General features: G+C 72.1%; 98 protein-coding genes, 2 tRNA genes and 1 pseudogene (2 of these 101 cut by a window edge). 38 read left to right on the top strand and 63 right to left on the bottom strand.

Going from position 1 to position 113,477, the window contains the following annotated elements; all coding sequences use genetic code 11:
* Positions 1–240 carry the start of an ABC transporter permease gene (locus tag ACIPPS_RS29765; RefSeq protein ID WP_401438312.1) on the bottom strand. The gene continues 2,334 nt to the left of window position 1, outside the view, so the window shows 240 of its 2,574 coding nt (coding positions 1–240); it begins with the start codon at positions 238–240; its stop codon lies beyond the left edge, outside the window.
* A pseudogene (locus ACIPPS_RS29760) lies at positions 237–1,018 on the bottom strand (ABC transporter ATP-binding protein). The gene ACIPPS_RS29765 and the pseudogene ACIPPS_RS29760 overlap by 4 nt, the downstream one beginning before the upstream one ends.
* A gap of 448 nt (positions 1,019–1,466) precedes the next feature.
* On the opposite strand from ACIPPS_RS29760, the gene ACIPPS_RS29755 reads away from it, so the two are divergent.
* Positions 1,467–3,029, top strand: a complete 1,563-nt coding sequence (locus ACIPPS_RS29755) for an MFS transporter (RefSeq protein WP_401438310.1) — start codon at positions 1,467–1,469, stop codon at positions 3,027–3,029.
* A gap of 10 nt (positions 3,030–3,039) precedes the next feature.
* On the opposite strand, the gene ACIPPS_RS29750 is transcribed toward ACIPPS_RS29755, so the two are convergent.
* The 3 genes from ACIPPS_RS29750 to ACIPPS_RS29740 form a co-directional block, all read right to left on the bottom strand.
* Positions 3,040–3,975, bottom strand: a complete 936-nt coding sequence (locus ACIPPS_RS29750; protein ID WP_401438308.1) for a cellulose-binding protein — start codon at positions 3,973–3,975, stop codon at positions 3,040–3,042.
* A gap of 116 nt (positions 3,976–4,091) precedes the next feature.
* On the bottom strand, positions 4,092–6,794 hold the full coding sequence (locus tag ACIPPS_RS29745) for an SUKH-4 family immunity protein (RefSeq protein WP_401438305.1): 2,703 nt from the start codon (positions 6,792–6,794) through the stop codon (positions 4,092–4,094).
* Positions 6,795–6,801: 7 nt separating this feature from the next.
* Positions 6,802–7,800, bottom strand: coding sequence for an SMI1/KNR4 family protein (locus tag ACIPPS_RS29740; protein ID WP_401438303.1), 999 nt, complete (start codon positions 7,798–7,800; stop codon positions 6,802–6,804).
* A gap of 253 nt (positions 7,801–8,053) precedes the next feature.
* On the opposite strand from ACIPPS_RS29740, the gene ACIPPS_RS29735 reads away from it, so the two are divergent.
* Together ACIPPS_RS29735 and ACIPPS_RS29730 are read left to right on the top strand one after the other, a co-directional pair.
* On the top strand, positions 8,054–8,563 hold the full coding sequence (locus ACIPPS_RS29735) for a YwqJ-related putative deaminase (protein WP_401438300.1): 510 nt from the start codon (positions 8,054–8,056) through the stop codon (positions 8,561–8,563).
* A 10-nt stretch (positions 8,564–8,573) separates the two neighbouring features.
* Positions 8,574–9,065 (top strand): SUKH-3 domain-containing protein, encoded by a 492-nt coding sequence (locus ACIPPS_RS29730; protein WP_401438298.1) that lies wholly within the window; start codon positions 8,574–8,576, stop codon positions 9,063–9,065.
* Positions 9,066–9,229: 164 nt separating this feature from the next.
* On the opposite strand, the gene ACIPPS_RS29725 is transcribed toward ACIPPS_RS29730, so the two are convergent.
* Positions 9,230–10,609 carry a sensor histidine kinase gene (locus ACIPPS_RS29725; protein ID WP_401438296.1) on the bottom strand — a complete coding sequence of 460 codons (1,380 nt, stop codon included), beginning with the start codon at positions 10,607–10,609 and terminating at the stop codon, positions 9,230–9,232.
* A 161-nt stretch (positions 10,610–10,770) separates the two neighbouring features.
* Here ACIPPS_RS29725 and ACIPPS_RS29720 point away from each other — a divergent pair.
* The 7 genes from ACIPPS_RS29720 (at position 10,771) to ACIPPS_RS29690 (ending at position 16,425) form a co-directional block, all read left to right on the top strand.
* Positions 10,771–10,842, top strand: a tRNA-Gln gene (locus ACIPPS_RS29720).
* A 108-nt stretch (positions 10,843–10,950) separates the two neighbouring features.
* The gene (gene glmU, locus ACIPPS_RS29715) at positions 10,951–12,396 is read left to right on the top strand and encodes a bifunctional UDP-N-acetylglucosamine diphosphorylase/glucosamine-1-phosphate N-acetyltransferase GlmU (RefSeq protein ID WP_401438294.1); all 1,446 of its coding nucleotides are present in this window, start codon (positions 10,951–10,953) and stop codon (positions 12,394–12,396) included.
* Positions 12,397–12,517: 121 nt separating this feature from the next.
* Positions 12,518–13,492: a ribose-phosphate diphosphokinase gene (locus ACIPPS_RS29710; RefSeq protein ID WP_401438291.1), complete on the top strand. Its 975-nt coding sequence runs from the start codon at positions 12,518–12,520 to the stop codon at positions 13,490–13,492.
* A gap of 248 nt (positions 13,493–13,740) precedes the next feature.
* Positions 13,741–14,340 carry a 50S ribosomal protein L25/general stress protein Ctc gene (locus ACIPPS_RS29705; protein WP_401438289.1) on the top strand — a complete coding sequence of 200 codons (600 nt, stop codon included), beginning with the start codon at positions 13,741–13,743 and terminating at the stop codon, positions 14,338–14,340.
* Between the two features lie 168 nt (positions 14,341–14,508).
* Complete coding sequence (gene pth / locus ACIPPS_RS29700) at positions 14,509–15,105, top strand: aminoacyl-tRNA hydrolase (protein ID WP_401438287.1); 597 nt, start codon at positions 14,509–14,511, stop codon at positions 15,103–15,105.
* Between the two features lie 39 nt (positions 15,106–15,144).
* Positions 15,145–15,588: a hypothetical protein gene (locus tag ACIPPS_RS29695; RefSeq protein ID WP_401438285.1), complete on the top strand. Its 444-nt coding sequence runs from the start codon at positions 15,145–15,147 to the stop codon at positions 15,586–15,588.
* 99 nt (positions 15,589–15,687) lie between these two features.
* Positions 15,688–16,425, top strand: a complete 738-nt coding sequence (locus ACIPPS_RS29690) for an LPXTG cell wall anchor domain-containing protein (RefSeq protein WP_401438282.1) — start codon at positions 15,688–15,690, stop codon at positions 16,423–16,425.
* 73 nt (positions 16,426–16,498) lie between these two features.
* On the opposite strand, the gene ppc is transcribed toward ACIPPS_RS29690, so the two are convergent.
* The gene (ppc, locus tag ACIPPS_RS29685) at positions 16,499–19,228 is read right to left on the bottom strand and encodes a phosphoenolpyruvate carboxylase (RefSeq protein WP_401438280.1); all 2,730 of its coding nucleotides are present in this window, start codon (positions 19,226–19,228) and stop codon (positions 16,499–16,501) included.
* A gap of 224 nt (positions 19,229–19,452) precedes the next feature.
* Here ppc and ACIPPS_RS29680 point away from each other — a divergent pair, with 224 nt between their 5' ends.
* From ACIPPS_RS29680 to ACIPPS_RS29665, 4 genes are all read left to right on the top strand, one after another.
* Complete coding sequence (locus ACIPPS_RS29680; RefSeq protein WP_401438278.1) at positions 19,453–20,430, top strand: acyl-CoA desaturase; 978 nt, start codon at positions 19,453–19,455, stop codon at positions 20,428–20,430.
* Positions 20,427–21,113: a TetR/AcrR family transcriptional regulator gene (locus tag ACIPPS_RS29675; protein ID WP_401438275.1), complete on the top strand. Its 687-nt coding sequence runs from the start codon at positions 20,427–20,429 to the stop codon at positions 21,111–21,113. The genes ACIPPS_RS29680 and ACIPPS_RS29675 overlap by 4 nt, the downstream gene beginning before the upstream one ends.
* 176 nt (positions 21,114–21,289) lie before the next feature.
* Entirely contained in the window at positions 21,290–23,023 is a 1,734-nt protein-coding gene (locus ACIPPS_RS29670; protein WP_401438272.1) for an FG-GAP repeat domain-containing protein, read from the top strand.
* Positions 23,024–23,311: 288 nt separating this feature from the next.
* On the top strand, positions 23,312–25,039 hold the full coding sequence (locus ACIPPS_RS29665; protein ID WP_401438269.1) for an FG-GAP repeat domain-containing protein: 1,728 nt from the start codon (positions 23,312–23,314) through the stop codon (positions 25,037–25,039).
* A gap of 118 nt (positions 25,040–25,157) precedes the next feature.
* Here the strand turns inward: ACIPPS_RS29665 and ACIPPS_RS29660 are convergent, their stop codons facing one another.
* On the bottom strand, positions 25,158–26,000 hold the full coding sequence (locus ACIPPS_RS29660) for a trans-aconitate 2-methyltransferase (protein ID WP_401438267.1): 843 nt from the start codon (positions 25,998–26,000) through the stop codon (positions 25,158–25,160).
* Between the two features lie 131 nt (positions 26,001–26,131).
* Here ACIPPS_RS29660 and ACIPPS_RS29655 point away from each other — a divergent pair, with 131 nt between their 5' ends.
* A complete protein-coding gene (locus ACIPPS_RS29655; protein WP_361961254.1) occupies positions 26,132–26,629 on the top strand; it encodes a MarR family transcriptional regulator in 498 nt (165 codons plus the stop codon).
* Here the strand turns inward: ACIPPS_RS29655 and ACIPPS_RS29650 are convergent.
* The 16 genes from ACIPPS_RS29650 to rsmI form a co-directional block, all read right to left on the bottom strand.
* Positions 26,588–27,361, bottom strand: coding sequence for a LuxR C-terminal-related transcriptional regulator (locus ACIPPS_RS29650; protein ID WP_401438265.1), 774 nt, complete (start codon positions 27,359–27,361; stop codon positions 26,588–26,590). The two genes, ACIPPS_RS29655 and ACIPPS_RS29650, sit on opposite strands and share 42 nt — an antisense overlap.
* Before the next feature lie 327 nt (positions 27,362–27,688).
* On the bottom strand, positions 27,689–28,957 hold the full coding sequence (locus tag ACIPPS_RS29645; protein ID WP_401438263.1) for a galactokinase: 1,269 nt from the start codon (positions 28,955–28,957) through the stop codon (positions 27,689–27,691).
* Entirely contained in the window at positions 28,954–29,919 is a 966-nt protein-coding gene (gene galE / locus ACIPPS_RS29640; RefSeq protein WP_401438261.1) for a UDP-glucose 4-epimerase GalE, read from the bottom strand. Before galE ends, ACIPPS_RS29645 begins: the two co-directional genes overlap by 4 nt.
* Complete coding sequence (gene galT / locus ACIPPS_RS29635) at positions 29,916–30,959, bottom strand: galactose-1-phosphate uridylyltransferase (RefSeq protein ID WP_401438259.1); 1,044 nt, start codon at positions 30,957–30,959, stop codon at positions 29,916–29,918. Before galT ends, galE begins: the two co-directional genes overlap by 4 nt.
* Positions 30,960–31,113: 154 nt before the next feature.
* Positions 31,114–31,803, bottom strand: coding sequence for a LuxR C-terminal-related transcriptional regulator (locus tag ACIPPS_RS29630; RefSeq protein WP_401438257.1), 690 nt, complete (start codon positions 31,801–31,803; stop codon positions 31,114–31,116).
* Positions 31,804–31,981: 178 nt separating this feature from the next.
* Positions 31,982–33,799: a PQQ-binding-like beta-propeller repeat protein gene (locus ACIPPS_RS29625; RefSeq protein ID WP_401438254.1), complete on the bottom strand. Its 1,818-nt coding sequence runs from the start codon at positions 33,797–33,799 to the stop codon at positions 31,982–31,984.
* 135 nt (positions 33,800–33,934) lie between these two features.
* On the bottom strand, positions 33,935–35,770 hold the full coding sequence (locus ACIPPS_RS29620; protein WP_401438251.1) for a PQQ-binding-like beta-propeller repeat protein: 1,836 nt from the start codon (positions 35,768–35,770) through the stop codon (positions 33,935–33,937).
* A gap of 145 nt (positions 35,771–35,915) precedes the next feature.
* Complete coding sequence (locus tag ACIPPS_RS29615; protein ID WP_401438248.1) at positions 35,916–37,727, bottom strand: ABC-F family ATP-binding cassette domain-containing protein; 1,812 nt, start codon at positions 37,725–37,727, stop codon at positions 35,916–35,918.
* A gap of 105 nt (positions 37,728–37,832) precedes the next feature.
* Positions 37,833–39,623, bottom strand: coding sequence for a protein kinase (locus ACIPPS_RS29610; RefSeq protein WP_401438246.1), 1,791 nt, complete (start codon positions 39,621–39,623; stop codon positions 37,833–37,835).
* Positions 39,624–39,747: 124 nt separating this feature from the next.
* Positions 39,748–41,061 carry an acyltransferase gene (locus ACIPPS_RS29605; protein WP_401438243.1) on the bottom strand — a complete coding sequence of 438 codons (1,314 nt, stop codon included), beginning with the start codon at positions 41,059–41,061 and terminating at the stop codon, positions 39,748–39,750.
* 76 nt (positions 41,062–41,137) lie between these two features.
* Positions 41,138–42,070 carry a 4-(cytidine 5'-diphospho)-2-C-methyl-D-erythritol kinase gene (locus ACIPPS_RS29600; protein WP_401438599.1) on the bottom strand — a complete coding sequence of 311 codons (933 nt, stop codon included), beginning with the start codon at positions 42,068–42,070 and terminating at the stop codon, positions 41,138–41,140.
* A gap of 152 nt (positions 42,071–42,222) precedes the next feature.
* On the bottom strand, positions 42,223–43,095 hold the full coding sequence (gene rsmA / locus ACIPPS_RS29595) for a 16S rRNA (adenine(1518)-N(6)/adenine(1519)-N(6))-dimethyltransferase RsmA (protein ID WP_401438240.1): 873 nt from the start codon (positions 43,093–43,095) through the stop codon (positions 42,223–42,225).
* A gap of 16 nt (positions 43,096–43,111) precedes the next feature.
* Positions 43,112–44,377: a ubiquitin-like domain-containing protein gene (locus tag ACIPPS_RS29590; protein WP_401438237.1), complete on the bottom strand. Its 1,266-nt coding sequence runs from the start codon at positions 44,375–44,377 to the stop codon at positions 43,112–43,114.
* Positions 44,378–44,449: 72 nt separating this feature from the next.
* Complete coding sequence (locus tag ACIPPS_RS29585) at positions 44,450–45,319, bottom strand: TatD family hydrolase (protein WP_401438234.1); 870 nt, start codon at positions 45,317–45,319, stop codon at positions 44,450–44,452.
* 88 nt (positions 45,320–45,407) lie between these two features.
* A complete protein-coding gene (locus ACIPPS_RS29580; RefSeq protein ID WP_401438232.1) occupies positions 45,408–45,896 on the bottom strand; it encodes a hypothetical protein in 489 nt (162 codons plus the stop codon).
* Positions 45,897–46,066: 170 nt separating this feature from the next.
* Positions 46,067–46,957, bottom strand: coding sequence for a 16S rRNA (cytidine(1402)-2'-O)-methyltransferase (gene rsmI, locus ACIPPS_RS29575; RefSeq protein WP_401438229.1), 891 nt, complete (start codon positions 46,955–46,957; stop codon positions 46,067–46,069).
* A 52-nt stretch (positions 46,958–47,009) separates the two neighbouring features.
* Here rsmI and ACIPPS_RS29570 point away from each other — a divergent pair, with 52 nt between their 5' ends.
* From ACIPPS_RS29570 to ACIPPS_RS29555, 4 genes are all read left to right on the top strand, one after another.
* Positions 47,010–48,752 carry a dolichyl-phosphate-mannose--protein mannosyltransferase gene (locus ACIPPS_RS29570; protein WP_401438226.1) on the top strand — a complete coding sequence of 581 codons (1,743 nt, stop codon included), beginning with the start codon at positions 47,010–47,012 and terminating at the stop codon, positions 48,750–48,752.
* Positions 48,753–48,848: 96 nt separating this feature from the next.
* Positions 48,849–50,480 carry a penicillin-binding transpeptidase domain-containing protein gene (locus ACIPPS_RS29565; protein ID WP_401438223.1) on the top strand — a complete coding sequence of 544 codons (1,632 nt, stop codon included), beginning with the start codon at positions 48,849–48,851 and terminating at the stop codon, positions 50,478–50,480.
* A 174-nt stretch (positions 50,481–50,654) separates the two neighbouring features.
* Positions 50,655–51,143 carry a YbaK/EbsC family protein gene (locus tag ACIPPS_RS29560; protein WP_401438221.1) on the top strand — a complete coding sequence of 163 codons (489 nt, stop codon included), beginning with the start codon at positions 50,655–50,657 and terminating at the stop codon, positions 51,141–51,143.
* Positions 51,140–51,991, top strand: a complete 852-nt coding sequence (locus tag ACIPPS_RS29555; RefSeq protein WP_401438218.1) for an EamA family transporter — start codon at positions 51,140–51,142, stop codon at positions 51,989–51,991. Before ACIPPS_RS29560 ends, ACIPPS_RS29555 begins: the two co-directional genes overlap by 4 nt.
* Before the next feature lie 8 nt (positions 51,992–51,999).
* Here ACIPPS_RS29555 and ACIPPS_RS29550 read toward each other — a convergent pair whose 3' ends face one another.
* The 3 genes from ACIPPS_RS29550 to ACIPPS_RS29540 all read right to left on the bottom strand — a co-directional run bounded on the left by ACIPPS_RS29550 (position 52,000) and on the right by ACIPPS_RS29540 (position 53,941).
* On the bottom strand, positions 52,000–52,575 hold the full coding sequence (locus tag ACIPPS_RS29550; protein WP_401438215.1) for a GNAT family N-acetyltransferase: 576 nt from the start codon (positions 52,573–52,575) through the stop codon (positions 52,000–52,002).
* Positions 52,576–52,636: 61 nt separating this feature from the next.
* The gene (locus ACIPPS_RS29545; RefSeq protein WP_401438213.1) at positions 52,637–53,410 is read right to left on the bottom strand and encodes an SDR family NAD(P)-dependent oxidoreductase; all 774 of its coding nucleotides are present in this window, start codon (positions 53,408–53,410) and stop codon (positions 52,637–52,639) included.
* 111 nt (positions 53,411–53,521) lie between these two features.
* A complete protein-coding gene (locus tag ACIPPS_RS29540; RefSeq protein WP_401438211.1) occupies positions 53,522–53,941 on the bottom strand; it encodes an ATP-binding protein in 420 nt (139 codons plus the stop codon).
* A 136-nt stretch (positions 53,942–54,077) separates the two neighbouring features.
* Here ACIPPS_RS29540 and ACIPPS_RS29535 point away from each other — a divergent pair, with 136 nt between their 5' ends.
* Together ACIPPS_RS29535 and ACIPPS_RS29530 are read left to right on the top strand one after the other, a co-directional pair.
* Entirely contained in the window at positions 54,078–54,866 is a 789-nt protein-coding gene (locus ACIPPS_RS29535; RefSeq protein ID WP_401438208.1) for a GntR family transcriptional regulator, read from the top strand.
* Positions 54,863–55,537 (top strand): YdcF family protein, encoded by a 675-nt coding sequence (locus ACIPPS_RS29530; protein WP_401438205.1) that lies wholly within the window; start codon positions 54,863–54,865, stop codon positions 55,535–55,537. Before ACIPPS_RS29535 ends, ACIPPS_RS29530 begins: the two co-directional genes overlap by 4 nt.
* Positions 55,538–55,581: 44 nt before the next feature.
* Here ACIPPS_RS29530 and ACIPPS_RS29525 read toward each other — a convergent pair whose 3' ends face one another.
* On the bottom strand, positions 55,582–56,097 hold the full coding sequence (locus ACIPPS_RS29525; RefSeq protein ID WP_401438202.1) for a DinB family protein: 516 nt from the start codon (positions 56,095–56,097) through the stop codon (positions 55,582–55,584).
* A gap of 212 nt (positions 56,098–56,309) precedes the next feature.
* Here ACIPPS_RS29525 and ACIPPS_RS29520 point away from each other — a divergent pair, with 212 nt between their 5' ends.
* Positions 56,310–57,830, top strand: coding sequence for an MFS transporter (locus tag ACIPPS_RS29520; protein ID WP_401438200.1), 1,521 nt, complete (start codon positions 56,310–56,312; stop codon positions 57,828–57,830).
* Positions 57,831–57,923: 93 nt separating this feature from the next.
* Here ACIPPS_RS29520 and ACIPPS_RS29515 read toward each other — a convergent pair whose 3' ends face one another.
* The 4 genes from ACIPPS_RS29515 to ACIPPS_RS29500 form a co-directional block, all read right to left on the bottom strand.
* The gene (locus ACIPPS_RS29515) at positions 57,924–59,114 is read right to left on the bottom strand and encodes a serine hydrolase domain-containing protein (protein WP_401438197.1); all 1,191 of its coding nucleotides are present in this window, start codon (positions 59,112–59,114) and stop codon (positions 57,924–57,926) included.
* A gap of 168 nt (positions 59,115–59,282) precedes the next feature.
* Positions 59,283–60,041: an energy-coupling factor ABC transporter ATP-binding protein gene (locus ACIPPS_RS29510; RefSeq protein WP_401438195.1), complete on the bottom strand. Its 759-nt coding sequence runs from the start codon at positions 60,039–60,041 to the stop codon at positions 59,283–59,285.
* A complete protein-coding gene (gene cbiQ / locus ACIPPS_RS29505; protein ID WP_401438192.1) occupies positions 60,026–60,790 on the bottom strand; it encodes a cobalt ECF transporter T component CbiQ in 765 nt (254 codons plus the stop codon). The genes ACIPPS_RS29510 and cbiQ overlap by 16 nt, the downstream gene beginning before the upstream one ends.
* A gap of 1 nt (position 60,791) precedes the next feature.
* Positions 60,792–61,832, bottom strand: a complete 1,041-nt coding sequence (locus ACIPPS_RS29500) for an energy-coupling factor ABC transporter permease (RefSeq protein ID WP_401438189.1) — start codon at positions 61,830–61,832, stop codon at positions 60,792–60,794.
* Between the two features lie 133 nt (positions 61,833–61,965).
* Between ACIPPS_RS29500 and ACIPPS_RS29495 the strand changes: the two genes are divergently transcribed.
* Positions 61,966–62,325 (top strand): SsgA family sporulation/cell division regulator, encoded by a 360-nt coding sequence (locus tag ACIPPS_RS29495; protein ID WP_401438187.1) that lies wholly within the window; start codon positions 61,966–61,968, stop codon positions 62,323–62,325.
* A 63-nt stretch (positions 62,326–62,388) separates the two neighbouring features.
* The gene (locus tag ACIPPS_RS29490) at positions 62,389–63,354 is read left to right on the top strand and encodes an endonuclease/exonuclease/phosphatase family protein (protein ID WP_401438184.1); all 966 of its coding nucleotides are present in this window, start codon (positions 62,389–62,391) and stop codon (positions 63,352–63,354) included.
* A 287-nt stretch (positions 63,355–63,641) separates the two neighbouring features.
* On the opposite strand, the gene ACIPPS_RS29485 is transcribed toward ACIPPS_RS29490, so the two are convergent.
* Positions 63,642–65,834, bottom strand: coding sequence for an MMPL family transporter (locus ACIPPS_RS29485; protein ID WP_401438182.1), 2,193 nt, complete (start codon positions 65,832–65,834; stop codon positions 63,642–63,644).
* A 127-nt stretch (positions 65,835–65,961) separates the two neighbouring features.
* Complete coding sequence (locus ACIPPS_RS29480) at positions 65,962–66,534, bottom strand: TetR/AcrR family transcriptional regulator (protein WP_401438178.1); 573 nt, start codon at positions 66,532–66,534, stop codon at positions 65,962–65,964.
* A 217-nt stretch (positions 66,535–66,751) separates the two neighbouring features.
* On the opposite strand from ACIPPS_RS29480, the gene ACIPPS_RS29475 reads away from it, so the two are divergent.
* On the top strand, positions 66,752–70,060 hold the full coding sequence (locus ACIPPS_RS29475; RefSeq protein WP_401438176.1) for a S41 family peptidase: 3,309 nt from the start codon (positions 66,752–66,754) through the stop codon (positions 70,058–70,060).
* Here the strand turns inward: ACIPPS_RS29475 and ACIPPS_RS29470 are convergent.
* From ACIPPS_RS29470 to ACIPPS_RS29450, 5 genes are all read right to left on the bottom strand, one after another.
* Positions 70,006–70,545 carry a GNAT family N-acetyltransferase gene (locus tag ACIPPS_RS29470; protein WP_401438173.1) on the bottom strand — a complete coding sequence of 180 codons (540 nt, stop codon included), beginning with the start codon at positions 70,543–70,545 and terminating at the stop codon, positions 70,006–70,008. The two genes, ACIPPS_RS29475 and ACIPPS_RS29470, sit on opposite strands and share 55 nt — an antisense overlap.
* A 207-nt stretch (positions 70,546–70,752) precedes the next feature.
* A complete protein-coding gene (locus tag ACIPPS_RS29465; RefSeq protein WP_401438171.1) occupies positions 70,753–70,962 on the bottom strand; it encodes a hypothetical protein in 210 nt (69 codons plus the stop codon).
* A gap of 96 nt (positions 70,963–71,058) precedes the next feature.
* A complete protein-coding gene (locus ACIPPS_RS29460) occupies positions 71,059–71,940 on the bottom strand; it encodes an SDR family oxidoreductase (protein WP_401438168.1) in 882 nt (293 codons plus the stop codon).
* Entirely contained in the window at positions 71,937–72,935 is a 999-nt protein-coding gene (locus ACIPPS_RS29455; RefSeq protein ID WP_401438166.1) for an alpha/beta fold hydrolase, read from the bottom strand. Before ACIPPS_RS29455 ends, ACIPPS_RS29460 begins: the two co-directional genes overlap by 4 nt.
* Complete coding sequence (locus ACIPPS_RS29450; RefSeq protein WP_401438163.1) at positions 72,932–74,521, bottom strand: flavin-containing monooxygenase; 1,590 nt, start codon at positions 74,519–74,521, stop codon at positions 72,932–72,934. Before ACIPPS_RS29450 ends, ACIPPS_RS29455 begins: the two co-directional genes overlap by 4 nt.
* 554 nt (positions 74,522–75,075) lie before the next feature.
* Here ACIPPS_RS29450 and ACIPPS_RS29445 point away from each other — a divergent pair.
* Positions 75,076–75,693: a MerR family transcriptional regulator gene (locus tag ACIPPS_RS29445; RefSeq protein WP_401438596.1), complete on the top strand. Its 618-nt coding sequence runs from the start codon at positions 75,076–75,078 to the stop codon at positions 75,691–75,693.
* 10 nt (positions 75,694–75,703) lie between these two features.
* Here the strand turns inward: ACIPPS_RS29445 and ACIPPS_RS29440 are convergent, their stop codons facing one another.
* The gene (locus tag ACIPPS_RS29440) at positions 75,704–76,501 is read right to left on the bottom strand and encodes an exodeoxyribonuclease III (protein WP_401438161.1); all 798 of its coding nucleotides are present in this window, start codon (positions 76,499–76,501) and stop codon (positions 75,704–75,706) included.
* Positions 76,502–76,550: 49 nt separating this feature from the next.
* Between ACIPPS_RS29440 and ACIPPS_RS29435 the strand changes: the two genes are divergently transcribed.
* Entirely contained in the window at positions 76,551–77,027 is a 477-nt protein-coding gene (locus ACIPPS_RS29435) for a GNAT family N-acetyltransferase (RefSeq protein WP_401438159.1), read from the top strand.
* 225 nt (positions 77,028–77,252) lie between these two features.
* Complete coding sequence (locus tag ACIPPS_RS29430) at positions 77,253–77,591, top strand: hypothetical protein (RefSeq protein ID WP_401438156.1); 339 nt, start codon at positions 77,253–77,255, stop codon at positions 77,589–77,591.
* Positions 77,592–77,684: 93 nt separating this feature from the next.
* On the opposite strand, the gene ACIPPS_RS29425 is transcribed toward ACIPPS_RS29430, so the two are convergent.
* From ACIPPS_RS29425 to galU, 9 genes are all read right to left on the bottom strand, one after another.
* A complete protein-coding gene (locus ACIPPS_RS29425; RefSeq protein WP_401438153.1) occupies positions 77,685–78,080 on the bottom strand; it encodes a hypothetical protein in 396 nt (131 codons plus the stop codon).
* A 10-nt stretch (positions 78,081–78,090) separates the two neighbouring features.
* Complete coding sequence (locus ACIPPS_RS29420) at positions 78,091–78,828, bottom strand: hypothetical protein (protein WP_401438150.1); 738 nt, start codon at positions 78,826–78,828, stop codon at positions 78,091–78,093.
* A gap of 323 nt (positions 78,829–79,151) precedes the next feature.
* Positions 79,152–79,225: transfer RNA gene (locus ACIPPS_RS29415), tRNA-Ala, on the bottom strand.
* A 96-nt stretch (positions 79,226–79,321) separates the two neighbouring features.
* The gene (gene glpR, locus ACIPPS_RS29410; protein ID WP_401438147.1) at positions 79,322–80,425 is read right to left on the bottom strand and encodes a gephyrin-like molybdotransferase receptor GlpR; all 1,104 of its coding nucleotides are present in this window, start codon (positions 80,423–80,425) and stop codon (positions 79,322–79,324) included.
* Between the two features lie 142 nt (positions 80,426–80,567).
* Positions 80,568–81,191, bottom strand: a complete 624-nt coding sequence (locus ACIPPS_RS29405; protein ID WP_401438144.1) for a GNAT family N-acetyltransferase — start codon at positions 81,189–81,191, stop codon at positions 80,568–80,570.
* A complete protein-coding gene (locus tag ACIPPS_RS29400; protein WP_401438593.1) occupies positions 81,188–81,655 on the bottom strand; it encodes a molybdenum cofactor biosynthesis protein B in 468 nt (155 codons plus the stop codon). The genes ACIPPS_RS29405 and ACIPPS_RS29400 overlap by 4 nt, the downstream gene beginning before the upstream one ends.
* A gap of 215 nt (positions 81,656–81,870) precedes the next feature.
* Positions 81,871–82,356, bottom strand: coding sequence for a cyclic pyranopterin monophosphate synthase MoaC (gene moaC, locus ACIPPS_RS29395; protein WP_401438141.1), 486 nt, complete (start codon positions 82,354–82,356; stop codon positions 81,871–81,873).
* Positions 82,357–82,413: 57 nt separating this feature from the next.
* Positions 82,414–83,730 carry a gephyrin-like molybdotransferase Glp gene (gene glp, locus ACIPPS_RS29390; protein WP_401438590.1) on the bottom strand — a complete coding sequence of 439 codons (1,317 nt, stop codon included), beginning with the start codon at positions 83,728–83,730 and terminating at the stop codon, positions 82,414–82,416.
* 94 nt (positions 83,731–83,824) lie between these two features.
* On the bottom strand, positions 83,825–84,727 hold the full coding sequence (gene galU / locus ACIPPS_RS29385; RefSeq protein ID WP_401438139.1) for a UTP--glucose-1-phosphate uridylyltransferase GalU: 903 nt from the start codon (positions 84,725–84,727) through the stop codon (positions 83,825–83,827).
* A 104-nt stretch (positions 84,728–84,831) separates the two neighbouring features.
* Between galU and ACIPPS_RS29380 the strand changes: the two genes are divergently transcribed.
* Positions 84,832–85,470 carry a 5-formyltetrahydrofolate cyclo-ligase gene (locus ACIPPS_RS29380; RefSeq protein WP_401438587.1) on the top strand — a complete coding sequence of 213 codons (639 nt, stop codon included), beginning with the start codon at positions 84,832–84,834 and terminating at the stop codon, positions 85,468–85,470.
* A gap of 15 nt (positions 85,471–85,485) precedes the next feature.
* Here the strand turns inward: ACIPPS_RS29380 and ACIPPS_RS29375 are convergent, their stop codons facing one another.
* Positions 85,486–88,218 carry a penicillin acylase family protein gene (locus tag ACIPPS_RS29375; RefSeq protein WP_401438136.1) on the bottom strand — a complete coding sequence of 911 codons (2,733 nt, stop codon included), beginning with the start codon at positions 88,216–88,218 and terminating at the stop codon, positions 85,486–85,488.
* A 225-nt stretch (positions 88,219–88,443) separates the two neighbouring features.
* Here ACIPPS_RS29375 and ACIPPS_RS29370 point away from each other — a divergent pair, with 225 nt between their 5' ends.
* The 6 genes from ACIPPS_RS29370 to mscL all read left to right on the top strand — a co-directional run bounded on the left by ACIPPS_RS29370 (position 88,444) and on the right by mscL (position 94,519).
* Positions 88,444–90,006: a potassium/proton antiporter gene (locus tag ACIPPS_RS29370; protein ID WP_401438584.1), complete on the top strand. Its 1,563-nt coding sequence runs from the start codon at positions 88,444–88,446 to the stop codon at positions 90,004–90,006.
* A gap of 359 nt (positions 90,007–90,365) precedes the next feature.
* Positions 90,366–91,571 carry an MFS transporter gene (locus ACIPPS_RS29365; protein WP_401438581.1) on the top strand — a complete coding sequence of 402 codons (1,206 nt, stop codon included), beginning with the start codon at positions 90,366–90,368 and terminating at the stop codon, positions 91,569–91,571.
* A gap of 68 nt (positions 91,572–91,639) precedes the next feature.
* Positions 91,640–91,978 carry an FmdB family zinc ribbon protein gene (locus ACIPPS_RS29360; RefSeq protein ID WP_401438133.1) on the top strand — a complete coding sequence of 113 codons (339 nt, stop codon included), beginning with the start codon at positions 91,640–91,642 and terminating at the stop codon, positions 91,976–91,978.
* A gap of 147 nt (positions 91,979–92,125) precedes the next feature.
* Positions 92,126–93,004 (top strand): S-methyl-5'-thioadenosine phosphorylase, encoded by an 879-nt coding sequence (locus tag ACIPPS_RS29355; protein WP_401438131.1) that lies wholly within the window; start codon positions 92,126–92,128, stop codon positions 93,002–93,004.
* A 390-nt stretch (positions 93,005–93,394) separates the two neighbouring features.
* On the top strand, positions 93,395–93,772 hold the full coding sequence (locus ACIPPS_RS29350) for a hypothetical protein (protein ID WP_401438129.1): 378 nt from the start codon (positions 93,395–93,397) through the stop codon (positions 93,770–93,772).
* Positions 93,773–93,883: 111 nt separating this feature from the next.
* The gene (mscL, locus tag ACIPPS_RS29345; RefSeq protein ID WP_401438127.1) at positions 93,884–94,519 is read left to right on the top strand and encodes a large conductance mechanosensitive channel protein MscL; all 636 of its coding nucleotides are present in this window, start codon (positions 93,884–93,886) and stop codon (positions 94,517–94,519) included.
* A 19-nt stretch (positions 94,520–94,538) separates the two neighbouring features.
* Here the strand turns inward: mscL and ACIPPS_RS29340 are convergent, their stop codons facing one another.
* The 9 genes from ACIPPS_RS29340 to ACIPPS_RS29300 all read right to left on the bottom strand — a co-directional run bounded on the left by ACIPPS_RS29340 (position 94,539) and on the right by ACIPPS_RS29300 (position 104,893).
* Positions 94,539–94,760, bottom strand: a complete 222-nt coding sequence (locus ACIPPS_RS29340) for a hypothetical protein (protein WP_401438125.1) — start codon at positions 94,758–94,760, stop codon at positions 94,539–94,541.
* A 43-nt stretch (positions 94,761–94,803) separates the two neighbouring features.
* Positions 94,804–95,286 (bottom strand): hypothetical protein, encoded by a 483-nt coding sequence (locus tag ACIPPS_RS29335; protein ID WP_401438122.1) that lies wholly within the window; start codon positions 95,284–95,286, stop codon positions 94,804–94,806.
* Entirely contained in the window at positions 95,283–95,939 is a 657-nt protein-coding gene (locus tag ACIPPS_RS29330; protein WP_401438120.1) for a Rieske (2Fe-2S) protein, read from the bottom strand. The genes ACIPPS_RS29335 and ACIPPS_RS29330 overlap by 4 nt, the downstream gene beginning before the upstream one ends.
* Positions 95,936–96,535: a 4Fe-4S dicluster domain-containing protein gene (locus ACIPPS_RS29325; RefSeq protein WP_384515446.1), complete on the bottom strand. Its 600-nt coding sequence runs from the start codon at positions 96,533–96,535 to the stop codon at positions 95,936–95,938. Before ACIPPS_RS29325 ends, ACIPPS_RS29330 begins: the two co-directional genes overlap by 4 nt.
* Before the next feature lie 8 nt (positions 96,536–96,543).
* Positions 96,544–98,862, bottom strand: coding sequence for a molybdopterin oxidoreductase family protein (locus tag ACIPPS_RS29320; protein ID WP_401438117.1), 2,319 nt, complete (start codon positions 98,860–98,862; stop codon positions 96,544–96,546).
* Positions 98,859–99,971, bottom strand: coding sequence for an MFS transporter (locus tag ACIPPS_RS29315; protein WP_401438114.1), 1,113 nt, complete (start codon positions 99,969–99,971; stop codon positions 98,859–98,861). The genes ACIPPS_RS29320 and ACIPPS_RS29315 overlap by 4 nt, the downstream gene beginning before the upstream one ends.
* 67 nt (positions 99,972–100,038) lie before the next feature.
* The gene (pflA, locus tag ACIPPS_RS29310; protein ID WP_401438111.1) at positions 100,039–100,926 is read right to left on the bottom strand and encodes a pyruvate formate-lyase-activating protein; all 888 of its coding nucleotides are present in this window, start codon (positions 100,924–100,926) and stop codon (positions 100,039–100,041) included.
* 94 nt (positions 100,927–101,020) lie between these two features.
* A complete protein-coding gene (pflB, locus tag ACIPPS_RS29305) occupies positions 101,021–103,300 on the bottom strand; it encodes a formate C-acetyltransferase (protein ID WP_401438108.1) in 2,280 nt (759 codons plus the stop codon).
* Between the two features lie 168 nt (positions 103,301–103,468).
* The gene (locus ACIPPS_RS29300) at positions 103,469–104,893 is read right to left on the bottom strand and encodes a NarK family nitrate/nitrite MFS transporter (protein WP_401438106.1); all 1,425 of its coding nucleotides are present in this window, start codon (positions 104,891–104,893) and stop codon (positions 103,469–103,471) included.
* A 402-nt stretch (positions 104,894–105,295) separates the two neighbouring features.
* On the opposite strand from ACIPPS_RS29300, the gene ACIPPS_RS29295 reads away from it, so the two are divergent.
* The 3 genes from ACIPPS_RS29295 (at position 105,296) to ACIPPS_RS29285 (ending at position 108,490) form a co-directional block, all read left to right on the top strand.
* Positions 105,296–106,474 (top strand): low temperature requirement protein A, encoded by a 1,179-nt coding sequence (locus ACIPPS_RS29295; protein ID WP_401438103.1) that lies wholly within the window; start codon positions 105,296–105,298, stop codon positions 106,472–106,474.
* Between the two features lie 26 nt (positions 106,475–106,500).
* Positions 106,501–107,574: a P1 family peptidase gene (locus tag ACIPPS_RS29290; RefSeq protein ID WP_401438100.1), complete on the top strand. Its 1,074-nt coding sequence runs from the start codon at positions 106,501–106,503 to the stop codon at positions 107,572–107,574.
* A gap of 67 nt (positions 107,575–107,641) precedes the next feature.
* Positions 107,642–108,490 (top strand): DUF6227 family protein, encoded by an 849-nt coding sequence (locus tag ACIPPS_RS29285; protein WP_401438097.1) that lies wholly within the window; start codon positions 107,642–107,644, stop codon positions 108,488–108,490.
* 77 nt (positions 108,491–108,567) lie between these two features.
* Here ACIPPS_RS29285 and ACIPPS_RS29280 read toward each other — a convergent pair whose 3' ends face one another.
* The 4 genes from ACIPPS_RS29280 to ACIPPS_RS29265 all read right to left on the bottom strand — a co-directional run.
* Entirely contained in the window at positions 108,568–109,650 is a 1,083-nt protein-coding gene (locus tag ACIPPS_RS29280) for a glycosyltransferase (RefSeq protein WP_401438094.1), read from the bottom strand.
* Between the two features lie 284 nt (positions 109,651–109,934).
* Positions 109,935–112,115 carry a fructose-specific PTS transporter subunit EIIC gene (locus ACIPPS_RS29275; protein WP_401438092.1) on the bottom strand — a complete coding sequence of 727 codons (2,181 nt, stop codon included), beginning with the start codon at positions 112,113–112,115 and terminating at the stop codon, positions 109,935–109,937.
* The gene (pfkB, locus tag ACIPPS_RS29270; protein WP_401438089.1) at positions 112,112–113,065 is read right to left on the bottom strand and encodes a 1-phosphofructokinase; all 954 of its coding nucleotides are present in this window, start codon (positions 113,063–113,065) and stop codon (positions 112,112–112,114) included. The genes ACIPPS_RS29275 and pfkB overlap by 4 nt, the downstream gene beginning before the upstream one ends.
* A protein-coding gene (locus ACIPPS_RS29265) for a DeoR/GlpR family DNA-binding transcription regulator (RefSeq protein WP_401438578.1) crosses the window boundary here: on the bottom strand, positions 113,062–113,477 show its 3' portion. Its footprint extends 346 nt past the window's final position; only the last 416 of its 762 coding nucleotides appear in the window; its start codon lies off the right edge, out of view — the gene reads right to left on this strand; the stop codon is at positions 113,062–113,064. Before ACIPPS_RS29265 ends, pfkB begins: the two co-directional genes overlap by 4 nt.

The raw sequence follows: 113,477 nt of genomic DNA, 5'->3' as shown, positions 1-113,477 counted from the left end.
CGGCAGGGTCTCGGGGCGGCCGGACGGCGGTGCCTCGTCGTCGGTCGCCGCGCCCTTCGGGCTGACGGTGACGTCGGCGGCGGTCGAGGAGAAGAGCTTGTCGAAGGTGGTGTTCATGGTGTCCGTGAAGACGAGCGTGCCGCACACGAACGCCACGGAGAGCAGGACGGCGACGGCGGAGAGCGCCATGCGGCCCTTGTGCGCGAAGAAGTTGCGCAGGGAGGTCTTGAGGACGCTCATGACGTGCGCCCCCGGGCGTCGAAGTCCTTCATCCGGTCGAGGACGGCGTCGGCGGTGGGCCGGTACATCTCGTCCACGATCCGGCCGTCCGCGAGGTAGAGGACGCGGTCGGCGTACGAGGCGGCGACGGGGTCGTGGGTGACCATCACGATGGTCTGGCCGAGTTCGTCCACCGACTGCCGCAGGAAGCCGAGGACTTCGGCGCCCGCGCGGGAGTGCCGGTCGGCTCGTCCCCGAAGATGATCTCGGGGCGGGCGGCCAGCGCACGGGCCACGGCGACGCGCTGCTGCTGGCCGCCGGAGAGCTGGGTGGGCCGGTGCCGGAGCCGGTCGGCGAGGCCGACGGTGGTGACGACCCGGTCGAGCCAGGCCTGATCGGGCTTGCGGCCGGCGATGTCCATGGGCAGCGTGATGTTCTCGAGCGCGTCGAGCGTCGGCAGCAGGTTGAACGCCTGGAAGATGAAGCCGATCCGGTCGCGGCGCAGTCGGGTGAGCCGCTTGTCCTTCAGGCCGGTGATCTCGGTCTCGTCCAGGAAGATCTGGCCGCCGGTGACGGTGTCGAGGCCGGCGAGGCAGTGCATCAGGGTCGACTTGCCGGAGCCCGAGGGGCCCATGATGGCGGTGAACTGGCCACGGGCGATGTCCACGTCCACGTGGTCGAGGGCGACGACCCGCGTCTCGCCGGCGCCGTACGCCTTGACGACCTGCCGCGCCCGCGCGGCGACGGCCGTACTCCCTGCGGTGTCCCCGTAGCGGGGGGTGGTCACAGCCGAAGTCACGGTATGTCTCCTCTGTCTGGGCGAATGCCGGGAGTTGTACGGGACGGAAAGGGAGGGGAAGGGCGGGGGGAAGGAAGCGGGATGCGCGCAGGACGTGCGCCGCAGGTCCGCCGCACGTCCTCCGCACGCCCGACCACCGCACCACGCCCGACCACCGCACCACGCCCGACCGACGCCCCACGCCCGTCCGACCCACCTCAGAGTCTTGACGGAACGGGACACGCGCTCACTGGTGCGGGGCCCCCTCTTCGCCCTGTGGTTTTCCCCAGGAACCGTGCGGGCCCTCGCCGGAACCGCGTAAGACCAAGGTAAGGACGACCGGGGCCGTCCTCCTCCTCCGCCGGGACGACCAACCCCTGCCCTCTATGGGGGAGGGCCCCCTAGGGGTTCTCACCCCGAGGTTCGAGTGGGAGGCTGGGCCGACGCATTTAGGTGTACGACCCATCGGATGGAGGGCGGGGTGTCCCGCACGACCGCGCGGCAGGCCGCGGCACCGACCACGACCCCGCGCGGACGCGGCCCGGTCGTCGCGGCGCTGATGCTGGGAATGGCCCTCGCCGCACTCGACGGCACGGTCGTCTCGACCGCCGTACCGCAGATCGTCGGCGACCTCGGCGGCCTGTCGGTCTTCTCCTGGCTCTTCTCCGGCTACCTGCTCGCCGTCACGGTCACCCTGCCCGTGTACGGGAAGCTCTGCGACACCTTCGGCCGCAAGCCGGTCCTGATCGCCGGAACGATCCTCTTCCTCATCGGCTCCCTGCTCTGCGCCTTCGCCTGGAACATGGGCTCGCTGATCGCCTTCCGGATCGTCCAGGGCCTGGGCGGCGGCGCGCTCCAGGGCACGATCCAGACGATCGCGGCGGACCTCTACCCGCTGAAGGAGCGTCCGAAGATCCAGGCGAAGCTCTCCTCGGTCTGGGCCACCGCCTCGGTGGCGGGCCCGGCGGCCGGCGGCCTCCTCGCCGGGTACGCGGACTGGCGCTGGATCTTCCTGATCAACCTGCCGGTGGGCCTGCTCGCCCTCTGGCTGATCGCCCGCCACCTGGTCGAACCGGAGGGCCGGCGGCAGACCGCCGGATCCTCACGGAAGGTGTCCGTCGACTGGGCGGGCGCGGTCGCCATCTTCGCGACCGGAACGCTCCTGCTGACCGCTCTCGTCCAGGGCGGCGTCGCCTGGCCCTGGCTCTCCGCCCCCTCACTCGGCCTCTTCGCGGGCGCACTGGCCCTCGCCGGAGCCACCGTTCTCATCGAGCGCCGCGCCGCCGAACCGATCATCCCCGGCTGGATCTGGCGCCGCCGCACGATCTCCGCCGTCAACCTGGCCCTCGGCGCACTCGGCCTGCTGATGGTCGCCCCGACGGTCTTCCTGCCCACCTACGCCCAGGCCGTCCTCGGCCTCGGCCCGATAGCCGCCGGCTTCGTCCTCTCCGCGATGACCCTCAGCTGGCCCATCTCGGCGGCCTTCTCCAACCGGCTCTACAACCGCATCGGCTTCCGCCACACCGCGGTCATCGGCATCACCCTCGCCCTGCTCGTCCTCCTCGCCTTCCCCTTCCTCCCCTTCCCCGGCGAACCCTGGCAACCGGCCCTGCTGATGCTCCTGCTCGGCGGCGCGCTCGGCCTCTTCCAGCTCCCGCTGATCGTCGGCGTCCAGTCGACCGTCCCGTACGAGGAACGCGGCACGACGACCGCGTCCGTCCTCTTCTGCCGCCAGGTCGGCCAGAGCGTCGGCGCCGCCCTCTTCGGCGCCGTCGCCAACGGTGTCCTCGCCTCCCGCCTGGGCGCCGACACCGACCTGGACAGCCTCGCCTACGCCCTGGACCACGCCGACGACACCCTCCGCCACGCGGTCGACGCGGCCGTCGACCACGTCTACCTGGGCGCGGCCGCCGCGGCAGCCCTCGCCCTCCTGGCCCTCCTGACCCTCGCCCCACGCCGCTTCCCGGTCCTGAAGGAGCACAAGGAACAGCAGGAGCAGTCGGAGGAGCGGGACGACATCCGGCCGGTCTGACCCCCAACCCCTACGACTCGGCCTCCGCCTCCGCTTCAGCTTCCGCCTCCGGCTCCTCCCGTGCCTTCGGGGGTTCCGGGCTCTGTTCCGTCGGGCCGCGGCCCGTCAGGGTGGCGAGGGAGGCGCGGATGTGTTCCATGTGCGCGTGGATCTCGTCGCGGGCCTCCTCGTGCTCGCGCAGCACGCGGTCCGTCGCGCGTTCGGTCCGTTCGCGGTGCGCCCGGGCCTCGGCGAGGAGTTCCGCCGCGCGGGCCTCCGCGTCCTCCTGGTCGTGGCGGGCGCGTTCCTCCGTTCTCGCCAGGGCGCGTTCGGTCTCCGCGAGACGGGCCTGCGCGGCGCCGGCGAGTTCGTCGTGGTGGGCGTTCCGCTCGGCGGCCCGGGACGCCTCCGCGTGCTCCGCCTTCTCCCGTACGACCGCCTGCTCCGCGCGCTGGGACTCCAGCAGCGCCGACGCCCTGCGCGCCATGTCCTCGAACGCCTGCCGCGCCTGCGCCCGGCGCTCCGCCGCGTCCTCGCGAGCCGCCGCACGCAGCGCCTCGGACTCCGCGCCCGCCGCCTCGAGAGCGGCGAGGGCCGTCTCCTCCGCCTCCGCACGGACCGCCTCCGCGTACGCCCGGGCCGCCTCGCCCGCCGCACGCGCCGCCTCCTCGGCCTCCTCAGCGGCGGACTGCGCCTCCGCCTCCGCGGCCCGTACGAGCCGCTCGTCCTCGGCCTCCGCCAGCGCGAGGATCTGCCGCGCCCCCTCGCTCAGCGACTCGTACCGCTGCGGCGCCAGCGCGTCGGCCTGCGCCCGCAGCCGCACCCACTCCGCCTCCGCCTCCTCCGCGAGCACCGCCAGCAGGGCCGCCCGCTCCCGCGCCGCGTCGCGTTCCCCGGAGAGCGCGGCCAGGTGACGGTCGACCTGCTCGGGGCGGTAACCCCGCCCCCGTCCGACGGCGAAACTCATCCCTGACGCCCCTTCCGTGATGGCCGTACTGCCTCAAATGCCAAGGATGCGTCATCAGGCACGACAAAAGGCGCCCGGCGTGTCGTTCACGCCAGGCGCCCTTCGTCACACACGACCTACAGCAGGCCGTCCCACATCTGCTCCAGGAGCACCGACCACCAGTTCTCCGGCGACGCCAGCGCCGCCGGGTCCAGCATCGCCAACTGCGCCTGGAAGTCGACCGTCCAGCGGCCCGCCTGCTCCGGGTTGAGCCCGAAGCGCAGCCGCCACATCCGCCCGAGCAGCGCCATGGACCGGGCGAACTCCGGCAGCCCGCTGTTCACGAACTGCGGCGGCACCGGCGCACCCCCCGGACCGGCCTCGACCGGTACGGCGACGATGTGCGCGGTCCCGTACTGGACGCAGAGCGCCCGTCCGAAGTCCGAACCGACCACCAGGTACGAGCCCGCGTCCGACGCCGGCTGGACCTGCCGCTGCGCCGCGAGCTCCGCGAGCGTCGGCACCACCGGCTGGGCCGGCTGCGCCCAGAAGAACGGCCCGAAGTCGGCCGGCAGCCCCGCCCAGACGAGCGTCAGCGCGACGATCTCCGGCACGCCCTGCCGCGACACGGCCCGCTGGTCGAACCGGCAGATACCGGGGCCGAAGGCGCCCGCCATCTCCTGCGCGATCCCCTCCGGCGGGATCGGTGTCGCCGGCTGCACCTGCGGCAGCGGGGCCCGTACCGGCGCCGGCCGGGCCGGGCCGTCCGCGACCTGGTGCAACTCACCCTGATGGGTGAGAAGTTGACGCATACCCTGCTGGCGGCCCGCGTGATCCCTGCCGTACGGCGCGATGTTGGTGATCCGCGCCTGCGGCCAGGTCTCCCGGATCATCCGGGCACAGTAACCGCCCGGCAGCTCACAGGACTCCAACTCCGTGTGCAGCTCCAGGACTTGCTGCGGCGGCACGTTCATGGCGCGCAGCTCGTGCAGGATCTGCCACTCGGGGTGCGGGGTGCCGGGAGCGGACCTCCGGATGATCTGCGCCTCGGAACCGTCGGGCGCGCGGTAGCGCAGCACGGCCTGGTAGCCGGGGCCGACGGTCGGCTGACCGCCAGGCTGCTGCGGATAGCCGTACGCGGGCGGCGCGCCCTGCATGTTCGGCGGCGGTCCGGGCGGTCCCGGAGGAGCCGGCGGCCCGCCCGGGCCCGGCTGCGCAAACATCGTCGCCGCGTGGTGCACCCCACCGGGCGGGGTCCCGGGAGCACCGGGAGCACCCGGGGCACCAGGGGCGCCGGGCGGTCCGGGCGGGGGGATCGCGCCGGGGCCGGGCTGCGCCAGCATCGTCGCCGCGTGCGCGACCCCGCCACCGGCGCCGTCGGACCCACCCGGCACGCCCGGGGCGCGGGGCGGTCCGGGCATGCCCGGCGGCGCGGGCGGAGGCGGCGGCGTGGCGGGCCCGCCCTGGTTCGGGTGCGCGAGCATGGTCGCGGCGTGGTGCACGGCCTGCGGAGGCGTGGAGGAGCCGGGAGGCGTGGGCGGCCCGGGAGGCGTCGGCTGCCCCGGAGGCCCGGGCGGCTGGGGCCCGTCAGGACCCAGCCGCGACACCAACTGCGTCCGTACGTATCCACCCGCGGGCACACCGGGAACCCCCGGCGCCTGCGGCGGCGGAGGAGGATCGCCCCCACCGCCCCGCGTCCCGCGCGGCGGCACCTCCGCCTTGCTGGTGGCCGCGTCCGCGATGTCCCCGGCACCGGAGGGACCCGGCACCGGCGGCGGCATGGGCGCCGGAGCGGGCGTGTCCCCGGGCGCGCGCGGCGGAACGGGGACGCCGGACCCGAGCGACCCGCCCGGGCCGGCGGCCGGCGCCGGACCGGCACCCTCCGGCGGCGGGGCGTGCCGGTCGAGCGCCTGGGCGATCGCCGTCGGTGGGAGTGCGCTGCCGCCCGCCATCAGGGCGGTCGGGGCGTCGGCGCCCACCACCGGTGGCGGCGTGTCGTCGTCGTCCGTACCCGAGAGCGGCGGCGCGAAGACCGTCGCAGGCAGCGGTACGGAGCCGTCCGCACCGCCCGAACTCGCGTTGGCGTCCGCCCACGGACTGCTCGGCGCCGACACAGTCGGCGCCGGAACGCTCGGAGTGGGCGTGCTCGGGGCGGGAGTGCTCGGGGCGGGCGTGCTCGGGGCGGGCGTGCTCGGGGCGGGCGTGCTCGGGGCGGGCGTGCTCGGGGCGGGCGTGCTCGGGGCGGGCGTGCTCGGGGCGGGCGTCTCGGCCGGCACCCCGTCGTTGGCCGTCGGCTCGTAGGCGACCGACCGACCGTCGGACGCACCCACCGCCGGGGCCGGGGTCGCCCGCTCCGGCTCCCGTTCCGGGGTCGGCTCGGGAGACGGCGAACCGTCGCCCGTCGCCTCCGGCGTCGACGAACTCCCGCCCGCCTGCGACGCGTTCGGCCCCTTCGGCGGCAGACCCAGCTTGTCCGCCGCGTCCTGCAGCCACTCCGGCGGGGTCAGCAGGAACGACGTCGCGTTCAGGTCGACCCGCTCCGGCGGCGCGGGCGGCGCGGACGCGTCCGCCCCGTCCTCGACGGCGCCGTACTCCTCCTCGTACCGCCGGATCACCTCGCCCACCGGCAGCCCCGGCCACAGCGTCGCCTCGCCGCTGTCCCGGGCGATGACCAGCCGCTGGCGGCCGCCGTCCGAGATCGGGCCGCCCTCGCGGTCCTCCGCCCAGACGACGAAGCCAAGACCGAACTCGCGTACCCGCACCTCACGGTGCTGGTACGCCGGCACGTCACCGTTGATCCATTCCTCGGCGCGCTCCTGCGCCTGCGCGAACGTCACCACAGCCAGCTCACTCCCCCACCGGGACCACGGGCACGGCGCGCGCGAAGCCGCCGTCCACCATCAGGTTCGCCACCGTCTCCAGCTCCGGCGGATTACCCGCCAGCCGCTGCAGGAACGCGTCGAAGTCCTCGCCGCACGGCAGCAGCAGGCGCTCCACGCGCTCGCCCACGCTCCACGCGGCGGCGGCCTCACCGGCGTCGCGCGCGTCGTCGTACGCGCAGAACCACACCGTCCCGACCCGGTCGCCCTTCACCTTCACCGCCAGGATCCCGCCCTGGACGAAACCGACGCCCAGATAGTCCTTGGTCAGGTGGTCCCGCAGACACTTGTTGACGTAGACGAGGTCGTTGACCCCCGCCTCGTCGCGGACCGTGAAGAACGGCTGGTCGACCAGCAGCCCCAGCTCCGCGTCGAGCGCCGCGCCCACCGGCGCGCAACCACCGGCCGCCTTCAGGAAGGAGCGGTACGCGCCCGGCAGGCGGTACCCCAGGTCCTCCTCCACACCGAGCAGTTGCTGCTCGGACACCGACACAAGACCCTTCGGGAGCCCGACATGGGCCGGCCGGGTCTCCTGCAACGGACGCGTACCGCGCTTGCCGTGGTCCACGGCCGCGGTCGCGACCCCGCCGTGGTGCCGCAGCAGCGCCTTCACCTCGACCGGGACCAGCTCCATGCGGCGGCTGCCCGCCACGTGGTGCCAGGTCCAGCCGTGCGGGGTCGCCACCGCCGGAATCGTGTCCCACAGCTCATGGCCGGTCGCGGCGAGCGCCGCGTTCGCCGACACGTAGTCCGTCAGCCGCAGCTCGTCGACGCCGAAGCCCTCGGGCGGATCGGCGATCTCCGCCGCCGCCCTGGCGTACGGCGAGAAGTCCGGAAAGCCGTGTTCGTCCACCCGCACCCCGCGAGGGTGCCGGGAGGCGCGGACCGGGTCCGGGAAGTGCACGACCTGCCCGGCGTAAGCCGCGTTCGGTGGCGCGGCGTGATGCCCGAGCCGACCTGTCGTCATGGCGGTTGCCCCCTGCGCTGGCTACTGGCTGATTCCGCACAGCCTATGCGGTGCCACAACCCCCTGACCCGGCCCGATCCTCCCGCCCACCCCGCGACCACAGCCGGTGACCAAGTGTCACGAGCGGATGACGCACCGGCGATAGTTACGACACACCGGGGCCCGGTTCGAGTACCCCGCTTCCACATGAGGCGTCCCATTTGGCACTCTGTTCCAGCAACTCGGGGGATTGCAGGAGGGGAAGAAACGCACCATGTACGCAGCACCGACGCCCACGCAGGGTGACCCACGCCTCAACTGGAGCAGCACCGAGCCCACCCGCGCCCCGTTACTGCGCTTCCGCCGCGACGGCATCCTCCCCACCGTCGGCGCCGCACTCTCCGTGCGCGGCGAGACCCTCACCTGCACCGCGGGCCGCGGCGACCGCTCGCCCGTCCTGCACCCGCTCGTCCAGGACTTCCTGGACACCCTGACCAGCGGGCAGCGCGAACGCTTCACCGGCCGCTGCCCCGAGGCGATCCTGCTCTCCCGCCACCTCACCGCCACCGAGACCGGCCGCTCCAAGCGCGCCCAGCGCAAACCCCTCACCGCCGGCGAGGCGCGCCGCTCGCTCAAGCACGCCAAACTCACCGCACGCCGCATCCGCGAGGACGGCGACCCGCTGCACGGCAGCTACGCCGCCCCCTGCCGCTCCTGTACGGCGATGCTCGCCCACTTCGGCGTACGCACCGTCGACCCCACCTCGACTGTCGAGAACGGCTGACCGCACCTCCATGCCCGACCACCTGAGCACCACCCGTTTCCCGGTCAACGTCGACGCCGCCCTCCGCGAGGCCGGCTGGCAGCCCGGCCGCTGGGACATCAAAGTCGCCGAAGAATGGGCCGACACCCTGCGCGCCCACGTCTCCCCGGGCGGCCACCGGCACAGCGTCTTCCCGGCGGCCGTCGAGGCATGGGCGGAATTCGGCGGCCTGCACGTCACGGCACCCGGCGCCGGCCGCCAGATCGCCCCGGCCGCCCTCCGCTTCGACCCCCTGGCCGGCCTCCACCTGGCCCGCACCCTCTCCGACCTCGGCCGCGCCCTCGACACGGAGATCGCCCCCCTCGGCGAGGAGGGCGACCACCAGGCGGTCCTCGCGATCGACCAGGAGGGCCGGGTGTACAGCCTCGACCACACCGGCGACTGGTTCCTGGGCCGGGACATCGACGCGGCGCTGTCGACCCTGGTCACGGGGGCGCAGCCGACGCGGTTGGTGACGGGCTAGCGCGGCGGACATCGGATCCACGATCCAGGACATCGGATCCAATATCCCGTATCCGATATCCCGTATCCGATATCCCGTATCCGATATCCCGTATCCGATATCCCGTATCCGATATCCCGTATCCGATATCCGCCGCCCGGCAGCCCGTGCCACGCGCGCCGGCGCTACGCCGCGCGCTCCCCCACCGGCAGCACCGCCGACACCCGGAAGCCGCCCCCGTCCGTCGGCCCCGACACGAACACACCACCCAGCCGCAGCACACGCTCCCGCATGCCGACCAGACCGTTGCCCCCGCTCGGCAGGTGCGCGTCGGCCGCCTCCGCGTCCGACGGACCGTTCTCCACCTGTATCGCGACCTCCGCCTCGCGATGCGCGAGCCGGATCACGACCTTGGCGCCCGCCGCGTGCTTGTGCACGTTCGTCAGCGCCTCCTGCACCACCCGGTACGCCGTCCGCTCGACCTCCGCCGCGTACGTCCGCGCCTCACCGAGCACCGTCAGCTCCACGACCACGCCCGCCTGCCGCGACTGCTCGACCAACTCCTCCAGCGCGTCCAGACACGGCCCGTCCTCCGACGCCGCCTCGGCGGCGGCAGCGGCCGCGCGCCCCACGGCAGCCAACGGAACAGGCGCCACCGCGGAACCCGGAGAACCCGCGGAGCCCGGAGAACCCCCGGACCCCGCCGACGGCACCGCCCCGGTCGCGCCCTCCCGCAGCACCCCCAACATCTCCCGCAACTCCGTCAGCGCCTGCCGCCCCATGTCACCGACCAGCGCCGCGTTCTTCACCGCCTTCTGCGGATCCTTCAACGCCACCGCCTGCAGCGCCGCCGCGTGCACCACCATCAACGACACCCGGTGCGCGACCACGTCGTGCATCTCCCGCGCGATCCGCGTCCGCTCCTCCTGGCGCGCCCACTGCGCCCGCTGCTCCGCCCGGTCCGCGAGCAGCGACAGCTCCTGCTCCAAGCTGTCCGCACGCTCCCGCAGACTCTCCATCAGCCGGCGCCGCGCCCCTATGTAGAGGCCGAACAGCACCGGCGGCGCGTTGAGGCCGAGGGTCATGAAGACCGAGACCGTCGGCACGTACCAGCCACTGGGATCGAAATCCGGCTGACCGACATCGGCCTGCGCGACGTCCTCACGCACCCGCACGACCGTCACCACGAAGACGGCGACCGTCGACATACCGGCGAGCGCGGCCGTGATCCGGCGCGGCACCTCGGAGGCGGCGAGCGTGTACAGCCCGACGATCCCCATCAGGAAGCCCATCTCGGCGGGCGTGACGGCGATCGAGACCAGGACGACGACGATCGGCCATCGGCGCCGCACCAGCAGCACCGACCCGACCATCAGCCCGAACAGCACCCCCACGGGCGCCGGCAGCCCCGCCTTGTCGGCGAAGGCGACCCCCTCGAAGCCGCACTCCGCGGCCGACACCACCGCCAGCCCGATGTCGAGCACCGCACCGCGCCGTCTCCCCCACCACCACCAGCCACCGGGCGTGATGCCCGTCGCGTCCTGGTGTGCCCCCGTTACGGTCATGCCCACCACCCTACGGGCGGGCGCGAGCCATTTTCCGACGAGTGACCGACACCGCGGCCCAGCCGTCCGACCTCTACCGTCGCATGGAGGGGGCTTGGTACGGCATAGTGTTGGGTGCCGATCCGGCGGTCTGACCGAATGTCCGGTTTCGGCCGACATGATCCCCTGTGGTGTAATTGGCAGCACTGAGGCTTTTGGTGCCTTATGTCCGGGTTCGAGTCCTGGCGGGGGAGCTTCTTCGTTCCGGTCCTGACGTTCCGCGTCAGGACCGCACTCATATCCGGCCCTGTACCCCCCGGTATCCTGCGGGTGTCCACCACCCGAAGCCGAAGGGCATACCCGTGAGCGCCAACCGCCCGGCCGCCGTCGTCGTCCTCGCAGCGGGTGAGGGCACCCGCATGAAGTCGAAGACCCCCAAGGTCCTGCACGAAATCGCCGGACGTTCCCTCGTCGGGCACGTCGTGTCCGCCGCGCGTGAGCTGGAGCCCGAGCACCTCGTCGTGGTCGTCGGGCACGCCCGTGAGCAGGTCACCGCGCATCTCGACGCGCAGTACGCCGGTACCCGCACCGCCGTCCAGTACGAGCAGAACGGCACCGGTCACGCCGTCCGCATGGGTCTCGAAGAGCTGGGCCAGGCGCCCGACGGCACCGTCGTGGTCGTGTGCGGCGACACCCCGCTGCTCTCCGGCGAGACCCTGAAGGCCCTCGCCGGCACCCACGCCGCCGACGGCAACGCGGTCACCGTGCTGACCGCCGAGGTGCCCGACTCCACCGGCTACGGGCGCATCGTCCGCGACGCCTCGGGCGCCGTGACCGCGATCGTGGAGCACAAGGACGCCTCCGACGAGCAGCGCGCCATCAAGGAGATCAACTCCGGGGTCTTCGCGTTCGACGGCGGGCTGCTCGCGGACGCGCTCGGCAAGGTGCGGACGGACAACAGCCAGGGCGAGGAGTACCTCACCGACGTGCTGTCGATCCTCCGTGAGGCCGGGCACCGGGTGGGCGCGTCCGTCGCGGGCGACCACCGGGAGATCCTCGGGATCAACAACCGGGTGCAGCTCGCCGAGGCGCGTGCGCTGCTGAACCAGCGGCTGCTGGAGCGGGCGATGACCGCCGGCGTGACCGTGGTCGACCCGTCGTCCGTGTTCGTCGACGTGACGGTGACCTTCGAGCGGGACGCCGTCGTGCACCCCGGTACGCAGCTGCTGGGCGAGACGCACATCGGTGAGGACGCCGAGGTGGGTCCGAACACGCGCCTGAAGGACACCCGGGTCGGCAAGGGCGCCCGGGTGGACAACACGGTCGCCGACTCGGCCGTGATCGGCGAGGGCGCCTCCGTGGGGCCGTTCGCGTACCTGCGTCCGGGGACGAACCTGGGGGCGAAGGCGAAGGCCGGGACGTACGTGGAGATGAAGAACGCCACGATCGGCGAGGGGACGAAGGTTCCGCACCTCTCCTATGTGGGCGACGCCACGATCGGCGAGTACACGAACATCGGCGCGGCGAGCGTCTTCGTGAACTACGACGGTGAGGCGAAGCACCACACGACGGTCGGTTCGCACTGCAAGACGGGCTCGGACAACATGTTTGTGGCGCCTGTCACCATCGGGGACGGTGCGTACACCGCCGCCGGGTCCGTGATCACCAAGGACGTGCCGGCCGGGGCGCTCGCTGTCGCCCGGGGCCAGCAGCGGAATATCGAGGGTTGGGTCGCCCGGAAGCGGCCCGGCAGCGCTGCCGCGCAGGCCGCTCAGGTGGCCACCGAGGAGCCCGCCGGCGAAAGCTGACCGGAAACAGGTGCGTCGAACTCGGCGTACCGTGATACGTGCACACAAATTCGGCTGGCTCGCACACGCGCACGGGAGCGCGGGATTCGCGGCCAGGGAACACGTCTGAGGAGACAGTGCTGTGACCGGGATCAAGACGACCGGCGAGAAGAAGCTGATGCTCTTCTCCGGCCGCGCCCACCCCGAGCTGGCCGAGGAGGTCGCGCACCAGCTGGGTGTCGGTCTCGTGCCGACCAAGGCTTTCGACTTCGCGAACGGTGAGATCTACGTCCGCTTCCAGGAGTCGGCTCGTGGCGCGGACTGCTTCCTGATCCAGAGCCACACGGCTCCGATCAACAAGTGGATCATGGAGCAGTTGATCATGATCGACGCTCTGAAGCGGGCCTCCGCGCGGAGCATCACCGTGATCATCCCGTCGTACGGCTACGCCCGTCAGGACAAGAAGCACCGTGGCCGTGAGCCGATCTCGGCCCGTCTGGTCGCCGATCTGCTGAAGACCGCGGGTGCCCACCGGATCCTCACGGTCGACCTGCACACGGACCAGATCCAGGGCTTCTTCGACGGCCCGGTGGACCACCTGTCGGCGCTGCCGGTCCTCGCGGACTACGTGGGCAACAAGGTGGACCGCTCGAAGCTGACGATCGTCTCCCCGGACGCCGGTCGTGTGCGGGTGGCGGACCGCTGGTGCGACCGGCTGGACGCGCCGCTGGCGATCGTGCACAAGCGCCGCGACAAGGACGTCGCCAACCAGGTGACGGTCCACGAGGTCGTCGGTGACGTCCGTGGCCGTGTCTGTGTCCTGGTGGACGACATGGTGGACACGGGTGGCACGATCTGCGCCGCCGCCGACGCGCTGTTCGCGCACGGCGCGGAGGACGTCATCGTGACGGCCACGCACGGCATCCTGTCGGGGCCGGCCGCCGATCGTCTGAAGAACTCGAAGGTGAGCGAGTTCGTGTTCACGGACACGCTGCCGGTGCCGAGCTCCCTGGAGCTGGACAAGATCACGGTGCTGTCGATCGCGCCGACGATCGCGCGTGCGGTGCGTGAGGTGTTCGAGGACGGTTCGGTGACGAGCCTCTTCGAGGAGCACTGAGCCCCCTCGGAATCGTCGAGAGGCCCGCTTCCCTCCGGGGAGGCGGGCCTTTCCCGTGCCGCGCGTGCGCCCTGGTGATCCAATTGGGTCGTGCGGGCGGCGGCGAGTAGACTGCCGTAGTTGCTCGGCGAGGGAGGCCGTACCCGGTGTGGTACGGCGGTCCGTTATCGACGCGCTCTTCGTAGCAGGCCATCGCCAGTCGTGGCCGGGTGACAGACACATCTGGTCACCATTTACGAGGAGTGCACATGTCCGAGGTGAAGCTCGCCACCGAGACCCGTACCGAGTTCGGCAAGGGTGCGGCGCGCCGCGTCCGCCGCGAGGGCAAGGTCCCCGGCGTTATCTACGGTCACGGCACCGAGCCGGTCCACATCACCCTGCCGGGCCACGAGCTGCTGCTCGCCCTGCGTACCCCGAACGTCCTGCTCTCCCTGGAGCTCGAGGGCAAGAACGAGCTCGCGATCCCGAAGGCCGTGCAGCGTGACCCGCTGAAGGGCTTCCTGGAGCACGTCGACCTGCTCCTCGTCCGCCGCGGCGAGAAGGTCACCGTCGAGGTCGTCATCGAGACCGAGGGCGACCTGGCCCCGGGTACCTTCCTGGTCGAGAACGTGCTGAACACGCTCTCCGTCGAGGCCGAGGCCACCCACATCCCCGAGTCCGTCACGGTCTCCATCGAGGGCCTGGAGGCCGGTGCCTCCATCCTCGCCAAGGACATCGCGCTGCCCAAGGGCACCACGCTGGTGACCGACGCCGACGCCGTCGCCATCCAGATCCTGGCCGCGCAGGCCGAGGAGCCGTCCGCCGAGGCCGAGGGCGAGACCGCCGCGGCCGAGGGCGCCGAGGCCTGAGCCGTAGGCTCTGCCTGACGTGACGGGGTGATGGGCCGTGCGGCCCGTCACCCCGTTTCTTCTGTTCACGCGCCTTCTTCTGTTCACACGCCTTCTTCTGTTCACACGCCTTCTTCTGTTCACCAGGCCGGTACGCGGACACGCACGCATTCGAGGAGACGAGACCCCATGACGGACGACGCGAACGCCCCCTGGCTGATCGTCGGCCTCGGCAACCCCGGGCCGGAGTACGCGGCCAACCGCCACAACGTGGGCTTCATGGTGGTGGACCTGCTCGCGGAGCGGATCGGCGGGAAGTTCAAGCGGGCGCAGAAGGCGCAGGCGCAGGTCGTGGAGGGCCGGATGGGTCCGCCCGGGCCGGAGAACCGGCGGGTGATCCTGGCGAAGCCGATGTCGTACATGAACCTGTCGGGCGGTCCGGTGACGGCGCTGCGCGATTTCTACAAGGTGGACACGGCGCATGTCGTAGCGATCCACGACGAACTGGACATCGACTACGGCGTGCTGCGGCTGAAGATCGGCGGGGGCGACAACGGCCACAACGGTCTGAAGTCGATGACGAAGGCGATGGGCGCGGAGTACCACCGGGTGCGGTGCGGTATCGGGCGGCCGCCGGGGCGGATGCAGGTGGCGGACTTCGTGCTGAAGGACTTCTCGTCCACGGAGCGCAAGGACCTCGACTGGTTCGTGGACCGGGCTGCGGACTCCGTCGAGTCGCTGGTGGCGGAGGGTCTGGAGCGGGCGCAGTCGGTGTACAACTCCTGACCTCCACCTCTTCGCGGTACGACTGTACGATCGCGGGTCATGACGCACGCCCGTAACGCCGCCATGGCCCTGGTCGCCCTGCTGCTCCTCGTCGCGGGAGCCTGGTCCTCGTGGGGCTCGGCGCAGCACGTCCTGCTGTCGAAGGGCCGTGAGCACGGCACGTTGACGGTGACCGGCTGCAACGAGGAGACGTGCAGCGGCCGTTACGTGACGTCGGGTCCGCCGTCGACGCACACGACGCTGACGATCGACCGCTCGGTGGCGGCCGCCGACGGGCAGACGGTGCCGGTGGTGGTGAAGCCGGGGACGAGCGAGGCGGTGCGCACGGGCTGGGGCGGCGGTCTGCACGCGTGGCTCCCGCTGGGCGGGGCGCTGCTGCTGGCGGCGCCGTTGGTCGGGGGCGGGTTGCGGCTGACGCGGACGGCGTGGTCGATGGCGGGTGCGGGCGCGGTGCTGCTGATGGGGACGTTCTTCGCGCTCTGATTGTTATCAGCCATCTGGTGACGAGCGGCTGAAAACTGACGCTATGCTGCGCCTCTGCCGCCCCCCACGGCCACCCTCATCCCAGATGGACGACTGCACATGCGACGATCCCTCATGCCCGTCGGCGCGCTGATCGCGGCCCTCGCGGGCTCCCTCGTGCTGGCTCCGGCGGCTTCCGCGTCGGGCAAGCACGGCGACAACGGCACCGTGAAGATCCACGACGCGAAGACCGGCGAGGAGCTCCGTAAGAACGAGCCCAAGGTCTGCACCTTCTACCTCGACGCCTTCGGCTTCGACGCCGGCCAGAAGGTGAACTGGCACATCGAGGCCTGGGCCGCCAACGACCTGGAGAAGGGCACCACGGTCAAGACCGGCCTCATCACGCTCGACGCGGACGGCCACGAGCGCACCGAGGACATGACCCTGCCGAACGGCCAGTACAAGCTGTTCTGGAACTGGGAGGGTGAGAAGGGCGCGGCCAAGCACAAGGTCTTCAAGACCGACTGCCCGCCGGGGACCGAGACTCCGGGCACCGAGACGCCCGGCACGGAGACCCCTGGCACGGAGACGCCCGGGACCGAGACGCCCGGCACGGAGACGCCGGGCACCGAGACCCCGTCGGCCACCCCGAGCGAGTCGGCCGCCCCGGGCACCGCGGGCGGCTCCGAGACGCCCGGCGCGGCCCCCTCCGCCTCCGGTGGCACGGGAACCGGCACCGGTGACCTCGCCGAGACCGGCTCCTCCGCCCCCGTCGGCGTCATCGCCGCCCTCGCCGTCGCCCTCGCGGGTGCCGGTTCCGTCCTGGTGCTGCGCCGCCGCAGGGCCCAGCAGCACTGAACCCCGTGACAACGCGGTGCCCCTGCCGGAATCCTCGGATTCCGGCAGGGGCACCGTCGTGTGCGGGGCGGTCTCAGCCGGTGTTGCGCAGGCCCGCGGCCACGCCGTTCACCGTGAGCAGCAGGGCCCGGGCGAGCAGCGGGTCGGGGTCCTCGCCGCGCTCGGCGGCGGCCCGCTGGCGGGCGAGCAGGGCGACCTGGAGGTAGGAGATCGGGTCCAGGTAGGCGTCGCGGATGGAGAAGGTCTGCTGGAGGACCGGGTTGGCCTCCAGGAGGGTCTGCCCGCCGGTGATCTTGAGGACCTCGGCGACGGTGAGCGCGTGCTCCTCCTCGATGGTGGCGAAGACGTGCTTGAGCTCGTCCGGCACGAGGGTGTCGACGTAGTGGCGGGCGATCCGCAGGTCCGTCTTGGCGAGCGTCATCTCGACGTTGGCGAGGAAGTTGCGGAAGAAGTGCCAGCGCTCGTACATCTCGCCGAGGACCGGGTCGAGTCCGGCCTCGCGCAGGGCCTTGAGGCCGGAGCCGACGCCGAACCAGCCGGGGACGATCTGGCGGGACTGGGTCCAGCCGAAGACCCACGGGATGGCGCGCAGTCCGTCGAGGCCGGCGCCCGAGTCGGGGCGGCGGGAGGGCCGGGAGCCGAGGTGGAGGTCGGCGAGCTGGTCGACGGGGGTGGCGGCGAAGAAGTACGAGGGCAGGTCGGGGTCCTCGACGAGGCGCCGGTACGCGGTGTGCGCGGCGTCGGAGACGGTGTCCATGGCCGCGTCCCAGCGGGCGAGGGCCTCGTCGGACTGGCGGGGCGCGGTGTGCAGGGCGGAGGCCTGGAGCGTGGCGGCCACGGTCAGTTCGAGGTTCTCCCGCGCCAGGGACGGGATGAGGTACTTGTCGGAGATGACCTCGCCCTGCTCGGTCACCTTGATCTCGCCCTCCAGGGTGCCCCAGGGCTGGGCGAGGATCGCGTCGTGCGAGGGGCCGCCGCCGCGGCCGACGGTGCCGCCGCGGCCGTGGAAGAGGCGAAGCCGTACGCCGTAGCGGTGGGCGACGTCGCGCAGCCGGCGCTGGGCGCGGTGGATCTCCCACTGGCTGGTGGTGATGCCGCCGAACTTGGAGGAGTCGGAGTAGCCGAGCATGACCTCCTGGACGTCGCCGCGGAGCGAGACGAGGCGGCGGTAGGAGGGGTCGGCGAGCATGTCGTTGAGGATGACGTCGGCGGCCTTGAGCTCGTCGGTGGTCTCCAGGAGCGGCACGATGCCGATCTTGGCCCAGCCGGCGTGCAGGTCGAGCAGTCCGGCCTCGCGGGCGAGGACGGTGGCGGCGAAGACGTCGTCGGCGCCCTGGCACATCGAGATGATGTAGGACTCGATGACCTCGGGGCCGAAGCGCTCGAAGGCTTCCTTGACGGTGCCGAAGACGCCGAGGGTCTTCTGGCCGGCGGCGTCCAGCGGGGCCGGGGTGGGGCCGAGCGGGCGGCGGGAGCGGAGCTCCTTGGCGAGCAGCTTCTGCCGGTAGTCGCGGGGCATGTCCGCGTACCGCCAGGACTCCTCGCCGAGCCGGTCGAAGAGCTGGCCGAGCGCGTGGTGGTGGGCGTCGGCGTGTTCGCGGACGTCCATCGTGGCGAGCTGGAGGCCGAAGGCGGAGAGGGTCCGGATGGTGCGGTCCATCCGGCCGTCGGCGAAGAGGCCGCCGCGGTGTTCGCGCAGCGAGGTCTGGATGAGGGTCAGGTCGTGGACCAGCTCGGCGGTGCCGAGGTAGTCGCGGCCTTCCTGGTGCGGGGTGCCCTGGGCGAGGCGCTCGCGGGTGTTGACGAGCTTCTGCCGGATGCAGGTGGCCTTGAGGCGGTACGGCTCCTCGGCGTTGAGGCGCTTGTAGCGGGGGCTGATCTCCGGGAGGCGTTCCAGGTCGCGCTGGAGCGAGGTGAGGAGTTCCTCGGTGGCGCCGGTGTAGCGGATGGAGTTGGAGAGCAGTCCGCGCAGGAAGTCGACGAGTTCGAGGGCGTCGGTGATGCCGTGCTCGTGCTGGAGGATCAGCACGTCCCAGGTGACCTGGGGGGTGACGTTGGGGTTGCCGTCGCGGTCGCCGCCGATCCAGGTGCCGAAGGTCAGCGGGCGGGTGCCGGCGGGCAGCTCGATGCCGACGCGCTCCAGCTCGGCGGCGAGGTCCTCCAGGACGTCGCCGACGGCGCCGGCGTGCAGCTCGTCGAGGTAGTAGATGGCGTTGCGGGCCTCGTCGGCGGGCTCGGGGCGGACGACCCGGAGTTCGTCGGTCTGCCAGATGAGGTCGATGTTCTCGGCGAGCCGGAGGTCGACGCGGCGTCGGTCGGCCTCGATGACCGGGGTCTCCAGGAGCGCGGCGATGCGGCGGAGCTTGTTGAGGACGGAGCGGCGGGCGGCTTCGGTGGGGTGCGCGGTGAAGACGGGCCGTACGTTGAGGTTCCGTACCGTGTCGCGGACGTGCTGCGGGTCGCCGTCCTTGAGCATGTCGGCGGTGCGGGCGAGCAGGCCGCCCTCGGCGGCGCGCTTCTCGCGCATCTCGCGGCCTCGGTGCACCTGCTCGGTGACGTTGGCCAGGTGGAAGTAGGTGGAGAAGGCGCGCACCAGCTTGGTGGCGGTCTCCAGGTCGGTCTCGCCCAGCAGCTCGGCTGCGGCCTCGCCGTCCTCACGGGTGAGTCGGCGGACCTTCTCGACGAGGTCGAGGAGGTCGTGGCCCTCCTGGCGGACGAGCGTCTCGCCGAGCAGATCGCCCAGTCGGCGGATGTCGGATCGCAGCTCGGCGCTGGCGGTGGGGGTCTGGTCGGCACTGCTCACAGGTGCGGCTCCTTGCAGTGTTCGGGCACATCTGGAGGGGTACTGGAGGCTTGCGGACCGCGCTGTCCGACGCACACAGGATAGGTGTCCATCCCTTGGACACCTCGCAGCCCCTCGTGTGCCCTCTTGCCGCGCGGCCCGGCGCTGCCATACTTACGTCGCCGTAGGTTACGGTCCCGTAGCCACGGCTCCATTCCCTCACCCTCACCCCCCAGGGGACACCCATGACCTCCAGTCCCGAGGTGCTCGAACCCACCGGCCAGGACCACCCCGATCTGCCCGCCGCCACGCTGGGCGGGGACAAGAAGCGATCCGTCGAGCAGATCGCGCTGCTGCTGTTCATCACGGTGCCCTTCGTGGCGCTCCTCGCGGCGGTGCCGCTGGCGTGGGGCTGGGGCGTGAGCTGGCTCGACCTGGGTCTGCTGGTGGCGATGTACTACATCGGCTGCCACGGCATCACGATCGGTTTCCACCGGTACTTCACGCATGGCTCGTTCAAGGCGAAGCGGCCGCTGCGGATCGCGCTGGCGATCATGGGCTCGCTCGCGGTGGAGGGGCCGCTGGTGCGGTGGGTGGCGGACCACCGCAAGCACCACAAGTTCTCCGACGCGGAGGGCGACCCGCACTCGCCGTGGCGGTTCGGCGAGACGGTGCCGGCGCTGATGAAGGGCCTGTGGTGGGCGCACATCGGCTGGATGTTCGACGAGGAGCGCACGCCGCAGGCCAAGTACGCTCCGGACCTGATCAAGGACCCGGCGCTCCGCCGGATCTCCCGTGACTTCATCTACTGGACGATGCTGTCCCTGGCGATCCCGCCGCTGGTGGGCGGTCTGGTGACGATGTCGTGGTGGGGCGCGTTCACGGCGTTCTTCTGGGGCTCGCTGGTGCGGGTCGCGCTGCTGCACCACGTGACGTGGTCGATCAACTCGATCTGTCACGCGGTCGGCAAGCGGCCGTTCAAGTCCCGCGACCGTTCGGGCAACGTGTGGTGGCTGGCGGTGCTGTCGTGCGGCGAGTCGTGGCACAACCTGCACCACGCGGACCCGACGTCGGCGCGGCACGGGGTGCTGCGCGGCCAGATCGACTCCAGCGCGCGGCTGATCCGCTGGTTCGAGCTGCTGGGCTGGGCCTCCGACGTGCGCTGGCCGAGCTCCTCCCGGATCGAAGCCCGGCGCCGGGGCGAGCCCGTCGACGCGGCATGATGGAGGACGTGGCGATCGACGGCGGTTCCAGCGGTACCGGAAGCAGCGAGACCAAGCCCCGGCGTGGCCGCCGGGTGCGGATGACGGGTGCGGAGCGCCGGGAGCAGCTGCTGGACATCGGCCGGACGCTGTTCGCCGCGAAGGGCTTCGAGGGCACGTCGGTGGAGGAGATCGCGGCCAAGGCCGGGGTGTCGAAGCCGGTGGTGTACGAGCACTTCGGCGGCAAGGAGGGGCTGTACGCGGTCGTGGTCGACCGGGAGATGCGGCAGCTGCTCGACATGGTGACGGGGGCGCTGACGGCGGGCCATCCGCGGGAGCTCCTGGAGCAGGCGGCGTTCGCGCTGCTCGACTACATCGAGCGGTACACGGACGGGTTCCGGATCCTGGTGCGGGACTCGCCGGTCGCGCAGTCGACGGGCACGTTCGCGTCGCTGATCAGCGACATCGCGACGCAGGTGGAGGACATCCTGGGCCTGGAGTTCAAGGCCCGCGGTTTCGACCCGAAGCTGGCTCCGCTGTACGCGCAGGCGCTGGTGGGGAGCGTGGCGCTGACGGGCCAGTGGTGGCTGGACGTCCGCAAGCCGAAGAAGGCGGAGGTCGCGGCGCACCTGGTGAACCTGGCGTGGCACGGTCTCGACGGCCTGGAGCAGAAGCCGCGGCTGATAGGGCATCGCAAGAGCTGACGCGGTGCGGCCTGAACGGGCGGCTAATTCGACGCGCACTGTCGGTGGATGGCTGTATGCTCCCCCCACATCCGGGGGGGGTGTTCGCCCTTCGTACGCGCTTTCTGCCGTACGAACGCGTCGCGGAGCCCCTGCGCCGGATCCGTTGATCATTCTGATTCCCTGGGGGGGATCTCTTGCGTTCTGCGCGTTCCACGCACTCCACCCGTGCCCGTCGCGTCGCGGCCTGCACGGCTCTCGCTCTCTCCGCCGGCATGCTGCTGGCGACTCCCGCCTCGGCCGACGACGCCTCGCCGCGCCCCGTCGCCGAGGTGCCCGAGCCGGCGTTCACCCTGCCGGCGCAGCTGAATCTGCCGACGAAGGACACCGCCCGCGCCGGGACGGCGGCCTCCACCGCCGGCACGCAGCGGCTGCGCTTCGACATCGACCTCGACGGCACGAGCGACCTCATCTTCCGCGCCGCCAACAACAAGGTCTTCACCCTGCCGACCACGGCCGAGGGCGCCGAGTTCTACCGCAACGACGGCGCGTCGTCCCTCGCGAAGGACATCATCCCGATCGGCGACCAGGACGGGGACGGCACGGGCCGCCCCGAGGTCCTCGTGCTGTCACAGACCGGCACCCTCTCCCTGTACGGGGACGCCGAGACCACCTACGGCAACTTCCGCTGGTCCGGCGGCGGCTGGACCATCTACAACAAGGTGGTCTCGCCGGGCGACATCGACGGCGACGGGCGGGCGGACCTGCTCGCCCGCCAGCCCAACGGCGAGCTGTACGTGTACCGGGCCACGGGCAACCCGACCGCCCCGTTCGCGGCGCGCGTCAAGGTGGGCGCGGGCTGGGGCGTCTACGACCAGCTGGTCGGCGTCGGCGACAACGACGGTGACGGCCTGGCCGACATCATCGCCCGCGCCCCGTCCGGTCTGCTCTTCTTCTACGGCAGCACGGGCAAGACCTCCGCGCCGTTCAAGGCCCGTACGGAGATCGGCACCGGCTGGAACACGTACAACCAGATCATCGGCATCGACGACTTCAACGGCGACGGCTTCGGCGATCTGCTGGCCCGCGGCCAGGACGCCTCGCTGTGGCAGTACAAGGGCATCGGCAACGGCCGCTTCACCCCGCGCGAACAGCTCACCCAGGCCGGCGAATGGGCCAACGTCGCCCAGTTCGGCAGTGCGGGCAACGCGCCGACCTCCGGCAAGGAGGGCTTCATCGCCCGGGACGGGCAGGGCACGCTCTTCTGGTACCCGTCGACGTTCAGCACCAAGATCGCGCCCCGTCAGCAGATCAGCGACACGGGCGGCTGGGTCGGGACGACCGTGGGCCACGCCTCGGACGTGCACGGGGACGGCAACTCGGAGATCATCGAGCTCTTCGACGGTCGCCTGTGGGTCGCCGGCGAGTACATCGGCGCCGGCTGGGACGTCTACAACCACGTCTTCGGTCCCGGCGACCTGAGCGGCGACGGCCGCGGCGACCTGCTGGCCCGTGACAAGGCCGGCAACCTCTACCTGTACCGCGCCGCCGCCTCGGGCACGGGCTTCCACAGCCGGGTCAAGGTCGGTGCCGGGTGGGGTGGCTACGACCGGCTCGTCGGTGCGGGCGACCTCACCAACGACGGTCTGGCCGACATCGTGGCCCGCACCCCGGACGGCCGGCTGTTCCTGTACCCGGGCACGGGTCAGGCCGGCTACGCGTTCAAGGGCCGGGTGCAGATCGGCACCGGCTGGAACGCGTACAGCAAGCTGGTCGCCCCCGGTGACCTCAGCGGCGACGGCCAGGGCGAGCTGCTCGGCGTGACCGCCGGCGGTGACCTCTACCGCTACAACGGCGGCGCCTCGCAGGCGACGCTCACCCCCCGGGTCAAGATCGGCCACGGCTACAACATCTACAACACCGTCTCCTGACGCACCCGCGTCCCGCACGACAAGGCGCCCCGCACCGGCTCTCCGGTGCGGGGCGTCGTCACGTCCGTACATCGCCCCAAGGCCGCCCCACCGCAAGGGCTTCACCCGGCAGCCGTCGGCCACGCACGTTGCCGCCGTATTCCGTTGACCCCGCGTCATCCGACACAGATATGCTCCCCTCCACATCCCGGGGGGTGTTCGCCCTTCGCACGCGCTTTCCGCCGCGCGGAGGCGTCGCGAACCCCTGTGCCCGGTCCGTCGATTTCCTAGATCCCTGGGGGGGATCTCTTGCGTACCGCTTTCTCCCGGCGCGCGCGCCGGGTCGCCGCGTGCACCGCGCTCGCTCTCTCCGCCGGCATGCTGCTGGCGACTCCCGCCTCCGCCGACCAGGGCACCCGCCCCGTCGCGGAGCAGCCCACCCGCCTGTTCACCCAGCCGGCGAAGCCCGATCTGTCGCAGCTCGGCGCCGGGAAGGCCCGCGCCGGCCGCGCCGCGACGGCCGAGGGCGTCTCGCCGGTCCGCTTCGACGTCGACGGTGACGGCCAGGGCGACCTGATCTACCGCGCCTGGGACGGCGCCACGTACACGGCCCCGTCCTCCTCGGCCGAGCGGGGCGAGTTCTTCGGCGACGACGGCAACGCCGCGCCCGCCCTGGACATGGTCCCGATCGGCGACCAGGACGGCAACGGCACGCCCGAGGTCCTCGTCCTGTCGCCGTACGGCACGCTCCGCATGTACAGCGACGCGTCGCCCACCTGGGCCACGTACCGCTGGCAGGGCGGCGGTTGGACGATCTACAACAAGGTCTTCTCACCCGGCGACGTGAACGGCGACGGGCGCGCGGACGTGATGGGCCGCCAGCACAACGGCGACCTGTACCTCTACCTCGCCACCGGGAACGCCTCCGCGCCGCTCGGCGCGCGGGCGAAGGTCGGCAACGGCTGGAACATCTACGACCAGCTCGTGGGCGTCGGCGACAACGACGGTGACGGCAAGGGCGACGTGCTCGGCCGCTCCTACGACGGCAAGCTGTGGTTCTACGGCTCCACCGGCTCCACCACGTCCCCCTTCGAGGGGCGGGTGGAGGTCGGCCAGGGCTGGACCGTCTACAACCAGCTGATCGCCGTCGACGACCTCGACGGCGACGGCGCGGCCGAGCTGTTCGCGCGCGACCGGGCCGGCGCGCTGTGGGCCTACCAGGGCCTCGGCAACGGGCGCATGGCACCCCGCGTGATGATCGCCGACAAGGGCGCCTTCCGGAGCGTCGACCAGTTCGGCGGCGGCGGCACCATCCCGGCGTACGGCAAGAACGCCCTCACCGGCCGGGACAGCAAGGGCTCGCTCTTCTGGTACGGGGCCATGAACGACGGGCTGCTCTCTCCGCGCGACCAGGTCGGCGATTCCGGCGTCTGGGCGGGCGCGAACCTCACCTTCGCGTCGTCCCTCGACGACAGCGGCTTCCCCGTCATGATGCAGATCTTCGAGAACCGCCTGTACAACAACTTCACGGGCAACGACCACGGCTCCGGCTGGGGTGTGTACAACCTGCTCGTCGGCCCCGGTGACCTGAGCGGCGACGGCAAGGGCGACCTGCTGGCCCGTGACGGCGCCGGCAACCTGTACCTGTACCGGGGCGACGGCACCGGCTACAGCCTGGCCACCCGCATCAGGATCGGCGCGGGCTGGGGCGCGTACAACCGGATCGTCGGTGCGGGTGACTACTCGGGCGACGGCCGGGCGGACATCGTGGCCCGTGACGGCTCGGGCAATCTGTACCTCTACCGGGGCACCGGCTCCGCCTCCGCGCCGTTCATGGCGAAGGTGAGGATCGGCTCCGGCTGGAACACGTACAGCAAGCTGGTGGCCCCCGGCGACCTCGACAGCGACGGCAAGGCCGAGCTGCTGGGCGTGACCGCGGCGGGCGAGCTGTACCGCTACTCGCCGACCGGCTCCGCCTCCTTCGGTCCCCGGGCCAAGATCGGCACGGGCTGGCAGATCTACAACGCCGTGTACTAGGAGTCCCGCCCGACGGGGTCCCGCCCGACGGGGCTCCGCACGACAAGGCGCCCCGCACCGGCTCTCCGGTGCGGGGCGTCTTCGTGTGGGTAACGGTCCCGTGTTCACGGTCCCGCCGTCACGCCGGCTTCGTCGCCACGGCGAAGATGCGCCGGAACGGGAAGACGGTGCCGCGCGGCCCCGGCGGGTAGGCGGCGCGCAGCAGGTCGCGGTACTGGGTGAGGAAGGCGTCCGTCGCCGCCTGGTCGCCCTCCAGGGCGGTCAGGACGGGACGCAGGGCCGTGCCCTTGACCCAGTCGAGGACCGGGTCCTCGCCCGTGAGGAGCTGGGAGTAGGTGGTCTCCCAGACCTCGGTGGCGCAGCCGAGCTCGGTGAGCCGCAGAAGGTAGTCGGCGGGGTCGAGGATGTGGACGAACCGGCGCCCCTCCCCGTGGAGCCGGTCACGCCACTGGGGCATGTCACAGAGTTCACCGAGCAGCGCGTGGCTGGGCGCGGTGAAGTTGGCGGGTACCTGGAAGGCGAACGTGCCGCCCGGCTTGAGGGCGTCGATCCACGGAGCGAAGGACTCCGGGTGGTTGGGGACCCACTGGAGGGCCGCGTTGGAGACGATCAGGTCGTAGGGCTCCTCGGGAGTCCAGTGCGCGGCGTCGGCCGGGCGGAAGTCGAGCCAGCCGCCGCCGGCCGTGGTGCCGGCCCAGTCCTTCTCGGCGCGTTCCAGCATGTCGGGAGAGAGGTCGAAGCCGGTGATGTGGGCGTCGGGCCAACGGTCGGCGATCTGCGCGGTCACGTTGCCCGGGCCGCAGCCGAGGTCGGCGATCCGGGCGGGAGTGGCGACGGAGGGAAGTCGCGGTATTCGGGAGAGCATGTCGAGAAAGGGCCGGGTGCGGTGGCCGGAATGCCGCAGGTACTGCTGGGGATCCCAGGTGGGTGCGGCGGACGCTGACGATGGTGCGGAATACATGTTCGAGCCCCCTTGCTAGAACGAGCTGCCGAAGCGGAACTAGGTCCCGGCCCGGTCCTTCCCCATAGTCCAGCCGAATATATCTTGATGTCAAGAGACTTTATGTCAACAGACCCTCTACACTGATCGTCATGGAGGACGAGGTCGACCGATTGGTCGCTGCATGGCGCCGCGAGCGCCCGGACCTCGACGTGGAACCGCTCGAGGTGCTCAGTCGCGTCTCGCGGCTCGCCCGCCACCTCGACCGCGCCCGTCGGCTCGCCTTCTCCGAGCACCAGCTGGAGCCCTGGGAGTTCGACGTCCTCACCTCCCTGCGCCGCGCCGGCGCCCCGTACCAGCTCTCCCCCGGCCAGCTCCTCACCCAGACCCTGGTCACCTCGGGCACCATGACCAACCGTATCGACCGGCTCACCAAGAAGGGCCTGGTCGAGCGGCTGCCCGACCCCAGCGACCGGCGCGGGGTCCTCGTCCGGCTGACCCCCGAGGGCCGTGACCGGGCGGACCAGGCGCTCGCCGGGCTGCTCGCCCAGGAGCGGGCCATCCTCGCCCAGCTCTCCCGCGCCGACCGCGGCGAACTGGCCGCGCTGCTACGCCAGCTGACCGCCCCGTTCGACAACATCCCCGGCTAGGTCGGCGGGCCCGACCCCGGCCCTGCGCGCCAGCGCGACGGCGGCCAGCGTGGAGTGCACACCCAGCTTCCCGAGCACGTTCTGCATGTGCGTACGGACGGTGTGCGGCGAGAGGAACAGCCGCTCGGCGACCGCCTTGCGGCCCAGCCCCGCCACCATGCAGCGCAGCACCTCGCGCTCGCGCGGGGTCAGCGACTCCACCAGTTGCTCGCTCTCGGTCCGGTGCTTGCGGGCCGCCGTCAGCTCCCGCAGCACGCCGGTGAGCAGGGCGGGCGGCAGATGCGTCTCCTCCCGCAGGACACCCCGGATCACCGCCAGGAGCCGTTGCAGCGAGCTGTCCTTGGCCACCCATCCCGAGGCCCCGGCCTGCAGCGCGAGCGCGGCGCGGTGCGGGTCGTCCTTCTCGGCGAGGACGATCGTGCGGACGGCGGGCTGGACCGAACGGACCCCGGCGACCAGCGAGATGCCGTCGACGACGCCCTCTCCGTGGTCCGGTACGGCCTGGGCGACCGCGAGGGCCCCCGTCGGGCCGGCGATCGTGCCCAGGTCGGCGTCGATCAGCATCACGTCGTACCGGCGCGACTCCGCGACCGAGCGGTCCAGACAGCGCAGGGCGGCCGGGCCGCTGCCCGCGGCGGAGACGTCGACGTCGGGCTCCGCCGCGAGGGCGGCGGCCAGCGACTCGGCGAAGATGCGGTGATCGTCCACCACCAGGACCCGGATACGAGCCACGGACACCCCCAAGTGTCGAGGAGCAGTACCGGCGCGGGTACGGCGCCGGGGACAGGGGGTCCGTCATCGCGCGGCCGCCGCCGTGCAGTGACTGCTACCCCGTCCCGGGCGCCGTACCCGACTGGCCTTGCCCCCTGATGCACGCCGGCCCCCACCGGCGCTGTGCTCAGAGTACGGGTGGGGGACCGCCGGGGAGTGCGATTGGGAGAACTGACCGAACACGGTGGGTACTTCTGCGTCACCCGCGCACGGACGCGACAGAAGGCGACAGAACCGAAACGAAGTCCGCAGCCGCGGCGGACCGCACCGGCCGTTCCGCAGAGGGGATCACTCCCGGCGGGCGCCCGCCGACGGCACCGCGGGGAAGATCCCCGGCGCGGCGAACCCCGCCCCGGCGAAGGCCTTCTCCACCGCCGCCGCCACCGCGTCCGCCCGTTCCTCGGCCACCAGGACGACCGCCGAGCCGCCGAAGCCGCCGCCCGTCATCCGCGCCCCCAGCGCGCCCGCCGCGTTCGCCGCCTCGACCACGAGGTCCAACTCGGGGCAGGAGACCCGCAGATCGTCCCGGAGCGATCCATGGCCCTCGGTGAGCACGGGGCCGACGGCCGCCGGGTCCCCGGCGTCGAGGAGGGCGATCGTCCGCTCGACCCGGTGGTTGTCCGAAACGACGTGCCGGACATAGCGGCGAACCGATTCCTCGCTCAACCGCGCGAGAGAGCGCGACAGGTGCGCGTACGGAACTTCGCGCAGCGTACGCACACCGAGCGCCCGCGCACCGGCCTCGCAGCCGGCGCGCCGCTCCGCGTACGCGCCGTCCCCGAGCGCGTGCTTCACCCGGGTGTCCACGACGAGGAGCCGCAGACCTCGTGGAGCCAGGTCGAAGGGCACCTGCCGGTACGAGAGGTCGCGGGTGTCCAGGAAGAGCGCGTGGCCCTCGATCGCGCACGCCGACGCCATCTGGTCCATGACCCCGCACGGCACGCCGACGAAGGCGTTCTCCGCGCACTGTGCCAGGACGGCGAGTTCGGGGCGGGAGAGCCCGAGGCCGAAGAGGTCGTTCAGCGCGAGCGCCGTGACGACCTCCAGGGCGGCCGAGGACGACAGGCCCGCGCCCGTCGGCACGGTGGATGCCAGGTGGATGTCCGCGCCGGTGACCGCGTGCCCGGCCTCGCGCAGGGCCCAGACGACACCGGCGGGGTACGCGGCCCAGCCGATGTCGGCGCCGGAGCCGGAGCCCGTAGCGGAGCCGGCGCCCGTGCCGGAGCCCGTACCGGAGCCGGAGCCCGTGCCGGAGTCCGAGCCGGTGTCGGCGACCGCGAGCGGGGCGGGCGGGTGCAGCGCGGCCACCTCCAGCGGGTGCAGCGCGGCCACCTCCAGCCGTACGACACCGCCCGCGACGTCGGCGGAGTGGACCCGCAGCAGCCCGTCGTCCCGCCGGGAGACCGCGGCGACCGTCGTGTGCGGCAGGGCCAGCGGCATCACGAAGCCGTCGTTGAAGTCGGTGTACTCACCGATCAGGTTGACCCGCCCGGGAGCGGCCCAGACACCCTCCGGCGCCGCCCCGTACAGCTCCTCGAACTCCCCCGCCACGCTCATCGGCGTTCCCGCTCCCGCTCTCTGGCGAACGCCCAGGCGTCCGAGACGATGTCCGCCAGGTCCGGGCGGGACGGAATCCAGCCGAGCCGCTCCCGCGCGGTCTCCGCGGAGGCGACCAGCACCGCCGGGTCGCCGGGGCGGCGCGCGGCCATGACCTCGGGGACCGGGTGGCCGGTCACCTTGCGCACGGTCTCCACGACCTCGCGCACGGAGAAGCCGTTGCCGTTGCCGAGGTTGCAGATGAGGTGCTCGCCCGGAGTCATGGCGTCCAGGGCGAGGAGGTGGGCCTCGGCGAGGTCGGCGACATGGATGTAGTCGCGCACGCAGGTGCCGTCGGGGGTCGGGTAGTCGTCCCCGTAGACGTTGATCGCCTCGCGGCGGCCGAGGGCGACGTCGAGGACCAGCGGGATCAGGTGCGACTCGGGGTCGTGGCGTTCGCCGCAACCGCCGTACGCACCGGCCACGTTGAAGTACCGCAGCGAGACCGCGGCGAGGCCGTGGGCGGCGCACTCGCCTCCGATCATGTGGTCGACGGCGAGCTTGGACGCCCCGTAGGGGCTCGTCGGGGCGGTCGGCGCGGCCTCGGTGAGGGGCACGGACACCGGCTCGCCGTAGGTCGCGGCCGTGGAGGAGAAGACGAGCCTGCGGACGCCCGCCGCGCGCATCGCGGCGAGCAGCGCCATCGTGCCGCCGACGTTGTTCTCCCAGTACTTCTCGGGCTTGGCGACCGACTCACCGACCTGGGAGAAGGCGGCGAAGTGCAGCACGGCGTCGTAGGAGCCGTCGAGCCACCGGTCGGCGTCCTGGACGCGGCCCTCGATGAACTCGACGCCGGCCGGGACGCCTTCGGCGAAGCCGGTGGAGAGGTCGTCGAGGACGGTGACCCGGTGCCCCGCCTCGACCAGGTGCCGGGCGACGGTGCTGCCCACATAGCCGGCGCCACCCGTGACCAGGTATTTCACTTGCTTGCCACCTCTCGGAGTCGTTCGGCCGCCGTCTCCGGCGGGACGTCGTTCATGAACGCCCCCATGCCGGACTCGGTGCCCGCGAGGTACTTCAGTCTGCCGGGTGCGCGCCGGACGGTGAAAAGCTCCAGGTGCAGCCCGAACTCGGTGCGGTCCGCGCCGCGTAGCGGCGCCTGGTGCCAGGCGGCGATGTACGGCGTGGGCGGCTCGCCGGGTCCGAAGATCCGGTCGAAGCGCCTCAAGAGTTCCAGATACGTCTGTGGGAAGGCTGTGCGAGCCGCCTCGTCGAGCGTCGGCAGGTCGGGCACCCGGCGGGTGGGGTGCAGGTGCACCTCGTACGGCCAGTGGGCGGCGTACGGGACGAAGGCGATCCAGTGCTCGTTCTCCAGGACCACGCGGACCCCGTCGGCCCGCTCACGGGCGACGACGTCGTCGAAGAGGTTGCGCCCGGTGGCGGCCCGGTGCTCGGCGGCCCGGTGCCGCATCAGGGCCGTACGGGGGGTCACGTACGGGAAGGCGTAGATCTGGCCGTGGGGGTGGCCGAGGGTGACGCCGATCTCGGCGCCCCGGTTCTCGAAGCAGTAGACCTGCTCGACGCCCGGGTGGGAGGCGAGTTCGGCGGTCCGGTCGGTCCAGGCGTCGAGGACGAGGGCGGCCCGCTCGGGGGTGAGGTCGGCGAAGGAGGCGTCGTGGTCGGAGGTGAAGCAGACGACCTCGCACCGGCCGCTCTCCCCGGAGAGGGAGGGGAAGCGGTTCTCGAAGACGACGACCTCGTACTCCGGGGCCGGGATCTCACTGGGCCGCCCGTCGCGGGAGGGGCAGAGCGGGCACGCGTCTGCCGGCGGGTGGTAGGTGCGGCCCTGCCGGTGCGAGGCGATGGCGACGGAGTCGCCGAGGAGGGCGTCGTAGCGGATCTCGGAGGCGGAGGAGACGGGGTCGAGCGGCCGGGTGTCGACGGCGTCCCGGACGGCGTCGTCCCGCGCGTCGTAGTAGATGAGCTCGCGGCCGTCGGCGAGGGTGGTGACGGTCTTCTTCACGGGTGGCGTCCTCAACAGGGAACCAAACAGAACCACGCACAAGGAACCACAACCGAACATCGACGTCAATGACGAAGACGGGGTCGTCGACCCCGAGCCCCCCGACAAGTGCGGCGCCGCCGCGATCCCCAGGGCTCCGCCCTGGCCGCACGACCTAGGGCCGTTCGCCCCGCGCCCCCGGCACGTGGGCCCGGTCCAGCAGGCCGGTCCGCGCGGCGAGCGCCGCCGCCTCCAGGCGCGAGCCCACCGCGAGCTTCATCAGCACCCGCTGCACATGCGTCCGCGCCGTGCTGGGCGCGATCCCCATGCCGGCCGCGATCAGCCGGGTGTCCTCGCCCTCCGCCACCCGAACGAGGACCTCCACCTCACGCGGTGTCAGCATCCGCAGCAGCCGCTGCCCTTCGTCGTCGGGCTGCGCCGACGGGTTGAGCAGCTCCGTGAAGGCGCCCTGGAGGAGCTGCGGCGCCACCGCCGCCTCCCCCGCCCTGGCCTTCATCAGCGCCCGCTCCACGCCCTCGATGCGCTCGTCGTGCCGGACGTACCCGGACGCGCCGGCCGCGAAGGCCGCCGCGATCCCGCGCGGGGAGGGCACCGGCCCGAGCACGACCACGGCCACCTGCGGCCGCTCGCGCTTGATCCGTACGATCGGGTCGAAGGCCCCCGGCTCGGCCGGGGAGGCCGTGCCGAGCAGGCACACCTCGGGCGCCCGGCTCACCACCAACTCCGCCGCGCCCGCCACCGGGGCGGCCGCCGCGAGCACCCGGTGCCCACGCAGTTTCAGTGCCGAGGCGAGCGCCTCGGCGAGCAGTCGGTGGTCGTCGACCACCATGAGCCGCACGCCCATCGAGCAACCCCTTTGTTCCCCCCTGAGGCCGTCCCCCGGCCCCAGCCACTCCGATGACCCGGCAAACTACACGTTCGTCCCCCCGGACTCCGAATACTTCGCCCGTCGCGACCCCACGCAAACAGCCCGGCGCGCCGAGTGAATCGACGCGCCGGGCTGTGCGATGACGAGCCGGGTGTCAGCTGGTGCCGAATCCGAGCGCCAGGAACTCCGTCGTGGTCGACTGGCTCGACTTGCTGATCATCACGTCCGAGAAGAACAGCCGGCCGTTGCCGTAGAGGATCTCGACGTAGTCGTCCGAGAAGCTGCCCTCGGCGTCGCGCACCGTCTTGTCCGACGGGTTCTCCATGAGCACGGTCGGCTTCATCGTGCCGCCGTCGATGGAGACGATCTGGCCGCCCTTGTCGTAGGGCGGGCTCTTGTACGCGAGGAGGTTGCCGCCGTCCATGCGCAGCGGGACCAGCGTCCACTTGTCGCCCGCGTCGGCCTTCTCGACGACCTGCTTGCCGGTGGTCAGGTCGAAGGCGAGGATCTCGTTGGTCTCGTCGCCGTACTCCCCGGTGCTGCCCTCGCGCTCCTCGGTCGGCAGGTAGAGCCGGCCGTTGCCGACGACGACCCGCTGGCAGGCCTCGACCTCGGTGGAACGGCACCTGGCCGCGAACCGGTCCGCGTTCGCGGCGATCTTGACCTTCAGCTTGCCGGTCTTCTCGTCGATCGAGAAGAAGTCCGAGATGCCGCTGCCGTCGCCGGCGGTCTTGCCGACGTCGGCGGCGACCACGAGCGGCTTGGTGGAGACGATCGCCGCGTACTCGACACCGGTGGGCATCTTGTACTGGGAGATCACGGAGCCGTCCGCCGGGTTCAGGTTCTGGATGACGACGTACTGGCTGTCGTACGGGCCGCACTTGCGCGCCGCGACGAGGCCCTCGCCGCCGCCGTAGCCCATGTCGTAGCAGCTCTCGGCGTTGGCCTTGGGCTTCCAGCGCGGGTTGCCGTTGGCCAGGTCGAACGCCGCGCCGCCGTCGGTGCCGCCGGCCGCGACGGTCTTCCCGCTGAGGGTGATCTCGCTGAACTTGGCCTTGTCGTCGCCCGCGTTGCCGCCGGTGACGGAGGTCGACCACACCAGCTTGCCGGCGGTCAGGTCGACGACGCCGACCTCGGTGCACGACTGGTAGAACTTCGGCGCGACCCGCTTGGTCGCCTCGAAGAGGATGGCCGTCTTGCCGTCGGCGGTGGTGTGCTTCGAGGCGCCGCAGACCTGGCCGGGCAGGGCCAGGGTCCAGAGCGCGGTGCCCTTGTCGAGGTCGTAGCCGACGATCGAGTTGACGCCCGTCTTCACGTACGCCTTCTCGGTGATCCAGGAACCGGTGACGTCCGTGGTGTCGTCGACCTTGGGCTGCGGCAGCTGGAACTTCAGCGAGGACCTGGTGTTGCCGGGCACCTTCTCCTTGCCGTTGCCGCCGAGGCCGTTGCCCCCGCCCTTGTTCTGGTCGCCACCGGTCGCCCCGGTGCCGCCGCCGGCGGTGTTGTTCTCCTCGCCGCCGCCGGAGTTGGCGTACCAGACGCCGCCACCGACGATGAGGACGACGGCGACCACGGCGGCGATGATGATCTGCATCTGCGCGGACAGCTTCTTGCCGCCGCCGGGAGCGACGGCCGTGGGCGCGCCCTGCTGCGGGTAGCCGTACGGCTGCTGCGGCTGCGTCGGGTACCCGTACGGCTGCTGCGGCTGCTGCTGCGGATAGCCGTACTGCGGCTGGCCGGGCTGCTGCGGCTGCTGCGGCTGCTGGGGGTAGCCGTACGGAGGCTGCGTCGGCGGCTGCTGCGGCTGCGTCGGCGGCTGCTGCGGGTAGCCGTACGGAGGCTGGTTCGGCGGCGGCGTGGGCGCGCCGAAGCCGCCGGGCGGCGGGTCCTGCGGGGCGCCGAAGCCGCCGGGCGGCTGGTTCGGCGGCGGGCCCGGGGGTTGGTTGGGCGGAGGCGGTGGCGGCTGCGTCATGGTGTGGGTACCTCGGAGGTCATGCGGGCGTCGGCCCTGGAGACGGCGAGAAGCGCCACCACGACCGCCGTGGGCACGGCGGTCGTAGGGCGCTCGCCCGGCTGTTGCGGTGGGTTCATCGGTGGCGGGCGGGCGTCACTTGCTGAAGGACATCATCGTCTTGGCTTCCTTCTCCTCCGCGTCGTTGCTCGCGCTCACGCGGCCCGCCGCGACGACGAAGTGGCCGCCGGAGTAGACGTAGGCCGGGCTGTAGTAGTCGTCCTCGATCTCGGCGGTCGACACCGGGTGCTGCTGGACGATCTTCGGCGAACCGCCGGTCGGGGCCAGGGTCGCGACGGCGCCGCCGGCGTCGTACATCGCCTTCATGTAGACGACGACCTGCGAACCCTCCATGCGCAGCGGGGTGATCGAGCGCTCGGCGGGGGCGGCGGCGCGCCACTTCTGCTTGCCGGTGTTCAGGTCGAACGCGACGACGGCGTTGGCCTGGCGGTACTCGGAGTCCGTCGCCATGTAGAAGGTGTTGGCGTCGGCGGTCACGCCGTTGCAGCCCTGGAGGTTGCGGCCGAAGACGACGAACGCGCCGCCGCCGCAGTCCGGGGCGTACTTGTCCGTGCCGCCCTGGATCTGCGAGCGGAGCTTGCCGTCGGCGGTGACGGCGAAGACGGTCCACTTCTTCTCGTCACGCTGCTGGGCGGAGACGACCAGCGGGTCCACCGAGTAGACCTTGTCCACCTCCCAGCTGGGCTGCAGCTTGAAGGTCCACTTCGGCTTGCCCGTCTTCGGGTCGACCTCGCTGACCTGCTCCTGCGGCTTGTTGACGTCGGACGTGCGGCAGGCCGCGGCGGCGATCAGCTTCGTGCCGCCGGCGAAGGCGTACGGCTGGCAGGAGCCGGCCGCCGGCTTGCCGAAGAGCTGCTTGCCGTCGGCCAGCTCGAAGCCCCAGGAGTGGTTCATGCCGGCCGCCGTCACCGTGGTGCCGCTGATGGCGAGGGTGATGTCGGAGAACGAGCTGAAGCCGGTGCCCTTGTCGAGCGTCTTCTTCCACCCCGCCTTGCCGGTCTTCAGGTTGATCTGCTGGAGGACCTTGCAGTCGGCGCGGTCGCCCGCCTTGTCGTTGATCGCGATGACGGTGGAGCCGTCGGCGGCCGGCTCGGGGGCGGCGGCGCAGATCTCGAAGGGCAGGTCGACGGTCCACCTGGAGGCGCCGTCGCCGAGCCCGAAGCCGCTGACGCTCTTGTACATCGCCTTGGCGACGACATCGCCGGAGACCCACGGGCCGAACACGTCGGCGCCGTTGCGGGGCAGGTCGACGTTGTTCTTGAGCAGCCAGTCGACCTTCGCCTCGCCGGGCTTGCGGCCCGCGTTGAGGTCGTCCTCGGCGTTGCGGCCGTCGCCGTCCCCGTTGCCGTCACCCTGGTCGACGGACTCGGAGGGGCTCGGAGTGGCGCTGGTGGCCGTCGGCTTGGCGATCGGCTCGTCCTTGTCGTCGCCGCTGAGGGCGAACCAGGTGCCGCCGCCGATGACGAGCGCGGCGGCCACGGCCGCGGCGACGATGACGCCCGGCTTGCCCTTGAACGGGTTCTTGCCGCCGGGCGCGGGCGCCGGGGGCTGGGTGGGGTAGCCACCGCCGTACGGGTTCGACTGCTGCCCGTAGGGGCCGGGCTGCTGGCCGTACGGGCCGGGCTGCTGCTGCGGGTACCCGTAACCGGGCTGCGGCGGCTGGCCGTACGGGCCCGGCTGCTGCTGCGGGTAGCCGTAACCGGGCTGCGGCGGCTGGTTGTACGGACCGGGCGCGGCCGGCGGCGGCGTCTGCGGGGCCCCCTGCGGGGGCTGCGGGGCCTGCGGCGGCATCGGAGGCACCGGCGGCGTGCCCTGGGGCGGGTTGTGAGCCGGGTTCTGCGGCGCGTTCTGCGCCGGGTCCTGGTTCGGTGCGCCGAAGCCCGGCGGCTGGTTGCTGGGCGGCTGGGTCATCAGCGCGTTCCCCCTTGGTGTGAGCGGGTTTTCTTTCTACCACTCACGGGATGGCGCAAAAGCGACCGGTCCACCCCTTGTGCCCAAGGGAGGACCGGCCCGTGATGCCCTCGTTACCCGTTTCGCACGGCTTCTCTACGCGTCCTCACGCGTCCTCCGCCAATTCCAGCCACCGCATCTCCAACTCCTCGCGCTCCCCGGAGAGTTCCCGGAGCTCGGCGTCGAGCTTCGCGACCTGCTCGAAATCGGTCGCGTTCTCCGCGATCCGCGCGTGCAGCTTGGCCTCCTTCTCGGAGACCTTGTCCAGCTGCCGCTCGACCTTCTGCAGCTCCTTCTTGGCGGCCCGCGCGTCGGCCGCCGAGAGGCCGGGCTTCGCCTGCGCGGCCGAGGACGACGGGGCGGTGACCGGGACCGACGCCTCGATCATCTTCCGGCGCCGCTCCAGGTACTCGTCGATGCCGCGCGGCAGCATCCGCAGCGTCTGGTCGCCGAGCAGGGCGAAGGTGCGGTCGGTGGTGCGCTCGATGAAGAACCGGTCGTGGGAGATGACGACCATGGAGCCCGGCCAGCCGTCGAGGAGGTCCTCCAGCTGCGTCAGGGTCTCGATGTCCAGGTCGTTGGTGGGCTCGTCGAGGAAGAGGACGTTCGGCTCGTCCATCAGCAGGCGCAGCAACTGGAGGCGGCGGCGCTCGCCGCCGGAGAGGTCGCCGACCGGCGTCCACTGCTTCTCCTTCGAGAAGCCGAACTGCTCGCACAGCTGACCGGCGGTCATCTCCCGGCCCTTGCCGAGGTCGACCCGGTCGCGGATCTGCTGGACGGCCTCCAGGACGCGCAGCGTGGCGGGGAGTTCGGTGACGTCCTGGGAGAGGTAGGCGAGCCGTACGGTCTTGCCGACGACGATCTTCCCGTCGGCGGGCTGCTCCTCGCCCTGGCTGACGGCGGCGTCGGCGAGCGCCCGCAGCAGGGAGGTCTTGCCGGCGCCGTTGACGCCGACCAGGCCGATGCGGTCACCGGGGCCGAGCTGCCAGGTGAGGTGCTTGAGCAGCGTCTTGGGGCCCGCGGTGACGGTGACGTTCTCCAGGTCGAAGACCGTCCTGCCGAGCCGGGCGTTGGCGAACTTCATCAGCTCGGAGGTGTCGCGCGGCGGCGGCACGTCGGCGATGAGCTCGTTGGCGGCCTCGATGCGGTAGCGGGGCTTGGAGGTACGGGCGGGGGCGCCGCGCCGCAGCCAGGCCAGCTCCTTGCGCATCAGGTTCTGTCGCTTGGTCTCCTCGGTCGCCGCGATGCGCTCACGCTCGGCGCGGGCGAAGACGTAGTCGGAGTAGCCGCCCTCGTACTCGTGGACGTCACCGCGCTGCACGTCCCACATGCGGGTGCAGACCTGGTCGAGGAACCAGCGGTCGTGGGTGACGCAGACGAGCGCGGAGCGGCGCTCCTGGAGGTGCTTGGCGAGCCAGGCGATGCCCTCGACGTCGAGGTGGTTGGTGGGCTCGTCGAGGACGAGCAGGTCCTGGTCCTCGATGAGGAGCTTGGCGAGCGCGATCCGGCGGCGCTCGCCACCGGAGAGCGGGCCGATGACGGTGTCGAGGCCCTGGTCGAAGCCGGGCAGGTCGAGCCCGCCGAAGAGCCCGGTGAGCACGTCACGGATCTTGGCGCTGCCGGCCCACTCGTGGTCAGCCATGACGCCGATGACCTCGTGCCGGATGGTGGCCTTCGGGTCGAGCGAGTCGTGCTGCGTGAGCACCCCGAGCCGGAGCCCGCCGCTGTGCGTGACACGGCCGGTGTCGGCCTCCTCCAGCTTGGCGAGCATCCGGATGAGGGTCGTCTTGCCGTCGCCGTTGCGGCCCACGACGCCGATCCGGTCGCCCTCGGAGACGCCGAGCGAGACGCCGTCGAGCAGGGCGCGTGTGCCGTACACCTTGCTGGCAGCCTCGACATTGACCAGGTTGACGGCCACTTTGACTCCTGTACCGGGGGATGGATCGAGGTCCAAGGGTACGGGGGCCGGGCCGGTGTCACGGCGTGCGGTGATCCCCCGCCCCGGGCCCGCCCCGGACACGACCTAGCAACGGGCGAGACTGCCGCTCTCGCGGTCGGCCTTCTCGCTGTGGAGCCAGCCCTCGGTCTCGGTGCCCTGGATGCGGGCGTAGATCCACTTGTTGCCGTGGGCGTTGGTGACGTAGCAGTGGTAGTAGACCTTCACATCGGCCTTGACCACGCTCACGTACGCGCAGTCCGCGTACGGGCCGGTGTAGAGGTGGGAGGTCTGGGCCAGGTAGCCGTAGCCGTCGCTGCGGTTGGAGTGGGCCCAGCCGGTGCAGGCCGTCGAGACCGGGGTGGGTTCCTTCACGGTGGGGCTGGGCGTGGTCGTCGGCGGCGGGGCCGAGGGCGTGGTGGCCGGCTTGTCGTCGTGGGTGGGCGCCTTGGTGGGGGTCGGCTCGCCGGGCTCGTCCTGCTGCGTGGGGGTGCCGGTCGGCGTCCCGTCGGGAGCCATGGACGTCAGGTCCCCGGGGGCGGTCGGGCGGTCGGTGATCCCGTCCCGGCCGGACACCTCGCCGTCGGCCGGTGCGCTCGCCGTGGGAGCCCCCGCCTGCGGGCTGCCGCCTGTGCCGGGGCCCTTGTCCATCAGGGCGTAGGCGATGCCTCCGCCGGTCAGGACCGTGGCGACGGCGACCGCGACGACGGTACGGCCACGGCGGCGGCGCGCCGGGGCGGTTTCCGTGCGGGCCCCGCCCTGGCCGGCGGGACCGGTGGAGCCTGCGTGACCTGTGGGGCCTGCGTGACCGGCAGGGCCTGCGTGACCGGCGGGTATGCCGGGAGCCAGGCCCGGCTGCGGGGCGAGCGGGGCGGATGGCGCGAACGGGGCGGACGGGGCGAACGGCTCGTGCGGCGGCCCGAAGGCCGGGGGCGTGGCCGGGAGAGGTGCCGGAGGCGTGGCCGGGACGGCAGCCGGGGGCTGTGTCGGCGTGGGGGCGGGAGCTGGGGGCATCGGAGCCGGGGCCGTGCCCGCCGCGACCGCCTCCAGCATCGCGCGGGCCTGGTCGGCGTCCGGCCGGTGCAGCGGGTCCTTGGCCATCAGCGCCCGCAGCACCGGGGCGAGCGGACCCGAGCGGCGGGGCTCGGGGAGAGGCTCGGTGACGATCGCGGACAGGGTGGACCAGGCCGACGTACGGCGGAACGGCGCCGTGCCCTCCACCGCCGCGTACAGCGTCATGCCGAGCGACCAGATGTCGGAGGCGGGCCCGGGCTCCTGGCCCTGCGCCCGCTCGGGCGGCAGGTAGTCGAGGGAGCCGACGATCTGGCCGCTCTGGGTCAGCTTGGCCACGGCGTCGCCGTCGCCGGCCTCCATGGTGGCGATGCCGAAGTCCGTGAGCACGACCCGGCCCGAGCGTTCGAGGAGCACGTTGCCCGGCTTGACGTCCCGGTGGAGGACCCCCGCCCGGTGCGCCGCCCCGAGCGCGTCCGTCAGCTTGGCCCCGATCGCGGCCACTTCGCGCGGATCCAGCGGTCCGCGCGCCGTCACCACGTCGTCGAGCGAGGGCCCGTCGACCAGCTCCATGACGATGACGGGCAGCCCCTGCTCCTCGACCACGTCGTGCACCGTGACGACACCGCCGTGCCGGATCCGGGCGGCGGCCTGCGCCTCCCGCCGCATCCGGACCCGCAGGTCGGCCAGTTCGGCAGGGGTGGCGTCGGTGTAGGCCCGCAGGACCTTGACGGCGACCTCGCGGTTCAGCACCTGGTCCACCGCCCGGGCGACCACGCCCATGCCACCGCGCCCGATCGTCGCGGTCACGCGGTACCGCCCGCCCAGAACCTCGCCGACCAACTCCGTGCCGTTCGCCCCCGTCACCCGTACCGCTCCGATCCGTCGTACCGCGCCGACTCGTCCCCTCGAAGGGACCAGCGTAGGGGGAGGCGTCGCGACGGCGCCGAACGGGCCCGGGCGGCGGCCCGGCCTGCCGTACGACGCGGAGTCAGGTCGTCCGCGCCCGGCCCGCCCGCTCCACCAGCAGCCAGCCCGCGAGGGCCGTCGCCACCGCGACCGGGGCGGTGATCCGGACCGCGATCAGGGTGGCCGCGTGGCCCTCCAGGAGTCCGCCGAAGCCGACCATCGACAGGCCGAGGATGCCGAAGAGCGCCAGGGTGATGCCGAGTGCGGCGACCGGACCGCCCGCGTCGGGGGCGGTCCCACGCCCCTCGGCGCGCGCGGGCGGGCGCTCGAAGCGGCGGAAGGCGGCGACGAGCAGGGCCGTGAGGAGCGCCGCGGCGGCGATACGGAAGGGGACCTGCGCCCACCAGCCGCCGGTCGCGGGCGCGGGCAGCGTCACGTCGAGGGCGAGGAGGGTGCCGTACACGCCGAGCATGGCGGTCAGGTGCCACAGGAAGGCGGTCATGGCGATCCCGTTGGCGACGACCACCTTGTGCCAGACCCCGGCGCGGGCGACCAGCCGGGTGCCCGGGCCCCTGAGCAGCTCGACCGCGCCGACCAGCCAGAGGCCATGGGCGAGGAGCGCCAGGGTCGGCGGGGCCATGTTGGAGACCTTCTCGCCGGGCATCCCGACCATGGAGAGCGGGTACGGCCCGAGGGCGACGAGCCCGGCGGCGGCGAGCAGCCCGGCGCCGGCCAGGACGGCGGGGAGGCGGATCATGCCGTCGGCCCGCAGGAAGCCGAGCTGATGGACCGCCAGCCAGACGAAGGCGAAGTTCAGGAACTCCACGAACGGCACGTCGAAGGCGAACCGCAGCACGTCCACGGCGACCGCACCGCTCGCGAGCGCGGCGAAGGCGCCCCATCCCCAGCGCTCGTGCAGCTTCAGCAGGGGCGGGGTGAAGGCCACCATCGCGAGGTAGATCCCGATGAACCAGAGCGGCTGGGTGACGAGCCGCAGCGCGACGCCGGTCAGCCCGCCGTCCGCGCCGAGGAGCTGTATCAGCAGGGCGGCGGCGCCCCACACGCCCACGAACACCATCGTCGGCCGCAGCAGCCGCTGGAGCCGGGCGCGCAGGAACGCGGCGTAGGCGGGGCGGGAGCGGTGGGCGAGGGCGTGCGAGAACCCGCCGACGAAGAAGAAGACCGGCATGACCTGGAGCGCCCAGGTGACGACCTGGAGCTCGGGCACGACGGCGAGCAGATTGCCGACCTGCCCGTCGGCACCGACGGCCGCCATCAGCCAGTGCCCGAGGACGACGACCCCGAGCGAGCCGACCCGCAGCAGGTCGACGTACCGGTCCCGCGTGGCGGGCGTGGCGGCGGCGAGTTCCCGGGCACTGATTCCGCTGATTCCCATGCGGGTACGGTCCCGTGCGCGCAGGGTCTTCCGGGAGCGCTCGGATACTCAGATGCGTGCGTGAGTACGGCCGTACCTACACGCGTCGCGCCCCCGGGGCCGGGGACGTCGCCACGCGGGCGGTGCGGCAGGTGCCGGAGGCGGTCAGGGCGTCGGCGACCGCGCGGGCCGCGTCCTCGTCCTTCACCAGGAACGCCGTCGTCGGGCCGGAGCCCGAGACCAGGGCGGCCAGCGCGCCGGCCGCCGTGCCCGCCTCCAGGGTGGCCGTCAGGGACGGGCGCAGGGAGAGGGCCGCCGGCTGGAGGTCGTTGGCCAGGGCGCCGGCCAGGGCGGTCGCGTCGCCGGTGCGCAGGGCGTCCAGGAGGGCGGGGGACGCGGCCGGTGCGGGGACGGTGACGCCCGCGTTGAGGCGGTCGAACTCGCCGTACACCGCCGGTGTCGACAGGCCGCCGTCGGCGACGGCGAAGACCCAGTGGAAGCCGCCGCCCACCGGAAGCTCGGTCAGCCGCTCACCGCGGCCGACGCCCAGCGCCGCCCCGCCGACGAGGCTGAACGGCACGTCGCTGCCGAGTTCGGCGCAGATGTCGAGGAGTTCGGCGCGCGAGGAGTTCAGGCCCCAGAGCGCGTCGCAGGCGAGGAGCGCGCCCGCGCCGTCCGCGCTGCCGCCCGCCATCCCGCCGGCCACCGGGATGTCCTTGGCGATGTGCAGGTGGACGTCCGGGGAGATCCCGTGCCGGGCGGCGAGCAGCTCGGCGGCGCGCGCGGCCAGGTTGGTGCGGTCCAGGGGGACCTTGTCGGCGTCCGGGCCCGCGCAGGTGACGGTCAGTTCGGCGGCGGGGGTCGCGGTCACCTCGTCGTGGAGGGAGACGGCGAGGAAGACGTTGGCCAGGTCGTGGAACCCGTCGGGCCGCGCCCCGCCGACGGCGAGCTGCACGTTGACCTTGGCGGGCACCCGAACGGTAACGGACCGGGCGCTGTTCCGGCCCGAACCACCCGCGCGCGGGCCCATGCCGTCCGCGCTCGGGGCGGTGCCGTCCGCGCTCGGGGCGGTGCCCGGGCCCGTACCCGTACCCGTACCGCCGACGCTCGAGGCGGCGTCCGTCCCCGAACCCGCGCCATCCACGCTCTGCGCGGCGTCCGCGCCCGAACCACCCGCGCCGCTCACGCCTTCGCCTCCGCGATCCGTGCGAACTCCTCCACCGTCAGCGCCTCGCCGCGCGCCTGCGGTGAGACGCCCGCCTTCACGAGGGCCTCCTCCGCCGCCACGGGCGAGCCCGCCCAGCCGGCGAGGGCGGCGCGCAGGGTCTTGCGGCGCTGCGCGAAGGCCGCGTCGACGACCGCGAAGACCTCCGCCTTGGAGGCGGTCGTCGCGACCGGCTCCGCGCGGCGGACCAGCGAGACCAGGCCCGAGTCGACGTTCGGCGCCGGCCAGAAGACGTTGCGGCCGATCGAGCCCGCCCGCTTCACCTCGGCGTACCAGTTGGCCTTCACCGACGGCACGCCGTACACCTTGTTGCCGGGCTTGGCCGCGAGTCGGTCCGCGACCTCCGCCTGGACCATGACGAGCGTCCGCTCGATCGTCGGGAAGCGGTCGAGCATGTGCAGCAGCACCGGCACGGCCACGTTGTACGGAAGGTTCGCGACCAGCGCCGTGGGCGGCGGGCCCGGCAGCTCCTGGACCTCCATCGCGTCGCAGTGGACCAGCGCGAAGTGGTCCCGCTTGCGCGGCAGGCGGGCGGCGATCGTGGCCGGCAGCGCGCCCGCGAGGATGTCGTCGATCTCGACGGCCGTCACCCGGTCCGCCGCTTCGAGCAGCGCCAGGGTCAGCGAGCCGAGTCCGGGGCCCACCTCCACGACCACGTCGTCGGGGCGCACCTCGGCCGTGCGGACGATCCGCCGGACCGTGTTGGCGTCGATGACGAAGTTCTGCCCCTTCTGCTTCGTGGGGCGTACGCCAAGGGCTGCGGCCAGTTCACGGATGTCGGCGGGGCCGAGGAGGGCGTCGGGGCCTTCGGGGCCGGTGGTGGTGCTCACCGGTACAGCCTACGGCTCACCGGTACAGCCTTCGGCCGCAGTGCGGCCAGGGGCTCGCGCCCCGCTGCACGTACAGCTTCTTCGCCCGGTACGTCTGCTCCGACGCGGTCGCGTTCTGGGCGACCCCGCTGCCGCCGAGCGAGCGCCAGGTGCCGGGGTCGAACTGGTAGAGCCCGCCGTACGTCCCCGAGGGGTCCACCGCGCCCGGCCGGCCGCCGGACTCGCAGGCGGCGAGCGCGCCCCAGTCGAGCCCGTCCGCGCCGGCGACGGAGGTGGGCAGCGGCCGGGTGCCGACCTTCACCTTCTGGGTGACGGGCTCGCGGACGATCTCCTCGCCGGTCTTTCGCGGCTTCTGCCGGACGCCGTTGACGGTCCGCAGGCTGTACGTGACACGGCGCACGCCCTGGGCGCCCTGCCGTTCGACGACCTCCGTGCCCGCGAAGAGCTCCGGGTCGCGGGTCCGCTCCACGGCGAACGGGATGGGCTCCTCGCGGATCTCCTGCGAGCCGGTGATCCGCAGGACGGTGATGGTCTGGCCGTCGCGCGGGAAGGAGCCGGCCGGGACGGAGGTGGTGTCCTGGCCGGAGAGGGTGATCCCGGCCTCCTCCACGGCCTCGCGGACGGTGGCGGCGTTGGTGCGCAGGGTCCGCTCGCGGCCGTCGGCGAGGAGGGTGACCGTCCGCTCGGTGCGGACGTCGAGGGCGAGGCCCCGGCGGGAGATGGGCGCGGCGCGGGAAACGGAGAGGAACGCGCCCTCGGCCCGTACCCCGAGCTGGCGCAGGGCGGCGTCGACGGTCCTGGCCGTCGTCCACACCTGGCGGCGTTGGCCGTCGAGCGTGAGGGTGACGGGCCGGCCGTAGCGGACGACGATCTCGTCGCCGCTGGCCAGGTCGGCGCCGGGGGCCGGGGCGACGATGTCGTGGGAGCCGACGGCGAGGCCCTCGTCGGCGAGCAGTTCGTCGACGTCGTCGGCGAAGGTGTGCAGGGTCCGGGGGACGCCGTCGACGGAGAGCCTGATCGCCTTGTCGTTCGCGACGAAGGCGCTGGTGCCGCCGGCCAGGAAGGCGACGACCAGGGCCTGCGGGACGATGCGCCGCAGGCCCTCGCCGGGGCCGGACCTGCCCTTGCCCTTGCGGCGCCGCGCCGCGCGGCGGGCCTCGGCGCGGGGGCTCCGGGCCTGCGGCGGTACGACCAGCGCCTCCTGCGTCGGCTGGTCGTGGACGGGCACGGGCGCGGGCGCGGAACGCCGCGGGGAGCGGTGGCTGCCCTGGGAAGTGCTCACGAGGCCGGGACCTTAGCCCCGGCCGCGATCACTCTCCAAAACGACCCGACTACAACACGTAACCGTTATGCATCAGTAATCGAAGGCGCGGGCCGTGTTCACGGCGAGCGCCTCGCAGAGCTCCTCCTCGGTGATCCCGCGCACGGCGGCCATCGCGCGGACGGTCACCGGGATGAGGTACGGCGCGTTCGGCCGCCCCCGGTAGGGCGCCGGGGTCAGGAACGGGGCGTCCGTCTCGACCAGGACGAGGTCGAGCGGGGCGACGGCGAGGGCGTCGCGCAGCGGCTGGGCGTTCTTGAAGGTCATGTTGCCGGCGAAGGACATGTAGTAGCCCTTGGCCGCGCAGATCCGGGCCATGTCGGCGTCGCCGGAGTAGCAGTGGAAGACGGTCCGCTCCGGCGCGCCCTCCTCGTCCAGGACCCGCAGGACGTCGGCGTGGGCCTCGCGGTCGTGGATGACGAGGGCCTTGCCGTGGCGCTTGGCGATCTCGATGTGGGCGCGGAAGGAGCGCTCCTGGGCGGCCATGCCCTCGGGGCCCGTACGGAAGAAGTCGAGGCCGGTCTCGCCGACGGCGCGGACGTACGGGAGGGCGGCGAGGCGGTCGATCTCCCCGAGCGCGTCGTCCAGGGCCGCGTCCCCGCCGGCCTCGCGGGCGCCCTGCCGGGACCAGCCGTCCGGGTCGCCCAGGACGATCCGGGGCGCCTCGTTGGGGTGCAGGGCGACGGCCGCGTGCACGTTCTCGTGGGCGGCGGCGGTCTCGGCGGCCCACTGGGAGCCCTTGATGTCACAGCCGACCTGGACGACGGTGGTGACGCCGACGGCGGCGGCCTTGGTGAGGGCCTCCTCGACGGTGCCGGACTGCATGTCCAGGTGCGTGTGGGAGTCCGCGACCGGGAGCGGGAGCGGTTCGGGCAGCGGCGGCGGGGCGTCCTTCGAACTCATGGCCCCGATCGTACGAGGGCCATGAGTGGCGGGCGAAGGCGCTGGGTGCCCGAGCGCGCCCGAGCGCCGTGCACGCGGCCCGGGCGGCCTACGGGCGCGGGGTCGAGCGGAACAGGTCCGACAGCCGCCGGCGGCGGCGCTCCCGCTCGACGTGGACGGGACCGGGAACGTCGCCGGTGGGGGACGCGGGGGCGGCCGCGGCCGTACCGCCGGACTCGCGTTCCAGGTCCTGCCCGATCGGCCCCGCGAGGCCGATCGGCCCGGCGGGGGTGGCGGCTCTGTGGGGTGTGCCGGTGACGTTGCGGTGGTGGGCCTGTTCCCAGGAGTCCAGGACCGAGGACACCTGACCCGCGCGCATGATCCGCACGACGTGCCCGCCGCAGTTCATGCAGGTCGGACTGGACAGCGGTGAGGGAACCCGCTCACCCCCGGCCTTGTAGACGATGAATTCGTTGCCGGCCGCGTCGATGTGGTGCTCGATGTCGTAGGCCTGCTCCCAGCCGTACCCGCAGCGCATGCAGGCGAAGGCGTACGCCTCGTGGGCGACGGGTATGCCGGTGCCGGTGATCTCACTCATGCCAGCTCCTCTCCACCGACCAGTGGACGCCTTTCGGGGCGCGAGCGCATCAGCGCCGGTCGAACAATGGGAGGGTCTTTGGCCTTCCCTTGCTCTCAGGCCTTCACGAGGCCCGCCGCGCGGGTTTGGCTTTGCTTTTCACGATAGCTCTTTACCGATCGCAGAGCTTCTTACGGCTTTCCGGCCCCTTGCGCGCCCGGGGATTTCCCCGCCGCGTTCTTGGCCGCGACGACGGCGTCGAACACCTCGCGCTTGGGCAGGCCCGCGTCGGCGGCGACCGCAGCGATGGCCTCCTTGCGCCGCTCCCCCGCCTCCTCGCGCACCAGCACCCTGCGCACCAGCTCCTCGGCGTCGAGCTCGGCGGGCCCGGCCTCCGGGGCGCCCTCGACGACGACGGTGATCTCGCCCCGTACGCCGTCCTTCGCCCACTGGGCCAGCTCGCCGAGGCCGCCGCGCTTGACCTCCTCGTACGTCTTGGTCAGCTCGCGGCAGACGGCGGCGCGGCGCTCGGCGCCGAAGACCTCGGCCATCGCGGCGAGGGTGTCGTCGAGCCGGTGCGGGGCCTCGAAGTAGACGAGGGTGCGGCGCTCGTCGGCGACCTCGCGGAGCCGGCCGAGCCGCTCGCCGGCCTTGCGGGGCAGGAAGCCCTCGAAGCAGAAGCGGTCCACGGGCAGCCCGGACAGGGCGAGCGCGGTCAGCACGGCGGAGGGGCCGGGGACGGCGGTGACCTTGATGTCCTGCTCGACGGCGGCGGCGACCAGGCGGTAGCCGGGGTCGGAGACGGACGGCATGCCCGCGTCGGTGACCAGGAGCACGCGGGCGCCGCCGACGAGCGCCTCGACGAGTTCGGGCGTACGGGCGGACTCGTTGCCCTCGAAGTAGGAGAGGACCCGGCCCGTGGTGTGCACACCGAGGGCCCTGGTCAGGCCGCGCAGCCGCCGGGTGTCCTCCGCCGCGACGATGTCGGCGGTCTCCAGCTCGGCCGCGAGCCGCGGCGGCGCGTCCCCGATGTCCCCGATGGGCGTCCCTGCAAGTACCAGCGTTCCTGTCACAAGGGCCATCCTCGCAGCCCGGACAGGCGACTCGCACAGAAGCGTTCCCTACGATGGCGCGGTGACCAGTACCGCACCGGAGACCCTGCAGGGTCAGCGCGCCATCGAAGACCCCCCGTCGTGGCAGCAGCGTCTGCGGCGCTTCGGCTACACGCCACCGGCGAGGAGCGTCGCAGGACCGGGACTGCGGGAGCGTCTCGTACCGCCGTACACGCGCCCCTCGGCGCGGATGTGGTCGCTGCTCGGGGTCTCCTCGGGCGCCGGGCAGCTGGTGTGGCGGCTGGCCGGCTGGGGCGGTCCGCTGTTGGTCGCGCTGGTCGCGGGCGTGCTGCGGTTCTGGAACCTGGGCAAGCCGCACGCGGTGATATTCGACGAGACGTACTACGCGAAGGACTCCTGGGCGCTGATCAACCAGGGGTACGAGGGGGCGTGGCCGAAGGACATCGACAAGTCGATCCTGAGCGACCCGGACTCGGTGCTGGTCCCGACGGATCCGGGCTATGTCGTCCATCCCCCGATGGGCAAGTGGGTCATCGGTCTGGGCGAGAAGATCATCGGCTTCGAGCCGCTGGGCTGGCGCTTCATGGTGGCGCTGCTCGGCACGCTGTCGGTGCTGATGCTCTGCCGGATCGGCCGGCGGCTCTTCCGCTCGACGTTCCTGGGGTGTCTGGCGGGTCTGCTGCTCGCGGTGGACGGCCTGCACTTCGTGATGAGCCGGACGGCACTGCTCGACCAGGTGCTGATGTTCTTCGTGCTCGCGTCGTTCGCCTGCCTGGTCGTCGACCGGGACTGGGCGAGGCGGCGGCTCGCGGCGGCGCTTCCGGTGGACGACGAGGGGGTCCTGCGTCCGGACCCGGACGTGGCGGAGACGCTGCGGCTGGGCTGGCGGCCGTGGCGGATCGCGGCGGGGGTGTCGCTGGGGCTCGCGGCGGGGACGAAGTGGAACGGCCTGTACGTGATGGTGGCCTTCGGTCTCCTGACGGTGCTGTGGGACGTGGGCGCCCGGCGCACGGCCGGCGCGGTCCGCCCGTACCTGGCGGTGATCAAGCGCGACCTGGTGCCGGCCTTCGTGTCGGTGGTGCCGGTCGCGATCGTCACGTACCTGGTCACGTGGACGGGCTGGATCGTCACGGACAAGGGGTACTTCCGGAACTGGGCGGCGGAGCAGGACAAGGTCGACGGCGGCGGCTTCTGGTCGTTCCTGCCGGACTGGCTGCGCAGCCTGTGGCACTACGAGACCGAGGTCTACACCTTCCACGTGGGCCTGAACTCGCCGCACACGTACGAGTCGAACCCGTGGAGCTGGATCGTCCTGGGCCGCCCGGTCTCGTACTTCTACGAGTCCCCCGCGCCGGGCACGGCGGGCTGCCCGTCGACCGCCACGGAGAAGTGCGCCCAGGAGGTCCTGGCCCTCGGCACCCCGCTGCTGTGGTGGGCGGCCTGCTTCGCGATCCTGTACGTCCTGTGGCGCTGGTTCTTCCGCCGCGACTGGCGCGCGGGCGCGATCGCGTGCGGCATCGCGGCGGGCTGGCTGCCGTGGTTCCTCTACCAGGAACGCACCATCTTCCTTTTCTACGCGGTGGTGTTCGTGCCGTTCCTGTGTCTCGCGGTGACGATGATGATCGGCGCGATGATCGGCCCGGCGGGCTCCTCGGAAAGGCGCCGTACTCTCGGCGCGGTGGGGGCGGGAGTTCTGGTTCTCCTGATCGTCTGGAATTTCATCTACTTCTGGCCGATCTACACGGGCACGTCGATTCCGATGGATCAGTGGCGGAATCGGATGTGGCTGGACACGTGGGTTTAGCGGGACGCACGGGCGACGGCCGGGTCGTGACAACGACGGGGGCGAGTGCTTGACTGTGTGAGCTTTTGGGGCTTCTGGGGAGGGGAAACCACAGAGATGCGCAGTGGGGCGAGAGTTGCGGTCATCGGGGGCGTCTTCGTCGTCGTGGCGGGCGGGGTGGCCTACGGGGGCTACAACCTCTGGCAGGGCATCGGCGGCAGTTCCGGGGTGGGGATCTCCGCCGGGGCCGAGGAGAAGCGGACCGGACCCGTCACCCGGGACGAGGTCACCGACGCGGCCCAGGAGTTCCTGGCCGCCTGGGCGGCGGGCGAGTCCGACAAGGCCGGGCAGCTGACCAACAACCCCGTCGACGCGGGGCCGGTGGTCGCCGACTTCGGCGTGAGCGCGAAGGTCACCAAGGCCGAGATCACCCCGGGCACGCCGGTCGGTCCGACGGTGCCGTTCACGGTGAAGGCGACCGTCACGCACGAGGGGCGGTCCACGCCCTGGACGTACGCGTCCGAACTGACCGTCGTACGCGGGCTGTCCACCGGCCGGCCGCTCGTCGACTGGAAGCCGGCCGTCATCCACCCGAAGCTCACCCAGGGCGCGACCCTGCGCACCGGCGCCGCCAAGTCCGGCGAGATCATGGCCGTGGACCGCGAGGGCGTCGAGCTGACCCCGCGGAAGTACCCCTCGCTCGGGCCGATCCTGGCCCAGCTGCGCGAGAAGTACGCGGCGAGGACGGGCGGTCTGCCCGGGGTCGAGACCTGGATCGAGTCCGGCACGGAAGGCGTTCCGAACATCACGCTCGCCACCCATGTGAAGGGCAGGCCGGGCCGCCTGGAGACGACGATCGACGCGCAGGCGCAGGCCGCGGCCGAGCGGAGCGTGAAGGAGTTCGGCGAAGGCTCGGTCGTCGCCGTCAAGCCGTCCACCGGTGAGATCCGGGCCGTCGCGAACAACCCCGCCGGCGGCTTCAACGCGGCCTTCGAGGGCAAGCAGGCCCCCGGCTCGACGCTGAAGATCGTCACGGCGGCGCTGCTCCTGGAGAAGGGGCTCGTGTCGGCGGACGAGGTCGCCCCGTGCCCGGCGGGCGCCCGTTACTACACCCGTACCTTCCACAACCTCGACCACTTCGCCCTCGGCGACGTCCCGTTCAAACAGAGCTTCGCCGAGTCCTGCAACACCGCCTTCATCAAGTGGATCGACGAGGTGGGCGACGACTCCGCGCTCGGCAAGGAGGCCCAGGACGTCTTCGGCATCGGCCTCGACTGGAAGACCGGCGTCACCTCCTTCGACGGGTCCGTCCCCGCGGAGACGCAGGGCGAGGCGGCGGCGCAGTACATCGGCCAGGGCACCGTGCAGATGAACGCGCTGAACATCGCCTCGATCACCGCCACCGCGAAGACCGGAACCTTCCAGCAGCCGTACCTGGTGCCGAGCGAGCTGGACGGGCGGACGTTCGCCAAGGCCGCGCGCTCGCTGTCGCCCTCGGTGTCGAGCCAGCTGCGCGCGATGATGCGGGCGGCGGCGACCGGCGAGGGGACCGGGGCGGAGGCGATGGCCTCGGTCGGCGGCGTGAAGGGCGCGAAGACGGGCTCGGCGGAGGTCGACGGCCAGGCCACGTCCAACAGCTGGTTCACCGGCTACTCCGACGACCTCGCGGCCGCGGCGGTCGTCCAGTCCGGCGGACACGGCGGCGACGCGGCGGGCAAGGTCGTCGCGAGCGTGCTGCGGGCGGGGTGAGCGGGGCGGAACGGGTGAGGGTGAGCGGGGCGGAACGGGTGAGGGGGCGGAACGGGTGAGGGTGAGCGGGGCGGAACGGGTGAGGGTGAGCGGGCGGAACGGGTGAGGGCGAGCGGGTTCGGCCGGCTCCGAACGCATTCGCGTGGCCCGTACACGGAACGCTAGCGTGCGGGCATGAGCTCTCCCGCATCCCACGCCCACCCCCAGTTCGCCGCCGCGCTCGCGGCACTCGGGCTCGACGTCGAGATCCGCCGGTTCCCCGACGAGACCCGCACCGCCGTCCAGGCCGCCGAGGCCATCGGCTGCGCGGTGTCCGAGATCGTCAAGTCGCTGATCTTCGCGGCGGACGGGGCGCCCGTGCTGGTGCTGATGGACGGCGCGTCGCGCGTCGACGTGGAGCGGGTACGGGTGGAGCTCGGCGCCGAGGTGGTGACGCGGGCCGACGCGCAGGTCGTCCGGGAGACGACCGGGTACGCGATCGGGGGCGTCCCGCCGTTCGGGCACCGCACCCCGACCCGGGTCCTGGCCGACCGCGGGCTGCTCGACCACGCCGTGGTCTGGGCGGCGGCGGGCACCCCGCACACCGTGTTCGCGCTGGACCCGAAGTCGCTGATCGCCCACGCGGGCGGCACGCTGGTCGACGTCCGCGAGCGGACCGCGTGACCCCCCTGGTCGTGGCGGCGGTCCTGCTGGCCGCCGTGACGCACGCCGCCTGGAACGCGATGGCCCACACCATCCGCGACCAGCTGCTCTCCTTCACGCTCATATCCGGCGGCGGCGCGCTGCTCGGTGGCGTCCTCGCCGTCTTCGTACCGCTGCCGGCGGCCGGGGCGTGGCCGTACCTCGTCGCCTCCGCCGCGCTGCACGTGGCGTACATGGTGCTGCTGATGCGGTCGTTCACGCTGGGCGACTTCGGTCAGATGTATCCGATCGCAAGGGGTACGGCCCCGCTGGCGGTGACCCTCCTCGCGGCGCTCTTCGTCGACGAGATCCCCAGCGGACGGCAGCTCCTGGGCGTCGCGGTGGCCTGCGCGGGGCTGACCGGCCTGGCGCTGTGGGGCATCCGGGGCTCGGGTCGGCGCCCGAACTGGGCGGCCCTGCTCGCGGCCGGGGCGACGGGCCTGGCCATCGCGGGCTACACGGTCGTCGACGGTGTCGGCGTGCGCGCCTCCGGGACCCCTCTCGGCTACATCGCGTGGCTGATGGTCCTGGAGGGCCTGGCCCTGCCGGCGTACGCCCTGTGGGCCCGGCGCGGCGCGCTGCTCGCCCAGCTCCGCCCGCACGCCGTGCGGGGGCTGTGCGGGGCGGCGCTGTCGGTCGCCGCGTACGGGCTCGTCCTCTGGGCCCAGACGAAGGCGCCGCTCGCGCCGATCGCGGCGCTGCGGGAGTCGTCGATCATCGTGGGGGCGGCGATCGGCGCGGTCTTCTTCAAGGAGCGGTTCGGGGCGCCGAGGTTGGCGGCGGCGGGGCTGATGGTGGTCGGCATCGGGCTGATGCTGACCACCGCGTAGCGCACGCGTCAGCCGTCCAGGTCGAGCCGCATCAGGATCCGGGGGTGGCCGGCCAGGACGGAGGTGGTGTCGGCGGCGTGGACGAAGCCGGCCCGTTCGAAGTTCTTCCGCAGTCCGGCGTAGGCCATGGTCAGGTCGACCTTCTCGGTGCCGTTGTCGAGGGGGTACGCCTCGACGGCCGGGGCGCCCTGGGCGCGGGCGTACTCGACCGCGCCCGCGATCAGGGCGTGCGAGACGCCCTGCTTCCGGTGCCCGGGGCGCACCCGGACGCACCACAGCGACCACACCGGCAGGTCGTCGACGTGCGGGATCTTCCGGCTGCGCGCGAAGGAGGTGTCCGCGCGGGGCGCCACGGCGGCCCAGCCGACGGGCTCGTCGCCGTCGTAGGCGATGACCCCCGGCGGGACCGGCCCCCGGCACAACTCGGCGACGTACGCGCCGCGCTCGGGCCCGCGCAGCTCGTTGTTGAGCTTGGACGGAACGCGGTAGCTCAGGCACCAGCAGACGTTGGCGTCGGGCGACTTCGGTCCGAGCACGCTGCGGACGTCCTCGAAGACCGAGGCCGGACGCACGTCGATGGTCATGTCTCCACGATGCCACGGAGCGCGGGGTCGCACCGGGAGACCGGCTCACCCGCTCCATCGCTCACCCCTCGACCACCTCGGCGAAGTGCCGGTTGACCGCGAGGAGCCCGCCGTCGACGCGGAGCGTGGTGCCGGTGATCCAGGCGGCGTCCGTGGAGGCGAGGAAGGCGACGGCGGCGGCGATGTCCTCGGGGGTGCCGACCCGGCCCAGCGGATAGACGCGCTCGGCGAGCGCGTCCAGCTGCTCCTGCCGGGTCTCCCACCCTCGGGTGGCGACGGTGCCGGGGTTGACCTGGTTGACCCGCACGCCACGGGGGGCGGCGTCGCCGGCCAGCGTCCGGGTGAAGGAGGCGAGGGCGGCCTTGGCGGCGCTGTAGGCGTGGCCGCCGAAGTCCGCCTCGGCGTTGACCGAACCGATGTTGACGATCGACCCGCGCCCACCGGCCGCCGCGAGCAGCGGCAACGCGGCCCGCGAGAACCGGACGGCCCCGAGCAGCGTCACGTCGAGCTGGTCCCGCCATCCGCCCTCGGGGTCGTCCTCGAAGGCGGGGGAATCGCCCTGCTCGGAGGCGAAGGCGTTGTTGACGAGCACGTCGAGCCCCCCGAAGACCTCCTGCGCGTAACGGACGGCGGCGGCGACGGAGTCGGTCTCCCCCACGTCGCACCGCACGACGCGAACGCCCTCCACCCCGACGAACGCCTCCCGGGCGGCCTCCTCGTCCACATCGGCCACGACCACCCGAGCCCCCTCGGCGACAAGCCGCCGCACCACCCCGGCCCCGATCCCCCGAGCCCCACCGGTAACGAGCGCCACGTACCCCTGAAACCTGTCCATCCCCCGATCACAACACCCGAACCGGGGACCGCACCAGGGCACGCACGCCGGTTGGAGGTTCGGAGGCATGGAGGGCCACCAGCCCGGCTGAGGCCACCGCCCCTGTCCCACCTAGGAACTGTCGATCACGATCTCGGCCCATACGACCTTGCCCGGCCCGCGTCGGTCCGAGACGCCCCACTTCGCCGCCAGTACGTCCACCAACGGAAGCCCCCACCCTCCCCCCGGGCAGCCGCTCGGCGCCGCCATCATCGGGCGCTTCTCCGAGGCGTCGTGCACCTCGATCCGCAGCAGGCCCGGCAGGTGGACGAACCGCGTCTCGATCTCACGACCGGGGACGCGTCCGTGCCGAACGGCGTTGGTGAGCAGCTCGGAGAGGACGAGCGAGGCGCTCTCGACGAGGCGTTCCAGCCCCCAGTCCTTCAAGGTGCCGGAGAGCCGACGCCGTGCCATCGGCACGCTTCTGGGCCCCTGGGCCCAGCGCAGGGTCACCGTCTCGCCGTCCTTCTGATCGAGCCGTGTCGTTTCCATCGACCACCCCTCACACGAGATGAAACTCATAGTCCTAGGACTACGCGACTTCGAGAAAGGACAATGGCGCACAGGATTGACCCTGTCAACAGTCCTGGGACTGTGGTTGACTTCCCCCGTCGAGAGGAGCAGGCGCGTGGCACCCAAATGGCGGGAACTGGCCGACAGGCTCGCCGAGCGCATCAGGAGTGGCGAGTACGCCGCCGGTCAGCAGCTTCCTCATATCCGGGAGCTGGTTGAGGCCGGGGAGGGATCGAAGTCGACGGTCCACGCGGCCTACAAGGCCCTGGAGGCAGAGGGCCTGGTCACCTCGTCACGAGGGCATGGCACCGTCGTACGCCGGCGGCAGCCGCTCAAGCGACTCGGCGTCACCCGGTACGACAAGGCGAAGTGGCGGGACGGCGACGAGGTCGCGTTCATCGCCGACCGGGTGGCCTCGGGGCGCGCGTACAAGCGGGGCGAGCAGACGCAGAGCGTCAGCCGTGTCCCCGCGACGGCCGTCGTGGCCGCCGCTCACGGACTTCCCGAGGGCGCCGAGGTGTACGCCCGTTCCCGCCTCGTGAAGGAGGGCGATCAGCCGACGCACACCCTGACCAGCTACTACCGGCCCGAACACGTCGAAGGCACCCGCCTCGTCGACCCGACACCCGGGCCCGCCGGGCGCGGCGGCGGATTCCGCGTCCTCTACGACGCGGGGTACGAGATCGACCACATGCGCGAGGAGTTGTTCGCGCGGATCGCGGTCCCCGAAGAGGCGGCGCTGCTCCAGTTGGCGCCCGGTGAGTGGGTGGTCGAACTCCACCGGACCACGTTCACGGCCGACGGAACGGTCGTGGAGTTCGCCATCGGTGTCCACGCGGCCGGCCGCTTCTCCTGGACGTACGACTTCCAGGTCCCCGACTCGGCCCGCGAGGCCGCGGAGTGATCTCGGCGCAGTCCTGGTCCGATGCCCGACTGCTCTGGGACTTCCAGCAGATGCATCACACGCCGCGCCCCTGTTCGGTGGGGGTCGGACTAGGCAGCCACGACCTCGGCGTGGCCGACGCGACCGTCGGTCTGTACCGGCGCGGCATGTTCCCGCTGATCGTGTTCACGGGTGCCACGAGCCGTACCACGCAGGAGCGCATGCCGCGAGGCGAAGCGGAGCACTACCGCGAGCGGGCGCTGGAGTTGGGCGTCCCGGAATCCGCCGTCCTCGTCGAACCGCACGCGCGGAACACGGGCGAGAACATCCGCTTCGCGCGCGATCTCCTCGCGGAGCGAGGTGCGGACGTCACCTCCGTCCTCCTCGTCAGCAAGCCGTACGAGGAGCGCCGAGCCTTCGCGACGGCCCGCAGAATCTGGCCGGAGGTCGAGATCGTCAGCGCCTCCGCGCCCATGACCCTCGCGGACTACGTGGACTCGATCAGCGACGCTCGGCTCGTCCTCGACATGCTCGTCGGGGCGCACCAGCGCTTGCTGATCTATCCCGAGCAGGGATTCATGATCGGCCAGGAGATCCCGGGGCCCGTCGCGGCGGCACACGAACGGTTGTGTGCCGCCGGGTTCACGAGTCGGCTCGTCCCCGGCCGCTCCGGGCCACGGGGCGGGGGCTAGGGAGTGTCCGGAAAGTAGAGCCAGGCCAGACTTCCGGACACGACCTAGGAGCCCGTTCGGCCGTCCAGGAGTTCGCGGAGGATGTCGAGGTGGCCGTTGTGGCGGGCGGTTTCCTCGATGAGGTGGAGGAGGATCCAGCGGAGGTCCACCTGGCGGCCGTCGCGCAGGGGGCGCTTGGCCGTGGCTTCCAGGTCGAGGTCGGCGATCAGGGTGCGGTAGCGGGCGCTCTGGGACTCGTACTCCGCGAGGAGCTGGGGCAGCGGGACGTCGACCGCCGTCCGCATCTCCGGGTCCGGGTCGTCCTCGGTCGCGTCGGCGTACGGGCTCAGGTCCTCCTCGCCCAGGAAGACGATCTGGATCCAGTAGTTCTCGACCCAGCGCAGATGGTTGATCAGCCCGCACAGCGTCATCAGCGGGGAGGTCGCGAGCGGGGCCTTGCGGGCGTCCTCCGGCGACACCCCCTCGCACTTGGCGCGTGCCGTGTCGCGGGCGTAGTCGAGGAAGGTGGTCAGCTGCGTGCGCTCGTCCCAGGAGGAAGGCGTGTCGGTTCGTCGCGTCATCGCGGGAAGTCTGACCGAGCCCCCCTCGCGGTGTCGAGGGCATTTCCAGGGCCCGCCGCCCGCACGGCGGGACCCCCTGAACGGCGGGCGATCTCGTGGTGGGTCGGGCGTCCCGGCCGCATGCTGGGTGGGAGGTGTCGCCCGGGACGGGGCAGGCGTGTCCTTCCCGGTTCGGGGCACATGGAACGGGGTCGCTCGACGGAGAGGGAACCATGACAGCGGAATCGAACTCGGCCCCCGTGCCCGCGTCCACCGGAACCGTGACCACCGCCGTCCCGGCCCGTCTGGACCGGCTCCCGTGGTCGCGCTGGCACTGGATGATCGTGATCGGCCTCGGCACCGTCTGGATCCTGGACGGCCTGGAAGTCACGATCGTGGGCAACATGGCGGGCCGGCTCGCCGAGGAAGGCAGCGGGCTCGACATCACCTCGGCCCAGGTCACCGGCATGGCCGCCGCCCTGTACGTGGCCGGTGCCTGTTCCGGAGCGCTGTTCTTCGGCTGGCTGACCGACCGTTACGGCCGCAAGAAGCTCTTCATGGTGACCCTCGTGGTCTACCTGGCGGCGACCGCCCTCACGGCGCTGTCCTTCGACACCTGGTGGTTCTTCCTCTTCCGCTTCCTCACCGGCTTCGGCATCGGCGGCGAGTACGCGGCCATCAACTCCGCGATCGACGAGCTCATCCCGTCCACGTACCGCGGCCGTGTCGACCTGATCATCAACGGCAGCTACTGGCTCGGCGCCATCGGCGGCGCCCTGCTCTCCATCGTCATGCTCGACACCGACATCTTCGCCATCAACGTCGGCTGGCGGCTCAGCTTCGCCCTCGGTGTGGTCCTCGGCCTGGTCATCCTGCTGGTCCGCAGGCACGTACCGGAGAGCCCACGGTGGCAGTTCATCCACGGCCGGGGCGAAGAGGCCGACGCGCTGGTGTCGTCCGTCGAGCAGGAGATCGAGCGGGAACACGGCCGGCCGTTGCCGCCGCCCGCCGGTGAGATCACCATCCACGAGCGCCGGAGCATCGGCTTCGGCCTGATCGCGAAGACGGTCTTCCGCAGCTACCCCCGCCGCGCCGTCCTCGGCCTGTCGCTCTTCATCGGCCAGGCGTTCCTCTACAACGCCATCACCTTCGGCTTCGGCGCGATCCTCACGACCTTCTTCGACGTGCCCACCGGCAGCACCGGCTACTACTTCGCCGTCATCGCCGCGGGCAACTTCGTCGGCCCCCTGCTGCTGGGGAAGCTGTTCGACACCGTCGGACGCCGGATCATGATCTCGTCCACGTACATCCTCTCGGGCGTGCTGCTCTTCGGCACGGCATGGCTCTTCGACCAGGGCTCCCTCACCGCCTCCACGCTCACGGCCTGTTGGTGCGTGGTGTTGTTCTTCGCCTCGGCGGGCGCTTCGAGCGCGTACCTGACCGTCTCGGAGATCTTCCCCATGGAGACCCGCGCGATGGCCATCGCCTTCTTCTACGCGATCGGTACGGCCGCCGGCGGCATCAGCGGCCCGCTGATCTTCGCCAGCCTCACCGAGTCCGGCGTGGTCGGCGACACCGTCCTCGCCTTCCAGATCGGCGCCGGGCTGATGTGCGCGGCGGGCATCGTGGCGGCGTTCCTCGCCGTGAAGGCCGAGCGCCGGTCCCTGGAGGACATCGCCGAGCCCCTCTCCGTGGCGCGCGGGACCTCCCCCGCGGACGGCGGCGGGCCGCCGGAGAAGCCGGTGCCCTCCTAGGGCCCGCCGGAGAAGCCGGTGCCCTCCTGGAGCCGCCGGAGAAGCCGGTGCCCTCCTGGAGCCGCCGGAGAAGCCGGTGCCCTCCTGGAGCGCCTACGCTCCCTCCGCCACGCTCGCCTTCACCGCGCGCACCAGCGCCTGTGCCCTGGGATCCGCCGTCACCGTCTTACGCATGCCGTTCGTGACGTACCCGAAGGCGATCGACGACTCCGGGTCCGCGAAGCCCAGTGAGCCGCCGCGCCCCGGGTGGCCGAAGGACGTGGGGCCGAGCAGCGGGGAGGCCGGGCCGTGCAGCATGTGGCCCAGGCCGAAGCGGGTGCCGACCATCAGGACGCGATCGGGGCCCGCGGACTCCTCCGTACGGGCCAGGGTCAGGGTCGCCGGGGCGAAGAGGCGACGGCCGCCGTCGACCGGGCCCAGGGTCGAGGCGTAGAAGCGGGCGAGGGCGCGGGCCGTGGAGACGCCGGCCGAGCCGGGGAGTTCGGCGGCCCGGTAGGCCGGGTCGTTCTCGTCCGGCTTCGGGTCGATCACCCCGAACGCGCGCCGCGTGAGGGAGTCGGGGTTCCGGTACGCCTCGGTGACCGAGCGCTTGGGGCGCAGCTTCAGGGCGCCGCTGTCCGGCGGTTCGAGCTCGTCGACCGGGCCGAGGCGGCCGACGCGGTAGGCCTCGTCGGCCGGCAGGCCCACCCAGAGGTCGAGGCCCAGCGGGCGGGCGATCTCCTCGGCTATCCAGCGGCCGATCGTCCGGCCGGTGACCCGGTGGACCAGGCCGGAGAGCAGCCAGCTGAAGGTGTGCGCGTGGTAGCCGTGCGCCGTGCCCGGCTCCCAGACCGGCGCCTGCGCGGCGATCGCGGCCTGCGCGGTCGCCGGGTCGAGCGCCTCCGCGAGCGTGAGCGGCCGGTCCAGGACCGGCAACCCGGCCTGGTGCGCCAGCAGCTGCCGTACCGTCACCCGTTCCTTGCCGGCCGCCTTGAACTCCGGCCAGTACGTCCCGACCGGCCCGTCCAGGTCGAGCTGGCCGCGCTGGTGGAGCAGCAGCGGTACGGCGGCGGCGACGCCCTTGGTCGCCGAGCGGACCACCTGCGCGGTGTCCACGGCCCAGGGGACCGCGCCGTCCCCTTCCGCGCCGGGGGCGTCCTTGGTCCCCGCCCACAGGTCGACGACCTTCACGCCGTCGCGGTAGACGGCGACCGCCGCGCCCCGCTCGCCGCGGTGCTCGAAGTTGCGCAGGAACGCGTCCCTGACCGGCTCGTACCCCGCCGTCACCGTGCCCCGGACGTCCACGTGCCCACACTCCCTAAAGCTCGTCTGCCCCCATGGTGCAACGTCGGCCCCCGAGCCCCGATTCCGGGGTCGGAAAGGGCGGTCGAGGGCGGTCGGACCGCACAGGCAGCCGAGGGCGGTCCGCGGCGGCCGAGCGCGGGCCGTCCGCGCGGGCGTCGCCGTGGAGCGTCAGGCCGTCGGCCTCGGCACGAAGCCGTACGGCAGCTCCAGCCGGTTGCGCGCCATCAGCTCCTCGTCCGCGAGGACCTCCGCCGTGGGCCCGTCGCCCGCGATGACGCCGTCGCTGAGAATCAGCGAGCGGGGGCAGAGTTCCAGGGCGTACGGGAGGTCGTGGGTGACCATCAGGACGGTGACGTCCAGGGAGCGCAGGACGTCCGCGAGCTCGCGGCGCGAGGCGGGGTCCAGGTTGGAGGAGGGCTCGTCCAGGACGAGGATCTCCGGCTCCATCGCGAGGACGGTCGCGACCGCGACGCGCCGCCGCTGCCCGAACGACAGGTGGTGCGGCGGCCGGTCCGCGTACTCCGCCATGCCGACCCGGTCGAGCGCCTTGTGCACCACGGCCTCCAGCTCCGGGCCGCGCAGCCCCGCCGCCGCCGGGCCGAAGGCGACGTCCTCGCGGACGGTCGGCATGAACAGCTGGTCGTCCGGGTCCTGGAAGACGATCCCGACCCGGCGCCGGATCTCGGCCAGGTTCCGCTTCTCGACCGGCAGCCCGGCGACGGCGACCGTGCCCGCGCCGGCGGTGAGGATGCCGTTGAGGTGCAGCACGAGGGTGGTCTTGCCCGCGCCGTTGGGGCCGAGGAGCGCGACCCGCTCACCGCGGGCGACGGTCAGGTCGACGCCGAAGAGCGCCTGGTGGCCGTCGGGGTACGCGTACGCGAGGCCGCGGACTTCGAGGGAGGGGGCAGGGGTCATCGGAGCGTCCATCCCCCCAAGCAGATCACAAGTGCGGCGGCGGGCAGGGCGGCGGCCCGCGCCCACTGGCCGCGGGTCGCCGTCGCCTCGTCGATGACCGGCATGGAGCCGGCGTACCCCCGGCTGACCATCGCGAGGTGGACGCGCTCACCGCGTTCGTACGAGCGGATGAAGAGCGCGCCCGCGGTCTTGGCGAGGACGCCCCAGTGGCGGACGCCCCTCGCCTCGAAGCCGCGCGAGCGGCGGGCGATCGACATCCGGCGCAGCTCGTCCGTGATCACGTCGCCGTACCGGATCATGAAGGAGGCGATCTGGACGAGCAGCGGCGGGAGCCTGAGCCGCTGGAGGCCGAGGAGCAGCTCGCGCAGTTCGGTGGTGGAGGCGAGCAGCACGGAGGCGGCGACGCCGAGGGTGCCCTTGGCGAGGACGTTCCAGGCGCCCCAGAGGCCGGGGACCGAGACGGAGAGCCCGAGGACCTCCGTCTGCTCGCCGGGGACGACGAAGGGCATCAGGAACGCGAACGCCACGAACGGGATCTCGATCAGCAGCCGCCGCAGCAGGAACCCGGCCGGGATCCGGGCGCTCGCCGCCACCCCGCCGAGCAGGACGGCGTAGAGGGCGAACGCCCAGACCGCCTCGCGGGGCGTGGAGACCACCACCACCACGAAGGCGAGGACGGCGGCGAGTTTGGTGTGCGGGGGCAGCGCGTGGACCGGCGAGTCCCCTCGCCGGTAGAGCGTGTGCGCGTGCCCCGCCCCCATGTCAGACCCGCGCCCCGGAGGAGGTCTCCCGGCGACGGCGTACGACCCAGAAGGTGCCGGTGCCGACGGCGAGCGTGACGCCGACGCCGATCACGCCGGCCAGGCCGCCGGAGAGCCGGGCGGCCTCGATGCCCTTGACGCCGTAGTCGGCGAGCGGGGAGTCGGCGGCAGCGTGCTCCTCGACGTTCTTGTCGATGCCCTTGTCGGCGGCGACCTTCTCCAGGCCGTCGGGGCTCGCGGAGGCGTAGAAGGAGACGAAGCCGGCGAGGACGAGGGCGGCGATCACGCCGCCGATCCAGACCTTCTTCGGGGAGCGGGAGGCCCCGTCGGCGGCGGCCGGCGCGGCCGGCGCGGCGTCGACCAGCTCGCCGTCGACGCGCAGCTTGAGCGGGGCGCTCAGGCCGCGGGCGCCGTACACCAGGTCGGGGCGGACGGCGACGACCGCGCCGACGGTCAACATGGTGATCGCCGCCTCGCCGATGCCGATGAGGGTGTGCACGCCGACCATCGCGGTGAACACCTTGCCGAGGGGTACGTCGGTGGTGCCGCCGATCGCGTACACGAGGGTGAAGGCGGCGGCCGCGGCCGGTACGGAGACCAGCGCGGCCACGAAGGAGGCGGCGGTCACCGAGCGGCGGGTCCGGGGCAGCACCAGGACGAGCCCGCGGAAGAGGCCGTACGCGACGACGACCGTGACCACGCCCATGACGGTGATGTTCACGCCGAGCGCGGTGAGACCGCCGTCCGCGAAGAGGATGCCCTGCATCAGCAGGACCACCGCGATGCAGAGCACACCGGTGTACGGCCCCACGAGGATCGCGGCCAGCGCGCCACCGAGGAGATGACCGCTGGTCCCGGCCGCCACGGGGAAGTTCAGCATCTGTACGGCGAAGATGAAGGCCGCGACGAGCCCGGCCAGCGGGGCGGCCCGCTCGTCCAGCTCCCTGCGCGCTCCGCGCAGGCTGACGGCGACGGCGCCGGCGGCGACGACTCCGGCGGCGACCGACACGGGGGCGTTGATGAATCCGTCAGGTACATGCACGTCCCGAATGATGAGCGCTTCTGCAAAAGACTTGCAAGAGCGCACAGATCACAGAAAGGCGGCGCTCACTCCGCACGCGGCGCAAAATATGGGACATTAGGGGATAAGTAGGACGACTGTGAGGAGTGACTCGATGTTCTCCACCGCGGACGACCGCGAAGTCGAGGATCACGCCAAAGGGCGGATCATCAGCGACGCGCCCCTCTCCCGCCCCGTCCCGGTCGCCCTCCGCTACGACCCCGACTTCGCCCCCGCCACCGTGCGCTTCGTCTTCCCCGGCAACGTCGAGTGGTCCTTCCCCCGCGCCCTCCTCGAAACGGGCCTGCGCGCCCCGACCCGGCGCGGCGACATCAGCGTCTGGCCCTGCGGACGGGTGCAGACGATCGTCGAACTCCACACGTCGGACGGGGTCGCGGTGGTCCAGTTCGACACCACGGCCCTGCTGCGGTTCCTCAAACACACGTACGCCGTGACCGCGTCGATCACCCCCTAGAGTTCCCTCCTGGAGTGCCCTCAAGATCACGACGGGCACATCGGGAACATCAGGGGGAACCACGTGAAGAAGAGACTCTGGGGCGCGCTGGCCGGCACTCTGCTGGCCCTGTCCGGCGCCCCGGCGCAGGCGGTCCCGGCCGCCCCGGCCGCCGTGGGCGCCCCGACCGGCTCCGTCGCCGCGGCAGCCTCGGTCGCCGCCCCACCGCCGGGGACGAACCTCCAGGTCATGACCTGGAACATGTGCGGCGTCGAGCGGTGGGGGTGCACGGGCACCGGCACCGCCGACCAGAAGGCGGACGTCGTCAAGGAGTACGTGCAGAGCCACTACGTGCAGGCCGCCCTGCTCCAGGAGGTGTGCGCGAGCGGCCTCGACGCGCTGATGGCCAAGCTCGGTCCGGGCTGGAGCAGGAGCTTCGCGCCGTACCACTGGTCGCAGAAGGGCGTACGGACGCCGAGCCCCTGCGCGACCGGCGCCGGTTCCGACCCGAACGACCTCGTCGGTACGGCGATCGTCGTCAAGGCCGGCCTGGCGGAACCCCAGCAGTACCCGACGACCCAGCCGTGGACCGGGCTGAACCCGCCCTTCCACTGCGCCACGGCGACGTACTTCGACGTGCGGCTCTGCACGGTGCACGTGTCGACGAAGGACGCCAACCCGGAACACCCGGACTGGGACTACCGGGACGACCAGCTCGCCGAGATCAAGCAGGTCGTCTCGGGCTTCCCGAAGGTGGTCTTCGGCGGCGACTTCAACGCGAGCCCGCCGGACTGGCCGGGCAACAAGGACGTCTGGATCTGGCCGGCCGGGCTGTACTCCCAGGGCGCGGGCACCCCGGGATACCAGGAGTGCGACCAGCAGGGGACGGCCCGTACGGGTCGACCCACCCACAACGGCGGCTGGAAGATCGACTATCTCTTCAGCAGCGAGGCCCGGCGGTGGTGCCTGGTCGCCGACACCGAGCGTTCGGACCACCACGTGGTCGTCGAGAGCGTGACGATCACTCCTCCGGCGGTCACCGCCCGCTGAGGCACAGCCCCCGAACGCACCCGCGCCACACCCGCATCGCCCCCGAACGCACCTGCGCCGCCCCCGTGTCGCGTACGACACGAAGGCGGCGCAGGGCCGCGTCGGCTCCCCGTCCCCACAGGTTCCGGCGCGATGCCGGGCGTACTCCTCCGCTCAAGGAGCCGCCCGCGATCCGGGGTGCACCGCTCCGCTCGAGCGGTACGCCCCGGGGTTCACGAGGCTCAGGCCTTCACCGGTCATGGCTCAGGCCTTCACCGGTCATGGCTCAGGCCTTCACCGGTCAGGATTCAGACCTTCACCAGTTCGCGGTCCTGGCCACGAGGCCCGTCCGCGTCGTTCCCGGTGGCCAGGCCCTCGCCCTCGACGTCCACGTTCGGCAGCGCGCGGTCCAGCCACTTCGGCAGCCACCACGCCTTGTGGCCGAGGAGCGCGAGCACCGCCGGGACGATGGCCATCCGGACCACGAAGGCGTCGAAGAGGACGGCGACGGCGAGACCGAAGCCGATCATCTTGATCATCTGGTCGGTCATGCCGATGAAGCCGGAGAAGACCGCGATCATGATCACGGCGGCTGCCGTCACCACCCGGGCGCTGTGCCGGAAGCCGGTCACGATCGCCTCACCGGGCCGCTCACCGTGGACGTACGCCTCGCGCATCCGGGTGACGAGGAAGACCTCGTAGTCCATCGCGAGACCGAAGACGACACCCACCATGAAGATCGGCATCATCGACATGATCGGGCCGGTCTGCTCGACGCCGAACAGCGAGCCGAGCCAGCCCCACTGGAAGACCGCGACGACCGCACCGAGGGCGGCGACCACCGAGAGCAGGAAGCCGAGAGCCGCCTTCAGCGGGACCAGGACGGACCGGAACACCACCATCAGGAGCAGGAAGGCGAGTCCGACCACCAGCGCCAGGTAGGGCACGAGCGCGTCGTTCATCTTCTGCGAGAAGTCGATGTTCATCGCCGTGGCGCCGCTGACCAGGACGTTGTCGCCGGTGGCGTCCCGGATGTCGTGGACCAGTTCCTCGGTCGCGACCGAGGAGGGGCGGTCCTTCGGGATCACCGTGATCATCGCGGTGTCGCCGGCCTTGTTCGGCGTCGGCGGCATGACCGCCACGATGCCGTCCAGGCCCTTGATCGTCTCGGCGGTGGAGTCGGCGACGGCCTTGTCACCGTCGACGACCACCATCAGGGGGCCGTTGAAGCCGGGGCCGAAGCCGTCCGACAGCAGGTCGTACGCCCGGCGCTCGGTGGCGGAGACGGGCTTGGCGCCGTCGTCCGGCAGGCCCATCTCCAGCGAGGCGGCGGGCAGGGCTATGGCGCCCAGGCCGAGGACACCGGCGAGCAGGACCATGACCGGGCGGCGGATGACGAACCGGGCCCAGCGGGTGCCCATGTTGGGCTTGGCACCCACGCCCACGCCCTCGGTCTCGGTCTTCTTCGCCTCCGGCGCCTTGCGCTCCTTGCGGCCCAGGACCTTCGACCCCGCGAAGCCGAGCAGTGCGGGGATCAGCGTCAGGGCGATGAGGACCGCGATCACGACCGTGCCGGCGGCGGCGAAGCCCATCTTCGTCAGCATCGGGATGTTGACGACGGCCAGGCCCACCAGCGCGATGACGACGGTCAGACCGGCGAAGACGACGGCCGAGCCGGCCGTGCCGACCGCGCGGCCCGCGGCCTCCTCGCGCTCCCGCCCCTCGGCGAGCTCCGCGCGGTAGCGGGAGACGATGAAGAGGGCGTAGTCGATGCCGACCGCGAGGCCGATCATCATCGCCAGGGTGGAGGTGGTGGAGCCGAGGTCCAGGACGTTGGCGAGCGCCGTGATCGTCGAGACGCCGATGCCGACGCCGATGATCGCGGTCAGCAGCGGAAGTCCTGCGGCGACCAGCGAACCGAAGGTGATGACGAGCACGATGCCGGCGATGACCACGCCGACGATCTCGCCCGCGCCGGTCTCCGGCATGGTCTGGAGCGCGTCACCGCCGATCTCGACGGTCAGCCCCCGGCCCTGCGCGTCGTGACCGGTCTTCTCCAGGGCCTCGCGCGTGGCGTCGGTCAGCTCCATGCCGGAGACCTTGTAGCTGACGGAGACGTAGGCGGTGGAGCCGTCCTTGGAGACCGCCTGGGCGGTGTACGGGTCGGTGACCGAGGCGACCTGGTCCGAACCGGACTTCAGCTCACCGACGACCTCCTGGACCTGGGCCTTGTTGGCCGGGTCGGTCATCCTGCCCCCCTCGGGGGCCTTGAAGACGACGCGGGCGGTGGCCCCGTCGGCGTTGCCGCCGGGGAAGCGCTGCTCAAGGAGGTCGAAGGCCTTCTGGGCCTCCGTGCCGGGGATCGAGAAGGACGAGGAGGTCGCGGCGGGCGCGGTGGCGGCGCCGACTCCGGCGAGCGCGAGCAGCGCCACCCAGAGCAGGGCGACGAGCCGTCGGCGCCGGAAGGCGGAGCGACCCAGCTTGTAGAGGAACGTGGCCACGGGGGCGTACTCCCATTTCGTGGTGGGACAGGGCATGGGGAGCCGGCCCGACGGCGTGAGCGGTGCGCAGCGTCAGGAGGTACGGGTGAGGACGTATCGGTGGTACCGGCCGGGGAGCCGGTGCGGGTCAGGCGCCGAGTGAGGGGAGCACGACGGCGTCGACGTAGGCACGGAGGAAGTCGTTGTCGACCGGCTGATCCTCGATCAGCGGCCGGGCGATGAACGCTCCGATGAGCATGTGCGGCACGAGCTTCAGAGCCGGGTTGCCGGCGCTGACCTCACCCCGCTCGACCGCTCGTCGCAGCACCACGTCGAAGCCCCGCATCTCGGGATCGATGAACAGCTCGCGCAGCGCCTGGAGCAGATCGGGGTTGGTGTGGACGGCATGGGCCAGACCCCGCATCAGCGCGGAGTCCTTCTCCATCTGGCAGTCGTCGGTACGCTCCAGGATCGCCTGGAAGTCACCCCGCAACGTGCCGGTGTCGATCTCGTCGAGACCGGCCGGCTTGTTGTGGCGCAGCGCCTTGGCGACCAGTTCGGGCTTGCTCCCCCACTGGCGGTAGAGGGTGGCCTTGCTGGAGTGGGTGCGGGCCGCGACGGCGTCCATGGTGAGGGCGTCGTAGCCGACCTCGCCCAGAAGGTCGAGCACGGCTCCGTACAGCTCGGACTCACGCTCTGGGGTGAGCCTGCTGCGGGCCATGACCGGTCTCCCATCCGAACGAAACGGTTTCGTACAGTACGAAGATACCCCGGACCCCTGCGAAACGAAACCGTTTCGTACGTGTCCTGGGCCACACCGGCGGCCACCGGCCGACGCCCCGTCGACCACACCCGGCCCACCCCGTCGCACCCGGCCGCACCGGACCCATACACCCGTACGAGTTGCCGCACCCCCGTCGCGCGGAAAGCATGAGGAGGTGAGTGACGACGCCGCGTATCTCCGCTTCCCGCACCTCCACGACGATCTGCTGTGCTTCGCGGCCGAGGACGACCTCTGGGTCGCACCCCTCGTGCCCGACGGCCACCGCCCCGGCCGGGCCTGGCGGGTCACCGTCGACCGGACCCGGGTCGGCCACCCCCGCTTCTCGCCCGACGGCCGCCACCTCGCGTACACGACCTGGCGCAGCCTCGACCCCGAGATCCATCTCGCGCCGGTCGAGGGCGGCCCCTCGCGGCGGCTCACCTACTGGGGCTCGACCGACACCCGGGTCTGCTCCTGGTCCCCGGACGGCGACATCCTGGCCGTCTCCTCGCACGGCCAGCCGTTCTCGTACTACTCCTGGGCCTACACCGTCCCCACCGACGGCTCCCCCGGCGGGCGGATGCCCTGGGGCCCGGTCTCCGACATCGCCGTCGCGGACGTCGAGGGCCACGGCGACGACCCGTCCGGCGGCCCGGACCGGCGCACGCTCCTGCTCACCGGGAAGCCGCCGCACGAGCCGGCGGCCTGGAAGCGGTACCGGGGCGGAGCCACCGGGCGGCTCTGGCTGCACGGGGAGCGGCTGCTGCCGGACATCGGCGGCCACCTCGACGCGCCGATGTTCGTGGACGGCCGGATCGCCTTCCTCTCCGACCACGAGGGCGTCGGCAACCTCTACTCCTGCCTGCCCGACGGCACCGACCTGCGCCGCCACACCGACCACGACGCCTTCTACGCCCGGCACGCCTCCAGCGACGGCCGGCGGGTGGTCTACCAGTGCGCGGGCGACCTGTGGATCGTCGACGACCTGACCGTGCCGGACTCCGTCCCGCGCAAGCTGGAGGTACGGCTCGGGGGCCCGCGCGCCGGGCGGCGGTCCTACCAGGTCCCGGCGGCCAACCACGTGGACGCCCTCTCCGTCGACGAGACCGGCCGGGCGAGCGCGGTCTCGGTGCGCGGCAGCCTGTACTGGCTCACCCACCGCGACGGCCCGGCCCGCACGATCACCGACACCCCAGGGGTGCGGGTCCGGCTGCCGGAGATGCTCGGCAGCGGCGGCCAGGTGGCGTACGTGACGGACGCGGAGGGCGAGGACGCCATCGAGGTCGCGTACCTGCCGCGGGCCAGCGGGGAGCGGGAGCCGCGCAGGCTGGCCGTGGGCGAGCTGGGGCGGGTCGAGGAGATGATCTCCGACCCGGACGGCGAGCGGCTCGCGATCGCCTCCCACGACGGCCGGCTGCTGCTCCTCGACGCGACGGAGGAGTCCAACGGCGAGGCGACCGAGCTGATCCGCTCGATCAACGGGCCGGTGCGCGACCTCGCCTTCTCCCCCGACGGGACCTGGCTCACCTGGTCGCACCCGGGCATCGGGCGTTCGCTGCGGCAGATCAAGATGGCGCGGATCGCGGGGCCGGGCGCCCGGGCGATCGTCGACGTCACCAACGGCCGCTTCGAGGACGAGAACCCGGTCTTCACGCGGGACGGCCGCTATCTCGCCTTCCTCTCCTGGCGCGGCTTCGACCCGGTGTACGACGTGCACACCGGCGACCTCTCCTTCCCGCTGGGCTGCCGCCCGTACCTGGTCCCGCTCTCCTCCGCGACGCCCTCCCCGTTCGCGCTGCTGCCCGACGGGCGGCCCGCGGCGGGCGGGCTCGACCCGGCGGAGGTGGAGCCCGAGGGCGGGGCCGGGGGCGCCGAGGGCATGACGATCGTGGAGGTGGAGGGGCTCGCGGACCGGGTCACCCCCTTCCCGGTCTCCGCGTCCAAGTACTCGGCGCTCCACCCGGTCAACGGCGGCGGTCTGGTCTGGCTGCGCTGGCCGATCTCCGGCGCGCTCGGCGAGACCTTCGCCAACCCGGCGGACACGACCGGCCGGCCGACGCTGGAGTACTTCAACATCACCAAGGCCCGCAAGACCGAACTGGTGCAGCACCTGGACTGGTTCGCGGTCAGCGGCGACGGCTCACGGCTCGTCGTCGTGGACGAGGGCGAGCTGCGGGCGGTGCCGTCGACGGAGTCCGGGGACGGCGACTCGACGGTCTACATCGACCTGCGGCGGATCCTGCACGAGGTCGACCCGGAGGCGGAGTGGCGGGGCGCCTACGAGGAGGCGGGCCGGATCGTCCGCGACTACTTCTGGGACCCGAACATGTGCGGCGTCGACTGGCCCGCCGTCCTCGACCAGTACCGCCCGCTCGTCGAACGGGTCGCGACGCCCGACGACTTCGCCGATCTGCTGCGCGAGGTCATGGGCGAACTGGGCACCTCGCACGCGTACGTGACGCCCGCCCGGCGCAACGAGGGACCGCCGCACTACCAGCGGGCGATGGGCCTGCTCGGCGCCAACCTCGTTCCCCGGGACGGCGGTTGGATGGTCAAGCGGATCCTGCCCGGCGACTCGTCGGACTCCAAGGCGCGCTCGCCGCTCGCGGGCACCGGCATCCGGGAGGGCGCGATCCTCACCCATGTGGACGGCCGCCCGGTGGATCCGGTGACCGGCCCGTACCCGCTGCTGGCCGCCTCCGGCGGCACGACGGTCGAGCTGACCTTCCAGCCCGCGGCGGGCGAGGGGCGGGCGCGCCGGGTCGCGATCGTCCCGCTGATCGACGAGCGGCCGCTGCGCTACCAGGACTGGGTGGCCAAACGGCGTGCGGTGGTACGGGAGATCAGCGGCGGCAAGTGCGGGTACCTGCACATCCCGGACATGGGCGGCTCGGGCTGGGCGCAGTTCAACCGCGACCTGCGGATGGAGGTCTCCCGGCCGGCCCTCATCGTGGACGTGCGCGGCAACGCGGGCGGCCACATCAGCGAGCTGGTGGTGGAGAAGCTCACCCGCAAGATCCTGGGCTGGGACCTGACCCGCAACGCCCAGCCCGTCTCGTACGCCTCGAACGCCCCCCGAGGCCCGGTGGTCGCCCTCGCCGACGAGGCCACCTCCTCGGACGGCGACATGATCACGGCCGCGTTCAAACTGCTCGGCCTCGGACCGGTGGTGGGCCAGCGGACGTGGGGCGGGGTGGTCGGCATGACGGGCCGGCACCGGCTGGGCGACGGCACGCAGATCACGGTGCCGATGAACGCGGCCTGGTTCCCGGAGTACGGCTGGTCGGTCGAGAACCAGGGCGTGGACCCGGACCTGGCGATCCTGCGCACCCCGCTGGACTGGGCGGAGGGCCGGCACGCCCAGCTGGACGACGCGGTCGAGGTGGCGCTCGCCCTGCTGGCGCAGACCCCGGCGGCGGCCCCGCCCGGCTACGCCGACGTGCCGGACCGCTCCCGTCCGAAGCTCCCGCCGAGGTCGGGGTGACGGGCCGCGAGATCGAGCTCGTACGAGACACCGGGCCGCCCGTCGAGGGTCACGCTCCCGACGGCCCCGAAGCCGAGGCGGTCCAGGACGATCCGTGACGCGGTGTTGTCCACGGTGGTGACGGCGGTCAGCCGGCTCAGCCCGTACGCCTCCACGGCGAGCCGGCACACCTCCCGTACCCCACCGGAGGCCACGCCCCGCCCGGCCGCCTTCTCGGCGACCCGGTACCCGAGCTCGGCGCCGCCGTCGGCCACGTCGACCAGGTTGAACCGCCCGAGCACCTCGCCGCCGTCCGCCACGAGCACGTGCATGCGGATCGCGCCGGTCGCCTGCTCGTCCAGCAGCGCCCGGTGCCGCCCCTCGAACTCCTCGAAGTACGCGTCGCCCCGGTCGGGCACATGAGCGGCGAAGTACGCCCGGTTCTCCCGCTCGAAGGCGAGAAGCGCGGACGCGTGGTCGGCACGGAGCAGCTGCAGTTCGGACATGACCGGCACGGTACGCGGCGCGGCGCCCTCGTGGTCCGTGATTTAGGCCGCATCCGTCGGCTTGCTCGCACCGGACGCGCCGGACGCTCGCGACGCACCGGACCACCGGACGCGCCGGACGCGCCGGACGCGGACGCGCGAGAAGGCGCACCCGGCGTCCCGGGTGCGCCTTCTCAGGGGACCTTCAGGGTCCTCGTAGGACAGACGTCAGGCGTCGTAGTCCTGGTCGAAGCGGTCCTGCGCCTCCTGCTGCGACCGGCGCTGCTCCTCGTCGGAGGGGCGGCCCTTGGCCTGGGAGGCACGCTCGGACGCTTCGTCCCGCGCGTTGCCCATGCGCTGCTTCGCCTGCTCGGCGGCCTGCCTCGACTGCTCGGCCGCCTGCTTCGCCTTGTCCTTGAACTGGTCTTGCATGCCCATGAAGGTTCACTCCTAGACGGGTGTTGAGGGGGACGGGGCGGACCGCCCCGTGGACCTCGACCAGCGTGGCACGGCGGAACATTCCGCGCATTTCGATCAAATACTCTCCGTGCGCGCCCTCTCGTCGGCGGCCCCTCCCGCGCCCACGAGGCCCTTGGCGACACCGGCCAGGCGGGGTTCGAACCGCTTCATCTCGCGCTGGCCCACCGCGGCGATGATCCCCGGCAGGTACCCCCGGCTCGCCTGCATCCCGCGCAGCCACCACTGGGCGTACACGTGCGGGGAGCGCCGCTCGATCCCCGCCACGATCCGGTCCACGGCCGGGCCCAGCGGGTACGTCCGGTTGGACGGCCAGGGCAGCCGCTGCCGCAGCTCCTTCATGACGTCGTCCTGGTCCGCGCCCCGGACCATGTCGGTGTCGGTCCAGGAGAGGTAGCCGACGCCGACCTTCACGCCCTTGTAGCCGACCTCCGCGCGCAGGCTGTGCGCGAAGGCCTCGACGCCCGACTTGGACGCGCAGTACGCCGTCATCATCGGCGCCGGGGTCATGGCCGCGAGCGAGGCGATCTGCAGGAAGTAGCCGCGCGACTCCATCAGGACCGGCAGGAACGCCCGTCCCGTCACCGCCCCGCCGATCAGATTGACCTCGATGACCCGCCGCCAGGCGACCGGGTCGGAGTCCACGAACGGGCCGCCCGCCGCGACGCCCGCGTTGGCGACGACGATGTCGACCTTCCCGAACCGCGCCTTGACCTCGTCCGCGACCCGGGCCATCGCCTCGTGGTCGGTGACGTCGGCGTGCCACCAGTCCGCCTCGGTGTGCAGCCGGCCCGCGACCTGCTTCAGCTCCTCCGGCTCCAGGCCGACCAGCGCGATCCGCGCGCCGCGCGCCGAGAGCTTGCGGGCGAGGAGTTCGCCGACGCCGCGCGCCGCTCCGGTGACGACCGCGACCTGTCCCTCCAGGCTGACCCTGCTCATGCCGCCTCCTCCTTCTGCTCCGCCGACTTCTGCTCCGCCGGCTTCTGCTCCGCCGGCTTCTGCTCCGCCGGCTTCCGCTCCGCCGTGATGTATGTCCGGACCAGGTCCCTGATCCTCGCCGTCACCGCCTCCGGCGCCTCGACCGGCGTCATGTGGCCCATGCCCGCCAGCTCCTCCAGACCCACGCACTGCGGCAGCGCCGCCGCCAGACCGCGCGAGTGGACGGGGGGCGTGAGCCGGTCGGCGGTGCCCGCGAGCACGGCCACGGGCAGCGTCAGGTCCCGTACGCCCGTGCCGAGATCGAGCCCCGCGAGCACCCGCGACCAGCCGACCCGGGCGCGGCGCGGGCACGCGTGCACGATCCGGGCGCACGCGTCGACCCGCTCGGGCGCCGAAGCGGGGCCCATCGTCGCGTACTTGAGGATCCTGCGGGAGAGCGGAGTGACCGGCCCGAGCGGCGCCCGGGCGCCGAGGACCGCCCGCGTCAGCCGGGTCCGCGCCCCGCCCGCCGGCAGCGGCAGGACGAGGGACTCGGCCACCAGCCGGGACGGCCCGGTCGAGCAGAGCAGCACCGCGGCCGCGTGCTCCCGGAAGGCCGGACGCGTGGCGGCCGCCATCACGGTCATGCCGCCCATGGAGTGCCCGGCCAGGACCGCCCGCTCGCCCGGGGCCAGGGTCGCGCCGAGCACCGCCTCCAGGTCGTCGGCGAGCGCCCGCGTCGAGTAGCCGGCCACGTCCACCGGGGCGGGGGTGCGGCCGTGACCGCGCTGGTCGTAGGCGATGACCTTGTGGTCCCGGGCGAGGTCCCGTATCTGCTCGGCCCAGAAGGCGATCGAGCAGGTCCAGCCGTGGGCCAGGACGACGGCCGGGGCGTCCTCGGGGCCGTACACCTCGACATGGACACGGGCTCCGTCGGCGGAGAGGGCGATCACCTCGCGCCCGTACGGCAGCGCTCCCGGACCGGAGCGTGCGGGCGATCCGAAGAGCCGGCTCACTTCACCGCCTCCTTCTTGCGCCCCGTGCGCTGCGGCTGCTCGCCGTCGACCGCCGACGCCTGCTCCTCGGCCACCGCCGACGCCTGCTCGCCGTCGACCGCCGACACCGTCGCCTGCGACGGCCTCAGCACCTCGTACTCCGCGAGGTCCACCCGCCGTGTCTCGCGCCGGAACTCCCCCGTCGTCCCCGGCCACAGCGTGGTGTTGCGGCCGTTGGCGTCCAGGTACCAGCTGTCGCAGCCGCCCGCCTTCCACACGGTCCGCTCCATCCGGTCCTGCACCTTGCGGTTCCAGGCACCGACGGCGGACGGCCGGGCGGCGAGCGCGGCGCGGCCACCGAGGACGTCGAGCTGACGCAGATAGTCGGCCATGTAGTTCAGCTGGGACTCGATCATCAGGATCATGGAGGAGTTCCCGAGGCCCGTGTTGGGTCCGATGATCGTCATCCAGTTGGGGAAGCCGTCGACGGTCGCGCCGCGCAACGACTGCACCCCGCCCTTCCACGCCTCGGAGAGGGCGACACCGCCCGCGCCCACCACCCGGTCGGCGATCGGCATGTCGGTGACGTGGAACCCCGTACCGAAGACGATCGCGTCGACCTCGGTCTCCGTCCCGTCGGCGGCCACGACGGTCGAGCCGCGCACCTCGCGCAGCCCGGAGGCGACGACGTCCACATTGGGCTGGGCGAGCGCCGGGTAGTACGCGTTGGAGAGCAGGATCCGCTTGCAGCCGATGCGGTACGAGGGGGTCAGCTTGGCCCGTAGCGCCGGGTCCTTGATCGCCTTGGCCATGTTGGCCTTGGCGAGCGACTCGACGAGGCCGAGCTCGCCCGGGCGCTTGGTGAAGGCGCTCACCTGGAGTTCGCGGATGCCCCAGAGCAGCCCCCGGCGCGCGGTGCCGGTGAAGGGGAGCGTGCGGTGGAGCCAGCGCTCGGCGCCGGTGATCGCCCGGTCCATGCGCGGCATCACCCACGGGGGCGTGCGCTGGAAGAGGGTGAGCCTGCCGACCTGGGGCTGGATCGCGGGCACGATCTGGATCGCGGAGGCGCCGGTGCCGACCATGGCGACGCGCTTGCCGGTGAGGTCGTAGTCGTGGTCCCACTGCGCCGAGTGGAAGACCTTGCCGGGGAAGTCGGCCAGGCCCGGGATGTCGGGGACCTTCGGGTCGGAGAGCGGCCCGGTCGCGGAGACGATGACGTCGGCGGTGAAGGAGCCCTGGTTGGTCTCGATCTCCCAGCGCAGCTCGTCCTCGTCCCAGCGCATCAGGGTCACCTCGTGGTTCAGCCGCAGGTGCGGGCGGAGCCGGAAGGTGTCGGTGACGTGCTCCAGGTAGGCGCGGATGTGGCGCTGGCCGGAGAAGGTCCGGGGCCAGTCCGGGTTCGGCGCGAAGGAGAAGGAGTAGAGGTGCGACGGGACGTCGCAGGCGCAGCCGGGGTAGCTGTTGTCGCGCCAGGTGCCGCCGACGGAGTCGGCCCGTTCCAGGACGACGAAGTCGGTGATCCCTTCGCGGCGCAGCCTGACGGCGGCCCCGAGTCCGCCGAAGCCCGATCCGATCACCGCCACGCGTACGTGCTCGTGCTTCACCATGCCGCCTCCCGTGCGCCACAATCCCGCCAGCAATCACTGGCACAATCGGGACTGTAGAGCAGCGGCATACCGAGCGGTAGGGGTCGGACGAGGGAAAGTTACCGGCGGTACAACATAGGCTGGCAGGCGTGGCAGAACGATCGGAAGACGCGAAGGCGGCCGTGCGGGAGGCCGCACAGGAAGCCGTACAGGAAGCCGTGAGGGAAGCGGCGCAGGACGCGACGGACGGCACGGCGAAGAGCGCGGCCGAGGGGTCCGCCGCGGCCGACCCGCCCCAGGGCGAGCGCGGTCACCGCACGGACACCCGAGGCGCGGGCGAGCACCACACGGACACGGACACGTCCACCCGAGGCGCGGGCGAGCACCACACGGACACGGACACGGACACCCGAGGCGCGGGCGAGCACCACACGGACACGGACACGGCCACCCGAGGCGCGGGCGAGCACCACACGGACACGGACACGGCCACCCGAGGCGTACGCGAGCACCGCACGGACACCCGAGGCGTACGCGAGCACCGCACGGACACCCAGGGCGCACGCGAGTACCGCATGGACGAACTCGCGGCCGAGGCCGGCATCACCGTGCGCACCCTGCGCTTCTACCGCGAGCGCGGGCTGATCGCACCGCCCCGCCGCGAGGGCCGGATCGCCTGGTACGACGACCACCACCTGGCCAAGCTCCGTACGATCGCGGCCCTGCTCGAACGCGGCCACACCCTCAACGGCATCGCCGACCTCAACACCGCCTTCGAGAGCGGCAAGGACGTCAGCGAGGTCCTCGGCCTCGGCGAACCGACCGAGGAGGAACCGGTCCGGCTCACCCCGCAGGAACTGGCCGACTACTTCGCGGGCGAGGTCACCCCGGAGAACCTGCTGGCCGCCCTCGACCTGGGCTACCTCGCCACCGACGGCGACGCGATCGTCCACATCAGCCGCCGGCTGCTGGACGTCTCGGCCGCCCTGGTGAAGGAGGGCGTCCCGCTGGCAGCCGTCCTGGAGGCGGGCCGGGCGGTCCGCGAACACGCGGAAGCGCTGGCGGCCCTCTTCACCGAACTCCTGCGCGAGCACGCGGCGGAGAAGGACCTCCAGCGCCTGCGCCCGCTGGCGAAGAGCGTGGTGGAGGCCGAGCTGTCGATGGCTCTGGACCGCCGCCTGCGCGAACCCTGACCGACGCGGACTACATCTGGTAGACGGCGGTGACGGGCGCGTGGTCGCTCCACCGCTCCGCGTGCGTGGCGGCGCGCTCGACGTACGCCTTGAGGGCCTTCGCGGCGAGCCCCTGGGTGGCGACCTGGTAGTCGATGCGCCAGCCACTGTCGTTGTCGAAGGCGCGGCCGCGGTAGGACCACCAGGAGTAGGGGCCGTCCTGGTCGGGGTGGAGGGCGCGGACGACGTCGACGTACTCCGCCTCGTCGAAGACGCGGCTCAGCCAGGCCCGCTCCTCGGGGAGGAAGCCGGCGTTCTTCTGGTTGGCCTTCCAGTTCTTGAGGTCGGCCTCGCGGTGGGCGATGTTCCAGTCGCCGCAGACGACGACCTCGCGGCCGTCGGCGGCGGCACGCTCCCTGAGCTCCTTCAGGTACGGCAGGAACTCGCCCATGAAACGGATCTTCTCGTCCTGCCGCTCGGTGCCGACCTCGCCGGAGGGCAGGTAGAGGCTGGCGACGGTGACGCCGGGCAGGTCGGCCTCGATGTACCGGCCGCTGCCGTCGAACTCGCTCGACCCGAACCCGACGCGCACGGCGTCCGGCTCACGCCGGGTGTAGAGGGACACCCCGGCGCGCCCCTTCGCGGCGGCGGGCGCGTGCGCGGCGAACCAGCCGTCGGGCGCCCGGACGTCGGCGGGGAGCTGGGCCTCCTCGGCGCGGACCTCCTGCAGGCAGACGGCGTCGGCGGAGGTCCCGGCGAGCCACTCCACGAAGCCCTTTTTGGCGGCGGCACGGAGTCCATTGACATTGGCGGTCGTCACAGTGAGCATCCAAGGAGAGTACCGACCCCCACCCCCGCATACCCATACACTTGCCCACATGAACATACACCCCACCCCCTACGATCACCCCGACGCGGTGAAGCTCCAGGACGAAGTCATGCTGGAGTACGCCGTCCGCTACGACGGCGAGGGCGACGCCACCCCGCTCGACGCCGGGATGTTCGTACCACCGCAGGGCCTCTACCTCGTCGTGTACGACCCGGACGGCCGCCCGGTCGCGTCCGGCGCCTGGCGCACCCAGGACGCGAACGACGAGGGCTACGCGGACGGCGACGCCGAGCTCAAGCGCATGTACGTGGTCCCCGAGGCCCGCGGCCTGGGCCTGGCCCGCCGCGTCCTGGCGGCCCTGGAGGACGACGCCCGGACGGCGGGCCGCACCCGGATGGTCCTGGAGACGGGCACGGCGCAGCCGGAGGCGATCGCCCTGTACACCTCCAGCGGCTACGAGCCGTGCACCAAGTTCGGCCACTACCGCGAGTACGAGAGCAGCCGCTGCTACGCGAAGCCGCTGTAGCACCGGCTCAGGATCCGCGGGCAAACCGGCTCAACGACACACAAACAGACCGACTCAACGGCCGACAGACCCGCCCGGACCGACTGTGGCCTGCTCAACGGACCCGCCAGGCACGCCCGGACCGGCCGTGATGCGGCATTCGGGTGGAGATGCGCCCGTATCGCAACTGCCCCCGGCCTTCGCGCTGTCCTCCCCGGCAGTGGCAGGACAACTGAGGAGGCACTCATGACGGAGCTCCAGTCTTTCCCCACGGCCCCGAGCGCGCTCTCGGAGTACGACCCCTACCGGTTCCCGGCCGTGTACTTCGACGACCTCCCCGAGGAGCCGCGGCTCGCCTACGGGATGTCGGGCGTCCTCGACCACCCGCTCCCCCCGCCCGCGCCGGCCAGCCGCCTGTCCGTCCCCCTGGAGCCGGCGGACCGCCGCCGCCTGGACCTGCACGCGGCCCTCACCACGGCGGGCATCGCCCCGCTACCGGGCGACCTCGCCGCGATCGACGCCCTCTGCACCCTGGACGACCCCACCCACCGCGCCCTCCAGCGGTGGATCACCCGCGCGACGTGAGCCGCGTACTTCACGGAATGCGACCTGGCCGACACCCCTGCCCCTTCGACGTGGAAGTCGGCCAGGTAAGCGGATACTCCTCACCTGTCCGGTTCAGGAGCGACCGTTCCGGCTGCGGCGCAGAAACTCCAGAGCGGCAACCTGAGTTCCCTCTTCCGGCTCACCTGCGCGGTAGTCCCGGGACTTGATGTATGCGTAGAAATCCGCGTCCGGCCCATATCCATACTGTTCCAGGTAGTAGGCCTGTGCCCGTGCCCAGATCCAGACGCCGTCGGTCACCGTCGAGATCGGAACGACCTTGCCCTTCGACGCGTCGAGCTGATCCGGAGCAAAACCGGCCGCCCGCTCGACGGTGGTACCACCGTGTGCGAGAAATCCAAGCAAGCGTTCCCGCTCGGCCTGATCCGCGATGCGAGGCCTGGACTCGTCGAAGTACGGCCCCGACTTCGGGTCGACACCATCGAACAACCGCGCACGCTTGAATTCCACCGCTTCTCCCTCAGCTCTTGTCGTTCGGTTGGAACGTGACCCACTCGCCATCAGGCGGCCAGGTCGACTGCATGTCGCCATACTCGTCGAACGTGCCGGAAGCCACCCACGAGTTCCCCTCGGCGTCGGACCACGCCAGCTCCGTCGGGGCAGTGACGGGAACCCCCAGGTTGTCGGCGAGTTCTTGCGCGAACGGCTCCTCGCCCTGACCGGTCTCACATGACATCAATCTGATGGGCTCGCCGTCCCAGTCCGATGTGTCACTCGCGAGATAGGCAGCGAGCTCTTTCGCATCGACGCTTCGCCCGTCGACCTCGACCGAGTCCGGAGTGCCGTGCAGATCGACAGTGAACGTGCCTTCCTCGGGCTCCAGCTTGGAGGCCATGTCCCGCATCTCGGTGTCTTCCTGCCCATAGAAGGCCTCGCCCGAATCGGTCGTCAGCTTGCGCTCCTCCAAATGGGAGACCGCCTCCGACACCTGATCCGTCGCCTCCACCGACTCATCCGGCTCCACCGACTCCATGGGCTCCGCCGACTCCAGGGCGTCGGCTCCATCCACGTCATCCGGCTCTACCGGGTCCGGCTCCTCTGACGCATCCTGGGGTTCATCGAGCTCTCCGTAGGAATCGTCCGGCTCGACGGGTTCCAGCGACTGGTCGTCGTCCGCGGCCGGCGGCAGCTCATGATCGGCGACGCCCTGCGTATCGCCGGCCTCGGTGTCGCTCTCAGCGGTGTACAGCTCGCTCATACCGCACCCCCGTGGCGGTGCGCAGCGAGACGGTGTGCGGACGGACCACTCGTCCGGCCACATCCGCACATGCGTGACCTGCCCAGCACAGTCCGCCACCCCCGTGGAACGATCGCCTGGCAACACCCTAGCCCCGGCGTCTTTGTGATGATCCACCAGGTCCGGTTCACGAGCGCCCCTGACCAGGCGCTCCAGAGCCGTACGAAGATCGCCTACCAAACCGGCGCACGACCGCCCCCGAAAACGACGAAGATCCCGCTCGATCTTTCGATCGAACGGGATCTCGTCACCGTTCCCGAGAGCTACTCGCGAACTGTCGTTTGTGGACCTGTGGGGATTTGAACCCCAGACCCCCTCGATGCGAACGAGGTGCGCTACCAGACTGCGCCACAGGCCCTTGCGACGTGTGAAACATTAGCATCCCGATCGGGCTACACAAAAATCCGTTCCCTCGCAGGTCACCCGGGGCTACGGACCGCCGCCCCGAGCGAGGTCATTCGTTGGCCGCGCGGGGGCGGTCGTCGTCCGCGTACTGGTCGAAGAGCGGGGTGCGGCCGTGGTCGCGGCGGGGGCGGGGCGGTGTGGAGCGCTGCCGGGGGGCCGTCGGGTTCGGGGCGGGGGCCGCGGGCGGGGTCGCGTCGGTGGCCGCCGTGGAGGAGCGGGCCGAGCTCCAGGTCTCCGGGTCCGTGATGTCGATGCCGCTCGTGGCGCGCGGGGCGACCGGGGCGGTGACGTACGTGGGGAGCGGGACCGGGACCGGCTCCCAGCTGTCGCCCCGGGCCGGGCCGCGCTCGCGCTGCTGGTCCACCCACTCCGCGTGGTCCGTCTGCTCGACGAGCGCACGGCGGCCGGCCTCCTGCGGGGAGACCTCGGAGGACGGTTCGGGTTCGGGTCGGGCCGGCTCCTCCTCCGGCTCGGCGGGCGCGGCCGGGCGGCGCGGGCGGTTCTCCCGCAGCCGGGCCGCCGCCGCCTCGGCGCGCCGACGGTCCATCACGTACACGAAGCGTCGCCGCTCCGTGGTCCGCAGATGCACGATGTACGCGCTCAGGAGCACCGCCGGGACGGCCGGCGCCCACAGGAACGTCAGGCCGCCGACCGCCGCGACGACCGCGCCGAGCGTGAAGGCGAGGAAGAGGACGACCGTCGTCCGGCGGCGCCGGGCGAGGACCTTGCTCCGCCGGGCCCGCTCGACGGCCGCCTTGGAGGGGCGTCGGGAGGAAGCCGGCCCGGGGGCTGCCCGCGCCGGTTCGGGGATCGCCCGCGCCGGTTCCGGGGCTGCCCGGGCCGGTTCGGGCGCCGGCTCCGGGACTTCGAGGCGGGCTTCCGTCCTGGCCGCGGGCGCGGAAAAGGCCCGGACGTCGACCGAGCTCACATGCTCCGTCTCCACGTCCGGCTCGACGCCGGGCTCCCGGTCCTTCAGCTCCTTGGCGTACCGGCGCTCCATTCCCGCCCGTCCGGACAGCAGCCGGATGGCGGTGCTGAAGCGTTCCGTCGGACGGGCCTCGTTGAGCTCGTCCTGCCTGCGGAGCCACATCGGCACCAAGTAGGCGGCCCAGGCCCCGACGATGACTGCGTAGATGAGGCCGCTGCTGCTCACGCCTCACACCGTAGAGGGGTTCGCGGGAGGGCATCGGCCAATTGGCCCGGTGTGTCGCACGATCTGGCTGATATCACTGAACTTTTTTGTGATTGTTCAGATCGATTGGCGGTCATCTGCTGATTGAATTCGAACATTTATTTCATTGCGCGGGATACGACGGACGCGCCCGGTGCCAGCGCCGCACCAGCCCCTCGGGGACCTCCTCCGCGGTGAGCGCGAAGACGAGATGGTCCCGCCAGGCCCCGTCGATGTGGAGGTAGCGCGGACGCAGCCCCTCCTCCCGGAAACCCAGTTTCTCGACCACCCGCCGCGAGGGAAGGTTCTCGGGCCGAATGCAGACCTCGATCCGGTGCAGCCCCACGTTGCGGAAGCAGTGGTCGACCACGAGCGCGACCGCCGACGGCATGACGCCCCGGCCCGCCACCGCGCTGTCCACCCAGTACCCCACATGGCCCGAGCACATCGAGCCCCACGTGATCCCCGCGACCGTCAGCTGACCGACCAGCTCGCCCCGGAACTCGATCACGAACGGCAGCATCCGGCCCACGTTCGCCTCCGCCCGCAGATGGCGGACCATCTGCCGGTACGTCGGCCGCTGCGCGACCGGGGCCCCCGGCGCCGCCGGCGGGATCGTCGCCTCCCAGGGGCGCAGCCAGTCGCGGTTACGCCGGTTCACCTCGCGCCAGGCCCGCTGGTCGCGCAGTTTTATCGGCCGCAGCACGACGTCACCGTCGGCGAGGACCACGGGCCAGGACGGGATCATGACGGTCTCGGGTGGTCGCCGCCGCGGAGCTGGTCGACGGCGTGGATCAGGAGCGGCTCCAGGACGGCGAGGCCGTCGCGGACCCCGCCGGAGGAACCCGGCAGGTTCACGATCAGCGTCCCGCCCGCGACCCCGGCGAGGCCCCGCGACAGCGCCGCCGTGGGCACCTTCTCCCGGCCGTACGCGCGGATCGCCTCGGGGATGCCGGGAATCTCCTGGTCGAGCACGCGGCGGGTGACCTCGGGCGTGGCGTCGGTCGGCGAGATGCCCGTGCCACCGGTGGTGACGATGACGTCGTACCCGGCCTGGACCCCGGCCCGCAGCGCCGCCTCGACGGGCGCGCCGTCCGGCACCACCTGCGGGCCGTCGACCGTGAAGCCCATCCGTGTCAGGCCCTCGGCGATCAGCGGACCGCCCTTGTCCTCGTACACACCGGCCGCCGCCCGGTTGGAGGCGGTGACCACGAGGGCGGAGTACGGGGAGCGGAGGGCGCCGCCGCCGGGGGCGTCGGCCGCGGGCGCCGTCCCGTCGGCCGGGAGCGCGCCCCTGGCGCCGTGCGGCCCGTGCCCGTGTCGCCCGTGCCCGTGCGCCTCGTCCCCGTGCCCCTCGTGACCGTGCGTCTCCCCCACCCGCCCGGCGCGCGCCTGCACACCGAGTCCGGTGGCGTCCGTCGTCGCCGTCATGACTCGGCCCTCGTCCACGTGCCCGACTTGCCGCCCGTCTTCTCCTCCACCCGTACGTCGGAGATGACCGCGCCCTTGTCGACCGCCTTGATCATGTCGACCACCGTCAGCGCCGCCACGGAGACCGCCGTCAGGGCCTCCATCTCGACGCCCGTGCGGTCCGTCGTCTTCACGGTCGCCAGGATCTCCACGGCGTCGTCCGCGACCGTGAGGTCGAGGGTCACGCCGGAGACCGCCAGCGGGTGGCAGAGCGGGATGAGCTCCGGGGTCTTCTTGGCCCCCATGATCCCGGCGATCCGCGCGGTGGCCAGCGCGTCGCCCTTCGGGACGCCCTCGCCCCGCAGCAGCTCGATCACGCGCGGCGAGACGAGGACGCGGCCACTGGCGCGCGCGGTCCGCGCCGTGACGTCCTTCGCGGAGACGTCGACCATGCGGGCCGCCCCCGCCTCGTCGATGTGGGTGAGACCTTGCTGCGTGCTCATGGCGGTGACACTCCCGGTCGCTGTGTGGGAAGTCACGGTACCGCCACCAGGCCCTCCTCAGCCGAGGAGGACCACGTCCAGCTCCGCGCCGGGCGCCAGCTCCGTCGTCTCCTCCGGTACGACGAGCAGCGCGTTCGCGTGCGCGAGCGCGGCGATCAGGTGCGAGCCCGCGCCGCCCACCGGAGTGACGGTGCCGGACTCGGCGTCGTACGTCCCGCGCAGGAACTGGCGGCGGCCGGACGGGGACGACAGCGCCTTGTCGGCGGTCAGCACGGCACGGAACCGGGGGCGGTGCAGCTCGTCCAGACCCATCAGGGCCCGGATCGCGGGGCGTACGAACAGCTCGAAGGAGACGTAGGAGGAGACCGGGTTCCCCGGCAGGGCGAGCAGGGGGGTGTGCTCCGGGCCGATCGTCCCGAACCCCTGCGGCTTGCCCGGCTGCATGGCCAGCTTGCGGAAGTCGACCTGGCCCTCGAACTGGCCCTCGGCCGTCAGCGCCTCCTTGACGACGTCGTACGCGCCGACGCTCACCCCGCCCGTCGTGACGAGGAGGTCCGCGCGGATCAGCTGGTCCTCGATGGTGGCGCGCAGCGTGTCGGCCTCGTCGGTGACGGCGCCGACCCGGTACGCGATGGCTCCGGCGTCGCGCGCGGCGGCGGCGAGCGCGAAGCTGTTGGAGTCGTAGATCTGGCCTTCGCGCAACTCCTCGCCGGGCTGCGCCAGTTCGCTGCCGGTGGAGATCACGACGACCCGCGGGCGCGGGCGCACGCGGACGGTGGCGCGGCCGATCGCGGCGAGCAGCCCGATCTGCGGCGGCCCGAGGACCGTGCCCGCCTCGAGGGCCAGGTCACCGGCCTGGACGTCGCTGCCGCGCGCGCGGACGTGTGCCCGGGCCTCGGCGGCGCGGTGGACGCGGACCTCGCCACCCGCGCCCTCGGGGTCGGCGCTGGCGGCGCGCATCCCGCTCGCCGCTCCCCCGCCCGTACCGCCGTCGGTCCACTCGACCGGGACCACGGCCTCGGCGCCGGGCGGCAGCGGGGCGCCGGTCATGATCCGGGCGGCCTGGCCGGGACCGACGGTCGGGAGGCCGCCGGCGCCCGCCGCCACGTCACCGATGACGGTCAGGACCGCGGGGAACTCCTCGGTGGCACCGGCGACATCGGCGACCCGGACCGCGTAACCGTCCATGGAGCTGTTGTCGAAGGGGGGCAGCGCGACGGGCACCGTGACGTCCTCGACCAGGACGCAGCCCTGGGCGTCGGGGAGTTGCAGCTCGATGGGTTCGAGCGGGACGACCGCCCCCAGGATGTCGTCCAGGTGCTCGTCCACCGACCACAGCCCACGGGCGGGACCCGCGCAGGCGTCGCCGGACACGGCGGCGGACGTCTCGCCGGACACTTCGGCCGACGTCTCGCCGGACACTTCGGCGGACGCGTCGCCGGACCCCTGGGTGCTGCTGCTCACGGTGCTACATCTCCTCGCTGACGTACTTGCGGAGCCAGGTCCGGAAGTCCGGCCCCAGGTCTTCACGTTCGCACGCCAGTCTGACAATGGCACGCAGATAGTCCCCGCGGTCACCGGTGTCATAGCGCCGGCCCTTGAAGACCACACCATGGACCGGGCCGCCGATCCGCTCGTCCTTGGCGAGTTTCTGCAGGGCGTCGGTCAGTTGGATCTCGTTGCCACGGCCGGGCGCGGTCTCCCGCAGTATCCCGAAGATGGCCGGATCCAGTACATAGCGGCCGATGATCGCGTAGTTGCTCGGCGCCTCGTCCACGTCCGGCTTCTCGACGAGGTCCGTCACCTTCACCACGTCGGAGTCGATCGTCCCCTCCACCGCCGCGCAGCCGTAGAGGTGGATCTGGGAGGGCTCGACCTCCATGAGCGCGATCACGCTGCCGCCCTCCCGCTCCTGGACGTCCACCATCCGGGAGAGCAGCGGGTCGCGCGGGTCGATCAGGTCGTCGCCGAGCAGCACCGCGAAGGGCTGGTCGCCGACGTGCGGGGCCGCGCAGAGCACGGCGTGGCCGAGGCCGCGCGGGGCACCCTGGCGCACGTAGTGCATGGTCGCGAGGTCGCTCGACTCCTGCACCTTGGAGAGCCGTTCCTCGTCGCCCTTGCGGGCCAGCGCCTCCTCCAGCTCGTAATTCCGGTCGAAGTGGTCCTCCAGGGGACGCTTGTTCCGACCGGTGATCATGAGTACGTCCGAGAGTCCGGCCGCGACGGCCTCCTCGACGACGTACTGGATCGCGGGCTTGTCGACGACCGGCAGCATCTCCTTGGGGGTGGCCTTGGTGGCCGGGAGGAAGCGCGTGCCGAGACCGGCGGCCGGGATGACAGCCTTGCTGATCCTGGGGGGCGACTGAGTCATGCGGAGCACCATAGCCGTTCGGAATGAGAGGAAGATGGGGCTCCGATTAACTTCCTGTGCATAAAGACAGTTACGAGAGGTTAGTGAAGCGACGTGATGCCTCGATGACGGCCGACATGCCCGAAAAGGCGTCCTTGCGCCGCCACCTCCTGGCCGCCCGCGCCCAGCTGACCAGCCATGATGTCGAATCGGCGGCCGCCCTGCTCGCACGGGGTGCGTGGGAGCTGGCGGAGCTCGCCGAGCCGACCGGGACCGACGCCGACACCAGGGCAGGTGCCGGCGCCGCGTCCCGGACCGTCGCCGCCTATGTGTCCGTCGGCCGCGAGCCGGGCACGCGCGCGTTGCTCGACGTTCTGCGTGCGCGGGGGGTGCGCGTCCTGCTGCCGGTCCTGCTGCCCGACAACGACCTGGACTGGGCCGCGTACGAGGGCGCCGACGGTCTGGCGAAGGCCGGCCGGGGCTTGCTGGAACCGACCGGTCCGCGCCTCGGCCCCGAGGCGGTGTGCGCGGCGGACGTGGTCCTGCTGCCCGGCCTCGCGGTCGACGAGCGCGGGATGCGGCTCGGGCGGGGCGGCGGCTCGTACGACCGCGTCCTCGCCCGGCTGGCCCGGGCGGGCGCGGATCCGGCGCTCGTCGTCCTGCTGTACGCGAACGAGGTGGTCGCCCGGGTCCCGGAGGAACCGCACGACCACCCCGTGCACGCGGTGGTGACCCCGGAGGGGGTCATCCGTTTCGTCCCGTAGGAGAGCCCCGGGCCGCTACGGCTTCAGGACCAGCGTGTCCTTCGTCGCGGCGTCGACCGCCGCCTTGCCGAAGGACCAGTCGAGCAGTTCGCCCTCGACCCACTTGTCGGTCTGGTCGGTGTAGTTGGGGTGGTACGCGTGCCCTGAGGCGCCCGACAGGTTGATCCAGCGGGACCGGTCCCAGTCGCCGACGTTCACGACCATCCGCATCGACGGGACCCAGACGACGCCGTACCCGCCGGCCGCGTTCCAGCCGGTCGCGTTGACCGCCGCCTCGCCGCCGCCCAGGTTCCACGGGCCGCGGTTGAGCAGGGACTGGACGAAGCCGGGACCCGCCGTGCCGAGGGTCTGGTTCTCCAGCGTCAACTGGTGCAGCCGGCCCCAGGTCCAGGTGGAGACGTCCTTGCCGAGCTTGGCGGTCAGCTCCCAGCGGGCGTCCTCCATGGCGCGGGCCAGCAGCTGGTCACGCGTCTCGGTGGCCTGGTCCGTGCGGTTGGCCTCGGTCTTCCACCATTCGCTGTTCTCCTGCTTGAGCAGCGGACGGACCACCTCGTACCAGCGGTCGCCGCCGTCCGGCTGCGCCGTGTCCCCGTCGCGCTCGCCGCACTCCCGGACGCGCTTGTTCTGCTCGTCGACGGGGAGGCCGGTGAGGTCCGCCGGGCGGACGCTGATGCAGTCGCCCTCGGCCCGCAGCTCCTTGGGCAGCTTGTCGCCGAAGGCGAGCTTGAGGACGTTGCGCCAGACCGCGTTGAAGTACGCGGCGGCGGCCGAGTCGGGTTCCTGGGTGTAGTCCCAGCCCTCCAGGAGCTTCTGCGCCTCACGGACGTACGGATCCGAGATGTCGATCTTCAGCAGGAGCGGGTTGAGCAGGGTCGCGATCTCGCTGCGGTTGTCCATCTGCATGGTCCGCATGTCGTCGGGCGAGATCTTCCCGCCGTCCCTGGTCTTCGACTCGATGAGGTCGTTGATCCGCTGGCTTCGGGAGCCGTAGCCCCAGTCCTGCGTCAGGAGGTAGGGGTACTTCGCCTTGTCGACGACGGCCTGGTTCGCGGTGACGATGTAGCCGCGGTCGGGGTTCAGCTCGTACGGCAGCTCGTCGTACGGGATGTAGCCCTTCCACTTGTACGAGGAGTCCCAGCCCGGCGCCGGGACGGTGCCGTCGCCCTTGGCGCGCTGCGGGATCTTGCCGGGCGCCTGGTAGCCGATGTTCTCCGCGTCGGCGTAGATCAGGTTCTGGGACGGGACCTCGAAGTTCTTGGCCGCGGCCCGGAAGTCCGTGAAGTTCTTGGCGCGGTTGAGCTGGAAGATCGCGTCCATGGACCGGCCGGGCTGGAGGGCGGTCCACTGGAGCGAGACGGCGTAACCGGTGCCCCGGTCCGGGGCGGCGTTGCCGACGGGGGCCTTCTGGCCGACCTTCTCCAGCTCGGAGGAGCGGTCGGAGACCAGGGGGCCGTGCTCGGTCTGCCGGATCGTGATCTTCCGGTCCCCGCCGCCCGCGACCTTGATGGTCTCCTCGCGGGTCGTGAACGGCTTGACCTTGCCGTCCACCACGTAGCCCGCGTCCGAGACCTTCTCCAGGTACAGGTCGCTGACGTCGGCGCCCAGGTTGGTGAGGCCCCAGGCGACGGTGTCGTTGTGGCCGATGATGACGCCGGGCGTACCGGAGAAGGTGTAGCCGGCGACGTCGTAGCGGCAGGTGGCCGACACCGAGCGGCAGTGCAGCCCCATCTGGTACCAGAGGGACGGCAGCATCGGCGCGAGGTGCGGGTCGTTGGCGAGCAGCGGCTTGCCGGAGGTCGTGTACCGCCCGGAGACGACCCAGGAGTTCGAGCCGATGCCGTTGCCGTTCTGGCCGAGCAGGGCGGGGATCTCGTCGAGCGCCTCGGAGACCGCGCTGAGCTGGCTCTGCGCGCCCTCCAGCGCACTGCCGGAGCCCGAGCCGCTGCCGTCGCCGTCGTCACCGTCCTGCGACGGCTTCGCCTTCGGGTCGAACTTCCCCGTCTCCTCGTCGACCGCGCCGTTCTGCACGATCGGCTGGTGCAGGTCGTACGGGTACGCCGGGTAGAGCTGCTTGATCTGCGCCGGGCTCAGCCGGCTCGTCATCAGGGAGCGGTCGATCTCGTCCTGCATGTTGCCGCGCAGGTCCCAGGCCATCGCCTTGAGCCAGGCCACCGAGTCGACGGGCGTCCAGGGCTCGATCGCGTAGTCGCCCGTGAAGGCGAGCGCCGCGTACTCGACGGAGACGTCGGACGCGTCCTTGCCCTTGAGGTAGGCGTTGACGCCCTCGGCATAGGCCTGGAGGTTCTTCTTCGTCTCCGCCGACAGCACCTTGTCGTACTCCTGCTGCGCGACCTGGCGCCAACCCAGGGTGCGCAGGAAGGCGTCGGTGTCGATCTGGCTCTTACCGAACATCTCGGAGAGGCGGCCGGCCGTCATGTGACGGCGCACGTCCATCTCGTAGAAGCGGTCCTGTGCCTGGACGAAGCCCTGCGCGCGGAAGAGGTCCGCCTCGGTGTCGGCGTAGATCTGCGGCACCCCGTAGGCGTCCCGCTTGACCTCGACCTCGCCGGAGAGGCTGTCGAGCCGGATCTCGCCCGTCGTCTGCGGAAACGAGCCGCGGACGGTGCTGACGCCCCAGTACCCGCCGTATCCGATGCCCGCGACCAGTGCGAGCACCAGGACGAGGACGAGCAGGCGGGCACGCCGCCCCTTCTTCTTGGCGGGGGGCGCGGTCGTGTTGGAGGGCATCGCTGTCCTTCGAGGGGCAGGGTGGTCCTGGAGTACGGGAGCAACCTTAGGCGCAGCGTCCCGGCGGCTCGGACGCGGTGTCCCAAGGAGGCCGCCCAAGATCGCACTGGCGATCGAAGAGGCGCAAGGAGGGCGTCAAGGAAACGTTAAAGATTAGGTAAGGTAACGAAAGTACCGGCTGCTGGAGGAACGATCCGGCCGCACGTGAGGGGAAGGATCGGGCCACTGACTGTCCACCAGCTCAATGAACTCCTGCTCATCTGCTCGCTCGTGCTGCTCATCGCTGTCGCGGCGGTGCGGATCTCGTCCCGGAGCGGGCTTCCCAGCCTGCTCCTGTACCTGGGGATCGGGATCGCGATAGGGCAGGACGGGATCGGCAACGTCGCCTTCGACAACGCCGAACTGACCCAGGTGATCGGCTATGCCGCACTGGTGGTGATCCTGGCCGAGGGTGGCCTGGGCACCAAGTGGAAGGAGATCAAACCCGCGTTGCCCGCGGCGGTCGTGCTGTCGACCGTCGGCGTCGCGGTGAGCGTGGGCATCACGGCGGCCGCCGCCCACTACCTGGTCGGGCTCGACTGGCGGCAGGCGCTGATCATCGGCGCGGTCGTCTCCTCCACCGACGCCGCCGCCGTCTTCTCCGTCCTGCGCAAGGTCCCGCTGCCCGCCCGGGTGACCGGTGTCCTGGAAGCGGAGTCCGGCTTCAACGACGCCCCGGTCGTCATCCTCGTCGTCGCCTTCTCCACCGTCGGACCGGTCGACAGCTGGTACGTCCTGGTCGGCACGATCGCCATGGAGCTGGCCATCGGGGCCGCCGTCGGCCTCGGCGTCGGCTTCCTCGGCTCCTTCGGCCTGCGCCACGTCGCCCTGCCCGCCTCCGGCCTCTACCCGATCGCCGTCATGGCCATCGCGGTCGTCGCGTACGCGGCGGGCGCCCTGGCCCACGGCTCCGGCTTCCTCGCCGTCTATCTGGCAGCGATGGTCCTCGGCAACGCCAAGCTGCCGCACGCGCCGGCCAACCGCGGCTTCGCCGAGGGGCTCGGCTGGATCGCCCAGATCGGCATGTTCGTCCTGCTCGGCCTGCTGGTGACGCCGTCCAAGCTGGTCGACGACTTCTGGCCCGCGGTGATCATCGGCCTGGTCCTGACGATGGTCGCCCGGCCCATGGAGGTCTTCGTCAGCCTGCTGCCGTTCCGCGTCCCCTGGCAGGAACAGGCCCTGATGTCCTGGGCCGGTCTGCGCGGAGCCGTCCCCATCATCCTGGCCACGATCCCGATGGTGTCCGGGATCGAGGGCAGCGAACGCGTCTTCAACATCGTCTTCGTGCTCGTCGTCGTCTACACCCTGGTCCAGGGCCCGACCCTGCCCTGGCTGGCCAGGGCGCTGAAGCTGGGCGACTCCTCGGGCGCCGCCGACCTGGGCGTCGAGTCCGCCCCGCTGGAGCGGCTACGCGGCCACCTGCTGTCCGTCGCGATCCCGGAGGGCTCGAAGATGCACGGCGTGGAGGTCGCGGAGCTGCGCCTGCCGCCCGGAGCCGCGGTCACCCTGGTCGTACGCGAGGAGAAGAGCTTCGTGCCGGGCCCCGCGACCGTGCTGCGGCGCGGGGACGAGCTCCTCGTCGTCGCGACCGATCCGGTGCGGGACGCCACCGAGCGGCGGCTGCGGGCCGTCGGGCAGGGCGGAAAGCTGGCGGGCTGGCTGGGCACGGGCGGTTCGACGGCCGTCTCGGAGCCGAAGGGGCCCACGCACTGGCCGCATCTGCCCTTCACCAAGCGAACGTCCGGTTAATCACAGGCATAGATTCGCCAGAGTGGGCGTTTTCCCAGGCGGGAAGACGCCCTTCCCTGTAGCATGAAGGCACACTTGATCGAACCAACTCTGCCTGACGCAGAGCTGGCGCGACCGTATGGCGGCCGTGAAGCCCTCCGCATGGGCCCGGTATCTACCGCAGTTCCGCGCAAGAGGACAGCTCTCGGCAGCGCCCGCATCACCCGTGCAGGGGCGCGCTACCAGGCGGCAGAAAGGCAAGGACCGTGGTGTCCACGGTCACTTCTGACGCGCTTGAGACGCCCACCGGCGACGGCGGCGAGCAGGGCAAGACCCGCAAGCGCGCCGGATACGGACAGCTCCTTCGTACCCCCGGAGCCCTGTCCTTCCTGCTGCCCGGCTTCGCCGCCCGGCAGCCCTTCGCGATGCTGACGATCGGCATCGTGCTCCTCGTCCAGCACACCACCGGCTCGTACGGCAGCGCCGGTATGGTCGCCGCCGCCACCGGTGTCTCGATGGCGCTCTTCGCCCCGCAGAGCGGCAAGCTCGCCGACCGCTTCGGCCAGCGCGCCGTCCTGGTCCCCGGCGTGCTGATCCACTCGGCCGCCGTCTCCCTGCTCGTGGTGCTCGCGCTCGCGGACGCCCCGATGTGGGCCCTCTTCCTCGCGGCCGTACCGGCCGGTGCCTCCGTCCCGCAGGTCGGGCCGATGGTCCGCGCCCGCTGGGCCGCGAAACTGGAGAACTCCCCGCTGATGCCGACGGCCGCGGCCTTCGAGTCCGTCACCGACGAGTTCACCTTCGTCGTCGGTCCGGTCCTGGCCACCGCGCTCTGCACCGGCGTGCACCCGGCGGCCGGCCTGATCGCCGAGGCCGCGCTGACCCTCTTCGGCGGCCTGTTCTTCGCCGCACAGCGGAGCACCCAGCCCGCCCACGGGCTCGTCGCGGCGGCCTCCGCCCAGCCGCACGCCTCCGCGCTCTCCATCCCCGGCGTCCGCGTCCTGGCCGTCGCCTTCCTGGGCATCGGCTCGGTCTTCGGCGGCATGCAGGTCTCGCTGACCGCGTTCAGCGAGGAGATCGGCAACCCCGGCGCCAACGGACTGCTCTACGGGATCTTCGCCGCGGGCAACATGCTCGCGGGCATCGCGTGCGGCGCCATCGCCTGGAAGATCGGCCCGCGCAGGCGCCTGATCCTGGGGTACGCGGGACTCACCGTGGCCGCCTCGCTGCTCTGGTCCGCACACTCGGTGCTGCTGCTCGGCGGCCTCGGTCTGATCGTGGGCCTGTGCATCGCGCCGGCCCTGATCACCGGCTACACCATCGTCGAGACCCTGGTCCCGGCCTCCGCGCGGACCGAGGCGTTCACGTGGCTCACCGGCGCCGTGGCGCTGGGGCAGGCCGCGGCCGTGACGGTCGCCGGCCGACTCGCCGACGAGCACGGCGCGAGCACCGGATTCCTGGTGCCGCTGGTGGGCACGGCGCTCGCGCTGGCCACGCTCCTGGCGCTGCGCTCGCGGCTGACCCCCCGGGCTCCGGGGCGCGTCGCGGCACGTGGTATCGGTCACCGAGTGCCGGTGACGGTGGACTGATCCGGCGGAATACGTCACTATGGATCGTCGTTAGCACTCGATGAGTGTGAGTGCCAGGAGGAAGACAAGTGCCGACCTACCAGTACCAGTGCACCGAGTGCGGCGAGGGCCTCGAGGCGGTGCAGAAGTTCACCGATGACGCGCTGACCGAGTGCCCGAGCTGCAAGGGACGCCTGAAGAAGGTGTTCTCGGCGGTCGGCATCGTCTTCAAGGGTTCCGGCTTCTACCGGAACGACAGCCGCGGCTCGTCGTCCAGCAGTTCGCCCGCGTCGAAGCCCGCCACGGGCTCTTCCACGTCCTCGACCGCTTCGTCGTCCTCCTCGGACTCCAAGCCGGCCGCTTCGTCGAGCACGTCCTCGTCGTCCGGCTCGTCGTCGAGCACGTCGAGCTCCAGCTCGGCCGCCTGATCGAGGCATCGAGGCATCGAGGCACCTGATCGGCGTGCCGGGCCACGGCACCTGATCGCCTGGCCGCCTGATCGAAGTTCTTACGGAAGCCCTACCGCTGAGCGCGGTAGGGCTTCCGGCGTTTGGGGGGCCGTTAATGTGACCGCCATGGCTTCCAAGGCGACCCCCACGACTGACGAGACCCACGCGTTCGCGGACATCGGCGTGATCGGCGGATCGGGCTTCTACTCCTTCCTGGAGGACGTGACGGAGGTGGCCGTCGACACCCCGTACGGCAGCCCGAGCGACGCGCTCTTCCTCGGCGAGGTCGCCGGGCGGAGGGTCGCGTTCCTGCCCCGGCACGGCCGGGGCCACACCCTGCCGCCGCACCGGATCAACTACCGCGCCAACCTGTGGGCGCTGCGCTCGGTGGGTGTGCGGCAGGTGCTCGGGCCGTGCGCCGTGGGCGGACTGCGCGAGGAGTACGGGCCCGGCACCCTCGTCGTACCGGACCAGCTGGTCGACCGTACGAAGACGCGCGTGCAGACGTACTTCGACGGGGAGCCGCTCCCGGAGGCCTGGGGCGGGGCCGTGCCGAACGTCGTGCACACCACCTTCGCCGACCCGTACTGCCCCGACGGGCGGCGGGTGGCGGTGAAGGCGGCCCGGGGGAAGGGCTGGGATCCGGTGGACGGCGGCACCATGGTCGTCATCGAGGGACCTCGGTTCTCCACGCGCGCGGAGTCGCGCTGGCACGCCGCGGCGGGCTGGTCGGTCGTCGGCATGACCGGGCACCCGGAGGCGGTCCTCGCCCGTGAGATGGGGCTCTGCTACACCTCGCTCGCGCTCGTCACGGACCTGGATGCGGGGGCGGAGACGGGCGAGGGCGTCTCGCACACCGAGGTCCTGCGGGTGTTCGGCGAGAACGTGGGGCGGCTGCGGGAGGTGCTCTTCGACGCGGTGGGCGCGCTGCCGGACACGGCCGACCGGGACTGCCTGTGCACGCACGCGCACGACGGCTGGGACCTGGGGATCACGCTGCCGTGAATCCCCCTGGGGGGTGAGGGAGTTGTCCACAAGGGGCGGGCGGTCCACAGGCCGGAGCGGGATTCTGGCGGAGCCGGGAGGGTGGAGCGAACCACTCGGCTCGACTCCAGACAGGCGGTGTCCACGATGACGACCTCTCCCTTCCCGACCTCCTACGGTTCTCCTTCCTCTCCCTCTCCCTCCTACGGTTCTCCCTCCTCTCCCTCTCCCTCTCCCTCTCCCTCTTCCTCTTCCACTCCCTCTTTCTCCTTTTCCTCCTCTCTCGACTGCTCGCCCGTTCCCGCGACGCTCGGGGTCCCGCCGTTCGAGCCGCTGCGGGTGCGCGGCGGGCGGCAGCGGTGGCGGCGGGCGGTGCGACGCAGGGGGCGGGCTCCGGCGGCGGTCCTCGTGATGAGCGCGGCCGCGCTGGCGGTGGCGGGCGCGGGCGAGGTCTCCGCGGGTCCGCCGCCCGGCGCGGGGGTACGGGAGCAACGCCCCGCGCCTGCGGTGCGGCTGGTGTCGGCGCCCGTGCGGATCGCCGACGCGGCGACCGTACGGCTGCTGCGGCCCGGCGACCAGGTCGATGTGATCGCCGCGCCCAACTCGCCGGTGGGCGGGGCCGGTGAGGCCCGCGTGGTCGCTACGGCCGCCCGGGTGGCCGACGTTCCGCGCACGGGTGAGACTCGTCCGGACGGCGGAGCACTCGTCGTCCTGTCCGTTCCACGCTCGACGGCGACGGCTCTGGCCGGCGCGGGTGTCACCTCCCAACTGGCGGTGACGCTGTGCTGATTCGCACGGATTGGCTGTCAAGTAACCGTTCCGTGTGTACGGATTGGACGCATCTGCGTCAATCGCGGCCTAATGGCTCCGCTAACCGCACGCGCGACGAAAGGCATCCGGGTGAGCCCGAAGAAGGAAAGCGTGATGGCAGGCTTCAAGGCCTTCCTCATGCGCGGCAATGTGATCGATCTGGCGGTCGCGGTCGTCATCGGCGCCGCGTTCACCAACATCGTGAACGCCGTGGTGAAGGGCATCATCAACCCGGTGGTCGGCGCCTTCGGCACCCAGGACCTGGAGAGCTACAAGACCTGCATCAAGGACCCGTGCACGGTCGGCGCGAACGGGGAGATGGACGGCATCGAGCTCCAGTGGGGTCTGGTGCTCAGCGCGGTCCTCAGCTTCCTGATCACCGCCGCCGTCGTCTACTTCCTGATGGTGCTGCCCATGGCGAAGTACCTGGCCAGGCGGGCGGCCCACGACAAGGCGAAGGAAGGTGTCCAGGAGACGCTGGAGATCAGCGAGCTGGAGGTCCTCAAGGAGATCCGCGACGCGCTCGTCGCCCAGCGCGGCCCGGACACGGGACCGGGTTCGGGGTCGGGCACGGGGGCGGGGCCGGGCGCGGGGTCGGGTCCGGGCACGGGGGCGGGGCCGGGCGCGGGGTCGGGTCCGGGCACGGGGTCGGGTCCGGGCGCGGGGTCTGGTTTCGGACCGGGCACGGGTCCCGGTTCCGGTACGGGGACACACCCCACCCCCTAGCCGGCGACGGGCACCGGCGTCAGAGGTGGTGCGGCGGCTTCTCTTCGAGGAAGCGCGCGAGATCGGCGGCGCTGTCACCACCGCCGGGAGGCCGCTCGCCCCACCCGCGGTCCGTATCGTCCGCGGACTGCTGGTCCAGTGGATCGTCGAAGATCAGCTTCGGCTTCGTGGTGTTCTCGGGGATGGACTGGCTGCCGGGCTGCTTCGCGTCTCGCGGACCGTGGGCGGGGGCGGTGCTCATCTCTCCAGGGTACGCCGGGAAACCGGCCGTGAACCCGACCCGATCAGCGGTCCTTCGGGTCGAGCAGCCACAGGCCCAGCACCACGAGGAACGACAGGACGAGGAAGCCGGCGCCCCACCAGGCCGTACCGGTGTCGCCCCTCATCCACTCGTCGACCACGATCGTCAGCCCCCACAGCTGGCCGATGACGACCGTGAGCGCCAGGGCCAGGCGCGCGCTCAGCTTCGAGGAGCGCTCGGGCTCCTGCTCCGTACCGGCGCCGGGGCCGGGACCGGTGTGGCGGACCCGGGGGTCGCCGTAGCCGCTGGTGGGGCGGATCTGCGGGTAGCGCTCCCGCACGGGGCGGTTCAGGCGGGGCTGGGCGCTCCCGGGGGTGTAGACGGGCGACGGTGGATATCCGCCCGGGGCGGCGCCGGGGCCGCCGCTGGGACCGGCGCCAAGGTCCGGGGTGGCGGACGGGCGGTCCGGGGTGGCCGGGGAGCCGTCGGGGGCCTCCGGGTCCCGGGGGAAGGGGGCGTCGCTCATGTGCGTTCGCTCCTCGTGACGGCTCCCCGTGCCGAGGCCCCCGGGCAGCCGAGGCGCTCGGCCAGGTCGGGCCGGTCCTCGCCGAGCTGGCGGCACAGGCCTTCCTGGACGCTCTCGCCGGAGCGGGTCGTGCCGACGGCCCAGACGCTCCCGTCGGCCTCCTCCACCAGGAGAACCTTGGGCAGCGCCCGGGGCGGTGGGCCCGCGGTCACCTCTCCCGTACGGGCGTCGAAGACCCCTTCGTGGCAGGGGCAGTACAGCTCGCCCTCGGTGCCGCGGTCCTTGCGCCAGAGGACGGCGCAGGCGAGGTGGGTGCAGACGGCCGAGTAGCCGGCGAGGGTGCCGTCCTCCAGGCGGACGGCGACCGCCCGGTCCTCCTGCTCGGGGTAGCGGAAGGCCAGGGACTCGCCGGGCGGCAGCTGGTCGGCGATCCTCTTCGGCTCGGGTGTGCCGTCGGCGTCGCCGTGGCGGTGCAGGATGCCGGCGCCGACGCCGATGCCGCCGACGGCGAGGCCGCCGGAGACGGTGGCGACGATCCGCAGGTAGTCGCGCCGGGTGGTGAGCGAGTCGGCGGCGATGCGGTCGTGCAGCGCCTCCTGGGCGGCGTCGGCCCCGCCCGCGCCGTCGGCGGGAGGCTGTTCGGTGACGCTCATCGGACATCCACCCCGTTGATCTCCACGACGGGCAGCCCGCCGGGGACCGGCCACTGCACCTTGTCGGCGGGCACGACCATGGCCACCCCGGTGGAGACGGTGGTCGTGCCGAAGGTGAAGGAGTCGGCGACCTGGACGCCGGGCCGCTCGGCCTGGAGCTCTTCGAGGGTGCCGTAGAAGAGGGCGCCGGTGGGGCAGACGGTCGCGCACATCGGGGCGAGGCCGTAGGCGGTGCGGTCGTAGCAGAGGTTGCACTTCATCTGCAGCTTCGCCTGGAGGTCGATCTTCGGGACTCCGAAGGGGCAGGCGTTGACGCAGTTGGCGCAGCCGATGCAGCGGGTGGTGTCGGCCTGCTGCACCACGCCGTCGGCGGTGACGAGGATCGCGTCGGCGGGGCAGACCTCGGCGCAGGGGGCGACCGGGTCCTCGCAGTGCATGCAGACGGTCGGGAGGGAGGCGACGGAGTGGCCCTCGTCGGGGTAGTCGAGGTGGATCATCGACTTGCCGCGGTGCGAGTCGCACTCGCGGCAGGCCGAGACACACGCCTGGCAGCCGATGCAGCGCCCGGGGTCGATGAAGATCGTGCGGCCCATCATGAGCGGCGTCAGCTCCTCTCCGCGGTGCCACGGCCCTGGGGGGCCGTGGGTGGCAGGGGGTCGGTGCGGGAGACCTGGGTCTCCGGGTAGGCGTGCTGCCCGGGGGCGGTCGGGGGTTCGGGCACCTCGTCGATCCGCTCGGCGGCCTCGATGCGGGCCGCGCAGACCTTGTACTCCGGGATCTTGGAGCGGGGGTCGAGGGCGTCGATGGTGAGGGCGTTGGCGGCGGTGGGGACCGGCCAGTGGTAGGGCACGAAGACGGTGTCGGGCCGGATCGCCTCGGTGACCAGGGCGGGGAAGACCTCGCTGCCCCGGCGGGTGACGACGCGGACCGGTTCGCCGTTGCGGAAGCCGTGGGAGGGGTGGACCTCGACCCAGGGGCGGGGGGTCTGTTCGACGAGGGCGCCCAGGCGGCGGGTCTGGTTGCCGGAGAGGAAGTGGGCGACGGTGCGGCCGGTGGTGAGCGAGAGGGGGTACTCCTCGCTGTACGGGTCCATGGGCGGGTGCCATTCGACGACCTGCAGATGGATCCTGCCGTCCGGGTGGTAGGTCCTGCCGTCCTCGAAGAGGCGGGGGGTGCCCGGATGGTCGGTGCTGGGGCAGGGCCAGGCGATGCCGCCGGTCTCCTCCAGCCGCTCGTAGGTGATGCCGTAGTAGTCGTTGACCGTGCCGGCGGAGGCGACGCGGAGCTCCTCGAAGACGGAGCGGGAGTCGGGGAAGTCGAACTTGTCCCCGGCGCCGAGGCGCTTGGCCAGTTCGCAGATCACCCAGGTGTCGGTGCGGACCCCGGCGGGTGGTTCCTGGGCCTTGTTGTGCTTGACGACCCGGGCCTCCGCGTTCGCCATCACCCCCTCGTCCTCGGCCCAGACGGTGACGGGGAAGACGACGTGCGCGTTGGCCGCGGTCTCGGAGAGGAAGAAGTCGAACTGGGCGTGGAACTGGAGGGCGTCGTAGCCGTCCTTGACGGTCGCGTAGTGGGGCAGGGAGACGAAGGGGTTGTTGCAGATGCCGATCAGGCCGCGGATCTCCTCGCGCTGCATCTGCCAGACCATCTCCATCATGGAGGTTCCGGCGGGCGGGAGTTCGGACTCGTCGATGCCCCAGATCTCGCAGATCTGGCGGCGGTGCTCGGGGTTGGTGATCGAGCGGCCGCCGGGCAGCAGGTCGGACTTCTGGCCGTGCTCCCGGCCGCCCTGACCGTTGCCCTGGCCGGTGATGGTGCCGTAGCCGGCGCCGGGCTTGCCGATGTTCCCGGTGGCGGTGCACAGATTGATGATCGTCAGGCAGTTCTCGACGCCCTGGGAGTGGTGCTCGACGCCGCGCGCGTGCCAGGCCATGGCCTTGCCGGCGCCGGCGAACATCCGGGCGGTGCGCACGATCTGGTCCTCGGGCACGCCGCAGATCTCGGCCGCGCGGGAGGGCGGCCAGTGCTCCACGGTCCGCCTGACCTCGTCCCAGCCGGTGGTGTGGGCGGCGAGATAGGCCTCGTCGGTGAGGCCCTCGGCGACGACCACGTGCAGGACGGCGTTGAAGAACGCGGCGTCGGTGCCGGGCTTGAGGGCGACGTGGAGGTCGGCGGTGCGGGCGATGGCCGTCTCACGGGGGTCGACGACGATCAGGGTGGCGCCGCGGTCCCGGGCTCCCCACAGGTACTGGGTCATCACGGGGAAGCACTCGCCGACGTTGGAGCCGGCGATGAGCAGGCAGTCGGTGAGGAGGATGTCGGAGAACGGGTTGCCGGCCCGGTCGATGCCGAAGGCCAGCTTGTTGGCCCCGGCGGCGGAGACCATGCACAGCCGCCCGTTGTAGTCGACGTGCCGGGACCGCAGGGCGACGCGGGCGAACTTGCCGACGAGGTACGTCTTCTCGGAGTAGAGACTGGCTCCGCCGAGCAGGCCGAAGGAGTCGTTGCCGTACTCGTCCTGGATGCGGCGGATCTCGGCGACGGTGAAGTCGAGCGCCTCCTCCCAGCTCGCCTCGCGGAACTCCTCGTCGCGGTTGCGGCGCATGAGCGGGGCGGTGAGCCGGTCGGGATGGTTGACCTGCTGGTAGGCGTTGATGCCCTTGGGGCAGAGCCGCATCCGGTTGATGTCGTGGTTGCGGGGTTCGACACCGAAGACCTTGCCCGCGCGGTCGACCCGCAGGTACATGCCGCACTGGACGCCACAGAAGCAGCAGTGGGTGGGGACGAGCGTCTCGCCGTTCTGGTCGGCGTGCCACCGGTCGGCGGGGATGCCGCCGGCGTCACGGAAGGCGCGGGTGCCGGGCGGGGCGATCGAGGGGTCGAGCGGGAGGGGGTCGCGCCGGCCCACGTGCTGCTGGGTCACTTGAAGCCCTTCTTGACGTGGGTCAGGTAGGCGTTGCCACGCATGACGCGCTTGCAGCGGGGGCAGTACTCGGGGCCTTCGGTGAAGCCGAGGTCGAGGTCGCGCATGGTGCCCTGGAGGTTCTCGACGTAGGGGGCGGTGTCGATGGGCTCCTGGCAGCGACGGCAGGCGAGGACCTCCTCACCGTTGCCGCGGCGGGAGGTGTACTTGAAGAGCTGCATGCCGACGGCGGCGGGCCGCTGCACGATGTGGAAGAACTTCCCGAACGGGATGTAGATGAGCGTGAAGACTACCGACACCATGTGCAGGATCGCCAGGAACTCGTAACCGCCGCCGTGCAGGAAGATCGACGAGAAGGTGAGCAGGAGCCCGGTCACGGAGATCACGATGAGGGCGATCAGCGGCACCAGGTCGTAGGCGAACCGCTGGCCGGTGATGGCCCCGCGGTCCTTCATCCGCCGCCACAGGAAGTACGAGGCGCCGGGGATGACGAGGACGGCGGCGATGTCGAGGCCGTGGAACATGAGCCAGCCGACGATGTCCAGGGAGTCGAAGCCGAGGACCTTCAGGCCCCAGATCCGCATCTCGTAGCCGGGACCGGACCCGGTGGACGAGGTGAAGGTGAACCAGCCCCAGGTGAGCGGGAAGGTGATCAGCGCGGCCAGGACGCACCCCCAGAAGATCAGCTGGTGGGCCGCCCAGCGGGCGTGCGATCGGGCACCGAGGAACTTCTGGAAGCCGAGGTAGGTGGCGATCATCTTCGGCAGCGCGGTGGGCGCCTTGCGGAAGTTGGCGACCGAGAAGAAGGAGCGCCAGCCCTGCTTGAAGAGGCGGCGGGCACCGGGGGCGGAGATCCACACGGTGTAGCGGTAGGCGACGCCGAAGGCGAGGAAGACGGTGGCGACGGCGTAGGGAAGGAGCGCCGAGTCGAAGTCGCGCAGGAGCCGGCTGCCGAGGACGATCGCGACGATCAGCAGGGCGGAGACGGCGGTTCCGGCGAGCGCGGCCCGGCGGCGCACGTCGGCGGGGGTCTGGCGGCGCACGTCGGGGGAGGTCGCGGCGACGGGCGCGGAGCCGTGCGGTGGCTCGGTCACGGGTGGCTCGGTCACGCGGACACGGTAGGACGGTATGTCCGAGAGCACCCTGTTTTGCGACGCCAGGGGGTGAGCGTGTCGCTCAGATGGCGTTCAGGCCGTGGGCCTGGAAGACGGCCCGGGCCTCGGCGACCTGCTCCGGGGCCGGGGAGGGGGTGTCGTGGAGGGTGAACGGCTTGGCGAGTGCTTGCCACTTCGCTTCGCCTAGCTTGTGGAAGGGGAGGATGTCGACACGCGAGACATTGCCCAGGCCGGCGGCGAAGCCGGCGACTCCCTCGATGTTGTCGGGGGCGTCGGTGAGGCCCGGGACGAGCACGAAGCGGACGTGGACCTCCTGGCCGAGGTCGGCGAGGCGGCGGGCGAAGTCCAGGGTCGGCCGCAGCGGCCTGCCGGTGACCTTCTTGTACGTGTCCGGGTCCCAGGACTTGATGTCGAGAAGGATCAGGTCGGTGTCGCGCAGCAGGGCGTCGGTGGCGCGGGCGCCCAGGAAGCCGGAGGTGTCGAGCGCGGTGTGGAAGCCGAGCTCGTGCTTCATCCGGTGGAGCAGCTCGCCGGCGAAGACGGGCTGGAGGAGGGGTTCGCCGCCGGAGACGGTGGCCCCGCCGCCGGAAGCCTGGATGAAGCGGGTGTACTTCTCCGCTTCGGCGATGACGGCGTCGGCGGAGGTGCGGGTGCCATTGCGCATGCGCCAGGTGTCGGGGTTGTGGCAGTAGAGACAGGTCAGCGGGCAGCCGGAGAGGAAGGTGACGAAGCGGGTGCCGGGGCCGTCGACACCGGTCGACAGGTCCCACGAGTGCACCGACCCCTCGGAGGTGCGGCGGGTCGCGGCGGCGGCGGGCGTCGCGGGCCCGGACGCGGAACCGCACGCCGTGACAGGCGCCGTGGTCGGTGTCGCGGCCGGCGCCGTGGTCGGCGCCGTGGTCGGTGTCGTGGTCGTCGTGGTCGGTGTCGTGGTCGGTGTCGTGGTCATGGCAGGACCTCTCCGTTCCGAAGGGGCGTGGCACCGGGGCCGGGTGAGGGGCCGGCCCCGGGCGGTGCGTCCGGGCTGGCTCTAGGGCCACCGCCTAGAGCGAGCCGTGGAAGGTGCGGTTGAGGACGTCGAGTTGCTGGTCACGGGTGAGCCGGACGAAGTTGACCGCGTAGCCGGAGACCCGGATGGTCAGCTGCGGATAGTTCTCCGGGTGCTCCATGGCGTCCCTCAGCACGTCCCGGTTGAGGACGTTGACGTTCATGTGGAAGCCGTCGCTGGCCATGTAGCCGTCGAGGACACCGGCCAGGTTCCTGATCCGCTCCTCGGGGGTGCGGCCCAGGCCGTCGGGGGTGACCGTGTTCGTCAGTGAGATGCCGTCCTCGGCGTCCTCGTACGGGAGCTTGGCGACCGACAGGGCCGAGGCGACGTAGCCGTGGGTGTCGCGGCCGTTCATCGGGTTGGCGCCCGGGGAGAACGGCTCACCGGCGCGGCGCCCGTCGGGGGTGTTGCCGGTCTTCTTGCCGTAGACGACGTTGGAGGTGATCGTCAGGACGGACTGGGTGTGTTCGGCGTTCCGGTAGGTCGGGTGCTTGCGCACCTTCTTCATGAACTCCTCAACCAGCCAGACCGCGATCTCGTCGGCCCGCTCGTCGTTGTTGCCGAACGCCGGGTACGCGCCGTCGATCACGTAGTCGGTCGCGAGACCGGTCTCGTCCCGGACCGGGATGACCTTGGCGTACTTGACTGCGGCCAGCGAGTCGGCGGCCACAGAGAGGCCGGCGATCCCGCAGGCCATGGTGCGGCGCACGTCGCGGTCGTGGAGCGCCATCTCGATGCGCTCGTAGGCGTACCGGTCGTGCATGTAGTGGATGACGTTCAGGGCGTGGACGTAGACGCTCGCGAGCCACTCCATCTGCTCGTCGAACCGGGCCAGCACCTCGTCGTAGTCGAGGACGTCCGCGGTGATGGCGCCGGTGGCCGGGCCGACCTGGGCGCCGGACTTCTCGTCCCGGCCGCCGTTGATCGCGTAGAGGAGGGTCTTGGCGAGGTTCACGCGGGCGCCGAAGAACTGCATCTGCTTGCCGACGGGCATCGCCGAGACGCAGCAGGCGATGGCGGTGTCGTCGCCGAACCGCGGCCGCATCAGCTCGTCCGACTCGTACTGCACGGAGGAGGTGTCGATGGAGACCCGGGCGCAGAACTCCTTGAAGCCCTGCGGCAGTCGGGGCGACCAGAAGACGGTCATGTTCGGCTCCGGGGCCGGGCCGAGGTTGTAGAGGGTCTGGAGGTACCGGAAGGAGGTCCGGGTGGCCAGCGGCCGGCCGTCCTCGCCCATGCCGGCGAGGGACTCGGTGACCCACGTCGGGTCGCCGGAGAACAGCTCGTCGTACTCGGGGGTGCGCAGGAAGCGGACGATACGGAGCTTGATGATGAAGTCGTCGACCAGTTCCTGGGCCTGCTCCTCGGTGAGGAGTCCGGCCTCGATGTCGCGCTGGAGATAGACGTCCACGAAGGTGGAGGTCCTGCCCAGCGACATCGCGGCGCCGTTCTGCTCCTTCACGGCGGCGAGGTAGGCGAAGTACAGCCACTGGACGGCCTCGCGGCCGGTGGTCGCCGGGCCGGAGATGTCGTGGCCGTAGGAGGCGGCCATCGTCTTCAGCTCACCGAGGGCGCGGATCTGCTCGGCGAGCTCCTCGCGCAGCCGGATCGTCTCCTCCAGCGAACGGTTGCCGGCGGGGAGGGAGTTGAGCTCCTCCTTCTCCTCCCGCTTGACCGCGATCAGCCGGTCCACGCCGTAGAGGGCGACACGGCGGTAGTCGCCGATGATGCGGCCGCGGCCGTAGGCGTCGGGGAGACCGGTGACGATGCCGGCCTTGCGGGCGGCCCGGATCTCGGGGGTGTAGGCGTCGAAGACCCCGGCGTTGTGGGTCTTGCGGTACGCGGTGAAGACCTTCTCCAGCTCGGCCGAGACCGGGTAGCCGTAGGTCTCCAGGGCGCCCGCGACCATACGCCAGCCGCCGTACGGCATGATCGCGCGCTTGAGCGGGGCGTCGGTCTGGAGGCCGACGATCAGGTCCTTGTCCCGGTCGATCCAGCCGGGGGCGTGGGAGGTGATGGTGGAGGGGATGTCGTGGGCGACGTCGTACACGCCCTTGGCACGCTCCTCGGGGAAGCGGTCCGTGATCGCCTTCCACACGGCGGTGGTGCGCTCGGTGGGGCCGGCGAGGAAGGACGCGTCGCCTTCGTACGGCGTGTAGTTCTGCTGGATGAAGTCGCGGACGTCGACGGCGTCGCGCCACAGTCCGCCCTTGAAGCCCTTCCAGGCCGTCTCGTTCACCGTTGCCTCAGCAGGGGTCGCAGTCACTGCCCGCACCGCCTTCTTCGAATCATTCGATCGCGTCGTTGCCTCCCTCCATTGCACGCCTTCCGATCGGTCGCACGGGTCGGCGATGGTCACCGATCGACGGGCTTTGGTCCTGTCCTCGGCATGCGGAAAGACCCCGCCGCGGCGGGGTCTTTCGGGAGCGGATGACCGGGCCGGTCAGCTGGGCGCCTCCGCGCCCTTGCGGGCGTAGAACCACCAGGTCACGAGGGTGCAGCTGGCGTAGAAGGCGACGAACCCCCACATCGCGCTGGTGACGGCCACCGAGCCGAACAGGGCCGGGATGAAGAAGAAGCCGTAGGCGGCGACGGCCGAGGTGAAGCCGGTGACCGCGCCGGACTCCATCTCCGACTGCTTCAGCGCCCTGGCGTACTCCGGGGTGCCCTCCGTCAGCCCCTTCAGGTGGGTCGAGCGGAAGATCACCGGGATCTGGCGGAAGGTCGAGCCGTTGCCGATGCCGGAGAAGAAGAACGCGGCGAGGAAGCAGAAGAAGAAGCCGTGGAAGTCGCCGGTGTCGGCACCGGTCGGCAGGAAGCTGATGACGCCGATGATCGAGGCCGCCATGCCCACGAAGGACAGGATCGTCACCCGCGCGCCGCCCAGCTTGTCCGCGACCCAGCCGCCCGCCCACCGGGCCAGGGCGCCGACGGCGGGGCCCATCCAGGCGTAGGTGGCGACGGAGTAGTCCGGGAACGTGGTCTTGATCAGCATCGGCAGAGCGGCGGCGAAGCCGATGAAGGAGCCGAAGGTGCCGACGTACAGCCAGGTCATCACCCAGTTGTGCTTGCGCGTGAAGATGACCTTCTGCTTGCTGAAGGGGGTGGAGGCCACCTTCAGGTCGTTCTGGCCGAACCAGGCGACGGCCGCCAGGACGAGCAGCACCGGCACCCAGACGAAGGCCGCGTTCTGCAGGTGGACGGGGGTCCCGTCGGCCTTGTGCTGGGCCGAGCCGATCGCGATGGTCGAGAAGGTGATGACGATCGGCGTCAGCAGTTGGACCACCGAGACGCCCAGGTTGCCCAGGCCGCCGTTGATGCCCGTCGCGCTGCCCTTCTTCGCCTTCGGGAAGAAGAAGCCGATGTTCGCGAGCGAGGAGGCGAAGTTGGCGCCGCCGATGCCGCACAGGGCGGCGATGGCGACCATCACGCCGTACGGCGTCGCCGGGTTCTGGATCGCGATGCCGAGCCAGATCAGCGGGACGATCAGCACGACCGTCGACAGCGCCGTGAAGCGGCGCTGGCCGATCCGCGGGCCGAGGAAGGTGTAGAAGATCCGGGCGGTGCCGCCGGTCAGACCGGGGATCGCCGTCAGCCAGAACAGCTGCGAGGTGGAGAAACCGAAGCCGACGTCCTTCAGGTTGGTGGCGGTGACGCTCCACACCTGCCAGACGACGAAGGCCACCAGGAGCGCCGGGACCGCGATCCACAGGTTGCGGTGGGCGACGCGCCTGCCGATCGACTTCCAGAAGAGCTCGTTCTCGGGCTCCCAGTCGGTGACGGGCCGGCCCGGGCGGTACTGCTCCGCGTCGTACGAGGGTGCCGGCCCGCTCGTCGCCGCTCTGTTGTCCTGGACTACGGAACTCATGGCGCTTCCCTGGGGGGTGGGGCTTCGGGATTTCCTTGCCTCTCCACCGTGCGCCGGGACATCAGGGGGAGGTCAGAGGCCATGGTCTCGACCCGGTCGGGCGGAGGTCCCGTCAGCCCCGGGCCGTACGCACCGCCCCGACCGCCGCTGCCGCCCCGGGAGACCCGACAGCCCCGCCCGCCGCTGCCGCCGGTCGCGCGCCTGGATCACCAGGCGCCGTCGCTGGGCGCGCATCGCGGCGTGGCGCGGGCGGTCCGCCCTGCGGTACGCCGAGGCCCGGGTGCCGTCCGGCGCGGGGGCGCGGCGCACAGGCTGAAACGGGCTCGGAAACGTGCGCCCTCGGTCACGGGATCCGCGTGCCTAAGCACACGCCGGGGCGTGCGTTCTGGTGGGGTGGGGCGCATGACGCAACCGTTCCAGCCGCTCATCGCGCGGTCTCGTGGCGAGGAGCACCGGGCCGCCACGCCGCTCGAACTCTTCTTCGACCTCTGCTTCGTCGTCGCCGTCTCCCAGGCCGGTGCGGAGCTCGTGCACGCAGTCGTGGAGCACCACGCCGCCGACGGGATCGCCCACTACGCGCTGGTCTTCTTCGCGATCTGGTGGGCCTGGATGAACTTCACCTGGTTCGCCTCCGCGTACGACAACGACGACGTCCTCTACCGCGTCGTCACGCTGGTCCAGATCGCCGGTGTCCTGATCCTCGCCGCCGGAATCTCCCGCGTCTTCCAGGACGACTACCTCGTCGCCGTGCTCGGCTACCTCGTCATGCGGGTGGCCCTCGCCTTCCAGTGGATGCGCGCCGCCCACCACGCGACGGACCCCGCCGAGCGCACGATGTGCCACCGGTACGCGGCCGGTGTGCTCCTCTGCCAGATCGGCTGGACCGCACTCCTCCTGGCGCCCGAGCAGGCTCGCGTCTGGATCTTCCTGGTCGGGATCGTCGCCGAGCTGACGGTCCCCGCCGTCGCGGAGCGGGCCGTCAACACGCACTGGCACCCGCACCACATCGCCGAGCGCTACGGCCTGTTCACCATCATCGTGCTCGGCGAGACGATCTTCGCGGCGACCGTCGCGGTCAAGTCGGGCGTCGCGGAGTACGACGCCCTCGACGACCTGCTCCCCATCGCGGCCGGCGGCCTGCTGCTGGTCTACGCCGCCTGGTGGATCTACTTCGCCGTACCCGCCCACCTCCGCCTCGTCGACAACCGGCGGGGCTTCCTCTGGGGGTACGGGCACTACCTGATCTTCGCCGCGGCCGCCGCCATCGGCGCGGGGATCGAGGTCGCCGTCGAGCAGGCCGTGGGCAAGGCCCACATCTCCACCCTCGCCGCCTCGTCGGCGGTGACGATCCCCGCCGCGGTCTTCCTGCTCTGCGTGTGGCTGCTGCACGCCCGCTACTTCAAGGCGGGCATCGCCCAGCAGCTCGTGCTGCCGGTCTCGGCGCTCGCGATCCTGATGTGCACGTTCGCCGGCCGCTGGGCGGTCCTGGCGGCGGGCCTCGTCGCGGCGGCGACGGTGGCGGTCGGAGTGACGCTGGCCGCGCGCAATCCGGCCTCGCACGGCATTGGCCCCGACCACTGACCGAACGCACGTGGTACGCAGGGACCATGACGCACCATGACGCAATCACGGACGTGACCGGGCTGCGGGTCGGCCACGCGCGCGTGGAGGGGCCCGGGGCGCTGAGCGGGACCACGGTCGTCCTCGCCCCGGAGGGCGGGGCGGTGGCGGCCGTGGACGTGCGCGGCGGCGGGCCCGGCACCCGGGAGACCGACGCGCTGGACCCCCGTAACGTCGTCCAGCGGATCGAGGCCGTGGTGCTGACCGGGGGCAGCGCCTACGGCCTCGACTCGGCCGGCGGGGTGATGGCCTGGCTGGAGGAGCGGGGCCGAGGGGTACGGGTCGGGCCCGAGCCCGCGCACGTGGTGCCCGTGGTCCCCGCCGCCTGTGTCTTCGACCTGGGCCGGGGCGGCGACTTCTCCGCCCGCCCCGACGCGGCCACCGGGCGGGCCGCGGTGGAGGCCGCGGCGGCGACGGAGCTCCACGCGCGCGTGGAGACGGGCGCGGTGGGCGCGGGCACGGGGGCCGTGGTCGGCGGGCTCAAGGGCGGGGTCGGCACGGCGAGCGCGGTCCTGGAGTCGGGCGTCACGGTCGCCGCGCTCGTCGTCGCCAACGCGGTCGGCTCGGCCGTCGACCCGGAGACCGGCGTCCTGTACGGGGAGCTCTTCCAGGGCCGTCGCCCCGCCTACCCGGACCCTGCCGTGCACGAGGCCGCCCAGCGGCGCCTGACCGAGGCGGGCGCCCGGAACACCCCGCCGCCCCTCAACACCACCCTCGCGGTCGTGGCGACCGACGCCGAACTGACCCGCGCGCAGGCCCAGAAGCTCGCGGGCACGGCGCACGACGGCATCGCGCGCGCCGTCCGCCCGGTGCACCTCCTGAACGACGGGGACACCGTCTTCGCCCTCGCGACCGGTGTCCGCCCGCTGCCGCCGGAGGCCGGGCCGCTCGCCCTCAACGACGTCCTCGCGGCGGGCGCGGACGTGGTGACGCGGGCGATCGCGCGGGCCGTCCGGGACGTCACCGAAGGGGTGGCGGGGCCGGGCGGTGAGTTCCCCGCGCACCGCGAGCTGTACGGCGCGGACCTTACTGTCGACTCCCCGTCCAACAAGGGGAGTTGAGGCGCACGACGGCCCGCGCGCGGGAACTTCCCGCGGGCCCCCTTCGTTTTGCCGAACCCCGGACACGATGTCAGACCCAGGGACTACGTTTAGCAAGCACCAAGTGACATGCGGCGACGGCCTGGAGACCCTCTTGAACGATCCGCAGGATCCTCACGATCCGTACGAGACGACTGAGACGCACCTCGCGCGGCTCCTCGGCCGGGCGCTCAACTCCTTCGACCTCCCCGACAGCACGTTCGAGCGCCTGGAGACGGCGTTCGCCCACTCCAGCACGCTGCACTCCTCGCACCACAGCGCGTCGCTGCACCGCACGACGTACCGCCACACCTATCTGCTCGCCGACGGCACCGCGCTCGGGCTGTGGGAGCTCGTGCACAACTCCGGCCGGGACGGCGCCGAGCAGCACGAGCTGTACACGGACGAGGCGGACGCCCGGCTCGCCGCGTCACGGCTGCCGACCCGGTTCTCCCCGGGCCGGGACGGAGGGCGCTCCCTCGGTCTCGACTTCGACGAGGACAACGACCTGGAGCTGCTGAGCACGCTGCTGTCGCGCCCGATACCCAGGCAGCCCCGGCGGTACGTCCCGGACAACACCCCGGACCACGCCCGCCGGGTGCTGCGCCGCGCGGAGAACCCGGACCGGCCCGGCGAGGAGACGGCACGCCGGCTGCGGGTGGCGTTCGCGCACCACATCACCCAGGCCTTCGGCCGTCTGTGCACGGCGGAGGGCGGCCGGGACGCCGGCTTCACGCTCTACGAGCACGCCTTCCTGCTGCTCGACGGCAGCGAGCTGAGCCTGTGGGAGGTGGAACACACGGCGACCCCGGACGGCCGTCACATGTGCGAGGTCTACGGGGACGAGCAGACCGCCCGCGAGGCGATGGAGCACCGCGCCCGGGCCCGGGTCCGCTAGGGAGTGTCCGGAAAGTGTGGTCGTCCGCCCTCAGGGCGTCGCGAGCCAGGCCAGACTTTCCGGACACGACCTGGCGGTCAGAGGCTCCGTGCCGGCGCCGCGCCCGCCGCGTGCGATGCCGGCACCAGCCTGCGTACGGCGAACTCCCGGTTCGCGCGCGTCTGTTCGCGGTACGCCTCCGGCAGGTCCGGCAGGGCGAGCAGTCGGTCGCAGGCCGCGAGGGATCCGGCGTGGTCGCCCACCCAGTACGCCGTGATCGAGTACTCGAAGAGCAGCCCCCACCGGTACACCCACGGCTGGACGAAGAGCAGATCGTCCGGCTGCTCACGGTCGACGACGGCGGAGACGATCGCGTGCGCCGCGTGGTGGCGGCCCCTCAGCCGTAGCCGCGACGCCAGTTCGTAGCAGGCTTCGAGCCGCTGCGGCCGCGCGTCCCAGGCGCGGGTCAGGGTGTCCATCGCCGCGGGCCAGTCGCCGGACTCCGCCCGCAGGACCCCGGCCTGGAGCAGCGCGTAGGAGACCTCCTCCGCCCAGCCGCCCATGGCCGCCCGGCGCTCGTAGAGCGTGATCGCCTCGGCGGTGCGGCCCAGGTCGCGCAGGGTCTGCGCGAGGTAGAAGACCGTACGGACGTTGCCGGGGTCGCGCTCCAGCTCGGCGCCGAGCAGCCGGAGGTCGCGTGCGAACTTGCCGTGGCGCGAGCCGCCGTCGGCGTGGTCCTCGACGACGAGCGCGTCGAGGTTCTGCTGGACATGGTCCTGGTCGGCGGTGAGGTACTCATGCGTGACGCCCTCGTACCGCCACGGGAGATCGCCCCTGACCAGGCGCTTGATGCGGTACTCCAGCGGGCCCTCATGGCGGATCAGATAGGCGTCGGCGGTCAGCGGGGGCAGGGGCCCGTCCTGCCGCAGGACGAGGTCGGCGTCGAGGAGCAGGAGGTAGTCGGCGCGCCCCCGGGCACGGGAGACGTTCAGGCTCCGGTTGTGCCCGAAGTTCACCCACGGCTCCTCGTGGAGCTCCCCGGGGATGCCGTCGAGCGCCGTGCGGATCAGCTCCTGGGTGCCGTCGGTCGAGCCGGTGTCGGAGATGACCCAGGTGTCCACCAGGTCGCGGACGGCGGCGAGGCACCGCTCGATGACACGGGCCTCGTTCTTGACGATCATGCACAAGCAGAAGGTCGGCCTCACGGCAACACCGCTCCCCGGGGTCGGTCGGGCAGCGACCGTACGCACGGGCCCGGGGCGCGGCGGGACGGCACGCCGACAGCCCTCCAGGAGTTCGCTGGCGCGTACGCACCCCTGGGGATCTCACCGTGACGGTGGCACAGGGCGACCGGCGCGTCCCTCAGGGCCCTCACGGCCGGTGGCCAGGTGCGGCAGACCCACGGTGACGTCAGGGGCGGTACGCCCGGCCGGCGCACCGCCCCTCGGGGCTCGTCAGGGACCGGTCAGGCCGCGGCCGCCACCTTCGTCGCGGCCTCGGGCCGTTCCGCGGCCGGCGCCGCCTCGGGGGCCGGCCCGCGCGCGCCCTTGAGGAGGATGACAAGGCCGGCGCTGACCAGCGTGCCCGCCACGATGGCGATCAGGTAGAGCAGCGGGTTGCCGATCAGCGGGACCACGAAGATGCCGCCGTGCGGGGCCCGCAGGGTGCACTCGAAGGCCATCGACAGGGCGCCGGTGACCGCGCCGCCCGCCATCGCCGCGGGGATGACCCGCAGCGGGTCGGCCGCGGCGAACGGGATCGCGCCCTCGCTGATGAACGAGGCGCCCAGGACCCAGGCCGCCTTGCCGTTCTCCCGCTCGGCCTTGGTGAAGAGCTTGCCGCGCACGGTCGTGGCCAGCGCCATCGCGAGCGGCGGCACCATGCCCGCGGCCATCACGGCGGCCATGACCTTCAGGGAGCCCTCGTTCGGGGTGGCGAGCCCGCCGACGGCGAAGGCGTACGCGACCTTGTTGACCGGGCCGCCGAGGTCGAAGCACATCATCAGGCCGAGGATCACGCCCAGGATGATCGCGTTGGCGCCGGAGAGGCTGGAGAGCCAGTCGGTGAGGGCGTTCTGGAGGCTCGCGATCGGCTTGCCGATCACCAGGAACATCAGGAAGCCGACGACGATCGACGCCAGCAGCGGGATCACCACCACCGGCATGATGCCCCGCAGAGCGGCGGGCACCTTCACCTTCTGGATGGCGAGGACCGTGCCGCCCGCGATGAGGCCGGCGGCCAGTCCGCCGAGGAAGCCCGCGTTGATGGTGAGGGCGATCGAGCCGCCGACGAAGCCGGGTACGAGGCCCGGCCGGTCGGCCATCCCGTACGCGATGTAGCCGGCGAGGACCGGGACGAGGAAGGCGAACGCGAGACCGCCGATCTGGAACAGCAGCGCGGCCCAGCTGTCGGCCTGGCCCCACATGAAGTGCTCGGCGACGGACGGGGCCTTGTCGATGTCGTAGCCGCCGATGGCGAAGCCGAGGGCGATGAGGAGACCGCCGGCGGCGACGAACGGAACCATGTAGCTCACGCCGGACATCAGCCACTTCCGGAGCTTGGTGCCGTACCCCTCCTCGGGCTCGCCCGCGCTCTCGACCGGGGTCGCCTTCCCGGCGTCCGGGGCGGTGGTCTCGCCGCGTGCGGCCTTGCCGCGGACCTCGGCGATCAGCTCGACGGGGCGGTTGATGCCCGCCTTGACGCCCACGTCGACGGTCGGCTTTCCGGCGAACCGTTCCTTCTCCCGTACCGGCACGTCGTGCGCGAAGATCACGCCGTCGGCGGCAGCGATGACCGCCGGGTCGAGCCGGGTGAACCCGGCGGACCCCTGCGTCTCGACGACGACCTCGACGCCGGCGGTCTCGGCGGCCTTCTCCAGCGACTCGGCCGCCATGTAGGTGTGGGCGATGCCGGTGGGGCAGGAGGTGACGGCGACGATCCGGAAGGGTGCTTCTCCCCCACCGGAGGCGGCCGGGGGCGCCGGTATGCCGGCATCGGAACCAGACTCCGGCACGGCTTCAGCGGCCCCAGCGGCGTCGGTGTCCCCAGCAGCCCCAGCGGCGTCGGTGTCCTCAGCGGCCCCAGCGTCGGTGCCCTCAGCGGACCCAGCGGCGTCGGTGTGCCCAGCGGATCCAGCGGCGTCGGTGCCCTCGGCAGCAGCCGCCGCCGTCTCCGCCGCCCCAGCTGTCTCCGCCTCGCCCGGTGGCGCCTCCCCCGCGATCAGCGCCGCCGCCTCCGGCGCGGATCCCGCCGATCTCAGCGCCGTCGTGAACTCCTCGTCCATCAACTGGCGGGCCAGCGACGACAGGATCGTCAGATGGGCGTCGTCCGCTCCCGCCGGGGCCGCGATCAGGAAGATCAGGTCCGCCGGGCCGTCCGCGGCGCCGAAGTCGATGCCGCCGGGTGCGCGGCCGAAGGCGAGCGTGGGGGACGTGACGTGGGCGCTGCGGCAGTGCGGGATGCCGATGCCGCCGTCGAGGCCGGTCGGCATCTGGGCCTCGCGGGCGGCCACGTCCGCCAGGAAGCCGTCGAGGTCCGTCACCCTGCCGAGCGCGACCATGCGCTCCGCGAGCGAGCGGGCCGCCGCTTCCTTCGTTCCGGCGGACAGGTCGAGATCGACCAGGTCCGCGGTGATCATCTGGCTCATCGCGGGCTCCCTTGCTCGCTGAGTACTCGGTCCAGGGGTACGTCGGCGGTCACGGTGACCGCCGCCGGGTTCAGGTCGGCCGGGGTGGGCATCTCGCTGCCCGGCAGCTGGACGGCCGCCGCGCCGTGCGCGACCGCCGCCGCCAGCGCCTCGGGCCCGTCCGTGCCGGCCGTGAGGAACCCGGCCAGGGAGGCGTCGCCCGCGCCGACGTTGGAGCGGACGGTGTCGACCGCCGCCGCGCCGAACCAGGTGCCGTCGGCGGTGACGAGGAGCTGGCCGTCGGCGCCCAGGCTGGCGAGCACCGCGCCCGCGCCGCGCCCGCGCAGCTCCTCCGCCGCCTTCGCGACGTCGCCGACGGTGGCCAGGGGCCGGCCGACCGCCTGGGCGAGTTCGTCGGCGTTCGGCTTGACGACGTCCGGCCGGGCCGCGAGCGCGGCGAGCAGGGAGGGGCCCGAGGTGTCGAGGGCGATCCGGGCGCCCGCGCCGTGGGCGCGGGTGACCAGTTCGGCGTACCACGCGGGCGCGAGGCCACGCGGCAGGCTGCCGCAGCAGGCGATCCAGTCGGCGGCCGGGGAGTAGGCACCGACGGCGGCGAGGAGGGTCTCGGCCTCGTCCGCGGTGAGCTCGGGGCCGGGTGCGTTGACCTTGGTGAGCGTGCCGTCGGCTTCCGCGAGGGCGATGTTCGAGCGGGTGTGGCCGGCCACCGGTACCGGTGCGACCTCGATCCCCTGCTCGGCGAGGAGTTGGGCGACCAGTGCGCCGGGCGCCCCGCCGAGCGGGACGACGGCCACGGTCCGCCGGCCGGCGGCGGCGACGGCCCGGGAGACGTTGACGCCCTTGCCACCGGGGTCCATGCGCTCGGCCGAGGCCCGGAGCACCTCGCCGCGCTCCAGGGCCGGGACCTCGTACGTCCGGTCGAGGGAGGGGTTGGGGGTGACGGTGAGGATCATGTGCGTACGACTTCCGTTCCCGCGGCCTCGATCGCCGCGGCGTCCTCGGGGCTGAGCCCGCTGTCGGTGATGAGCAGGTCGACGTCGGTGAGGGCGCCGAAGCGGGCGAAGTGCTCCTCGCCGTGCTTGGCGGAGTCGGCGAGGAGCACGACCCGGCGGGCGGAGGCGATCACGGCCCGTTTGACGGCGGCCTCGGCGAGGTCGGGGGTGGTGAGCCCGTGGTCGGGCGAGTAGCCGTTGGCGCCGAGGAAGGCGACGTCGGCGCGGATCTCGCCGTACGCGCGCAGCGCCCAGGCGTCGACGGCGGCGCGGGTACGGTGCCGGACCCGGCCGCCGACGAGGTGGAGGTCGATGCCGGGGTGGTCGGCGAGCCGGGCGGCGACGGGCAGGGCGTGGGTGACGACGGTCAGCC

Source organism: Streptomyces sp. NPDC090127 (assembly GCF_044746945.1).
In the GTDB taxonomy this organism is placed as follows: domain Bacteria; phylum Actinomycetota; class Actinomycetes; order Streptomycetales; family Streptomycetaceae; genus Streptomyces.
This window is presented reverse-complemented; position numbering and strand designations above follow the sequence as displayed.

What these genes read in the sequence shown, in the direction of transcription:
- ACIPPS_RS29755 (WP_401438310.1), top strand. Translation starts at nt 1,467, where the DNA reads ATGGAGGGCGGGGTGTCCCGCACGACCGCGCGGCAGGCCGCGGCACCG.
- ACIPPS_RS29750 (WP_401438308.1), bottom strand. Translation starts at nt 3,975, where the DNA reads ATGAGTTTCGCCGTCGGACGGGGGCGGGGTTACCGCCCCGAGCAGGTC.
- ACIPPS_RS29740 (WP_401438303.1), bottom strand. Translation starts at nt 7,800, where the DNA reads ATGACGACAGGTCGGCTCGGGCATCACGCCGCGCCACCGAACGCGGCT.
- ACIPPS_RS29735 (WP_401438300.1), top strand. Translation starts at nt 8,054, where the DNA reads ATGTACGCAGCACCGACGCCCACGCAGGGTGACCCACGCCTCAACTGG.
- ACIPPS_RS29730 (WP_401438298.1), top strand. Translation starts at nt 8,574, where the DNA reads ATGCCCGACCACCTGAGCACCACCCGTTTCCCGGTCAACGTCGACGCC.
- ACIPPS_RS29725 (WP_401438296.1), bottom strand. Translation starts at nt 10,609, where the DNA reads ATGACCGTAACGGGGGCACACCAGGACGCGACGGGCATCACGCCCGGT.
- ACIPPS_RS29705 (WP_401438289.1), top strand. Translation starts at nt 13,741, where the DNA reads ATGTCCGAGGTGAAGCTCGCCACCGAGACCCGTACCGAGTTCGGCAAG.
- pth (WP_401438287.1), top strand. Translation starts at nt 14,509, where the DNA reads ATGACGGACGACGCGAACGCCCCCTGGCTGATCGTCGGCCTCGGCAAC.
- ACIPPS_RS29695 (WP_401438285.1), top strand. Translation starts at nt 15,145, where the DNA reads ATGACGCACGCCCGTAACGCCGCCATGGCCCTGGTCGCCCTGCTGCTC.
- ACIPPS_RS29690 (WP_401438282.1), top strand. Translation starts at nt 15,688, where the DNA reads ATGCGACGATCCCTCATGCCCGTCGGCGCGCTGATCGCGGCCCTCGCG.
- ACIPPS_RS29680 (WP_401438278.1), top strand. Translation starts at nt 19,453, where the DNA reads ATGACCTCCAGTCCCGAGGTGCTCGAACCCACCGGCCAGGACCACCCC.
- ACIPPS_RS29675 (WP_401438275.1), top strand. Translation starts at nt 20,427, where the DNA reads ATGATGGAGGACGTGGCGATCGACGGCGGTTCCAGCGGTACCGGAAGC.
- ACIPPS_RS29660 (WP_401438267.1), bottom strand. Translation starts at nt 26,000, where the DNA reads ATGTATTCCGCACCATCGTCAGCGTCCGCCGCACCCACCTGGGATCCC.
- ACIPPS_RS29655 (WP_361961254.1), top strand. Translation starts at nt 26,132, where the DNA reads ATGGAGGACGAGGTCGACCGATTGGTCGCTGCATGGCGCCGCGAGCGC.
- ACIPPS_RS29645 (WP_401438263.1), bottom strand. Translation starts at nt 28,957, where the DNA reads ATGAGCGTGGCGGGGGAGTTCGAGGAGCTGTACGGGGCGGCGCCGGAG.
- ACIPPS_RS29630 (WP_401438257.1), bottom strand. Translation starts at nt 31,803, where the DNA reads ATGGGCGTGCGGCTCATGGTGGTCGACGACCACCGACTGCTCGCCGAG.
- ACIPPS_RS29625 (WP_401438254.1), bottom strand. Translation starts at nt 33,799, where the DNA reads ATGACGCAGCCGCCACCGCCTCCGCCCAACCAACCCCCGGGCCCGCCG.
- ACIPPS_RS29620 (WP_401438251.1), bottom strand. Translation starts at nt 35,770, where the DNA reads ATGACCCAGCCGCCCAGCAACCAGCCGCCGGGCTTCGGCGCACCGAAC.
- ACIPPS_RS29605 (WP_401438243.1), bottom strand. Translation starts at nt 41,061, where the DNA reads ATGGGAATCAGCGGAATCAGTGCCCGGGAACTCGCCGCCGCCACGCCC.
- ACIPPS_RS29600 (WP_401438599.1), bottom strand. Translation starts at nt 42,070, where the DNA reads ATGGGCCCGCGCGCGGGTGGTTCGGGCCGGAACAGCGCCCGGTCCGTT.
- ACIPPS_RS29585 (WP_401438234.1), bottom strand. Translation starts at nt 45,319, where the DNA reads ATGAGTTCGAAGGACGCCCCGCCGCCGCTGCCCGAACCGCTCCCGCTC.
- ACIPPS_RS29580 (WP_401438232.1), bottom strand. Translation starts at nt 45,896, where the DNA reads ATGAGTGAGATCACCGGCACCGGCATACCCGTCGCCCACGAGGCGTAC.
- rsmI (WP_401438229.1), bottom strand. Translation starts at nt 46,957, where the DNA reads ATGGCCCTTGTGACAGGAACGCTGGTACTTGCAGGGACGCCCATCGGG.
- ACIPPS_RS29565 (WP_401438223.1), top strand. Translation starts at nt 48,849, where the DNA reads ATGCGCAGTGGGGCGAGAGTTGCGGTCATCGGGGGCGTCTTCGTCGTC.
- ACIPPS_RS29560 (WP_401438221.1), top strand. Translation starts at nt 50,655, where the DNA reads ATGAGCTCTCCCGCATCCCACGCCCACCCCCAGTTCGCCGCCGCGCTC.
- ACIPPS_RS29550 (WP_401438215.1), bottom strand. Translation starts at nt 52,575, where the DNA reads ATGACCATCGACGTGCGTCCGGCCTCGGTCTTCGAGGACGTCCGCAGC.
- ACIPPS_RS29545 (WP_401438213.1), bottom strand. Translation starts at nt 53,410, where the DNA reads ATGGACAGGTTTCAGGGGTACGTGGCGCTCGTTACCGGTGGGGCTCGG.
- ACIPPS_RS29540 (WP_401438211.1), bottom strand. Translation starts at nt 53,941, where the DNA reads ATGGAAACGACACGGCTCGATCAGAAGGACGGCGAGACGGTGACCCTG.
- ACIPPS_RS29525 (WP_401438202.1), bottom strand. Translation starts at nt 56,097, where the DNA reads ATGACGCGACGAACCGACACGCCTTCCTCCTGGGACGAGCGCACGCAG.
- ACIPPS_RS29520 (WP_401438200.1), top strand. Translation starts at nt 56,310, where the DNA reads ATGACAGCGGAATCGAACTCGGCCCCCGTGCCCGCGTCCACCGGAACC.
- ACIPPS_RS29510 (WP_401438195.1), bottom strand. Translation starts at nt 60,041, where the DNA reads ATGGACGCTCCGATGACCCCTGCCCCCTCCCTCGAAGTCCGCGGCCTC.
- cbiQ (WP_401438192.1), bottom strand. Translation starts at nt 60,790, where the DNA reads ATGGGGGCGGGGCACGCGCACACGCTCTACCGGCGAGGGGACTCGCCG.
- ACIPPS_RS29495 (WP_401438187.1), top strand. Translation starts at nt 61,966, where the DNA reads ATGTTCTCCACCGCGGACGACCGCGAAGTCGAGGATCACGCCAAAGGG.
- ACIPPS_RS29480 (WP_401438178.1), bottom strand. Translation starts at nt 66,534, where the DNA reads ATGGCCCGCAGCAGGCTCACCCCAGAGCGTGAGTCCGAGCTGTACGGA.
- ACIPPS_RS29470 (WP_401438173.1), bottom strand. Translation starts at nt 70,545, where the DNA reads ATGTCCGAACTGCAGCTGCTCCGTGCCGACCACGCGTCCGCGCTTCTC.
- ACIPPS_RS29465 (WP_401438171.1), bottom strand. Translation starts at nt 70,962, where the DNA reads ATGGGCATGCAAGACCAGTTCAAGGACAAGGCGAAGCAGGCGGCCGAG.
- ACIPPS_RS29460 (WP_401438168.1), bottom strand. Translation starts at nt 71,940, where the DNA reads ATGAGCAGGGTCAGCCTGGAGGGACAGGTCGCGGTCGTCACCGGAGCG.
- ACIPPS_RS29450 (WP_401438163.1), bottom strand. Translation starts at nt 74,521, where the DNA reads ATGGTGAAGCACGAGCACGTACGCGTGGCGGTGATCGGATCGGGCTTC.
- ACIPPS_RS29445 (WP_401438596.1), top strand. Translation starts at nt 75,076, where the DNA reads ATGGACGAACTCGCGGCCGAGGCCGGCATCACCGTGCGCACCCTGCGC.
- ACIPPS_RS29440 (WP_401438161.1), bottom strand. Translation starts at nt 76,501, where the DNA reads ATGCTCACTGTGACGACCGCCAATGTCAATGGACTCCGTGCCGCCGCC.
- ACIPPS_RS29435 (WP_401438159.1), top strand. Translation starts at nt 76,551, where the DNA reads ATGAACATACACCCCACCCCCTACGATCACCCCGACGCGGTGAAGCTC.
- ACIPPS_RS29430 (WP_401438156.1), top strand. Translation starts at nt 77,253, where the DNA reads ATGACGGAGCTCCAGTCTTTCCCCACGGCCCCGAGCGCGCTCTCGGAG.
- ACIPPS_RS29420 (WP_401438150.1), bottom strand. Translation starts at nt 78,828, where the DNA reads ATGAGCGAGCTGTACACCGCTGAGAGCGACACCGAGGCCGGCGATACG.
- ACIPPS_RS29405 (WP_401438144.1), bottom strand. Translation starts at nt 81,191, where the DNA reads ATGATCCCGTCCTGGCCCGTGGTCCTCGCCGACGGTGACGTCGTGCTG.
- moaC (WP_401438141.1), bottom strand. Translation starts at nt 82,356, where the DNA reads ATGAGCACGCAGCAAGGTCTCACCCACATCGACGAGGCGGGGGCGGCC.
- galU (WP_401438139.1), bottom strand. Translation starts at nt 84,727, where the DNA reads ATGACTCAGTCGCCCCCCAGGATCAGCAAGGCTGTCATCCCGGCCGCC.
- ACIPPS_RS29380 (WP_401438587.1), top strand. Translation starts at nt 84,832, where the DNA reads ATGACGGCCGACATGCCCGAAAAGGCGTCCTTGCGCCGCCACCTCCTG.
- ACIPPS_RS29375 (WP_401438136.1), bottom strand. Translation starts at nt 88,218, where the DNA reads ATGCCCTCCAACACGACCGCGCCCCCCGCCAAGAAGAAGGGGCGGCGT.
- ACIPPS_RS29355 (WP_401438131.1), top strand. Translation starts at nt 92,126, where the DNA reads ATGGCTTCCAAGGCGACCCCCACGACTGACGAGACCCACGCGTTCGCG.
- ACIPPS_RS29350 (WP_401438129.1), top strand. Translation starts at nt 93,395, where the DNA reads ATGAGCGCGGCCGCGCTGGCGGTGGCGGGCGCGGGCGAGGTCTCCGCG.
- ACIPPS_RS29340 (WP_401438125.1), bottom strand. Translation starts at nt 94,760, where the DNA reads ATGAGCACCGCCCCCGCCCACGGTCCGCGAGACGCGAAGCAGCCCGGC.
- ACIPPS_RS29335 (WP_401438122.1), bottom strand. Translation starts at nt 95,286, where the DNA reads ATGAGCGACGCCCCCTTCCCCCGGGACCCGGAGGCCCCCGACGGCTCC.
- ACIPPS_RS29330 (WP_401438120.1), bottom strand. Translation starts at nt 95,939, where the DNA reads ATGAGCGTCACCGAACAGCCTCCCGCCGACGGCGCGGGCGGGGCCGAC.
- ACIPPS_RS29325 (WP_384515446.1), bottom strand. Translation starts at nt 96,535, where the DNA reads ATGATGGGCCGCACGATCTTCATCGACCCCGGGCGCTGCATCGGCTGC.
- pflA (WP_401438111.1), bottom strand. Translation starts at nt 100,926, where the DNA reads ATGACCACGACACCGACCACGACACCGACCACGACGACCACGACACCG.
- ACIPPS_RS29300 (WP_401438106.1), bottom strand. Translation starts at nt 104,893, where the DNA reads ATGAGTTCCGTAGTCCAGGACAACAGAGCGGCGACGAGCGGGCCGGCA.
- ACIPPS_RS29295 (WP_401438103.1), top strand. Translation starts at nt 105,296, where the DNA reads ATGACGCAACCGTTCCAGCCGCTCATCGCGCGGTCTCGTGGCGAGGAG.
- ACIPPS_RS29290 (WP_401438100.1), top strand. Translation starts at nt 106,501, where the DNA reads ATGACGCACCATGACGCAATCACGGACGTGACCGGGCTGCGGGTCGGC.
- ACIPPS_RS29285 (WP_401438097.1), top strand. Translation starts at nt 107,642, where the DNA reads ATGTCAGACCCAGGGACTACGTTTAGCAAGCACCAAGTGACATGCGGC.
- ACIPPS_RS29280 (WP_401438094.1), bottom strand. Translation starts at nt 109,650, where the DNA reads ATGATCGTCAAGAACGAGGCCCGTGTCATCGAGCGGTGCCTCGCCGCC.
- ACIPPS_RS29275 (WP_401438092.1), bottom strand. Translation starts at nt 112,115, where the DNA reads ATGAGCCAGATGATCACCGCGGACCTGGTCGATCTCGACCTGTCCGCC.
- pfkB (WP_401438089.1), bottom strand. Translation starts at nt 113,065, where the DNA reads ATGATCCTCACCGTCACCCCCAACCCCTCCCTCGACCGGACGTACGAG.